Origin of the sequence: Streptococcus xiaochunlingii (assembly GCF_006385805.1) — a bacterium.
GTDB classification, from domain to species: domain Bacteria; phylum Bacillota; class Bacilli; order Lactobacillales; family Streptococcaceae; genus Streptococcus; species Streptococcus xiaochunlingii.
On the sequence record NZ_VFSG01000001.1, the window covers coordinates 1381545 to 1466888 of the forward strand.

Here is an 85344-nt window from a genome sequence, read left to right on the forward strand (position 1 = left end):
GCTGCTGATATTGCGGAAAAAATCGATGCCTCTCACTTTGAAAAAGTCGTTGCTACTGGTCCTTATGTAAACTTCTTCTTGGACAAATCTAAGATCTCTGACCAAGTTATCAAAGCCGTTATCCAAGCGGGTGCAGCCTATGGACAACAAGAAGAAGGTCAAGGAGCGAACGTGACTATCGACCTTTCTAGTCCAAACATCGCAAAACCTTTCTCAGTTGGTCACCTACGTTCAACCGTTATCGGAGATGCTATTTCAAACATCTATAAAAAAATGGGCTACAATACCATTAAAATCAACCACTTGGGAGACTGGGGCAAACAGTTCGGTCTCTTGATGGTGGCTTACAAAAAATGGGGTAGCAAGGAAGCCGTCGAAGCCAATCCAATCGATGAATTGTTGAAACTCTATGTCCGCATCAATGCCGAAATCGAAAATGATCCTGCTTTGGATGAGGAAGGACGTCTCTGGTTCAAGAAATTGGAAGATGGAGATCCAGAAGCGACTGAATTGTGGCAATGGTTCCGTGACGAAAGCTTGGTAGAATTCAACCGTATCTACAAACTCCTCGGTGTTGAATTTGACAGCTTAAACGGAGAAGCTTTCTACAATGACAAGATGGATGAAGCTGTCCAAATCCTTGAAGAAAAAGGCTTGTTGAAAGAGTCTAAGGGAGCTAGCATCGTTGAGTTGGATGATGTCAACCTTCCACCAGCTATGATTAAGAAATCAGACGGCGCTACTCTTTATATCACTCGTGATATCGCCACTGCTATCTACCGTGCACGGACTTACAACTTTGTGAAAAACATCTATGCTGTAGGTCAAGAACAATCCAACCACTTCCGTCAGTTGAAAGCTGTTTTGAAGAAAATGGGATTTGACTGGAGCGACGATATGATCCACGTTGACTTTGGTTTGGTTACAAAGAACCGCCAAAAATTGTCAACTCGTAAAGGAAATATCATCCTGCTCGAACCAACCCTTCAAGAAGCCATCTCTCGTGCCAAAGCGCAGATCGAAGAAAAGAACCCTGAATTGGAAAACAAGGAAGAAGTGGCACATGCAGTCGGTGTTGGTGCCGTTAAATTCTACGACTTGAAGACAGACCGTCGCAACGGGTATGACTTTGACCTTGAAGCCATGGTATCCTTCGAAGGGGAAACTGGACCATACGTACAATACGCATACGCACGTATCCAATCCATCCTGCGCAAAGCCAACTTCACACCATCTGCAGATGCAACATACAGCTTGAACGACCCAGAAAGCTGGGAAATTATCAAACTTCTCCAAGACTTCTCTCGTGTCGTGAAACGTGCTGCTGAAAACTATGATCCATCCTTAATTGCTAAATATGCGATTAACTTGGCTCAAGCCTTCAACAAGTACTATGCTCACACTCGTATCTTGGATGAAAGTCCAGAACGCGATAGCCGCCTAGCTCTTAGCTATTCAACAGCAGTTGTCTTGAAAGAAGCCCTTCGCTTACTTGGTGTCGATGCACCTGAGAAGATGTAATTTCTTCCTTACTTTTTGATAGGAAACCATCTCTTGTAGGAGTGAGAGGAATCGCTAAATAAACCTTATTTAGTTCCATCTCACTCCTTTTCTCATGCTAAACACACCTATATTTTTAGGGATTATCGCTTCCCTTCATCCATTATCTTATCCTCTGGAGAACCCTATGAATCAAACTGTTTATATTCTTATTTTAGTTAGTCTGCTTATTCTCTTTTTAATCAATAAATACGAGAGAGAAAAACTGCAAAAGATTTTACAAGAACAACTCTTAAAAGATGAAACCTTCAAAGCAAGCATCAAGGCACAAATCCAAACGACGGAAAATATCAACGATGTCATCCACGCCATCAATAAGGACTATCGCCTCGGCCTCTTACTTTCGAAAGAAATCACAGATCAATTAAAATAAGCCCTAAAAGAGGAGTCATACAAAATATGACCCCTCTCTTCAACCGCAACAAATAAGAACCAAGCATAGGCTTGGTTCTTTTGTTTTAAAGACGATACAAATCTTCTACAATGGCCGCTACTTTTTTGATATCCCCTAGCATTCCTCGCATCTCAAAGTCTGCTAGCATAGGGAAACCAAAGCGTTGGCTGTACTGCTTGGCCGTTAGGCAATATTGATTGTTGAAGTTGCGATTTCCTGATCCTACAACTCCTAAACATTTTGAGGCATTGTCTCCGTAGGCAATAAAGTCTGCTACATCGGTCGTTAAAATTTCCACATCTCCATTATCAACACCATTTCCTCCTTCTAGGTAGGTCGGCAAAAAGGCGATAAAAGGTGTATCAACTTCAAAGAAGGGCTTTCCTTCTTTGACTAGATCTTTGACATGGATTTTTTCAATGACCAAGTCAGGGTACTGCTCCCATAGATAATCACTGAGGCGACGAACAAAACTTTCAGTATTGCCACTTAAACTGATATAGACAAAACATACTTTCATTTTCTTCTCCAATCAGACCAGCTCCTCTTCTTTGTTCCAGACTTGAGGAGTTTTTAAATGCTATGATCTAAGCTTGAAGGTCGCTAGCTGGTCTATTTTTCAATTTGTAGAGGAGGATTCCCAAGTAAACAAGGGCTACAACCACACTCAAGACCAGTGCATATAAGCTAGAAGCCTGCAACAAGGTCCGCAATTTGTCTGACGTGATCACAGACATAGAAGAACGATAAGACAAGAAATTATGCAAGCTCATTAAGACAAAGGCACCAATCTGTCCCATATAGGCATAGGTCGCCTTGACAATATCCTTTTTAGACAGGAAGAAATAGGCAACTGCAATCAAGCCCGCGATCAAAAGAGATAGCAACAACCAAGCAATTGGTCCGCGTAAGGCTACGATTAATTTTTCAAGGAAGGCTTTGTATTCTTCCCGTTCAAGAGCAGTGGTTAAGTTCAAAGAAGCTGCCATTTCATCTGTGAGCTCCACTTTAGCCAATCCAAAGAAGGACTGAGCAGTTAATAGAGTTCCCATCGCTGATAGAGCTAGCAAGACATACATATAAATTGGATTTTTCTTCATTGTATTTCCTCGTTTCTAATATCCATAGTATTTATTATAACGTGAACCTTAGGGAAGCGCAAGTTTAGATTTTCCAAGCGCTCCTGTACTAAAAAAGCTCCCTCTAAATCAGGATATGATTCAAAAGGAGCTCTTCTTTCTAAGTATATTGCTTCTAGAATGTCGAAAACAAATTAGTTCAAGTGCCAGATATCTTCGTTGTACTGAGCGATGGTACGGTCAGATGAGAAGAATCCTGCTTTGGCAATGTTGACGATGACTTTATCCAACCATGCGTCACGGTCTTCGTAGTCAGCAAGCATTTGCTCTTTGACTTTGATGTAGTCTTCCAAGTCGAGAAGGGTCATGAACCAGTCTTTGTTGATCAACTCATTGTGAAGGCGAGACAAACGTTCTTGGTTACCAACTGCAAGAACAGCGTCGCTGACGATGAAGTCAACCAATGGTTTGATCGCTTCACGAGCGTAGAATTCGCTTGATTTGTATGCAGATTTCGCGTAAAGGTCGATAACTGTTTCTGAATCTTCACCGAAGATATAGATGTTTTCGTCTCCAACCAACTCAGCGATTTCAACGTTAGCTCCGTCCATAGTACCAAGCGTCAAAGCTCCGTTCAACATGAATTTCATGTTACCAGTACCTGAAGCTTCTTTAGAAGCCAATGAGATTTGTTCTGAGATATCACATGCTGGGATCAAGAAGCTTGCGGCTGTTACGTTGTAGTTTTCAACCATCACTACTTGCAAGTGTGGAGCTACTGCTGGGTCGTTTGCAATCACTTCTGACAAGCAAAGGATCAAGTGGATGATGTCTTGAGCGATAGTGTAGGCAGGAGCTGCTTTACCACCAAAGAATACTGTGATTGGACGAGCAGGGATGTTACCAGCCTTGATGTCCAAGTATTTGTGGATGACATACAAAGCGTTCATTTGTTGACGTTTGTATTCGTGAAGACGTTTGATTTGGATATCAAAGATAGAGTTTGTATTGATTTCCACACCTTGGTGCTCTCTCAAGTGACGAGCCAATTTACGTTTGTTGTGGGCTTTGATGTTTTCCAATTTTTCTTTGACAGCAGCCTTATCTTCGTATGACAGAAGGTCTTCCAATTTAGAAGCTTCATGGTGCCATTCGCGTCCAAGAATCTCATCCAAGTAGTGAGACAAGCTTGGGTTAGCATGCATGAGCCAACGACGGAAGGTGATCCCGTTTGTTTTGTTGTTGAATTTTTCTGGGTAGATGTCGTAGAAAGCTTTCAACTCTGAGTTCTTCAAGATTTCAGTGTGAAGAGCTGCAACCCCGTTTACGCTGTATCCGTAGTGGATATCCATGTGAGCCATGTGAACACGTCCGCTCTCATCGATGATTTGAACAGCTGGGTCTTTGTATTCTGCTTTAACACGGCGGTCCAATTCTTTGATGATTGGTACCAAGTGAGGAACCACTTCTTCCAAGAATTCAAGAGGCCACTTTTCAAGGGCTTCAGCAAGGATTGTGTGGTTTGTGTAGGCAGTCATGCTACGAACGATAGAGATGGCTTCGTCAAGTTCGATACCACGTTCAGTCAAAAGACGGATCAATTCAGGGATAACCATTGATGGGTGAGTATCGTTGATTTGTACAACTGCGTAGTCAGCAAGGTCGTGCAAGTTGCTTCCTTTTTCGATTGCTTCATCGATGATTAATTGTGCACCGTTTGAAACCATGAAGTATTGTTGGAAGATACGGAGCAATTCACCTTGACGGTCACTATCATCTGGGTAAAGGAAAAGAGTCAAGTTGCGAGCGATGTCTGTCTTGTCAAAGTTAATACCGTCTTTGATGATTGAAGAATCAACTGAATCCAAGTCAAACAAACGCAAACGGTTTTTAGTAGCTGTCTTGTAACCAGGTACATCGATATCGTAAAGAGTAGATGTCAATGTAAAGTGTGCAAATGGTACTTGGTAGCTACGGCTTGAACGAACCAACCAGTTTTGGTCAGTCAACCAAGCGTTAGGAATAGTTTCTTGTTGGTTGTTTTTAAGAACTTGTTGGAAAAGACCAAAGTGGTAGTTCAAACCAACACCGTCACCATTCAAACCAAGTGTAGCGATTGAGTCGATAAAGCAGGCTGCCAAACGTCCCAAACCACCGTTACCAAGTGATGGTTCCAATTCTACTTCTTCGATTTCGATCAACTCTTTACCTGCATCAGCAAGTTCTTTCTTAACTTCGTCATAAAGACCAAGGTTAATCAAGTTGTTTGACAAGAGTTTACCAATCAAGAACTCAGCTGAGATATAGTAAACTTTTTTCTTACCAGTGTTGACTGGTTTTTGGCTGCTAGCAAGTTTGCTGTAGTTAAGAAGAGCAAGGTAAAGCTCTTCGTTACTACATTCTGCGATCGATTTATTGTAACGATTTTGTACAAATTCTTTTAATGGTAACATTTTTTGTGTCTCCTGATAATGTCTTATTTCTTTAATTCTACTAAATTTTCATTGATACGACGATAGATGGTCGTGAAATCAAGCAATTCTTGCTCAACAGCAGGAGTCAATTGATCCGCTGTCATCCGCCATGCCCAGTTGCCACCAAGAGTAGATGGGAAGTTCATACGAGCTGAGCCATCCAACTCTAACAAATCTTGCATGGTAGCGATGGCCATAAAGCTGACTGAAGCAAAGACGGTACGAAGCATCGCATGTGGAACAGATTCGTATTCTTTACGATTGGTGTAACGAGCAAGATACTCACGAGTTGGATCGTCAATTTCATTGCGGTACCATCCAAGAACCGTGTTGTTATCATGTGTTCCAGTGTACATAACAGAGTTGTTTGGCGCTAAGTGAGGGCTGTCGATACTTTCATCGTCAGGATTGAAGGCAAATTGAAGAATCTTCATGCCAGGGAAGCCTGTGCGCTCACGAAGCTCAATGACTTCGTCCGTCATGAAGCCAAGGTCTTCTGCGATGATGTTCAAATCACCAAGTTCTTCTTTCACAGCGGCAAAGAGTTTGTAGCCAGGACCTTTGACCCATTTACCTGGTGCTGCTGTATCAGAACCAGCTGGGATTTCCCAGTAAGATTCAAAACCACGGAAGTGGTCGATCCGCACGATGTCGTAGATCTTGAAGCTCTCACGCAAGCGTTCAATCCACCATTTGTAACCATCTTTGTCCATTGCTTCCCAGTCATAGATTGGGTTGCCCCAAAGCTGACCAGTTGCTGAGAACTCATCTGGTGGGCATCCTGCGATGCAGGTTGCTTTTCCATTTTCATCTGTTTTAAAGAGATGAGGATTTGCCCACATATCGCTTGAATCTTCCGCTACGTAGATTGGCATATCACCTACGATCTCAATATGGTTGTCGTTAGCGTATGCTTTCAATTTCAACCATTGTTTGAAGAAGAAATACTGTGTTACTCGATGGTAAGTCAATTTATCTTCCAATTGAGCGCGGTAGGATGCAAGGGCTTCCGGTTGACGTGCACGAATCGCAGCGTCTGGCCATTCTGTCCATGCTTTTAATTCAAAGTGCTCTTTAATAGCCATGTATTCTGCGAACAATTCCAACCAAGCTGCATTTTCTTCAGCAAAACGGCTGAAGTCATCCCAATCACCGTTTTCAATAAAAGCTTTAACCGCTTTTTCTAGAAGAGGACGACGTTGTTCGAAGATCTTCGCATAGTCTACTTCTGTTGGGTCTTGACCAAAATCAACACCTTCGACATCGGATGCATCCAAGAGCCCTTGATCGATCAAGAGATCGAAGTCAATAAAGTGGGTGTTGCCTGCAAAAGCCGAGAAGGATTGATAAGGAGAATCTCCATAACTGGTTGTTCCGAGAGGCAAAATTTGCCAATACCGTTGCTTAGTCCGAACAAGGAAATCGACAAAATCGTAAGCTGCTTGACCAAACGAACCGATTCCATACTTCCCAGGCAAGGATGAAATGTGCATCAAGACACCACTTTGGCGTTTTTTCATTGAGGGTACCACCTTTAGTTTAATATTTTTTGTTTCGAAGAAAAATAGACCAACTTTCTACTCTAATCCAGTTCTCATTCCGACTTTTAGAAGGGTTAGGAAGAGTGCAATTGTCAGAAATAGAAAAAAATTTAACCTATTTATAAATGACCCTAGATCATCTTTATGCAACGTTTAAGGAAAACGTTTGCGTTACGTGTCCATTATAAAGTATTCTTGTGGTTTATGCAAGAGGTTTCCTAAACTTTTATGATTTTTTCTGCAGGTTCACCCCACGCCTAGTTTATCCTTTTCTTATTTTCTTGTCAACTATTTGTGTGTATTTAATAGAAGATAAAAAATTTTTAATTTTTTTTGCACAAAGAACTTGCAAACGTTTTCTTCCTGTGATATACTATTCGTGTTAAGGAAAACGTTTGTCTAAAACGTTTTCAACTAATAATATTATTTTTATTCTTTAGGAGGAATAAATCATGAAACGCACAATTCTTCGAAGCGCTGCTGTACTTGGTACAGTTGGATTCGCATCACTTCTTTTGGTAGCTTGTGGAGGCAAAAAAGACGACTCTGCTGCTTCTGAAAACGAGTTGACAGTCTACGTTGACAATGGTTACAAAGCTTACATGGAAGAAGCTGCGAAAGCTTTTGAAAAAGAAAGTGGAACAAAAGTAACGATCAAGACAGGTGACGCTCTTGGTGGATTGGACAAATTGTCTCTTGACAACCAATCTGGTAAAGCTCCAGACGTTATGATGGCACCATACGACCGCGTAGGTGGTCTTGGTAACGACGGTCAATTGGCTGAAGTGAAATTGAACAAAGACAGCAAGACCGACAAAACAACTGAATCACTTGTAACAAACGGTGGTAAAGTATACGGTGCACCAGCAGTTATCGAAACATTGGTTCTTTACTACAACAAAGACCTCATACAAGAAGCTCCAAAAACATTTGGTGAACTTGAAGAATTGGCAAAAGACAGCAAGTATGACTTCGCTGGCGAAGCTGGTAAAAACACTGCCTTCCTTGCTGACTGGACAAACTTCTACTATGCATATGGACTTCTTTCAGGTAACGGTGGCTACGTCTTCGGTAAAGATGGTACAGATCCAAAAGATGTTGGTTTGAACAACCAAGGTGCGATCGATGGTATCGAATACGCGAAAACTTGGTATGCTAAATGGCCTAAAGGATTGCAAGACACTAAAGGTGCTGCAAACTTCATCCAAACTCAATTCCAAGAAGGTAAGACAGCTGCCATCATCGATGGTCCATGGAAAGCATCTTCATTGAAAGAAGCAAAAGTAAACTACGGTGTAGCAACTATCCCTACTCTTCCAAATGGAAAAGCTTACTCTGCCTTCGGTGGTGGTAAAGCTTGGGTTATCCCTGCAGGTGCTAACCACCCTGAAGCAGCTCAAAAATTTGTAGACTTCTTGACTTCAACTGATCAACAAAAAGCTTTCTACGATAAGACAAACGAAGTGCCAGCTAACACAGAAGCTCGTGAGTACGCTGTTGGTAAAAACGATGAATTGACAACTGCCGTTGTTAAACAGTTTGAAAATGCACAACCAATGCCAAACATCTCTGAAATGAGTACTGTTTGGGATCCAGCTGCAACTATGCTCTTCGACGCTGTAAGTGGTAAGAAATCTTCTAAAGATGCTGCTGACGATGCTGTTAAATTAATCAAAGAAACTATCGAACAAAAATTCGGTGGCAAGTAATACAGTTCCCAAGGGGCTGGGAGTGTTTCCCAGCCTTTCGCTGTGATGTGGCCTCTGGTCGCTCACTTATAAGGAGTCGATATGGAAACACAACAAAATCCAAAAAAGGCAATGTGGTTATCCCTCATTCCTGGCTTGGGACAAATCTATAACAAACAGAAAGCAAAAGGGTACATCTTCCTCGGTGTAACACTTGTCTTTCTCGCTTACTTTTTCGGTATTGGTTTGGAGGAATTGTCTAAACTAGTTACCCTCGGTACTGTCCGTGGAAAAGATAATTCTCTTTTTATCTTGATTCGTGGGGCCTTCCACTTAATTATCACCGTCGTTTATTTGATGTTCTACGCCTTGAATATCAAAGATGCTGGTACTGTAGCTAAGCGGATTAATAACGGGATTCGAGTGCCGAAGACCCTAAAAGAGATGGTGAATGCTATCTATGAAAATGGCTTCCCCTATCTCTTGATCATCCCTTCTTATATTGCCATGACCTTTGCAATCATCTTCCCTGTTTTGGTTACCTTGATGATTGCCTTTACCAACTACGACTTTAAGCATACAGCTCGCTTTACGCTCCTTGATTGGATCGGACTTCAAAACTTCACCAACATGTGGACTTTGAGTACCTTCCGTTCTGCCTTTACATCTGTATTGGGCTGGACCTTGATCTGGGCCTTGGCAGCTTCTACTCTTCAAATCGTTCTTGGTATCCTAACGGCTATTATTGCCAACCAACCATTCATTAAAGGAAAACGCATCTTCGGTGTTATCTTCCTTCTTCCTTGGGCGGTTCCTGCCTTCATTACGATCTTGACATTCTCAAACATGTTCAACGATAGTATCGGGGCCATCAATGCGCAAGTCCTTCCGCTCTTTGCGAAGATTTTCCCATTCTTGGATGGGGTTCTCATTCCTTGGAAAACTGATCCTACCTGGACGAAGATTGCTTTGATTATGATGCAAGGTTGGCTCGGCTTCCCTTACATTTACGTCTTGACACTCGGAATCTTGCAATCTATTCCAAACGACCTTTACGAAGCAGCCTATATTGATGGGGCCAACGCTTGGCAAAAATTCCGCAACATTACCTTCCCAATGATTTTGGCGGTTGCGGCACCAACTCTCATCAGCCAATACACCTTCAACTTTAACAACTTCTCCATTATCTACCTCTTTAACGATGGTGGACCTGGATCTGTTGGTGGTAATGCTGGTTCGACAGATATCTTGATTTCTTGGATCTATAAATTGACAACGAACTCATCACCTCAATACTCAATGGCTGCTGCGGTTACGTTGATCATCTCTTTGATTGTCATCTCGATCTCGATGATTGCCTTCAAGAAACTGCACGCATTTGATATGGAGGATGTGTAAAATGAAAAATTCAGTTCAATTTAAACGCCGCCTTAATCATTTCTTGACTTACCTCTACTTGGTTGTCCTTTCCATCATCATCATCTATCCCTTGTTGATCACGGTTCTTTCAGCCTTCAAAACTGGTAATGTCAGTGCCTTTACGCTTGATTTCAGTGGCAGTCTCAGCTTTGATAACTTCCAAAAACTCTTTACGGACACCTTATATGGTACCTGGTATCTCAACACCTTGATCATCGCCATTATTACCATGGTCGCTCAAACATCCATCATTACCTTGGCAGGATATGCATACAGCCGCTACAACTTCTTGGCTCGTAAGCAAAGTTTGGTCTTCTTCTTGATTATCCAAATGGTGCCTACCATGGCTGCTTTGACTGCCTTCTTCGTTATGGCCTTGATGTTGAATGCCTTGAACCACAGCTGGTTCCTCATCTTCCTCTATGTCGGTGGAGGAATCCCAATGAACGCTTGGTTGATGAAGGGTTACTTCGATACAGTCCCAATTTCACTTGATGAATCTGCAAAATTGGATGGTGCTGGACACTTCCGTCGCTTCTGGCAAATCGTCCTTCCATTGGTTCGCCCAATGATTGCGGTACAAGCTCTTTGGGCCTTCATGGGACCTTTTGGAGACTACATCTTGTCTAAATTCTTGCTTCGCGATGAAATCAATTACACGGTAGCTGTTGGTCTTCAAACCTTTATCAGCGACCAAAAAAATCAAAAGATTGCCTTCTTTGCGGCAGGTGCGATTCTGATTGCAGTTCCAATCTGTGTTCTGTTCTTCTTCCTTCAAAAGAACTTTGTTTCAGGCTTGACAGCTGGTGGGGATAAAGGATAAAATAAACTTTTCTATAACCTTCCAGCCATGATGAAAAGGACAAGATCTCCTCTCGTGCTTTTCTCCCAGTCACATTAATTTTATCTTTAAGGAAAGGATGGGAGTGGGACAAGGGTAGCAAGTTGATTGATTTGCTACCAGTTTCTCTCCCATCTTTGGTTAAGGATAAAATCTTGTTATGCTCTCCATACAAGGGAAATCCATCCCGGAGATTAGAAAGGTCTCTTCATGCCCTATCCATTTAACTATTTTTCCAGCCTTTTTCAGGTAAGAAAAGCATTTGCCAACCGCAAACAACTTAATTGGTTCCAAATGGTCTTTACCTCACTCTTTCTTCTATCCTTGACCCTCATTCCTGTTGCCATTCAAAATGCAGAACTACAGACCTACCCCTTAACCACCTTCGTTAGTGATGTCTTTGATCCCTTAACAGACGACGTTATGAAGGATTTAAAAGAAAACATACAGATAAATCAGCAAGAACTAGTCTATAACAGTCATTTTGGAGTTCATAAAAATGAGGCTGGTCATGTTATCTTAGGCCATCACGAAGGAACTCAATTAGGAGAAAAATTAACTCTTTATTTCGATAAAAATCAATTGATTGTAAGTAAAGAAAAGAAAGAACTGGCTACGATTCCTTACCAAGCCATCAATCAAGAGAGCATCCAGGACAAAAAGGAACTCACTAAGGCCATTTCCAAAGATTGGTTCCAGACCAATCGATTGGCTGTTAGCCTCTTTCTCGTCCTCTTCTCAGGTTTCTTATCTGCTGTGAATTTTGCCATTTTAGTATTTGGAGCTTCCTTCTTCCTCTTCTTGACACGGAAGTCACGTCTCTTCTCTCTCAAGACCTTCAAAGAATGCTTCAATTTTACCCTCAACTGTCTAGGATTGCCCATTCTCGCGAGCGTCCTGATCAGTTTAGTATTCCACCAAGTCTTTACGACAACCATCTTGATCCAAAATATCCTATTTGTCTTGTTCCTCGCACTTGCTTTCTATAAGACTCATTTCCGGGATCCAGATTACAAACCTTAGGGAGGTCCTTTATGCGTGTCACCATCAAAGATGTCGCCAAACTTGCTGGCGTTGCACCATCTACCGTTACACGAGTGATTCAAAATAAATCTACCATCAGTGAAGCCACTAAAGAACGGGTTCGTTCTGCCATGAAAGAACTAGATTACCATCCAAACCTCAATGCTCGTAGCTTAGTGAGCCAGTCCAGTCAGGTCATTGCCCTTGTCTTGCCTGATGAAAGTGATGTGTTCTTCCAAAACCCCTTCTTCCCTACGGTCCTCCGTGGGATTAGTCAGGTTGCTTCTGATTATGGCTATGCCATTCAGATTTGTACAGGGGCTAATGAAACCCACCGCCTCGGTCAACTCAAACAAATGATTTATGGTAAGCGGGTAGATGGACTCATCTTCCTCTATTCCAAATTGAATGATCCTTTGGTTGACTTCTGTATTCAAGATAAATTTCCTTTCTTGATTTTGGGAAAAGCAACTTCACCGTTTGTATCCTTAGTCGATAACGACAATGTTAAGGCCGCCTTTGATGCGACCGAATATTTCATCAAGAAAGGATACCAACACATCGCCTTTGTTGGAGGAAATAAGGAATTGGCCGTTTCTCAAGACCGCTACAAGGGCTACCAAGAAGCTCTTGCCAGTCACCAGATCCCTCTCCGTGAGGAATTGGTCAAGTTCTCCTTTGGTTTCTTGCTGGAAGAAAATTCTTACCAAATCATGGATACCCTGCCTTTTGAAGAACTGGAAGCACTCATGACGACGGATATTTTGGTTGCCGAAGGGGTTCGGAGATACCTGAGCGACAAACAAGTCGATCTTCCAATTATTTCCTTCGACTCTATTCAACCACGAATTCCAATTGACGCCTATATTGATATCAATACGGTCGAATTGGGACGCGAATCTGTCAGAACCTTGCTCCAAATTATTAAGGACAACAAGGAAAACAAAACTGTTTGCTACAGACAGCTCATTGAACACTCGATTATTGAACTTTAGGAGAACCTATGACCACCAACTTTGCAGCTTATTTAGACGACCAAGACTTGATTCGCATGGAAGGAGGAGAGAGCGTAATGGCCTCTCTTCCTTTTACATTGACGTCTGGTTCGAAAACAATTGAACTTCTGCCGACAGAGGAAGAAAAAACTCTTCGAAGCCCCCTTCCCATCGACATGAGTCAAAGCTATACCCTCTCCAACGCTAAGGGAGAAACCTGCCTCATAAACTATCGCGACATCGTCCGCCAACCCATCTTTGATCAGCTATATGCTTATGATGGAGAGGATTTAGGAGCTCGTTACTCCAAAGAAAAAACCTGCTTTGCCTTTTGGGCTCCCATTTCTCAAGAGGTTCAGCTCTTGATCAACCAAACTGTCTACCCGATGGAGCGGACAGAAAAAGGTGTATGGCGTATAGAACTCAAAGGAGACTGGGAAAAAGCCTCTTATTACTACCAGCATCAAGTCAACGGTGTAACCCATATCGTCCATGATCCTTATGCTCTTTCTTCTGAAGCCAATTCAGGAGCTAGCTATGTCATCGACCGGCACAAGATTGAGCGCCCTATCCAGAGAGCCACAACCCAACTAGATCCGACTCAGGCCATTATTTATGAATTGAGCGTCCGGGACTTCTCCATGCAAAAAGAAGTTGGTTTCAAATATCCTGGTACCTTCCCAGCCCTCTTAGAATCTCCTAAGCATGGAGACCAGACCTTTGGCTTTGACTATTTGAAATCACTAGGCATTACTCATGTCCAGCTCATGCCCCTCTATGATTTCGGAAGCGTAGATGAAACAAATCCTACTGCTGGTTATAATTGGGGCTATGACCCTGTGCAATACAATGTTCCTGAGGGAAGTTTTAGTAGCCAGCCAAATGATCCTTACCAACGGATCCTGGAGTTGCAACGGGTGATTGATGCCTATCACGAAGCAGATCTCAGCCTCATCATGGATGTGGTTTATAACCATGTTTACCTCTCTGATGAATTTGCTTTTGAGCGGATTGTCCCAGGCTATTTCTATCGCTATGACCAGGATCGCCAACGAACCAACGGAACCTTCTGTGGGAACGATGTAGCTAGCGAGAGAGCCATGGTTCGCAACTACATCAAGCAGTCGGTCAAGCAGTGGGTTCAACTCTACGGCTTTGATGGTTTCCGCTTTGACCTGATGGGCATTCTTGACCGCCAAACCATGATGGAAATTCAAGAAGAATTAGTAGCCATTTACCCCAACATTTACCTTTATGGGGAAGGGTGGAAGATGGATACTGGACTGGATCCTGAACTCCTGGCCCATCAATACAATGCCAGTCAACTTCGTCCGTATGGCTTCTTTAGTGACAACTTCCGTGATACCATTAAACGAAGCATCCTGAACGAAGGACGTATAGACAGTCGCTATCAGGCCAATGATCTGGCCAATATTTTGACTGGTAACATCGGACTCAAAGGAATCCCCCACTTTGTGCGTCCTCAACAGGCAATTAACTATGTGGAATGCCACGACAATGCGACCTTCTTTGACTATCTCAAGGTTGAAGATCCAAACATTTCAGAGGAGCTGCGTCAGGCTAAAGCTCGACTTGGCTTGCATCTCGTCCTCTTGGCTCAAGGAGTTCCTTTCTTACATGCTGGTCAAGAATTCTATCGCAGCAAAGGGTTAGAAGAGAACACTTACAATCTTCCAGATGCTCTAAATCAACTGGACTGGCTTTCTTCTACAGCTTATGAAACAGATATTCAGTTCCTGCGCGAATTGATTGCCTATCGAAAAGAGGAAGAGCTCCTTCGTTTTGACAAGGCCCAAGATATACGGGATTACTGCCAAGTCACTTGGATCTCAGAGGAGACTTTCTCATACAGCATCGAGAAAGACGGTCGTAAGTTGCTTATCTTGGTCAACCTTTCTGATCAAGAATGGACCTATCGACTCAAACAATCTGCAAGATTAGCGATTGCCTACCCTCATGTGTATGGGAGAGAGCAAGGACTTTCTCAAGAAGAATTTTCCGTTCCAGCCCATGGTTGGATCTTGGTAGAACAAGCATAAAAAAATTCCTGCAAGAAGTTCTTGCAGGAATTTTTTAATCTTCTACTTCGACAAAGCGTCCAATAATATGAACATTGTCTGAAATGGTTATAAAAGCTTGAGGGTCTGCTTTTTTCATTAAAAATTTAAACTCATTAAACTCTGCTCGGGTAATAACCGTGAGTAAGACGGCTTTTTCCTGATGATTATAGGTCCCTTCGGCATTGTGGATAATGGTTGCACCACGGTGCAATCGTTTATGGATTTTCTCAATAATCTTATCCGGTTGGCTAGTGACAATCATGGCTTGCATCCGCTTCTGCTTGGTAAAGACAGCATCTGTCACTCGACTGGAAACAAAAATAGTAATCATCGAATAGAGGGCATACTTCCAACCAAAGGTCATCCCTGCTATCAACATGATGGTCCCATTAACGATGAGAGAAATTTTGCCGACGTTCTTGCCCGTTCGCTTTCGAATGGTCAAACTGACAATATCGGTTCCCCCACTGGAGATATTATTCCGAAGGGCAAAACCAATCCCTGTCCCCATAACCACACCCCCAAACAAGGCGTTCATGATAGGGTCATTGGTGAGCGTAACTACTGGAACAAATTGGATAAAAAAGGAACTCATGGACACCGTTATAAAGGTGAAAATGGTAAACTTATGGCCAATTTGATACCAGGCGATGATCATTAAGGGTAGATTGATGGCATAAAATGACAAGGAAACAGGAATGGTAAAGCCCAAAAATCGATCACTAAGAGCAGAAACAATCTGTGCTAACCCTGTCGCGCCACTCGAATAGACACGTCCCGGCTGGAAAAAGAAGTTCACAGCAATCGCAGATAAAAATCCATAGACCAATGAGGCTGAAATCTTTTCATCATATTTTTCGCGGGAAATGCTTTTCAAGACCCGTAATAATTTAAAATTATAAGCAATTCTTCTCACATAATAACGTAAGATTTTACCTAAGCGAGTTTTTTTCATGACTATCTCTTAATTTATAAATAAAGGGAAAATCTCAGAAGCTACTTCTGCGGATTTTCCGCTTTTATTCTTACTCCTCAGTTTTGACTTCTACTTGTAGACTCAACTCTTCCAGTTGTTTGGTAGATACTGCAGAAGGGGCTTGGGTCATTGGATCTGTTGCCTTGTTGTTCTTAGGGAAGGCAATCACTTCACGGATATTCTCCTCACCAGCTAACAACATGACAAAACGGTCCAAACCAAGAGCCAATCCACCATGTGGAGGGAAACCATAATCCATAGCTTCTAGCAAGAAACCAAATTGCTCTGTCGCATCTTCTTTTGAGAAACCGAGAGCCGTAAACATCCGTTCTTGCAATTCTTTTTGGTTGATCCGGAGACTTCCTCCTCCAAGTTCGTAACCATTGAGCACAATGTCATAGGCAATAGCACGTACCTTAGCGAGATCGCCCTCTAATTCATGAGCTGTATCTGCTTGTGGAAGTGTAAAGGGATGGTGGGCACTCATGTAACGGCCTTCTTCTTCAGACCACTCAAACATTGGCCAATCTACCACCCAAAGGAAGTTGAATTGATTGTTGTCGATGAGGTCTAATTCCTTGGCAATTCTGCAACGAAGGGCACCTAGGGTTGCATTGGCTACTTCTAGTGTATCCGCTACAAAGAGGACCAAATCTTTTTCTTCCAACTGTAAAGCACTTGTCAACTCTGTTGTCACGTCTGTCAAGAACTTAGCAACTGGGCCGTTTAAAGCACCATCAGCTACCTTGACCCATGCAAGACCTTTGGCCCCATATTGTTTGGCTACTTCGGTCATCTTATCGATATCTTTACGTGAGTAGTTGTCTGCTGCTCCTTTGACCACAATGGCTTTCACTGCTGGAGCTTCTGAGAAGACCTTGAAGTCTACACCCTTTACAACTTCTGTCAAGTCTGTCAAGAGCATCTCAAAACGAGTATCTGGTTTGTCCGAACCGTAAAGAGCCATCGCATCATCGTACTTCATCCGCGGGAAAGGAAGGGTGACTTCAATTCCCTTGGTTTCTTTCATGACACGCGCGATTAAACCTTCGGTAATGTCTTGAATTTCTTGCTCTGTCAAGAAGGAGGTTTCTAAATCGACCTGTGTAAACTCAGGTTGACGGTCTCCACGTAAATCTTCGTCACGGAAACATTTGACGATTTGATAATAGCGGTCAAAGCCTGCATTCATCAACAATTGTTTCGTGATTTGAGGGCTTTGAGGCAAGGCATAGAAGTGCCCCTTGTTGACACGAGATGGAACGAGATAGTCACGCGCCCCTTCTGGAGTTGACTTAGAAAGGAAAGGTGTTTCCACATCAATAAATTCCAACTCATCCAAGTAATTCCGAATAGAGTGGGTTACTTTAGCACGCAATTTCAAGTTTTCCAACATCTCTGGGCGACGCAAGTCCAAATATCGATAGCGTAGACGGGTATCGTCGTTAGCTTCAATGCCATCCTTGATCTCAAATGGTGTGGTTTTTGCCGTATTAAGGACAGTCAATGAAGAAACATGCATTTCAACCTGACCTGTTGCAATTTTATCATTCGCTTGCTGTCTAGCAGCAACTTGACCTGTCACTTCGATCACATACTCGCTACGAAGGCTCTCGGCCGTTGCCATGACTTCCGAACTGACCGTCTCTGGATTGATGACCAATTGCATAATCCCTTCACGGTCCCGCAAATCAATAAAGATCAAGCCACCCAAATCACGGCGTCGACTCACCCAACCTTTGAGGGTTAGTTCTTGTCCAATGTGTTCCTCGCGAACACGCCCAGCATACATGGAACGTTTCATTGTATTTTTACTCTCCAAACTAATATTCTTCCTTCTATTTTACCATAAAGCCTGTCAGATAAGTGCTTTTCCAGAGATTTTTCCAGAAAAAACAGTTCTTTTATTCAGCTTCTTTCCCAGTAGGAGTTTTCTCTTGTTTGGGCTCTTCATCGTATAGCGTTGGGGCCAAGATTTTCATCAGACTAGCTGTTCCAAAACGCATGATAGCTGCCAAGACTCCAAATATTGGAGCCAAGTTTCGGAAAAAGAAGTCTCCTCTGATGAATTGAGTGATGAGGCCCGTAATGAGAAAGATCACGATCCCTTGAAGAATCGCATAAACAGCTATTTTCTTCATTGTTTTCATGGTTTACCAGTTCCTTTCTTTCTAGTAGACAGACTTATCCACAAGTCTGTGGATAAGTCTGTGAATATGGGGATAAGTTTCTTCAAAACCATAGGAAAAAAGGTTGAGACGGGGTATTCTCAACCTCTTCGCATCTTACTTAAATTGATCCGGCTGGCCTTTATAGTTAGCCCAGTCCTGACTTAAGAAACGATTGTTAATCTTGTATTCAGGTGCCGGTTGAGGGTTGGAGACAAAAGGATCAACTGCCTTGTCAAAGGCCAACCATCCATTCCAGCCCATATGAATGGTATCCTGCATAAAGTAAGGTTTATCACCATCTTTAGAAAAATCAGCAATATGGGTAAAGCCTTGACTTTCTAGTTGGTAACGGATTTTTTCAACTGTCCGTTGATACATTTCTTGACTCAAGCCTGTATAAGCCATCCATTTCGAATTCACTGGGGGGATGACAAAGATGACATTGGTTTTAGATTGAGCAAACTGATCCAAGACCAGTTGTAAATCATTGTATTCTGGGGATTGTTCATAGGATTCATTCTTTTGGAATCCTTTGAGTTTCTTGAGCTTACTAGCAAGGCGATGGGTATAAAAGCTGTTACTAATGCCTAGTTTATTATTATTGGTTTTCTTTTTGGCTTCCGCCGTCGCCACCTCTTCCAAGGCTTCGTAAGAAAATGTATCTGGCAAATCATTCAAGCGAGAGAGAACCTTCTTCTCATAGTTGCTATTGTTCATTGCCGTAAAGGTGCTAAAGAAGGCATCCTCCCGACGAACAAAGCGCATGAGGGTCTGATTGAGACCTTTTTCAAAACTAGATAGATTTTGACCTTTGGCTAGCTTCTGAACTCCTCCCTGCATAGCAACATTAGGGTACTGTTGCAAGAGACGAGATGCCGCATACTGGCTTGCTGGTCCAGCTTCTTGGTTGGCCAAAAAGCTCGTTAATTGATCACTGTTAAAGTATTGCTGGAAGGCCGATGAGTCATAGCCATCCTTCGTAAACCACTGGGGCGATACTACATAAACAGCCGTTTTCCCTTCTAGTTGAGGAAGAATTTGCTGCATCCCAAAATATTGGTTCAAAGACGCTGCCCCTCGTTGACCTAGAAAATATGGACGGTAAGAGCGATCATACTTCTCTGCTAGTACAGCTGGGTGGACGATGTCAAATCGCAACCATTCACTAGAACCAAAGAAGGGTACAAAACGATAGTTGGGATCCCCGAGCGCTTCTTCCTTACGGGCACGACTTTTAAAGCCTTCTGCCGTCAAGCTCACTGCGGCCTTTTTCTCCTCTGTCAGATTATATTTGTGGTTAATCGGATAGAAAAAGAGAAGAGCAGCGACAAGAGCCATGGCACAAAAGACTGGACCCAGAATCAGCCACAATCGTTTAAGCATTCTGAAGCTCCATGACACCTTCTACGATTTTGTTGGCAGTATTCCAGTCATCACGACCAAATTCAGATACTGGAACCCGAATATCGAAGCGGTTTTCCAATTCAACAATCAACTCAACGGTTCCCATGCTATCAAGAACACCGGCATCAAAGAGATCCTCATCCATCATGTCTGAGACATCTTCCATAAACAATTCGTCAATAATTTCAATTACTTGTGATTTTACATCCATTTTTCATTTTTCCTTTTCTTATTTCATTTTTGGAAACCATTGCTGATCCAAGAAACCTGAGAAGATCAGGAAGGACAGCATAACGGTGTTGAAGGTAATAAAGATTCCAAGAGCCTGAGTCCAGCGATTATCTGGCAGGGGCTCAAGTCCTTTTGCTTTGCGCTCTTTATTCAGTGTCTTCTTCTTCCGAAGCCAGGCATCATTGATCACGAGACCTAGACCGTGGAAGAGGCCATAAGCAACATAATACCAGGTCACTCCATGCCAGAAGCCCATGACCAACATATTGATGATATAGGCAACGTTTGACGTTGTAATCCGACTCTGAAAGACCTTGTTGCGCATCAAGACCATAACCAGACGCATAAAGACAAAGTCACGGAACCAGAAAGATAGGCTCATGTGCCAACGATTCCAAAATTCCTTTAAATCACGTGATTTGAAAGGGAGGTTAAAGTTGATTGGGCTCTTAATCCCCATCAGGTTGGATGCCGCAAGGGCAAACATGGAATAGCCTGCAAAGTCAAAGAAGAGGTCCAAACCAAAGACATACATCACCCCTAAGGTTCCTAGGTTAAAGACGCCCCCTTGAAGAAGGGCATAAGTCTTGACATGACCTAGCAAGAGATGACCAAAGATATGAGCTAGAATGAACTTATAGAGGAAGCCAAGCATGATATACTTGACGCCCTGCTCCAGCATATCGAGGAGCTCATCCCGATCTGGAATCGTTAGGTAATCTTCATTGAAACGTTTGAAGCGGTCGATCGGCCCACTTGAAAAAGTCGGCATAAAGAGCAAGAAACGCAAGAATTCCCAGAGACTAAATTCTTTGAGGGTCCCATCTCGCATCTCGATAATCATCCCTACCGCTCGGAAGGTCAGATAGGAAATTCCAAGGAAGCCCATCCAAGACTGGGTCCCATCAATGGCTGGTTGCACCTTCACAAAAACCAAGGGCAAAACGACCAAGAAAGAGTGAACATAAAAGACCCACTTGTTATCACGCTGGCTTCGATAGAATTTATAGGAGTAGACCCAAAGGATTTGCCAAAAGAGGTAGAAAAGAACCGCATAGATTTGTTTCAAATCCGTCCCTGTCAACATCAAAACAATAAAGGCTAGACTAACCAAGGCCTCATAGACTGGGAAACGCTTCTTAAAGAAGAGGCCAACAAAGATGGGCAATAAGGCCCCAATCAGATAAATAAAGTAGACCGGGGTGCCATAGGGTTCTAAATGAGGGAGCTGTTTCAAGAACTCGATCATCGATTGTTAACCTCACTAATCAACCCTTTGATGTCGATTTTCCCGTTTGGAGTTAGCGGCAAGCTATCACGGTAAAGGAATTTTGAAGGCATCATATAAGACATCATGATGTGTTCCAAATCTTCCTTGATCGCTTTGGTAATATCAATCTCTCGCTCAAATTGTTCTTTGACCCCATCTTTTAAGATGACATAGGCCAAGAGATTTTGCACCTTGTGATCTTTGTTGTAGCGCGGTACTGCGACAGCCGAGTCAATGTACTGAGATTTGTTCAAGTTTTGAGAAACATCTTCTAGCTCAATACGGTAGCCGTTAAACTTGATTTGGAAGTCCATCCGTCCACCATAGAGAAGGAGGCCTTCATCTGTCATGGTTCCGACATCTCCCGTATGGTAGGCTGGAAGACCTTCGAATTCGAAGAAGGCTTCTGCTGTTTTCTCTGGATTATTCATATAACCTTTTGAAACAGCTGGTCCAGATACGATGATTTCCCCTTGCTCTCCATTTGGCAATTTGTTCCCTTCCTCATCAATGATAAAGGTTGGAGAATCTTCTTTGGTATAGCCGATTGGCAAGCGTTTAAGAGTCGCTAACATCTCATCTGTGATAGCCACTGCCGACAAAGCAACAGTTGCTTCCGTTGGACCATAAGCATTGATGATGCGTGCATTTGGGAAACGCTCGCGCAATTTCTGAGCAGTTTTAACGGTCAACTCTTCCCCATCAAAGTAGAAATGGGTAATGCCTGGCATCTTTTCAGCATTAAAATCTTCAGACAGCATGGCCATATCTGCAAAAGATGGTGTTGAAGTCCAGATAGCGATAGGAAGAGAAAAAATGGTCGCAAAGAGTTGTTTGAAGTCTTGAGTGATGGCTGATGGAAGAGCAAAAAGGGTTCCACCAAGAGCCAAGGTCGGTGCCCAGTACATGACAGACAAGTCAAAGGAATAAGGTGGTTGCGCCAACATTTGCGGACGCTCTGGCGTCGCAAATTCCTTGTCTGTGATCATCCAGTTAGTAAAGCTGAGCAAGTTATCATGCGAAATTTGCACCCCTTTTGGTTTTCCAGTTGTTCCAGAGGTAAAGATGATGTAGTAGTTATCATCCCCTTTGACAGGATGTTGCAAATCATAAGCATTCTGAGCCGCATAAGCTTCACGCACTTGCTCCAAGGACATGATCGGAGCAGCTGGGTTTTCGATTGGAAACTCATTGATGGCAATGATCAGGCTTGGCTCAGCCACTTCAAGAATGGCAGACACGCGCTCCAAGGCCGAATGGCTATCAATTGGGATATAAGCATGGCCAGATTTGGTCAAGGCCACAAAGGTTGCCAACATTTCATATTCTTGACCACCAAAGACCACAACAGGTGACTTTTCAGGAAGTCCCATTTGGTCAATGTGGGCTGCTAAGCTATCTGAGTCTGCCTTCAATTGGCCATAGGTATGCTCTTCTCCAAGGACATTGTAGACAGGATAGTCTGGTTGCAGTTGGGCGAAGCGCTCAATCGCCTCGATCATATCAGTAATTGGTTGGTTTGACACGGTAGGGATCTCCTTTAAAATTCATTATAGATAAAGCCACCCTGACCTTGACCAAGGTAACTAAAGAAATAGAGTAGGGCTAAGAAAATAGCGAAATACAAAATTGTTTGCCCTATAAATTTATAAAGTGTTTTATGTTTCATCTTTTTCACTCTTCATTTTGATTTTCACTGACTATTTTACCATTTTTTGTTCAGTCATAGCAATCCAAACACAAAGAAATAATACTAGAAAACGTTACCATACGAGACGATTACTATCCTAATTTAAGCCAACCGCTATCTAAGCCTTATCTTGCCGTTTCGCAACTCTGACGAATCAACTCCAAACACTTGTCTAGATCTACATCTCTTTCAAAATGGTCGGGACTCCAGGGAACCTCTATATCCGGCTCCACACCTTGATCCGTCATTCCTTTTCCTTGATCCAAGCTTAGACAGCGAGAAGTAGGAAACATCAATCGATAATCCCCATAATCAACAGTACAACAATTGGAATAGTCTAAAATTCCTAGAGTTGGTCTACCTACCACTGTTACCTTCTTAAACTGCTTCATCATCTGGACAAAATTATCACCAGATGATCCACAATAAATATCTGATAAGATAAAGATCTGTTCGGGATATTGGCCACCTCTAACCTCTGGTAAGAATTCCTCGCTTTCTTGCTGATACGGTACATAGCCTTTCCCCCGATTGTGGATCAACTCCTCTTTCATATCTTCAAGTAGTTTAGTTGTTTCAGGACTAATTTCTTCCTGTTGCATCCAGTCCTCAAAGTCTTTCAAGCGTAAGTCGACATTGCGTTCCGTGTATAGAATTTCCATGCCATCATCGTCCCAGTCAAGCGAATCATAGCCCTGATCCTTCTCTAAGCCTAGATGTAATAGAGGGAGATACAGAGAATCTGCCCCTCCGCCGTTCTGTCGGACATCAATGAGAAGGAACTTGACCTCCGTCATCATCGGTAAACACTCTTGATATACCCGACTAATAGCTCCTTCATCCATAAAATTATCCAGACGAAGATAAAGAATCTCATCGTCTAATCGTTTCCAAAAAATCTGATCTTGGATTGGTTCTCGACTGGGCACTACTTCAATGGTCTTTTCTACCCCCTCCCGAAGCAGGGTGACCCTTGTGGACTGAGAGATCAAATCTGCCCATTCTCGGTAGTGTCTTTCAGGGGTCTTACTGATAAAATAGTCCTTATGAAGAGACGCTACCTGCTCCAAGTCACTTCCATCCAAAGCTAAGATCTGATCTCCTGCTTGGAGTCCCGTGTCTTCATTCGCCTTTTCAACATAAAGTTGATGGTCCATTACGCGTAAGAGAAAGCCTTTCTGCCTAGCTTTTTTATTCTGAAAGGAGATATGGCCAATAATTCCAAAACTAGCTAGGTAAGTCTTAACTTGATAGAGAAAGGCATCATCCGTCATATCATCTGTCATTTTTTCTCGAAAAGGCTCTGGATCGCATCCTTTTCGGTCTTTGATGGTAGATGAATCGTGAGTCATAATGGAGACGACATCTTCAAAAATAGCTCTTTTTCTCATGCAGGACTCCTTAAATTTTTTAGAAATAGTATACCACTTTTCCTTAAAAAGTTCTTAAAAGCCTAAAAAGAGGCTGGGACAAAAGTCCTAGCCTCTCAATTGTCTTTGCATTGTCGAGCAAGACGCAGTGGTTGAGTGGGCTCTACTACGCTGATTTCATCAGCTTTTATAGCCCTACTCAACTGTGCGGAGGTGGGACGACGAAATCGAATTCTAACGAATTACCGATATCTGTCCCACTCTCTTCTATAAGTTCTTTCTTTTCTTAGCCTTCTTAGTCAAGGATACATCGCAATGATAAATTTCTTCTGTTAGGAGGGTCGTCATTGCAAAATCGTCAACTTCTGGTCTCAGATCCACTTCATAATCCAAGGTAAGCTGTTCCCCATTTTGGCTTGTATTGACCGAAATCAAATCGACTTCTGTACAATTGCGTTCCAATAAATGGCTGATCCTATCCGCCATCCTAGACTTATTTTCTAGCTCAATCGTCAGATGACGGCGCCGTTGGTGGTCGGTCTTACTTTGCTTGGTTTCGAGCAAGAGCCAGATAGCTAACAGAAAGGCCGTGAACAAAACTGCCAATAAGAGGTAGCCCGACCCCGCTGCTAAACCAATAATCATGGCTAGGAAAATCGCGATCAATTCTCTCGAGCCGCTGGTAGCGGAACGAAATCGAATCAAGCTAAAGGTCCCTGCTACTGCGATCGAGGTCCCCAGACTCCCATTCACCAGGAAAATCATCAGGGTCATCATGCAGGGAAGCAAGGTGAGACTGACGATAAATTCACGCGTATAGAGGGTACGGTATTTGTAGGTCCAAGACAGGGCCATCCCGAGCACCAGGCTGACCAGTAAGGCTAGCATCAGGCGCACCGGATCTACGGTTGCCGTAGCGTTATTAAAAATAGAATCAAATAGATTAGACATAGGCAGCACCTGTCCTTTCTTGAATTGGCGTTGGTGCATAGTCTAAGCCTTGTGACTTATGGTAGGCACAACTGTATTTCGAAAATTTCTGTTTGACCAGTCCGTACTTATCCAGAATGTCCTTCAGCCACTGAGGTTCTTCACCTGGGGCCTTGATTTCCATAACGATGGTATTTTCTTCTAATAAAGGCTCACCAGCTTTCCCACAAAGGAGACTGACTTGCTGATCACGATAGACCAAGTTTTGATCCAGAGTGACCCGAATCTTATTGTAAGGATAGCCTTGGATGCTCTTCTTTTCTTTTAAGGACAAACGATCATAATAGATGTACATCTGGGGCTGTAGTCGGTTATCATAGCGCTGGCACAAAGCTTGGATTTCTTGCACCAAATCCAGATCCTGAATGGTCTGATCCACTAGTCCATCCGTCATGAGGCGGGTGATGGAGGAAGGGTTCGAGACCAGGCGGAACTTATGACCAATTCCTTCTGCATCCTTTGATTTTACTTCTAGAAAAGCCGGACTCTCCACTGTTGGATGCTCCACATAGGTCCGCATCCGGATCTTTTCACGACGGTTCTGTTTAGCAAGAGCATCTTGGATCACATCAAAGTCTTCGGTATCAAAATAGATATTCGAAATCGTGGAGATGGGATAATCGTCTTCAACAACATATTTCTTCAAATCTTTCAATAAATCATCCAAGTCTTCTTTATTCACCACATATTTGGTTTCAATCCGCTTGAAGCTTGTCTCTACCGTTTTTTTCATGTTTTTCTCCTTTTGTTCAATAAAAAGTTATCATTTTCTTTATCGTTTTTGTTGCAAAGCCACAAGTCGCTTTACTTGTTCCTTAGTTTAGTTGCCTTTTCTTAAGCTTTCATTAAGCCAAACTTAAAGAAAACTAAAGTTAAGGTTCCTTTCAGAAAAACTTCAGGAAACTTTCAGCTAGCAACTTTAGACTAGGAGCATATCAAGGGAACGAGAGGAAAAGCTCATGAAATCAAACAAATGGAAATTCTTATTAACGGGGGCCGCAACCCTCACCTTACTGACAGCTTGTACCCAGGCGTCATCACAATCAGCTACAAAAAGCAATACTGCACAAACAACCGCTACTTCTACTTCAAAAAATAAAACAAACAATTCCAACTATTTTACAGATAAGGACAAGGACACCTCTTATGATGAAAGTAAAGCCTCTACTGTAAAACTATCTGGATCTTCTGCAAGTGTATCAGGTGACGGCGTAGCTGTATCTGGATCAACTGTGACCATCTCAAAGGCTGGAACCTATGTCATCTCTGGTGAATCCGATGGAGTTCAAATCAAGGTCGAAGCGGGTGACTCAGATGATGTTCACATCGTCTTGAAAGGCGTTACCATGACCAACACCAACGCGCCAATTTCTGCTACGAAAGCAGGGCATGTCTACCTCACTCTAGCAGACGGCACGACCAATACCTTGTCTGATTCAAGTTCAAACAATGATGAAGATGCCGACGCAGTGATCTTCTCTAAGGGCGACCTCACCATCAATGGTTCAGGTACGCTCAACATTGACGCTAAGAAGAACAACGGTATCAAAGCCAATGACACTCTCCATATCACAGGTGGAACCTATAAGATCACGGCTGTTGGAGATGCCTTCAACGTCAATGATGAACTCAATATCACTGGTACGACCATGACCATCGATGCAGATGAAGATGCAGTCAAGGTGGATAACGATGAAGATACATCTGTCGGAACCATGTATCTGTCTGACAATACCATGACCATTTCAGCTGGGGACGATGGCATCCATGCTTCTGGTGATCTAGTCATCGATAGCGGAACTTACAAGGTGACCGAGTCTGTCGAAGGCCTTGAAGGAAAATCAATCACCATTAACGGTGGAGATATCACCATCTACGCAAGCGATGACGGTGTCAATGCGGCCAATGCCAATGCCAACCAAGATGAAATTTTCTTCACCATGAATGGTGGAACCATCAACGTTGAAGTTGGGCAAGGCGATACCGATCCAATCGACTCTAACGGCAATGTCACTGTGACTGGAGGAACCATCAATTTGACGGGGCAATCCGGCTTTGACTTTGATGGAACAGCTACCTACACAGGCGGAGATATCTATATCAACGGTGAAAAACAAACAGAAATTGTCAACTCCATGCCTGGAGGCGGTGGGGCTCCCGGAGGTGGCGGACCTCAAGGCGGTGGACCTGGCAAGCCTGGTGGACGCTAAGTCCTTCTTCCAAGGCCACTAACTGAAGCACACAAGAGTTATTAAAAGATGACTCCCTCGCTTCAAATGAGATCACAAGGAGCTGACCCTTACAGGAGAGAAAGCTTGTATGAATACCTACTTCGTACAAGCTCTCTCCTGTTTTTTCGTGCTTTCCAAGCTTTTATAGTGTACAATAGAAGAAATAGCGCTCTATGATTAGAAAGGGATTTATATGATGTCTAAAAAAATTACTCTCCTTGCAACGCTCTTTTTGAGTCTTTTCTTCTTGACAGCCTGTATGTCTGATTTTCAATCATATTTCAAACCGGAAGAAACGAGCTCTCGTGCCTCTTCTAAAAAACAAGAGAAAAGTGAAAAAGAAGCCTCATCGTCAAAAAAATCATCTAAAGCTAGCTCTTCCAAAAAAGAGAAGAAAGAGTCTGAGACAGAAACCAGCTCTAGTAAAAAAATGGAGGAGCTCCCTGCCAATGCTAGCGAAGCTCCAACAGACAAGATCTATGCAACAGGCGATTCTGTCGTTTACTATAGAAAAGATGGCGATACATTAGAAGCCGCAACACCGGATTACGAAGGCTATACTAAAAAATTTGTTCAAAAAATTCTTGGGGAACCTGAAAATGTCCTTAACGACCCAAAGTATCTGGTCGAAACCTTCTCAGAAAAGGAACGGGAAAACCTCGTGAAACTCTATCAAGAGGGACACTTAACAGATGAACAGCTTCGTGCTTTTTGGGCTGGTGCGATCGATATCGCTCAAGCCACTAGGTTCGGTCAAACGTACACGGTTTATATCTACAAACAGGGCCAAGTACAGCTGGTCTTCAAAGAAGATAACCTTATCTACATCACTCCAAATCCAGAAGTGCTTTATTTTAACTAAGAAAAAGCCCTCTTCTCTATTGAGAAGAGGGCTTTGTTTCACATGAAACTTTAGATAGAGGAAGCTTAGTCTTCTTCCATCTTTTGAGGTTGATAGGCCATCATTCCTAGACCAATACACAAGCCCAAAACTAGGGTAAGGAAGGTGACTTGCCCACCTATCTGACCAGATAAGGAAATGGTTTCCCTTAATCCCGATACGGTATAACTCATTGGCAACAGTGGGTGAATAGTTTGGAAGAAACGATTGGTGAGGGCAAGCGGATAAGTCCCTGCACTAGAAGCCAGTTGAAGGAGCAAGAGAATCAAAGAGATAAATGCTCCGACCTTGTTGTTCCATGTCGTTAAGGCGGTTACCACGGACATGAAGGTCACACTTCCTAACACACAGAGGAAGAGAGTCAAGCTTTCATGGTTTGCCGCCATTCCGAGCAGGTGGACAGCTCCGTAGACCAGGACACCAGCCAAGACCGCAATCATCCCGTTCACTTCCAATCTCGATTTAAGCCAAGCCCAACGACTTTCTGGATGACGCCCAGATGGCAATTTGGCAAAAATCATATTAGTAGAGAGAGCCGCGACGAAAAGGGCAACAGATATCATATAAGGCGCCATTCCTACTCCGTTCACTGAAACATTGTCATGGTCTGTCTTCGAAAGAGTGATTGGATCTGACAATACGCTTGCATTTTCTTTTTCAGTGCTAGCGCTATTTAGTTGGTCCTTAGCTGAACTCAAGCCTTGACTAAGATTCTGACTACCTGTTTGGAGATCAGCCAAGCCTCCGACAAGAACCTGACCTCCTGTCGCTAATTGACCAGAGCCATCAGCTATTTTTGTTGCACCATCCGCCAATTGATGAGAACCTGATAGTAACTGACCTGATTTATCCGATAACTGATCAACTCCTGATACCAGTTGATCAACACCGCTAGCCAAAACCGGTGTTTGACCATTTAGTTGACCGATCCCACTAGCTAGCAATCCAGCGCCTGTTGTTAATTCACTAGACTTACTAGTCAATTGGTTGGCTCCTGAAGCTAATTGATTCATTCCAGCAGTCAGAGTTGGCATTTTCCCATTTAGGTCTCCCAATCCTGCTGCTAGTTGATTACTTCCCATTACCAAGTCACCAGATTTCTGCTCCAGCTGACTTGTCCCCGCACTCAATTGAGTAGCTCCTGCAATCAAGCTACTGCTATTATCCGTAAGCTGACTAGCTCCACCGGCTAACTGATCCACCCCTGTCGTATAGAGTTGAATGCCCTGGCTAAGGGTTTGGCTTGCTGGTAGAAGTTGCTCTGTTACTGCGGTCTGTAGGGAGCTCAAGCTAGTTGAAAGAGTATTCAAGGTAGACGAAGCTGTTGGCAAGATCTGGTTGGCACTTTCTTTTACTGTGGCCAAGGAACTCTCGGTTGTTAAGCTTTCTTGCAAGCCTTGAACAGTGGTTAAAATCGCTTGAGCAGCAGTCTCTGTGGTACTTGAAGTAGCAGAGACAGCAGCCGTCATTTCTGCCTGTTGCTCAGCTGTCATCGATTGATAGGCAGCAGTAGCTTGAAGATTTGCTAGCACCGAATTGCGGTCAGCCTGTGCTGCTGCTGAAATCCCTTGAGCAGAGGTGGCGATGCTTGCCAAAGCTGTGCTGAGTTGACTGGTATCCCCGCTCGTGTTCTGAATAGCTTCATTTAATTGGGTGAGGCCTGCTGTTAATTGGGCAAGTTGCTCTTGTTGATTTGGTTGCGGAGTGAGTTGGGTGGATAAGGTTTGAATGCCTGTCTCTAACTGAGACACTCCATTTCTTAATGCTTCCGATTGGCCGCTTAATTGACTAGCTCCACCACTGAGAGTAGCAAGCCCTGAGCTATAGCTGGTGAGGCCAGCCGTCAAGTTACTAGCACCAACATTCAACTGACTAACTCCCTTTGTGTAGGTATCCAGTCCCGTTGAGAGAGTCGTCATCCCTGTATGCAATTGGCCAATCCCAGAGGCTAACTGTGGCGTTTGACTAGCCATTTGGTTTAAACCATCTCCCAGCTGTCCAACACCAGATGTATAGGTCGTCAGTCCACTACTAAAGGTAGTAAAACCATCATGAAGTTGTCCAACTCCCGATACGAGGGTGGGAACTTTCTCCTGCATTTGATGAAGACCAGTTCCTAATTGGCCAACTCCATTGGTGTAGGCCAAGAGACCAGTGCTAAGAGTCTGTGCCCCATTTGAAAAAGACAGACTCGAATTGGACAAGGTGGTCAAATGGTCTGTCAGGGTCTGTCCACCCTCTTTTAGCTGACCAGCACCGGTCGCTAATTTCTGGCTTCCTTCCGCTGCTGTTCCCATCCCTGCCTTCAAGCTTCCCATCTTTTCGAAAAGAGCGCTGGTATAGGTTTGGGTGACATTACTAGCAACGGTTTGCTGGATTTTTATCATGGCTGAATCACTCATCTTACCAGCAATAAAGCTATGCCCACTAGATGTTTGGTAGGCAATGGTCATCTGTTCCGGATGATTGGTTAAGATAGAAGCAGCTTTAGCAGATAGATCTTTGGGCAAGGTCACCACCATATAGTAATCACCCTTTTCCAGCCCCTCTTTAGCTGCTCTTTCATCGACAATATGAAAATCCAGAGCGTCACTTTTCTCAAAATTGGACACCATGTCTTTTCCGATTGTCAATTCTTCTTCCTGATAACGAGCTGGCTGGTCTTGATTGACAACTGCTACTGGCAGGTCAGAAACCTTGCCATAAGGATCCCACATAGAGGATAGAAAGATCACATTGTAGAGAGCTGGTATCAAGGCAACCCCGATCATCACAACGATGAAGGTCGGTTTCCTAAAAATCGCTTTCCATTCCTTAAACATTTTTTGTCTCCTTTTTATACACATTGTCTAATTTTTTTGATATAATTGATTATACAGTTCTTTTCAAAAACCGCAAGTTAAAAAATCATTTTTGGACACTGTGTATAATTTTGTGTATAAAAGAGGGAGACTAGAATGGTTACCGAAAGCAACAAGCGAATAAAAACAAAACGGATCATCCAGGAAGCCATGGTTGACCTGCTTCATAGGGAGTCCTTTGATGAGATCTCAACCGTACAATTGGCAAAAGAGGCTGGTATCAGCCGGAGTAGCTTCTATACCCACTACCGCGATAAGTACGATATGATCGAGCGCTACCAACAGGAATTTTTCCACAAAGTGGAATACATCTTCGACAAACAACAAGATGATAAACACCAAGCTGTTACAGAAGTTTTCGAATTTCTCACCAAGGAGCCCCTCTTTGCAGTCCTTCTAACCGAGAATGGGACAAAAGAAATTCAATCCTTCTTGCGACACAAGCTACAAGTTCTACTCGTCGATAGCTTGCAAGAGCGTTATGGCCATCGATCTTTGACAGAAGTCGAAAGAGACTATAGTTCTGTCTACCTCACCAATGCCTTCTTTGGAGTCTGTCAAATGTGGGTGGCGCGTGGGCAAAAAGAAAGCCCCCAACAAATGGCGGACTTCCTATTAAAAATGCTGGAGTAGAAAAGAGACCTCGGTCTCTTTTTATGTTATGTTTTTTTAGTTCCCTGCTCCTAAAAATTGATCCACAAAGAAACTGAAGTAAGATTTTTCTCCTGTGATCAGGACACACTTCCCTTCCAAACCGTATCGTAGGAGTTTGGCCTCCTGATCCTTGAGACGAAGAACTCCCTCTATTTTGAAAAAGTTCCCCTGTTCTGTCCGAGTGGCACTTGAAGCAATTGAGCTAATACGGGCCTCTAGCGTAATTGGTTTTTGTTTACTTCCCTGTGTGCTAAAGCGAATCCGATCACCTACATGAATCGTGGCTATATCTTTTGAAGGAATATAGGTAACAATCTTGACTTCTTTTTCTTTCTGAATGAGTGGATAAACTTGAGTCAAAGGAGTACCTTCCGCTACAATACTCGCTCCTTTTGTTTCATCATTCAAATGAATCACCCCTTCATCCTTGGCTAGAATCTGAGTCTTCTGAAGAAGATTTTCTTGTGTTTTTAACTTACTGTCTAGATCTGCAATTTGCTGAGAAAGAAGCAGTAAATCTTGTCCAACTTTACTCAGCTGTTGAGCTTTCAGAGAGGCTATTTGACTATCTAAGCTGGTCGAAAAAGCTTGTTGGCTTCCAGATCCCGCATATTGGATGCGATAATTAGAAATACTCGCCTCTAACTGCTGGATTTGACTATCTAGCTGACTGATAAAAGAAGCTTGTGCTTGAGCGTTTTCTTCTCCATGTGGTTGCTGAGCGTAACTCTGGTAGAGAGAGTAAAGTGGATGAGTCGCATCCAGACTTCTTCCCTCTAGTAGAGCTGATTTTAGACTATGGTAATCAGTTAATCGCTTCTCTTGGTCTTGGATAGCTTGGCCAATTTCTGCTTGACTGGAACTTGCACTGGCATTTTGAGAAGCAATGGTTGCATTTTGTTGATGGGCTTGCGCTTGGAGAATCGCTATTTGTTGCTGCTAATCCTTAAACAGCTGGTCATACCCAAAATGCTCATTTCCTGTAAATTGGCTCTCCCCGGTCTCAATGCTCGTTTTCAACAATTTTAATTGTTCCTCCTGTTTCTTTAAGAGGTCGAGCTGTTGCGTTAAGCTCATCCCTTGTTGCTTTTCCTGATCCCCTTGGTATTCTACCAAGATTTCTCCCTTCTTAATCTCTTTATTTTCCTTCAAATGGTTGACTTGAATGGGAGAATTACTCGTTGACTGGATTTGGTCCACCACGCGCGTAGCTTCAATCGTCCCACGACTAGACAAGGTCACTTCCTTCTTGGCAAAGACAGAGAAGCCTACAACAAACAATAGTAAAAGAAAACAAGGGACTACCCATAAACTAGCAAAATTATGGAAACGTTTCTGATAGAATTCTGCACTTTCAAAATATTTTTCGTTCATCATACTTTCTTTTTTTCTCCTAGTCCTCTCTTAACAAGTAACCAAATGGCTGTAATAGCCATTCTTTTTCAGCAGTTCTTCATGGCTCCCTTCTTCTTTCAGACGACCTTGGTCCATGAGGAAGACTTTTTCAGACCGTTCTGCAATCGTTAACCGATGGGCGATAAAGATAATCGTTTTGTCTAAGGCCATCAAGCGGTCCACAATTTTCTTCTCCGTCAAGATATCCAGGCTGCTGGTCGCTTCATCCAAAATCAAAATCGGAGCGTCCGTTAATAAGGCACGCGCCAAGGCAATCCGCTGCCGTTGACCACCAGAGATTCCCATGCCATCCGTAGTCAATTCTGTTTGGTAATTGAGGGGCATACGCTCAATGTCTTCTCGAATTCCTGCGATTTTAACAGCGCGCAAGATATCTTCCTGACTAGTTCCTTCCCGCGCTCCCAGTAACAAGTTCTCTAAAATCGTACCATTAAAGACATAGGGCTGCTGGGGTAAATAATTGATTTGCTGGCGGAGCATGGTCTTATCCACTTGCTGGATATCCGTACCTCCCAGACGAATCGTCCCTTTATTGGGTTGGTAGAAATTCACCATCATCTTTGCTAGCGTGGTTTTTCCAGAACCTGAAATACCAACAAAACTTACCTTGCTCCCTTTTTTAATCGTGAGACTGATATCGGTAAGAACATTGGCTCCAAAACCGTATTTGTAGTCTACTCCCTCAAAAACCAGATCACCATCGAGAGCCTCACGATCTTGAAGAGGCTTCTTCTCTGCGAACTCAGAGTCTATCAAATAGACTTCATTCAGACGAGTATTGGCCACTCGGGCTGCTTGAAGTTTGGTTTGGAGGTTGATCAAGTTCTCTAGAGGACCTGTGAAATAAACAAGGAGAGTATTGTAGGTGATCAACTGCCCCAAGCTCAATTCTTGCTTCATGACCAAATGAGCTCCCAACCACAAGACCAAGACATTCAAAATCAACTGGGCCAAGTGTTTGAGCCCCTTTTGTAGACTCTCCGCCTTACTCATGGCAAAGGACTTCTTGAGATAGTCCACAAATTCTGAGTCAATCTTTTGATAGCGACTGCGTTCACTGGTAAGAGACTTGATGGTTTCAATCCCATTGATATCTTCGATAATAGAAGAAGACAAGACACTATTGGCTTCCATGGTTTCATTATTTAAGCGCTCAAAAGGCTTCATAAAGGCAAAAATAATGACCGCATAAATCGGCAGTAAGAGAATGGTCAAGAAAAAGAGATGAGCATTTTGGCTAAACAGGACTACTGATAAAATCAGGACTATGGACAGATCCAAAAAGATTGAAAGTAGCGTACTAGCCAGAGCATCGATAATCCGGTTGGCATCTGTAAACCGCGACACCACTTCTCCTGTCCGTCGAGTCGCAAAGAAACTCATAGGCAACTGAAAAACATGCTTAATATAGGATAGAATGACATCAATAGACAAGCGTTGGCCTAAAACAAGAAGCAAGTAATCTTGCGCATAGGTCAGGACTTGCTGTAAGATGTAAACCACGATCAACCCTAGTGAAATCACACTCAGCGTCTGCTTCATCTGATCAGGCACATAGGTATCAATAATCGATTGTAAGTAGTAAGAACCCACAATATTGATGAGGGTCACCAATAACGTTGCAAGAACAATATGCAGAACCAATTGCCGCTGTTTAAACAAAAGAGGGACAAAATCTAGGAGCCCATTTTTCTTTTCTTTACTCGGTTGATAGGCTGGAGTCGGGGCCAAGGCGATGACAATCCCTGTCCATTCCTTTTCAAACTCCTCGATGGTCAATTTGGTCATCTTTACCTTTGGATCTGGATCGGCTATGTAAAGATGCTTTTTATCTTTCTTATAGACTACGTAATAATGAGGGAGACGCCCATCCTTGATCACGTGGACAATCAATGGATAGGTCACTCCTTCCAAGTCAAAAAGTGTGCGATCTGCTCGGAAGGCGCGTGTCTCAAATCCCAACTCCTCAGCCACCTTGACCAGACCTAAGGCGGTCGTTCCATCTGCAGTCGTTTTTGCCTTCTCCCGCAGACTGGCCAAAGAATAGTATGAGCCATAGTAGCCAAAGACCATGGCCAAAGCTGCAACACCGCAGTCTCTCATATCAACTTGTTGGCGATAATGTTTTTTCTTAAATCCCATAAGAACCCTTTCCAATCGTTTGTTTCATCTTAACAAAATGGACAATCTGAGAAGAAAAAATCGCTATTTTGTTTATTATTTTAGGTATTTGGTCACAAAAATCTCCAAATCAGGAGAGTTGTTATTTATTTTGTAAAAGAAAAACCGCCTATTTTTACAGGCGGACATTTCTTTCTATGAAGTAAACTTAGGGAGCAAATAACTGAACAAACCCAGAAATCGAGGATTGAAGACAAAACAAAAAGCCCACTGTTGTAGGCTTTCTGCAAGTTTTTTCTTGAAATTAAAGCATTTTGTTGTAGAATTCAACGACAAGTGCTTCGTTGATTTCTGGGTTGATTTCATCGCGTTCTGGCAAACGAGTCAATGAACCTTCCAATTTTTCAGCATCGAATGATACGAATGCTGGACGTCCAAGAGTTGCTTCAACAGCTTCAAGGATAGCTGGAACTTTAGCTGATTTTTCACGAACTGAGATCACTTGACCTGGAGTTACGCGGTATGAAGGGATATCAACGCGTTTTCCGTCAACAAGGATGTGACCGTGGTTAACGAATTGACGAGCTTGACGACGAGTAGTCGCAAGTCCAAGACGGTAAACAACGTTATCCAAACGACGTTCCAAAAGAAGCATGAAGTTGAAACCGACAGTTCCTTCTTTGATCTTAGTAGCTTGTACGAACAAGTTACGGAATTGTTTTTCACCAAGTCCGTAAGAGAAACGAAGTTTTTGTTTTTCAGCTAATTGCAAACCGTATTCTGACAATTTTGAACGGTTGTTTGGTCCGTGTTGACCTGGTACGTAGTTACGACGTGCCAATTCTTTACCTGTACCTGTAAGTGACAAGCCAAGACGGCGAGATTGTTTCCAAGATGGTCCTGTATAACGTGACATTTGAAATGTCCTCCTATAAAAATAATTTTTTGTAGGAAATAACGTTTTAGACAAACCTGATTCGTTCAGAAAGCCTTCGCCCAAACAGCAAAGGTTACTTTTCTAGCTGGCTTCCTGTTGACGAGCTTCATTTTGTCCTGCTGTCATTTCGCACAAATTCTATTATACCACCAATACCGTCCCTTGTAAAGTTGCTTTCTCATTTTTTTGATTTCTTTCTATAAATGAAAAGCAAAATGAGGTGTTCTAGCTAAGGACTTTCTAAATCACATATTTATGACGCGGATGACCATGTATTTTCAGACATATCCAATATTTTTATCTTATTTACAGGAATCTTTACACCCTTATTTACAACCTGTCAATCATGATTGTTCTAATAACCTCCTAAGTCCCTCTATTTTAGTGATATGAAGAATATAGATGAGACGACTATTCAAAAGATCCCCTGTCTAATATTGACAGATTTGATTGTGAAATTGACATCTTTGTCAATAAATTTACACAACAAATCTTTATGATATGTTCAAGACATCAAAAAAACCATCTCCAAGAAGAGACGGTTGGAAGTTCTAGCTCACCCTAGCCAGATTAGTCTAAGTAATGAATCAGATTTTTCTCAGTCAAAATATCTGAGTAAGTATACGATTCAACATAGGTTGTTGCTGGTTCACCAGGTAAACTGTTTTCATTAGTGTATTCAATAATAAACAAAGAAGGATAGACTTCAATTAATCGACCAAACTTATTTTTTTGACGTTTACGACCATTTTCCAAGGTCATTTCCACAATTTGGCCTTCATGAGCCTTGATTTCTTCTTTGATTTTTTTCATTTTTGCTACATCTGTAAATGCATCACTCATCCATTATTCCTCTATTCTCTTTGATATGCTGGAGAACTTATTATATTCTTTCTGGAAGATTAACTCCACTGTTCCACGCGCTCCTGAACGGTTTTTTTCAATGATGACTTCAACCTTGTTATTCGGCAAGCCTTCTTCTTCCTCACCTGCACGTTCATAATAGTCATCACGGTATAGGAAGGCAACAATATCTGCATCCTGCTCGATGGATCCTGATTCACGGATATCAGATAGAACCGGCCGCTTATCTTGTCGTTGTTCGACTCCCCGAGATAGCTGACTAAGGGCAATCACAGGAACCTTCAATTCTTTCGCCAAAATTTTTAATTGACGAGAGATTTCTGAAACTTCCTGTTGCCGGTTTTCTCGTCCAGTCCCTGTAATCAACTGCAAGTAGTCGATAAGGATCAAGCCAAGATTACCAGTTTCTTGTGCTAACTTTCTAGAACGAGATCGAATTTCTGTAATCCGAATACCAGGAGTATCATCTATATAAATGCTGGCATTGGCTAGATTTCCTTGGGCAATGGCATATTTCCGCCACTCATCATCTGTCAACTTACCGGTACGAATAGAATGAGACTCAATCAAGCCCTCTGCTGCCAACATCCGATCCACCAAACTTTCAGCCCCCATTTCCAGTGAGAAAATAGCAACTGTTTTATCCAACTTGGTTCCGATATTTTGGGCAATGTTTAGAGCGAAGGCAGTCTTACCAACCGCTGGACGAGCCGCAAGAATAATCAACTCTTCTTCATGAAGACCTGTTGTCATATGATCAAGATCTCGATAACCTGTTGCAATCCCCGTAATATCCGTTGTCTGCAATGAGCGAGTTTCAAGACTTCCAAAGTTGATATTTAGGATATCCTTGATATTCTTGAAACCACTTCGATTGGCATTTTCACTAACATCAATCAGGGCTTTTTCTGCGCCTGCAATAATCTCATCCGACGGACTCGCTCCATCGTATGCTTGATTAATGCTCTCCGTTAAACGAGCAATCAAGCGTCTTAGAACCGCTTTTTCGGAAACAATCTTTGCGTAATATTCCGCATTAGCTGAGGTCGGAACAGAGTTGATAACTTCAGCTAGATAAGAGAGACCACCGATATTTTGCAAGTCCCCTTGGCTATCTAAAATATTGCGAACGGTCGTCGCATCGATAGCATCTCCCCTATCTGCAAGGTCAATCATCGCCTTAAAAATTAACCGATGGGCATATTTAAAGAAATCTGCTGGCTCAATAAACTCACGAACAAAAACCAGTTTTCCCTCATCAATAAAGATGGCTCCTAAGACAGATTGCTCTGCTTGGATATCTTGAGGCTGGGTTCTTAATTCTTCTATCTCAGCCATAGTCATTCCTTTCTAACGATTTACTTAACCTTCGTTTACTCGAATTTGGATAATACCTGTAATATCCTGATAAATTTTAACAGGCACATCAATCAAGCCGACAGAGCGAATTGGAGAAGCCACTTGAATGTGACGCTTGTCGATTTTGATCCCAAATTGTTTTTGTAGTTCTTCTGCAATTTTTTTATTGGTAATCGAACCAAATGTACGTCCATCAGGACCAATTTTTTCTGTAAATTGGACAACGGTCGTTTCTTCTGCTAATTTCGCTTGAATATCTTTCGCTTCTGCAACTAGTTCCGCATGGGCTTTTTCTTCAGATTTTTGCTTACCGCGAAGTTCCCCAATCGCTTGGGCGTTAGCTTCTTTGGCTAAATTCTTTTTAATCAAAAAGTTTTGAGCATAACCTGTTGGGACTTCTTTAATTTCCCCTTTTTTTCCTTTTCCTTTTACATCTGCTAAAAAGATAACTTTCATTCTTCTTCCTCCTTATCCTTTTGGACCTCTTCTTGAATACAGTCAATCAATTGGGTACGAACTTGATCGATGGTTACATCTTCCAATTGAGAAGCCGCCGAATTAAAGTGGCCTCCGCCTCCCATTTGCTCCATAATTTTTTGCACGTTAACTTTGCTTCTGCTTCGAGCTGAAATGGAAATGCTTCCTTGTTCATTCAGAGCAATGACAAAGGTCGCCTCAATTTTAGACATGGCCAACATACTATCGGCTGCTTTACTAATGGTAACCGTTCCATAAGGAACATCTGCTGCTCCTGTTGCCACAATAATATGTGGGAATACCATTTGACCATTTAGGATCAACTCATTAACTTCGCGGTACTCATCGAAGTTAATAGCTGAAATTTCCTGAATGAGGACACTATCACTGCCTCGGCTTCGTAAATAACTAGCTACATCAAAGGTACGGCTCGTTACGCGAACAGAGAAATTCTTGGTATCCAACATAATTCCAGCCATCAAAACACTGGCTTGTATCTTATTCAAGCGGTTCTTCTTAGAATTCTGGAACTGAAGCAATTCCGTAACCAACTCACTGGCACTACTTGCGCCACTTTCAATATAAGTGATCATGGCATTTTCAGGGAAGTCTTCATCCCGTCTATGGTGATCAATGACAATGACTTGGTGAAACTTCTCATACAAATCATTTGAAAGCGTGAGAGCTGTCTTCGAATGGTCTACCATAATCAAAAGGGATTGATCGGTTACCATCCGTAGAGCATCTGAAACCGTTACGAGTTTAGTCGCTCCATCTGATTGAATTTTTCCAACCGCTCGTTCGATATCCTGAGCCATAGACGTATCATCATAAACTGCATAAGAGCGTTCGTTGATATTGTTTGCAAACAATTGCATCCCAATCGATGCCCCCAAAGCATCCATGTCTAATTTTTTGTGGCCAACAACAAATACCTGATCAACCGATTTAATTTTTTCGGAAATAGCTGTCATCATCGCACGAGTTCGGGTACGGGTACGCTTGATAGCAGAGGCAGTCCCGCCTCCAAAGAAAATAGGATCCTTACCTTCTTCTTTTTCTTTCACAACCGCTTGGTCGCCCCCTCGGACTTCAGCTAAGTTTAGATTCGATAAAGCAACTCTACCAATTTCATCATGATTGCCATCTCCGTATGAGAATCCCATACTTACCGTAATGGGTAATTCACGATTTTTCGCTTCCTCACGGAATTGGTCAATAATAGAAAATTTGGATTCGATTAATTGTTCAAGAACGGTATAGTCGGTAAAAAGATAAAAGCGATCCATCCCGACTCTTCGGTAAAACATATGGTATTTTTCCGAGAATTCTTCAACAAAGTTTGCAATAAAGCCATTGATGCTACTGATATCCGAATCAGATACAACATCTTCTAAATCATCATAGTTGTCTACGGACATAATCCCGATGACCGGCCTAGTCGTTACAAGACCAACGTTGGCTTCATACTCACTAGACGCATCAAAAAAATAAACGACACTGGCCTGGGAATCTAGATAAACAGAATATTTCTTATCTCCAATGGTTGCATAATGGCCTTTCCCTTCAAAAGGAATCGCCAACACTTGTTGCAGGTATTCCACATCGAATTGCCCATCCTCAGTAGAGAAAATCAACTCCGAATAAGGATTGAACCACTCAACTTCATTGGTTTCACCGTTTACCTTGATTACACCAACTGGCATTTTATCCAGTAGCGAGGCCAATCCATTTTCAGCCTGATGATTGACATATTGAATTTGTTCTAGCTCATCCAATTCTACTTGCTTTAATTGATGAAGAAAGAGATAGATGACACCGGAAAGAATCAACAGAATCACAAATAAATTTGCAATTGTGCCACCCAATAATCTGGAACTGATGGCTAATATAATAAATGCTAACAAACCTACCATACAATAATGGATAGGCGTCATACGAAATTTTTTCATCATAAACCTCTGTTGGGCCATTATACCATAAAACATAAGAAAAAGCGAGGCCAGTCAAGCCTTTCCATCAAAGAAAAAGCTTACAGGAATCAAGGTCCGGTCGCTCATTTGTTAAACAGTGTAAAGTATATTTACACTGTTGTAAATATACAGTAAAACGAGAAAAGAAGTAGCTATTTGGCTACTTCTTCCACATATTTACGTCCTAATAAGTTAGGATTCTTTTTCTTGATTCTTAGAAATGCTTCGACTCTTGCCTTCAAGATACACCATCAAGATAGAAATGTCAGCTGGGTTGACACCTGAAATCCGGCTAGCTTGACCAATCGTTTCTGGATTAATCAACTTGAATTTTTGACGAGCTTCTGTTGCGATGGAGTCAATATCGTCCCAGTCAATATTGGCAGGAATTCGTTTTTCTTCCATCCGCTTCATTTTTTCAACCTGATCTAAAGCTTTTGAGATATAACCCTCGTACTTAATTTCAGTTTCAATCAGCTCGATAATCTTATCATCTAGTTCTTCAGCTGCTGGTCCGATAAAGTTGACAACATCTTGATAAGATACTTCTGGTCTTCTCAAAAATTCTTTGGCTGTGACAGCATCTGTCAATGGTTTAAAACCTAGCGCTGCAACCTTCTCGTTCGTTTCCTTTACAGGTTTTAACTTGATACTGTCAAGGCGCTTCATTTCATTTTCAAACTGATACTTCTTGGTTTCAAAACGTGCCCAACGTTCATCGTCAACCAAACCAACCTCACGACCGATTTCTGTTAAGCGCATATCTGCATTATCATGACGAAGAATCAAACGGTATTCTGCACGGCTAGTCAACAGACGATAGGGCTCAACTGTTCCTTTGGTTACCAAGTCATCGATCATGACCCCAATATAACCATCACTCCGTTTTAAGATGAGCTCTGGTTTTCCTTGGATTTTTAGAGCAGCATTAATCCCTGCCACAATTCCTTGGCCAGCGGCCTCCTCATAGCCAGACGTTCCATTGGTTTGGCCTGCGGTAAAGAGACCTGAGATTTTCTTAGTTTCTAGTGTTGCTCGCAATTGATGTGGAAGGACCATATCATACTCAATCGCATAACCGGTTCGCATCATCTCAGCATTTTCCAATCCCTTAATAGAATGGACAAGATCTCTTTGCACATCTTCTGGTAAACTGGTTGACAAGCCTTGGACATAGACTTCTTCTGTATTGCGTCCTTCTGGCTCAAGGAATAGCTGGTGGCGTTCCTTATCCGCAAAGCGAACAATCTTATCTTCAATAGATGGACAATAGCGAGGTCCAACTCCCTTTACAACACCTGTAAACATTGGAGCTCGGTGTAAATTGCTGTTGATGATTTCGTGGCTTTGACTATTGGTATAGGTTAACCAACAAGGGATTTGATCCTTTAAATAATCCTCGTCACGCGAATTGTAAGAAAAGTGATTTGGATTCTCATCACCTGGTTGAATTTCCGTTTCTTCATAATTGATTGACGATGCCTTTACACGTGGTGGCGTACCCGTTTTGAACCGTCCAATTTCTAGTCCTAAATTTTTGAGATTTTCAGCCAAATTGATAGAAGCAAGGCTATGGTTAGGTCCTGATGAATACTTGAGATCCCCAATGATGATTTCTCCACGTAAAGCCGTTCCAGTCGTGACAATGACAGCCTTGGCCCCATATTCTTGGTGGGTCGCTGTTCGAACACCAATAACCTTCCCATCTTCTACCAAAATTTCATCAATCATGGTTTGGCGAAGGGTCAAGTTTTCTTGATTCTCAACTGTCTTACGCATTTCCTTAGAATAGAGCTCTTTATCTGCTTGAGCACGAAGCGCACGAACTGCTGGGCCCTTTCCTGTATTCAACATTTTCATCTGAATATAGGATTTGTCAATATTCTTGGCCATCTCTCCACCGAGAGCATCTACCTCACGGACCACAATCCCTTTTGCTGATCCACCGATTGAGGGATTGCATGGTAAAAATGCCAACATTTCAATATTGATGGTTGCAAGTAGAACTTTACACCCCATCCGGCTCGCAGCAAGGGAGGCTTCTACTCCTGCATGTCCCGCTCCGATTACAATAATATCGTATTCTTCTATAAAATTATAAGTCATTTTTTCTCCTATTCTTTAAGATGGATGTGTCGTAATTGTCCGTCCCAATCTGGTAAGGCGGTTTTTAAAAATGCCGGCTTCAGATTAACAGTATGTAGATCATCTAAAGCAAGCCACCGGCAAGGTAATGGCTTCGCATCTTCTTGCATGGTTAACGGTGCATCTTCCAGTAAGTCCACCAAATAATGAAATTCAATGTTATGATAGTGGACCTCAGCTTGTTCAAAGCGATTTTCAACAATGAAAGCTAACTGAAGCGCTCTAGATGCGACCCCAAGTTCCTCTTTTACTTCTCGAACTACGGCATCTTCAGTAGCTTCATCCACTTGAATAGCACCTCCGATTGTATAAAAACCGTCCTCATCTTCTATGACGAACAAGCGATTGTCTTTTACAATCAAAGCAGTCGCTCTCACACCAAAAACAGTAGAACCTATTTTCGTCCGAAAATCCTGTTGCCTCATTTTACTTCCTTTCGAAATCACACAAAAATAGTCAAAACTCTGAGAAGTGCAGGACAAAAAAGCCTGCAACATCCATGAGCTTTGACCATCACTTCTATTGCTTTTATTATTGTAGCAAATTGAGAAAATTTGTCAATTTAAATATACTGACAAACTTTACCATCTCGATAAGCATTGTCAATTAGTCCACCACCGAGACACTCTTCACCATCGTAAAAGACAACAGCCTGACCTGGCGTAATAGCCCGTTGAGGTTCTGCAAAAATCACCTCAGCCTTGTCACCCTTGACATGAACCGTCACTTTGGAATCTGGTTGGCGATAGCGGAACTTGGCTGTACACTCTAGTGTAAACTCTTCCGGCATATCCCGTGTAAAGTGAACTTGACTAGCTTGTAAACTTGTTGACATGAGTGCTTCATGATAGAAGCCTTGACCGACATACAGAATATTTTGACTCAGATCTTTACCAACAACAAACCAAGGAGCATTGTCCCCACCTTGTTGGCCACCAATTCCAAGTCCACCCCGCTGACCGATCGTATAATACATCAAACCGGCATGTTCGCCCATATCCCGTCCATCTACAGTCATCATTCGGCCTGGTTGGGCAGGAAGGTAGTTCCCTAGAAACTCTTTGAAATTCTTTTCTCCAATAAAGCAGATCCCAGTGGAGTCTTTCTTTTTAGCCGTTGCCAATCCAGCCTCTTCAGCCAACCGGCGAACCTCAGGTTTTTCCAAATGTCCCAACGGGAACATGGTTTTTTGAAGTTGTTCTTGTGACAACTGGCTTAGGAAATAAGTTTGATCCTTCCCGTTGTCAACACCGCGTAGCATATGAACAATGCCATCCTCATCACGCGCCACACGAGCATAGTGACCCGTGGCTACATAATCGGCACCAAGTGTCATGGCATAATCTAAGAAGGCCTTAAATTTGATTTCCTTATTACACATGACATCCGGATTTGGTGTCCGGCCTGCACGATATTCTGCAAGGAAATATTCAAAGACACGATCCCAGTATTCTTTCTCAAAGTTGACAGAATAGTAAGGTATGCCAATTTGATCTGCAACCGTTGCTACATCTTTGTAATCTTCTGTAGCTGTACAGACGCCATTTTCGTCTGTGTCGTCCCAGTTTTTCATGAAGATGCCGATGACATCGTAACCCTGTTGCTTTAATAATAAAGCTGTTACAGATGAATCAACACCACCACTCATACCAACAACAACACGTGTTTTCGAGTTATCACTCATAGATTTCTCCCATCTTTTCGTTTCTCACGATTGAAGGTCGTGGTGTGCTTCAACGATTGAAGGTCGTTTTGAGCATTATCAATTGTAACACGCTTTATAGTAGAAAACAAGCATCTTGCCATCCTTCTTATTGGCTATTGTATCTATATGTTTACAAGTCTGTAAATCAAAAAAGAGTCCAATTGCTGAACTCTTTCATCTACTTTAATACCAGCCATTAGCCAGCCAGAAGTTTTTAGCCGCCGACCATGATCCATATCGGTTGACAACATATTGATTGGCTACTTTTTCCTGGTTTTCTGGTGACAAGTCACCGTTTAAATAAGAAAGGGATAACTGGTAACGACCATAGTATTGGCCATTTTGTGCTGTATAACTGCCACTTGATTCTTTCTGGGCAATCCATTCTTTAGCCGCTACATCTTCGGCACTCAAGCCATCTGAGGCAGATACCGTAGTTGTTGCTTTACTAGTGGTAGCTTGCTCTGTAGTATTAGTTGTTGTCTTCTCATCTTCAATCTCTAGAACTTGACCAACTGTAATGTGGTTGACGTTGCCAATCTTATTTTTCTGAGCAATCGCATCAACCGTTGTATTCTTCTCTTTAGCAATAGCTGATAAGGTATCACCTGACTTTACAGTGTAAGATTCTGCACTGGCAAGGATGGGAATAAACATTCCAGATAATAAGGTCAGTCCGATTACACGTTTTACAAATATTTTTTTATTCATGGTTTTACACTCCTTTTCTATATGTTCTTTATCTTACAGAAGAAATGTTTCAGAAACTTTATGAAATCACGTCAAATGTTTCAATAATATGTTAGCAAGAATAAAAAACACCTCAAATAAACTAGTTTTAAGTATCTTTTAAGTTTAAAACAAAATTTCCCTCTTAAATAGAAGAAAACATGCCCTAGATTTGTTATAATGAAAGAAAAGAAACCCTAAGGAGCTGACTGATGAATTCGCTTAAATTCCAATCCGTATTTGATATTATTGGACCGGTTATGATTGGACCTTCTAGTAGCCACACTGCTGGAGCTGTTCGTATTGGAAAAATTGTCTCTTCTATTTTTGGAGAGGATCCTACAGAAGTTGAATTTCAGTTGTTTAATTCCTTTGCCAAAACCTATCGCGGCCACGGGACAGACTTGGCCCTTGTAGCTGGTATTTTGGGGATGGACACAGATGATCCAAGAATCCCCAATAGTCTTGAAATTGCTCATGAAAGAGGAATTCGAATCGTCTGGTCTATTCAAAAAGAGAGCAATGCGCCTCATCCAAATACGACGACCATCACGGTGAAAAATGAACACAAAACCATCTCCGTCACAGGAATTTCTATTGGTGGGGGAAATATACAAGTCACCGAGTTAAATGGCTTTGCAATTTCTCTAAATATGAACACCCCAACTATTATTATTGTTCACCAAGATGTTCCTGGGATGATTGCCCATGTGACAGAAGCCCTTTCCCGCTATGATATCAATATCGCCCAAATGAACGTAACCCGTGAAAAAGCCGGTGAAAAGGCTATTATGATTATTGAAGTGGATTCTCGAAATTGTGACGAAGCTATTGAGTTAATCCGTCAAATTCCCCATTTACACAATGTGAATTTCTTTCAATAAGGAGACCCCATGTTTTATTCCATTACCGAACTAGTTGAGCAAGCGACCCTCCACTATGAAGGAAATGTCGCAGAATTAATGATTGCAACTGAGTTTGAACTAACTGGTCGCGAGCGCGAAGAAGTTCTGTCTCTTATGACACGAAACCTTGAGGTCATGAAAGAATCCGTTCATCTTGGACTCAATGACCAACTTTCTAGAAGTGGCTTGACCGGAGGAGATGCTGCAAAATTGGATCGCTATATTCGATCTGGAAAAGCCCTCTCCGACTATACTGTCCTAACCGCAGCCAAAAATGCTATTGCTGTCAACGAACACAATGCAAAAATGGGCTTAGTCTGTGCTACTCCCACTGCTGGATCAGCCGGTTGCTTACCCGCTGTTCTCACTTCAGCGATTGAGAAACTACAGTTAGATGAACACCAACAATTAGAGTTCTTATTGGCGGCAGGAGCCTTTGGTCTGGTTATTGCCAACAATGCATCGATTTCAGGAGCCGAGGGAGGCTGTCAAGCTGAGGTTGGGTCAGCCTCTGCTATGAGCGCAGCAGCTTTAACTCTAGCAGCGGGAGGAAGTCCCTACCAAGCTAGTCAAGCCATTTGTTTCGTCATTAAAAATATGCTAGGCTTAATTTGTGATCCCGTTGCAGGACTGGTAGAGGTTCCTTGTGTCAAACGAAATGCAATGGGTGCAAGCTATGCCTATATTGCAGCAGATATGGCTCTAGCAGGAATTGAATCCAAAATCCCTGTTGATGAAGTCATCGATGCTATGTACCAGGTCGGATCAAGCCTACCAACTGCCTTTAGAGAAACGGCCGAAGGTGGTCTGGCAGCGACTCCAACTGGGAAACGACTACAGCAAGAAATATTTGGAGACTAATCTATGAAGTACATATTTTTCGACTTGGATGGGACTTTAGTCGATAGTTCCCAAGGTATTGAGACCACCTTTCTACACACTTTCAAGGTACTAGGAGTTCCTGCTCCTGATAAAGAGACTATTCGAACCTTTATGGGCCCTCCACTCGAAGTTACATTTACAAACCATCTTCCAAAAGAACTTGTCACAAAAGCTGTAGAAATCTATCGCACCTATTACAAAGAAACCGGCCAACAACAAACCTATCTCTACCCAGGTATCAGAGAACTCCTTCAGCAATTGAAGGAATTGGGTTATCACCTATTCATCACTACCTCTAAAAATCAAGAAGTGAGTCTTGAAATAGCCCATTCACTAGGAATTAATGATTACTTTGATGGGATTTATGGTTCTATCCCAGGATTCATGCACAAAGCTGATATCATTCAGCGTGTACTGGTGGACCATCAAATTCCAAAAGAGGAAGCTTGCATCGTTGGGGATACTAAATTTGACATCATTGGGGGAAAAACCATTGGTATTCACACAATTGCAGTCAGTTGGGGATTTGCACCCCTAGAGCAATTAAAAGAGGAAACTCCCGATACCATCGTAGATTCCCCCCTAGCTTTACTCACTCATTTAAGTTAATAAAAGAGGTTTACAAATTTGTAAACCTCTTTTATGTATGAAATCACGTATGGGTAAGAGCATCCATGGTTCACTAAGGTTGACTAACAAAATCATTTTTCTTTACAGCTCTTTCCAATCCTTGTCAAGGTAAGAAACAAAATAAAAAGAGGGTTTAACCTCTTTTTTAGTATCCCCAAGCTGAAAGCCCTTGGTTTGAATAGGCATTATAAGCTGCTTGGATTTGATCATCAACTGTAGCAGTTGAACCCCAACCTGGCATTGTTTGGAAAAGACCACTAGCTCCAGATGGATTTGCTGCGTTCACTTGACCATTTGATTCACGTGCAATAATAGCTTCCCAAGTTGATGCAGGAACTCCTGTCATTTCAGCCATACGAGCCGCTGCATAGGATCCAACTTCTCCAGCAGTATTCCCATTTGCAAGTACAATACCATTTCCAGAATTCGTAACAACAGGTGCTACATTATAAGTGGCAGTAGTTGTTGTTTCTGCTACTACTTGATTTGTAGAAGCTTCGGCTACTGGTTCTTGACTTACTGTGGCAGTATTTACTTTATTAATCAATGATTTTGAACGTTCACCCAACTCAATAATTTGACCTGCATGGATCAAATCTTGGTTGCTGATTTGATTCAATTCAACAAGTTTTTCGATAGTAGTGTTATTCTTAATCGCAATTTCTGATAAAGTATCACCATATTTTACTTCATATGTTTCAGCATTCACTACCACACCAGAAACAAAAAGTGAAAGAGCTGAGATAATAGAAGTTAATGTCCATTGGACTTTTTTTGTGTTCATCAATACATTCTCCTTTCGAACATAATACTATCTTACACATTAAATGTTACAGTTAGTTATAATTTATGTTACAAAGGTTACAAAATCATGTATTTTTCATGCAAAAAACGCTATAAATAGCGTTTTTCTTCATTTTTTTAGAAAAATTCCCCTATATGTAGTGGTGGTATTCTAATATTTCAACCAAAAAATGATAGCACCAACTGCTACTACAGACAGAATAGCTACACTATCTAAAAATTGCCATTTTAACTGCCTATAACGGCTTCTTCCCTCTCCACTTTTATAACCTCTTGCCTCCATGGCAATTGCAAGAGCATCTGCACGTTTAAAACTTGATGCAAACAAGGGAATTAAAATCGGTATAAAAGAGCGGATCTTCTGAAGGAGATTCCCTTCTCCAAAATCAACCCCTCTAGCTCTCTGTGCATTCATAATGCGAATCGTATCATCCATTAGAGTGGGGACAAAACGAAGGCTCATAGACAACATGAGTCCAATTTCATGAGCAGGAACTTTGATGATTTTAAATGGAGTTAACAACTTTTCTACGGCATCTGCTAAGCTTAAGGGCGTTGTTGTCAGTGTTAAAATCGTTGAAAATACAACAATGAGAATAAAACGACAAAAGATCACACCAGCTTGAGCAAGTCCTTTATCCGTTACAGTCAAAAAATAAAATTGAAATAATGTCTTACCGCCAGTCGTCGCAAACAACTGAAAGAGTGTGGTGAAAGCAATGATAAAGACCATCGATTTCAGGCCATTAATAAAAAAGCGGAAGGGGATCTTGGCACTCAAAATCAACGCAAAGGCCAACAAAAACAACAGGGCATTCGTCATCACATTATTGGCCCAAAACAAAATAATAATTAGTAAGAAAAGTCCTAGTAACTTTGCCCTTGGATCCATACGATGGAGAATGGAATTACCTGGTACATATCGTCCTAAAATCATGCTATTCATGTCCAATTAACTCCTTAAACTCCTGTAAAGTGATTGGTAAAGTTGGCAAAGATAGTCCTTTTTGGCGCAAGCGCCAAGCAAATTTCGTCACTTTCGGTACACCTAATTGTATGTTTTCTAATCCTTCTACATCCTGAAATACATCCCTTGGATGCCCAGACCTCACCATTCGTCCTTTTTCCAAAACATAAACAAGATTTGCGTATTCTGCCACATCTTCCATAGAATGACTAACAAGAACGATGGTCATCCCAGCTTGATGAAGTGACGCAAATAGCTTCATTAATTCCCGTCTACCTGACGGATCCAAACCAGCTGTCGGCTCGTCCAAGACCAAAATTTCAGGTTCCATCGCTAAAATGCCTGCAATAGCGACCCGTCTCATTTGCCCTCCAGACAATTCAAAGGGACTCCGTTCAAACAACTCTTCAGAAAGACCGACTAAGCGTAATTTTTCCTTAGCAATGCTCTCAGCTGATTCTTGGTCTACTCCAAAATTTTGAGGCCCAAATGCGACATCTTTTACAACAGTCTCAGCAAATAGTTGACTTTCTGGAAATTGAAAGACGAGACCCACTTTTTTCCGAAGATCCTTTAGCTCTTTTTGAGAAGACTCAGAACTAATGCGCATATCATTCATTTGCACTTCCCCTCGACTGGGCAAAAGCAAACCATTTAATAATTGGAGGATGGTTGATTTTCCACTTCCAGTATGCCCAATTAGAGCTGTATAAGAACCGCTTGGGATTTCTATATTCACATCAAAAAGAGCCGCTCCTTCAAAAGGAGTACCTTCTTGATAGGTATAACTAAGCTGTTTTAAAGCAATTCCCATAATAGTTTCTCTAGCTCTCCTTCAGTCTGATAGGTTTCTCCAACTGGAAAACCTTTTTGATGTAACATGCTACGCAATCGATTAGCGAAAGGTTCTTCTAATCCAATTTCATCTAGATCATCTCGAGAAAAGAGTTCTCTTGGAGTCAGATCCAAGGTCGCTTTTCCTTTTTCAAAGAGAATAACCCGATCACTTAGGGAAACTTCCTCTAAATCATGGGTAATAGAAATAACGGTTAACCCATATCGTTCTTTGACTTCTCGAACCGTACGAATTAGTTCTAGACGCCCTTCAGGATCCAACATACTGGTTGCTTCATCTAAAATGATGATTTTAGGTCGTAAAGCAATAATTCCAGCAATGGCCACTCGTTGCTTTTGTCCACCGGATAATCTAGCGGGTTCTCGATCTTTGAACTCATCCATGCGGACCATCTTCAAAGCTTCGTCTACTCGTTGCACCATTTCATCTCTTGGAATTCCTTGGTTCTCCAACCCAAACGCCACATCATCTTCAACTGTAGCTCCAACAAACTGGTTATCTGGATTCTGGAAAACCATGCCAATCTCACTACGTTTATCCCAAACATTTTCAGGAGTTAACAAATCTCCGGAAATATAGATTTGACCAGATTCCGGTTCCAACAAGCCATCAATCAAGCGGACCACTGTTGATTTACCACTTCCGTTATGTCCAATAATGGATAACCATTCACCATGTTTCACGTGAAACGATGTATCATTTAACTGATGGTTCTCGTCTGTTTTTTGGTATTTAAATGTAAGATTTCGAACTTCTATAATATTATTCATTTATCTAAAGGTATCTTTAAAGAGGTAGGCACTGCCTTTAAAGTATTCATATCCAGAGTAGACTGTAAAGATTAGCGCAACATAAAGCGTAATTTGACCCAATAAATCCCAATGGAAGAGAAGGAAAATAATGGCAAACATTTGTGAGAAGGTTTTAATTTTTCCAGGCATAGCTGCTGGCAAAACAACTCCTCCTGTTTCAACCAATAACAGACGGAGGCCAGTTACGGCTAATTCACGGCAAATAATAACTGCTGTAATCCAGGCTGGAACCATCTTTAATTCAATCATCATGATAAAGGCAGACATGACAAGAAGCTTATCAGCCATGGGATCCGCAAATTTCCCAAAGTTACTAACAACTTTCCATTTACGAGCTAAATAACCGTCCAAATAATCGGTGATACTAGCAACTGCAAAGACAATAGCTGCTGCTACATGCCAACCATAACCTTTACCAAATATTAGCATCAAAATAAAAATAGGAATAAACACAATTCGAATCAGTGTTAAGGCATTTGGGATATTTTCTTTTTTCATTCTAGTCTCCTTACTAGTTTACATGATCATTTACATCTATTTGACAAAATAGACGTCGTTTTAATTCGACAAAAACATCATTCCACTTTTTTCCCGTTATTTAGGGAAAATGATAAAGTCCGTCATATCACAAGCGTTGACAAAATCTCGCCCAACCTTTACAACATCTTGTAAAGAAATACTCTGTAAAATTTTTGGAAGATCAAATAGATTTTCACCTGTCTCAATTGGATTAAATTGAGTCGCAATATAATCCAAGGAATTCAAACCGTGTAGAAAATCTCCAAACATTTCACTTTTAATCGTATCCAAATGCTCTTGAGTCACATCAGGATCTTTCTCAAAATTCTTAATGGCCGTTCTGAACTGATGGGATATACTAACAGGTTCTGAAGTGTCCATCGTTAACATCACAAAGTGAAACGAAGACTCTACTTCAATTTCTAGTGTCAAGGAGTTGTCAAGTTTACCAACTTCATAAAGTGACTGAAATCGTTTAGATGTCCATCCAAACATCATTGCAAACAATAATTTGAGGATAATCTTATAGCGATACTGGTAAAGAGGAGGAATCTGATTTCTTCCACGAATTCCAATTGCTAATTTCGGTGAAGCAACTTCCATCCGACTTGTCTCATTTTGAACAACTGGATTTAAGTCCACGGGTGAGATATGAGGAAGAGGACTTGAAGAAATCTTCATCTCAAATTCAGAAACAAGGTTAACAAGACTGTCAAGATCAAAATTTCCGACAACCACTAGATGCATATTGGATGGTTGGTAAAAATAATCGAAATTTTCCTGTAAACTTTCTTCATCAATTTGAGCGAGAGAAGATACAGTACCTGCAATATCTTGGGCCAAGGGTGTATCTGGATAAAGATTTGCCAACGCCCTAAAGAATAATTGGTAGTCAGGACTATCTTGGTACATTTCGATTTCTTGTTGAATAATCAATTGTTCCTTCTTTAGAGAATCCTTTGAGAGATGAAGAGATTGTGTCATCTCCAGTAACAATCTCAGATTTTCATTGATATTCGAGGTGGTCGAAAAGAGATAGCTAGTTTGTGTAAAGCTAGTAAAGGCATTACTTTCAGCTCCCAGCTTTACAAAATGCTGTAAATAATCTTGACAGTCTTGATCTTCAAATAATTTATGTTCAAGAAAATGTGCAATCCCTGCTGGAAATTCTTTTATTCCCTCTACTCCATCCACTGTAAATCTTGTGTCAATAGAACCGAATTTAGTAGAAATGATTGCATAGCTTTCATTAAAATCCGCCTTTGGAATTAAATATAACTTCAATCCATTTTGGAGACTTGTCTGATAAACACATTCTCCAACAGCTGGATAATCTATTTTCTCCAAATCTTTCTTTATCATTCTCTTCCTTCCATAAAATAGACCGCTTGTAATTTGAGCGATTTTGCAACAGCCATAATTTCTTCTTTCGTCACCAGTTGAATGGCTTGGATCCAATCATCAATTGACAAGAACTGTTTTCCTAAAGTAGATTGTAAATAAGATCTTTCAATTAAGGTGCCAGGTCGATCCTGCGACAATTTTGCAGCATTTATAATCATTTCTTTTGTCAAGCGCAACTCTTCACTTGTAAACTTCCCTCTCTTCAAGTCACTCACTTGACGGCTCATCAGAGTCATGATCCGGGTTCTATTTTTCCGATCAATCCCTGCATAGATCCGCATAAAATGAGAAAAAATATCAAAATGGCTAGAGATCGTATAAGCCAATCCTTCTTTTTCTCGAATGACTGTAAACAATTTTGAATGAGAGAAAGCCCCCAGTAAACCATTTAAAACAATCAAAGCAAAATGCTCTTTCTCTCCATACTGAACAGGAAAATGATAACCCAACTCTAAAATAGATTGATGAGTATCTCTTTGTTCGAGTCCTTCTCTGACAACGTTTGAAAAAGATTGGGCATAAAAAAGATTGACATGAGATTTACGAGGTTGTAAACCAAATTCACTAATCTTTTCAATGACCGCTAGTTCATTGAAATCACCCATAAAGAAAAAGTCAATCAGATTTGTTTGAAGCATTTCTTGAAATGCTTGATAAGCTGACCCTTCATCCTCATTCTGAATCTGCTGGACACTTCCATACTTACTTAGTTTCATATCAGCTTGATCATAAAACAAACGATTCAATTGTTGGTGAGCATAATAAAAATGATTTTCAATTTCTGCTTCTAGTTCTGTAACGAGATTTTTTTTCTCTACTGAAAAAGTTTCTGAATGAAAGCACCCGTTTTCTGCAAGAGGAGCATTCAGAGATACCTCTAATAAATCCAACATCTGATCTGTCAAGACATTTTTCTTGCTCAAAAAAGCATCACGGACATAAGATAAATTAATATCAATGTAGTGCATTTGACCGCGTTTTGAAACAGAAGTAGAAAAATTTGCCCCATACAAGTTCGCCAACTGCTCTCTAAATTTCTGTGAAGTTGGGTAAAGTTGATTGGCTGTTTCGATCATGCGTGAGGCTAGAACTCGTCCTGCTATTGTTTCTTCAGAAAGAGGGGCCGAGAACCGCACTTTTATCTCATTGGTCTTAAATTTTTCTGATTTCATAAAATGGATTCGAACACCAGTAACTAATTCCATCGTCATCCTCGTTCTAACAAATATTACTCTTCATTATATCATGAAATCCCAGTAAAATCTTTCCCAGACAGATTAAAAAACGTTTACACTGACTCGCCCTATTTTAGGTTTTTCATCCTTTTGTGGTATAATAACTATCATTGAGGTGAACTATGAACTATAAACTTTTTGATGAATTTATCACACTACAAGCCCTATTTAAAGAACTGGGAATCATCCAAAGCGGTGGAGCTATCAAAGCCTTTTTACACGAAAATCAAGTAGAGGTCAATGGAGAAGTGGAAACCAGAAGAGGACGTAAGTTACGAGTCGGAGATACAATCGAAGTAATTGGTGAGAAGGAAGTCATAACACTGACAGAACCTAGTCCAGAAGAGATTGAAGACTATCAAGCGGACAAGCTGGAAAAAGAACGCGTTGCTCAATTAGTGAAGAAATTAAACAAAGAACAAAAACAAAAAAAAGATTCTAAACCTAAAAAAGAAGAGAATAAGCGGAAGCCTGTTCGTTTCCCAGGAACATAATATGTGGCTTAAATCCATACACATTCAGAAATTTCGAAATTATAAAGAAGTAGATCTTCAATTCCACTCTGGTTTGAATATTTTCTTAGGCCAAAATGCTCAAGGAAAAACCAATCTCCTCGAATCCATCTACTTTTTAGCCTTGACCCGCAGCCATCGGACCCGTTCCGATAAAGATTTAATTCATTTTCAAGAGGAACAATTTACTGTTTCAGGGATCTTAGAAAAAAAAACCGGCTCAATCCCTTTAGAAATTTCCTTATCCTCAAAAGGACGAGTCACTAAAGTGAACTACTTAAAACAAAGCAAGTTATCAACCTATATCGGTAACATGAATGTGGTTCTCTTTGCTCCAGAGGATTTACAACTTGTTAAAGGCTCACCCGCTCTTCGCCGCAAGTTTATTGATATTGATTTAGGCCAGATGAAACCCGTCTATCTATCAGATTTAACAGCCTATCATCATGTTTTAAAGCAACGAAACAGTTACTTAAAAACGGCAACTACCGTAGACCCAACCTTTTTAGATGTTTTGGATGAGCAATTAGCAGATTATGGTAGCCGGGTCTGCATCCATCGGAAAGATTTTCTTAAAAAATTAGAAGACTTTGGGCAAGAGAAACATTTTGAAATTTCCAATCAAACTGAAAAACTATCTATTCGGTATGATTCCTCCATTCCTTTTCAAGATGAGGAAACACTTCGCCAAACCTTTATCACCTTGCTTCGAGAAAATCGGACAAAAGATCTCATCAAAAAAACAACCAGTGTTGGTCCTCACCGAGATGATATTAGCTTTTACATCAATGATATGAATGCGACTTTTGGTAGCCAAGGGCAGCACCGCAGTGTTGTTCTTTCCTTAAAATTGGCAGAGATTTCATTAATTGAATCCTTGACAAATGAAAAGCCGATTTTACTCTTAGACGATGTTATGAGTGAACTTGACAACAATCGTCAACTACATTTACTAGAAGTTATCTCTCGTGACATCCAAACATTTATCACAACTACTACCTTAGATCACCTAAAAGACTTGCCTGAAGACTTAAAAATCTTTAATATTTACTCAGGTCACATTGACGAATAATTAACAAGGTTGTCAATTTTTATTGACAACTTTTTGACATAATAAAAGTGTGAAATCTTATGATTTCACACTTTTATTTTTTATTGAACGGAGTAGTTTGGTGCTTCATTGGTAATTTGGACATCGTGTGGGTGGCTTTCTTTCAAACCTGCCCCAGACATTTCAACAAATTGTGCATTTTCGTGCAATTCTTGAAGGTTGGCAGCTCCAACATAGCCCATACCAGAACGGATACCACCAATCATTTGGAAGACGATATCGGCTGCTGAACCCTTATAAGCAACCCGACCTTCGATTCCTTCTGGAACCAATTTGTTGGCTTCATTAACAGAACCTTGGAAGTAGCGGTCGCTTGAACCTTTCTTCATTGCCGCAATAGATCCCATACCACGATAAGTCTTGAACTTACGTCCTTGGAAAATTTCAGTTTCACCTGGTGCTTCATCTGTTCCTGCAAACATAGATCCAAGCATGACTGCATGACCACCAGCAGCAAGGGCTTTTACAATATCTCCAGAATACTTGATCCCACCGTCAGCAATGATTGTTTTTCCATATTCACGCGCAACAGCAGCTGCGTCATAGATCGCTGTAACTTGAGGAACTCCGACACCAGCAATCACACGAGTTGTACAGATTGAACCAGGTCCAATCCCTACCTTAACCACGTCAACACCTGCATCATAGAGAGCACGCGCTCCCTCAGCTGTAGCAATATTACCTGCAATCAAGGTGCGATCTGGGAAATGAGCGCGAATTTCAGCGATTTTGCGAAGAACACCTGCAGAATGACCATGGGCTGTATCGATGACAATAGCATCCGCACCAGCTTCAAACAAGGCTTCCGCACGCTCAAAAGTGTCAGATGTAACTCCGACAGCACCTGCTACTAAAAGACGACCAAATTCATCTTTTGCTGCATTTGGAAACTCAATAACTTTTTCAATATCCTTAATGGTAATCAAACCTGACAAACGACCATTTTCATCCACCAATGGTAATTTTTCAATACGGTGTTCTTGAAGGATTCGTTCAGCTGTTTCTAAATCTGTACCAACTGGTGCAGTTACTAGATTCTCGCTAGTCATATGATTTGAAATTGGTTGATCATAATCAGAAATAAAACGTAAATCGCGGTTGGTCAAAATCCCAACTAGTTTACGATTTTCCAAGGTTTCAACCACAGGAACACCACTGATCCGGTAACGTCCCATAAGTTCGTCTGCCTCAGCAATGGTATGTTCAGGTGTTAAGAAAAATGGGTCAATGATAACGCCGTTTTCAGAGCGTTTTACTTTACGAACTTCATCTGCTTGTTGGGCAATGGACATATTTTTATGAATAACCCCAAGTCCTCCAGCACGGGCAATGGCAATAGCCATTTGGCTTTCAGTAACTGTATCCATCGCAGCTGTGATGATTGGGATATTCAACACAAGGTTATCCGCCAATTTTGTACGAAGATCTGCATCGTTTGGTAATACATGACTTTCAGCTGGAATGAGCAATACATCATCGAAGGTATAACCTTTTTTCAAAAATTTAGTGTCCCAATTTGACATTCCCATTTTCCTCTTTTCTTTCTTTTTGAGCCAAGCTCGTCTTTTTTGATTGATAATATCATACCATTCTAAGATAATTTGTCAATCATTTGTACAATATTTCAAAAAGAGGTGTTGGAACCTCTTTTGAATCATTTTTTTATTGAATCATCTCAATATCAAGAGCTTACTTGAAATAGTTTAAGCCCATAGCAGATTTGACTTGATCAAGGGTTTCTGCTGCAACCGAACGCGCTACTTCACTACCTTTTTGAAGCATATCATAAACTTGTCCCATATCTTTAGCAAATTCAATCCGTCGTTCGCGAATAGGTCCCAACTCTCTTTCAAGAATCTCTAACAAATAGCGTTTGGTTTTAACATCTCCTAAACCACCCCGTTGGTAATGGTCTTTCATTTCTTGAATGGTCGCCTGGTCTTCTTCTTTTCCAAACACATCTAAATAATGGAAAACCATATTTCCTTCGATTTTTCCTGGATCTTCGACACGAATATGCTCAGGATCTGTGTACATACTCATGACCTTTTTCTTCAAGGTGTCCATATCATCCGCTAAATAGATACCATTTCCAAGAGATTTAGACATCTTAGCATTCCCATCCAAGCCAGGCAAACGACCCGCGGCCTCATTTTCTGGGAAAATTCCTTCCGGTTCAACCAAGACATCGCAATGATACGCATGATTAAAGGAACGAACAATTTCACGAGTTTGCTCAATCATGGGCTTTTGGTCAGTTCCAACAGGCACGAGATTGGCTTTAAAAGCGGTAATATCTGCAGCTTGGGAAACAGGATAAACCAAGAAACCAGATGGAATAGACTCTCCGAATCCTTTTTGGGCAATTTCTGTCTTAACGGTTGGGTTTCGTTCCAAACGTGAAACAGAGACCAAATTCATGTAATACATGGTCAATTCCGCTAACTCAGGGATTTGACTTTGAATAAAAATAGTTGATTTCTTTGGATCTAAGCCAGCTGCTAAATAATCTAGAGCAACATTTCCAATAGACTCAACAATGGTTTGCGGATCTTTAGCATGATCCGTTAGGGCTTGCTGATCGGCTAAAAAGACAAACATCTGGTACTTGTCTTCATTTTGCATAAGAACTCGATTCTTCAACGAACCGACATAGTGTCCAATATGGAGCTTCCCAGTCGGGCGATCTCCAGTTAAAATAATCGGCTTGGTCATTTTTCTTCCTCCCTGAAGTACAAAATAAAAGCCCACGCATAGCAAAAACTATGCGAGGGCGTCTGAGACACGGTGCCACCTCACTTAGAACAGCATATGCTGTTATCTCTGACTCATCACAAATGAGCTGCACATAAGGCCTGCTAGCCGAATCTCTATTGGTTAAGATTCTATTTGAACATCAGTCCATTTCATTCTGTTTCGTTGCTTATTTTCAGCGACCATAAGCTCTCTAAAAAACGAATACAAATTACTCTTCTGATTGCTTTTCATTATATAATGACATCAAAGGAAAGTCAAGCTCTTCACCCTTTTCTACAGACTAAATGACTTCCTCCAATGCATAAGGGTATTCATTGAAAAATCAAGCGTTTTCTAGTAAAATAGGCTTATATAGACAGAAAAAGAGGAGAACTATACGTGTTAACAGTTACAGACGTCTCACTACGTTTTAGTGATCGTAAACTTTTTGATGATGTCAACATCAAATTTACAGAAGGAAATACCTATGGTTTGATTGGGGCCAATGGTGCTGGAAAATCAACCTTTTTAAAAATCTTAGCTGGGGATATTGAACCGACAACTGGTCATATTTCTCTTGGACCAGACGAACGTCTTTCTGTTCTTCGTCAAAATCACTTTGACTACGAAGATGAGCGTGCCATTGATGTCGTTATCATGGGGAATGAAAAACTTTATAGCATCATGAAGGAAAAAGATGCTATTTATATGAAGGAAGATTTTTCAGATGAAGACGGTGTCCGCGCAGCAGAACTCGAAGGAGAATTCGCTGAACTAGGTGGTTGGGAAGCGGAAAGTGAAGCTTCACAACTTCTCCAAAATCTGAATATTCCAGAAGAGCTCCACTACCAAAATATGAGTGAACTAGCAAATGGAGATAAAGTGAAAGTCCTCCTAGCCAAAGCTCTCTTTGGTAAACCAGACGTCCTTCTTTTGGACGAGCCAACCAACGGTCTAGATATTCAATCCATTACCTGGTTAGAAGACTTCTTGATTGATTTCGAGAATACCGTAATCGTTGTATCCCACGACCGTCACTTCTTGAATAAAGTATGTACCCACATGGCCGACCTGGACTTTGGAAAAATCAAACTCTATGTCGGTAACTATGATTTCTGGAAAGAATCATCTGAACTGGCTGCCAAGTTGTTAGCAGACCGTAATGCCAAAGCAGAAGAAAAAATCAAACAATTACAAGAATTTGTGGCTCGTTTCTCTGCCAATGCGTCAAAATCAAAACAGGCAACGTCACGTAAAAAGATGCTTGACAAGATTCAGTTAGAAGAAATTGTTCCATCTAGTCGAAAATACCCATTTATCAGCTTTAAAGCGGAACGAGAAATTGGGAATGATCTGTTGACAGTAGAGAATTTATCTGTAAAGATTGACGGTGAAACTATTCTTGACAACATCAGCTTCATCTTACGTCCAGGTGACAAGACAGCTCTTATCGGACAAAACGACATCCAAACCACTGCCTTGATCCGCGCCATTATGGGCGAAATCGAATATGAAGGAACTGTCAAGTGGGGAGTCACAACTAGCCGCTCTTACTTACCAAAAGACAATTCAGCTGACTTTGCAGGTGGTGAGTCAATTCTTGACTGGCTCCGTCAATTCGCAAGTAAAGAAGAAGATGACAATACCTTCCTTCGTGGTTTCCTCGGACGCATGCTCTTTTCTGGAGACGAGGTTAACAAGCCTGTCAACGTCTTGTCAGGGGGAGAAAAAGTGCGCGTGATGCTTTCAAAACTCATGCTTTTGAAATCAAATGTTCTTGTACTTGACGATCCTACAAATCACTTGGATTTGGAATCTATTTCAAGCTTGAACGATGGATTGAAAAACTTCAAAGAATCAATCATCTTTGCCAGTCACGACCATGAGTTTATTCAAACTCTTGCCAACCATATCATTGTTCTTTCAAAAAATGGTGTCATTGACCGGATTGATGAAACCTATGATGAATTCTTAGAAAACCAAGAAGTTCAAGCAAAAGTTAAAGAACTTTGGAAAGACTAAGAAATCGCTCCAAAAAATCAAAAACCCTGGAACCTTTGTTTCAGGGTATTTCAATAGACTATATGAAATTTAAAAAATATCTATCACACCCCATCATTGTTTACTTTACAGCTTTTTTACTTCCCTTTACAATCTTATTTTTCGTCTACCTCAGTCAGGGTATTTATTGGGGGAGTGAAACTTCTCCTTTATTAGGTGATGGCTTTCATCAATACGTTATTTTCGACGTTACTTTACGAAATATTTTGCACGGGACCGACAGCCTCCTTTACAGCTTTACAAGTGGGCTCGGCTTAAATTTCTACGCTCTTTCCAGCTATTACTTAGGAAGTTTTCTATCTCCCTTTGTCTTCTTCTTTGACAGTTTATCCATGGTTGATTCCGTCTATCTCTTTACACTAATAAAAATAGGCTTGATTGGGTTGTCAACTTATTATTCCATTAAGGAAATTTATCCTAAACTGCAACAATTATTGATTCTTTCACTGTCAACTTTGTTTGCGTTAATGAGCTTCTCCATCAGTCAGATTGAAATCAAAACCTGGCTCGATGTCTTCATTTTGGCTCCGCTCATTCTCTTAGGTTTACACCGTTTAATGACTCAAAAGAAGCGCGTTCTCTACTTTACAAGTCTGACCATCCTCTTTATCCAAAATTATTATTTTGGATTTATGATGGCTCTCTTCTTGACTTTATGGTTTTTTACTCAGCTTTCCTGGGACTTTAAAGAAAGAAGATCTTCTTTCTTTGACTTTACAATTGTGTCAATTTTAGCAGGGGTCACTAGCTTGATCATGATTTACCCCACCATATTGGATTTACGAACTCATGGGGAAAACTTTACAAAGATTACAAGAACCTTTACAGAAAATAGTTGGTACTTAGACGTTTTTGCAAAGAATTTAATTGGTAGTTTTGATACAACAAAATATGGGGCTATCCCTATGATCTATGTTGGTCTATTTCCATTCTTACTTGCCTTTCTATTTTTCTTTGTCAAATCGATTCGGTTTCACGTGAAACTAGCTTATTTGACTTTATTAGTCATTCTTATTGCAAGTTTCTATTTACAAGCTCTGGATTTATTCTGGCAAGGTATGCATGCTCCTAATATGTTTCTTCACCGTTATGCCTGGCTTTTTTCATTGACTATTTTGTTCATGGCGGCAGAAGCACTAAATCGGTTAAAAGAAATCAATTGGCAACGACTCTGCCTAACTTTCAGTTTAGTTAGCATTGGATTTATCCTCACCTTTCTCTATCGCAAGCATTATTCTTTCTTAACAAGCAGTCATTTTGTCTTGACACTAGAATTCCTTCTTGTATTCTTTACTGTGACACTTGCCTTTACAGTTCGTAAACTTTCTTATCCAATTTTTTCTGCTGTTATTCTCTTCTTCTGTTTGTTTGAAATTAGTATAAACAGCTATTATCAGATCGATGGGATTGCAAATGAATGGGTATTTGCAACTCGTTCTTCTTACCAAGGAAAGATTCCAGCAATTGATAAATTGACATCAAGTTTACAGGATGATCAAAATTTTTACCGAACAGAGATTCTCCAATCTCAAACAGGTAATGATAGTATGAAATATAATTTTAGAGGGATCTCCCAGTTTTCATCTGTCAGAAATACAGATACCAGTTCGACCCTAGACAAACTCGGTTTTAAATCAGATGGAACCAACTTGAACTTGCGCTATCAAAACAATACATTACTAATGGATAGTCTGTTCGGGATCAAATACAATATTTCAGATAGGAATCCCCAAAAGTTTGCTTTTCATAAATTGGAAACGCAAGGAAATCAGACCTTGTATCAAAATGAAAAAGCTCTTTCACTAGCATTTCTAACCGCAAGTCCCTACAAGGATATCCCATTTTCTAATCTAACCTTAGATAACCAAAAGAACTTTCTCAATCATCTAACGGGTCAATCGTTGACTTACTATCAGCGATTACATCCACTGAAAACTGGTGCAGACGATCCTTCTCAAGGACCTCAAAAGGCCAAAGTTGAAGCAGATAGTTTTCTGACTTATGCCAGTATCGAATATGAGCTCTATGTTCAAAACGATAGTCAACTTTATGTAAACCTTCCTTCTTTAGAATTTGAGAATGAAGATTATACCGATGTGGAGATCATTACGAATGGCCAAGTCAACCGCTATACAACAGACAATGTATTTCCATTCTTCACCATTGGTCACTTTACAGCAGGAGAAACTGTTAAGGTTCGAATTGCCTTCCCTGAAAATTCTACAGTAACCTTCCAAACTCCAGAATTTTTTGCTTTGAACCTTCAAGCCTACCAGGAAGCCTTTGAAAGGTTGCACCAACAAGAAGTTCATGTGCAAACCAAAGGAAATACCGTTACTGCAGATTTTTCAGCAGACCACCATACAAGTCTCTTTTTCACCCTTCCTTATGATAAAGGGTGGACAGCGACGATCAATAATCAACCTGTCCCTATTCGAAGGGCTCAAAAAGGATTTATGGCTGTTGATGTCCCTAAAGGAAAAGGACAAGTTGTTCTACATTTCGTTCCACATGGGTTAAAAGAAGGAACCATCGCTTTCCTACTCGGAATTCTTTCCTTCGCTTGCTACAATGCTATTCGAAATAAATCTCAATCCTCAAAAAATCAGTAAATTTGCATCATAAAGAGCCCCTTAAGTTGGAAGGGGCTCTTATTTTATACAAAAAAAAGCATCCCTTAGGATGCTAGTTTAGCTCCGCCAGTAGGACTCGAACCTACGACATCATGATTAACAGTCATGCGCTACTACCAACTGAGCTATGGCGGAATGAGATATAGTCCGTACGGGATTCGAACCCGTGTTACCGCCGTGAAAAGGCGGTGTCTTAACCCCTTGACCAACGGACCATGTCATTAACAGAACATATCCCATTATACCATCGATTCAAAAATTGTCAAGCCTTTTTCTGTATTTTATTTAATAATTCTTCGACCCTTTTCACCTGTGTACGAGAAACAGGGCAAGTTGTCTCCTCTTCTAACATCAAAAGTCTCTTGCGACGATCAAAATTGACAATCATTCTTTGATTGACTAGATAAGACTGATTAGGACTGAAGAAATGATTGTCCACATCTTTTTCAAGTATATCCTTGATAGTCCCTAAAAATTCCTTTTGAAAATTCTTTCCAACAAGTCGCAATTTGTGGGAAACTCCAGTTGTTTCAATGTACAATATATCTCGATATGGAACTCGAATTTCCATATTTTTGAAACTATACTCAAAGAAATCAATGATATTTTTATTTTCAATCACATTCTTCTTCAAGTAGAGAATGCATTCTCGAATTTTTTCCTTAAATAAGTTTTCATTCAAGGTTTTTTCAATAAATTCGAGAGCTGATACCTTGTAACGATAGGTAATGGTTGCAAATTCCGATTTCGTAGTGATAAAGGCAATAATGGCAAAAGGATTGACCTCACGAATCATTTGAGCTGCCTTGATACCAGCTTTTTCATCCCCTTTGATATCAATGTCCAGGAAGAAAAGCTGATGAAAATCACCATTGGTTAGATATTCCTTTAGTTCAGCTATTTTACTGGTGGAAACAATATTTAATCGTAGGCCTTCCTCCTCAGCGATAGCTTTTACATGTTTCTCTACTCGAACTTGTTGAGAAATTTCGTCCTCTAGCAATACAATATTCATCTATCTTCCTTTCTCTCCAATAACTAAGCTCTGCGTAAATCTTCCATTGATCAACTCTGTCTCTAGAAAAATAGCAGCATATTCTCCAATAAGCTCTTTTACAATCGCAAGGCCCATTCCTCTACGATCCCCTTTAGTTGAAAATCCCTTTTCATAGAGCTTATTCCAATTAATCGGTTCATCAGAAATAGAGTTCTTTATGATCAGATGCACTCCATTCGGCATATTAAAAATCGCTATTTGAACTTCTTTTTCTTGACTCATTTTAGCAGCTTCAATAGCATTATTGACTAAAATTCCAACGGTTCGTACGAGATCCAACAATCTCATTGGAACCTTTTCAATAATATCTTCTGTTTCAAAGGTTAGTTTGACACCCATTTCCTCTGCATAGATCCATCCCCTACTTAGGATACTTCTCAAAGCAGAATCTCGAATATTTCCTAGGTCAAATCCTGTATATTCTTCTTTTTGGAGTTGACCGTAGCATTCCTCAAGAACATCTCTTTGAATTCGTTTAATATCCTCAATATTTTCTTCCTCAATCGCTAAATTTAAGGAAGTGATAATATTGCCAAAATCATGACGAAAACCTTTTAATTCTAAATAGAGGCCTTGAATTTTATTCATATACTGCTCCATTTGGCGTTGTTCGAACCTCTTTTGCTTCAACTCCATTTTCTTTTCATAACGATCTCGAACCGTCTTCATTTGAACCATGGTTCCAATAAAGATCAAGAAACAAATCGTTGCTACCATGCTACCAAAACTATTGAAATGAGCAATATCACTTATCCAATGAGAAGCATTCAATACTAAGGTTAAAATAAGATAACTAACAATCAATTGTTGGACAAATTTCTTAAAAACCCGCTCTTTAAAATAGAGAAGATTCACTTCGAGAATCGTTAATACCTTCATAATTAAAATAAGTGAGATAATTCGAATAGTTAAAAAGTAATAATCAGAGTATTGGTTAATTATACTATCACCAAAAATAGAAGAAGTAATTACAGATAAAAATGTATCTGTACTTTCAACTGCTAGATAAATGATGAATGAGTAAAGAACCGCTATCTGACGTTGAAGATTACAAATAAAATAGTAATAAAGATAAAGAAATAGTGGCCATAGACATAACATTAGATAATCAATATGTAAATCAAAGTAATCTAAGACCACTGTGATGACAAATACAGCAACAACACCAGATCCTAAAATCAATTGTTTACTATATTTATTAAGTTTTTGATCAATTTTTAAAAAAGATAAAAAAATTGTAAAAATAGTTAAAATTGAGAATAGGGTATTTAGAAACATCAGTTTCCTCCTCTACCAAAAATAAGCCCAATAAGATCAGAAAAATTATTTTTTTTGCGTTTATCACCTCCACAAACTTGCTGCAATTCTTTTTCTGTAAGAACCTTAAATGCCTTAGAAACTGTTGATGGATTGTTTTTCATAAAAAAATCTCCTTATAATTTATTTGATTATTAAATTATTAAATTTAATATACATAAATTTTAGTAAAAAATCAAAGAATTTTTTAACATTTCCGCTATTTGGTTCATTTTTACAGCTATTTGGAACAAAAAATCTAGTTTTTGCAATTTTTTTATCCCATCTGTTTAGAAAAATTCTAGTTTTTTTTAAAACTAAGTAACAAAAAAAACGTGATTTGTATAAAAATCACGTTTTTTTATTTTGATCCCAGCAGGATTCGAACCTGCGACCGTTCGCTTAGAAGGCGAATGCTCTATCCAGCTGAGCTATGAGACCAGATGTCTTTTTATTCTATCAGAAAATAGGAGGAGCGTCAAGATTCATTTATGGTAAGGACTTCCTTGTTGAATCATAAATGCCCGGTAGATTTGTTCGATTAAAACAAGCTTCATCAATTGATGGGGAAGGGTTAACTTTCCAAAACTCATAAGTAAATTCGCTCGTTTTTTAACTGCTGGGGACAAACCTAGACTTCCTCCAATCACGAAGGTAATTTCAGAATACCCTCGTATAGTCACCTCTTCTAAGGTTTGACTAAACTTCTCAGATGGAAATTGTTGCCCTTCAATCGCTAAGGCAATCACATACTCACGATCTCCAATTTTAGCTAATATGCGATTTCCTTCTTTTTCTAGGATTTGCTGATTTTCTAAATCACTGGCCCGATCAGGAGTTTTTTCATCCGGTAATTCTATCATTTCTAGCTTCGTAAACCGCCCCAAGCGTTTCGTATACTCGGCGATTCCATCTTTTAAATACTTTTCTTTTAATTTTCCAACTGTTACAATCTTAATTTTCATATTCATATTCTAACACAAATGAACTTATACACAAGTCTTCAACAAATAGACCAGCATCTATCTTTCAAAAAATGGCTCTATATTCACGTTTTTCACACTTATACACAGTTTTCCACAACTTGTGGAAAAAAATTCCATTTTAAGTTATAATTAAGAAACTAGGTCTATACTTTTCCATAATTGGAACAATAGGAGAAAACTATGAAACAACCATCAAATTTTCTAAAAAAAATTTTGCAACTTTTACTTGTTCTTGTCATTGGGTTTACTGGAGGAATCTTAGGGACCTTGACCTCTTTCCAGTTTACCAAGGGGAATTCTACAAATTCTAGCCAAGAAATAAAATCTACCAAAGTTAATCGTGCTTATAAGAATACAACATCAACTAGTGAAGCTGTTGATAAGGTTAAAAATGCTGTTGTTTCTGTTATTACCTATGCTGAAACCTCTGAAAAAGGCTTCATCAATGGAGAAACAGATTCTGATCCAGAAGTGGCTAGTGAAGGTTCAGGAGTTATCTATAAAAAAGATGGTAAAGACGCTTATTTAGTAACAAATGCCCACGTATTAATGGGAGCAACAAAAGCCGATATTCTCTTTGCAGATGGAAATAAAGTTTCTGGAGAAGTTGTTGGTTCTGATACTTTCTCAGATATTGCGGTTGTTAAAATCAGTTCAGATAATGTTACGACCGTGGCTGAATTTGGGGATTCATCTAAGTTGACTGTTGGAGAGACCGCAATCGCTATTGGTAGTCCTTTAGGAACAAAATTTGCCAATTCCGTTACCCAAGGGATTGTCTCTAGTCTCGGACGTACTGTGAAGCTCAAATCAGAAGACGGCCAAAATGTATCTACAAAAGCGTTGCAAACGGACGCTGCAATCAACCCAGGGAATTCTGGTGGTCCCCTTATTAATATTCAGGGACAAGTCATCGGAATTACCTCAAGTAAAATCTCTTCAAATGGCCAAACTGCGGTTGAAGGAATGGGATTTGCAATTCCTGTAAATGATGTACAAAATATTATTGAACATTTAGAAAAAGATGGTAAAGTCATTCGTCCAGCTCTTGGAATTACCATGATGGACCTGGCTAACCTATCCTCTTCTGATCTTAGCCAATTAGACATTCCAAGCAAACTCAAAGGTGGGGTTCTTGTCCGCTCAGTTGAAAATGATATGCCGGCATCCAAATATTTGCGTCGATTAGATATCATTACAAAAATCGATGACACAACCATTGAATCAACTGCAGATTTACAATCTGCCCTCTATTCTCATCAAATTGGTGATAAAATTAAAGTCATTTTCTATAGAGATGGTAAGCAAAAAACAGCTACCATTGAGCTGACAAAATCTACAGAAAATCTTGGAAATTAAGTAAATTTACAACATTGTCAACACACCTTTACGAAATTGTAAAGGTGTGTTATGCTATATACATCATGGAAAAAATTGATATTATTGACGTAAAGCAAATACGAACCAATCCTTTTCAACCTCGTCAAACCTTTGTACAAGAGAAATTAGAAGAACTCGCAGCTTCAATCAAAGAAAATGGATTAATCCAGCCCATTATTGTTCGAAAATCTCCTATTGTTGGTTATGAACTACTTGCTGGAGAAAGACGCTACCGAGCAGCTCAAATGGCTGGTTTCAAAGAAATCCCTGCGATTATAAGAGAATTATCAGATGATGACATGATCAAACAAGCCATTATCGAAAATTTACAAAGGGAAGATTTGAATCCAATTGAAGAGGCCGAATCCTACCAACATCTTATTGATAAAGGGGCTACTCATGAAGAAATTGCACAATTTATGGGAAAATCTCGTCCTTATATCAGCAACATGGTCCGTTTACTTCATCTCTCACCAGCTGTCAAAGAAGCCATCAAAAATGATCAAATTTCACAAGGACATGCCCGCATTTTAGTTCCTTTAAAAGAAGATCTACAAATCTATTGGTTGGAACGAACTCTGAAAGAAGGGCTAAGCGTTCGTAGTTTGGAAGAAAAGGTTGGTCAAAAAAAGAAAAAACCTAGTAAAAAAGAGAAAGAACTCTTTTTAGCACAGGAAGAAAACAGATTAAAAAAGATTCTAGGAACCGAAGTAGAAATTCGTCTGACAAAACAAGAAAAAGGTAGTATTCATATTTCATTTAACAACCTTGATGAATACCAACGAATTATTAACAGTCTCAAATGAGGCTGTTATTTTTTATAACACAATTAACAGATTTATCCACTTCTTTAAAACTCCTCCTTACTAGATACTTCTACTTTCTTCTCTCTTATCCCCAACCTGTGGAAAACTTCTACACACATTGGGGAAAACTATTCACATATTGTGGAAAAAACTCTTTTTTATTCCCTTAGAACAAGTTGTGGAAAACTCCCTCCTTTTATGATAAAATAAGAAAAACATAGCAAGTAAAAAATGAATAGGAGGGCGATAAGTGTCAAGAGAAGAAACATTCTGGAATCGTGTGATTGAATTAAGTAAAAAGACATTTAAAAAAGAAATCTTTGACTATTTTGTCCTTACTTCAAGACTCATCAAAGTCGATCAACAAGAAGCCGTTATTTATTTAGATGCAGAAGTAAAGAAATTATTCTGGGAAGAGAATATGACAAAGGTGATTCTGACTGCTGGTTTTGAAATTTATGCAGTAGAATTAACCATTTCTTATCAATTCAATCTTGAAGAAGAGGAAGAAGAAAAAGAGTTTATTCCCCTTTCAGAAACAACCAGAGACTATGCAGTGAGCCATGCTCCAATAGTAGATTTGCCTCCTATCCAAACAGGATTAAGAAAGAAATACACCTTTGATAATTTTGTAAGTGGAGACGGAAATCAATGGGCTTTGGCTGCCGCTTTAGCAGTTTCTGAAAACCTTGCTACCACTTATAATCCTTTATTTATCTATGGAGGACCCGGTTTAGGTAAAACGCATTTGCTCAACGCAATTGGGAATCAGATTATGGAAAACTACCCAAATGCTCGAGTAAAATACATCCCAGCAGAATCTTTTATCAATGAATTTTTAGAGCGTCTTCGCCTCAATGATATGGATACTTTTAAAAAAACCTATCGAAACTTGGATCTACTCTTAATTGATGATATTCAATCGCTTGGAGGAAAAAAGGTTACAACTCAAGAAGAGTTCTTTAATACCTTTAATGCTCTTTATGGGGATAATAAGCAGATTGTCCTAACCAGCGATCGTAGTCCTGATCATTTAGATAGCTTAGAAGAACGTCTAGTCACGCGCTTTAAGTGGGGCTTGACGCAAAATATTACACCACCAGATTTTGAAACTCGAATCGCTATTTTGAGAAATAAAATCGAAGACCTGGACTTTACTTTCCCGGATGATACACTCGAATACCTAGCAGGTCAATTTGATTCTAACGTCCGAGACTTAGAGGGTGCGTTGAATGATATCTCTCTTGTGGCAAGAGTTAAAAAAATCAAAGATATTACAATTGATGTCGCAGCTGAAGCCATTCGAGCTCGTAAGAATGAAGCCTTACAAATTACGGTGATTCCTATTGAAAAGATTCAAACGGAAGTTGGAAAATTTTACAATGTCAGTGTCAATGAAATGAAAGGCTCTCGACGGGTTCAAAATATTGTCCTAGCTCGACAAGTAGCTATGTACCTCGCCCGCGAGATGACCGACAATAGTCTTCCTCGTATCGGTCGTGAATTTGGAGGAAAAGACCACACAACGGTCATGCATGCTTATGAAAAAATCAAAGGGATGATCGAAATTGATGACAATCTCAGACTTGAGATTCAAACCATCAAGAAAAAATTAAAGTAATCCCATGTGGACAATCCTAGAAAAATTTGCTTCTTTTTCCACATGTTGTGAACAAGGCACTTTTCAATTCCTGTCTGGCTTTAGAAGAGTTTTCCACATGTTCCACACACTCTACTATTACTATTAACTTACTAATACTAAAATAATAAAAGGAGATCTCATGATCAATTTTTCTATTAACAAGGCTTATTTCCTGCAAGCTTTAAATACGACAAAAAGAGCCATTAGTTCAAAAAATGCAATTCCAATCTTATCCACTATTAAGATTGATGTCACTTCTGAAGGGATTACTCTCATTGGATCAAATGGACAAATCTCAATCGAATACTTTATTTCTGTTAAAGATGAAAATGCAGGCCTTCTAGTAACGACACCAGGTGCTATTCTTTTAGAAGCAACTTTCTTTATCAATGTTGTGTCCAGTCTACCAGATGTCGTTTTAGATGTGAAAGAAATCGAACAAAAACAAATTGTATTAGTTAGTGGAAAATCAGAAATTACCCTTAAAGGAAAAGATGCAGAACAATATCCTCGTATTCAAGAAATTTCAGCCAGCAACCCTCTAACGCTCCCAATTCAAACCTTAAAGAAAATCATTTCTGAGACAGCTTTTGCAGCAAGTACTCAGGAAAGTCGTCCGATTTTGACAGGAGTTCATTTTGTTCTTTCTGATCACAAGGAATTAAAAACGGTGGCAACGGATTCTCATCGAATGAGTCAAAAAAATATTACCCTTGAAAAAAATGGGGATAACTTTGATGTTGTGATTCCAAGCCGTTCTTTACGCGAATTAACGTCTGTCTTTTCAGATGAGATTGAACAGGTTGAAGTCTTCTTTGCCAATAACCAGATTTTATTTAGAAGTGACAATATCAGTTTCTATACACGTCTGTTGGAAGGAAACTATCCAGATACGGATCGCTTGATTCCAACAGAGTTTAGTTCGGAAGTAACCTTTAAAGTTGCTCATCTTCGCCAAGCCATGGAACGGGCCCGCCTGTTGTCTAATGCTACTCAAAACGGTACTGTTAAATTAGAAATCGCTAGTGGAGTTGTTTCTGCCCACGTCAATTCTCCTGAAGTAGGGCGCGTGAATGAAGAAATTGATACAGAAGCAGTTTCGGGAGATGATTTAAACATCAGCTTTAATCCAACTTATTTAATCGACGCTTTGAAAGCCATTGAAAGTGAAAAAGTCGTCATTCGCTTTATCTCTGCAGTTCGTCCCTTTACATTGGTACCAGCAGAGGAATCTGAACGCTTCATTCAATTAATTACACCAGTTCGGACCAATTAAGGGCCAAAAGCTAGCATTGAACAGGCTAGCTTTTCGTCTTCTATGTTGATGAAAGGAAAATCCATGTATCAGGTCGGTGATTTTGTAGAAATGAAAAAACCCCATGCTTGTATCATCAAAGCAACAGGGAAAAAAGCCAATCGTTGGGAAATTCGGCGAGTAGGGGCAGATATCAAAATTCGTTGTAGCAATTGTGATCATATGGTCATGATGAGCCGTCATGATTTCGATCAAAAAATGAAAAAAGTATTGTAAAAGGTTCAGTCATCTAAGTGACTGAACCTTTTGTATTATTTTAATTCTTCAAATTTTCCATCTTTTACTTCTTTGAAGCCATTAGATTTAAAGGTTTTAAGTGTTGTCTTGTAGCCAATGTAATCAACATTTTGATTTTCTTGTGTAGCAATTAACTGATTTTCTTGTAATTCTTTTAAATCTGCCTTGGTATAATCGATCTTTGTTTTCTCAACAACATAGTCATCCTTGTATTCTGCAGAGTGTGAGAATCCTTTGACATCTTTGAATTTTTTATCGTATTCATCAATAACTTTTTTTAATTGTTCTTTTGACAGACCTGTTCCTTCGTAGTAAATAACACTTGTAGAATCTGTACTTAGAATTTTATCCCCCTGATATTCAACAATCAAACGAATATCAGTTTTCTTATCTTGGTTAATTAATTGAAGGTACCCTTTTTTTGTACTTTGTCCACAAGCTCCCAGAAGAAATAGGGTAAAGACTGCTAAAAGAGGCAGAAGGATCGATTTAATTGATAGTTTTTTCATGACGAAAACTCCTTTATTATTGTTGGTTTGATTATACCATATTCTTACAGGATTGGACAGGTGACTTTTAGTTTTAAGAGAGAGCATTTTTTCATTATCTTGTGCTTTGAATTATGTTATAATAAAAGGGATTGAAATGTGAACGGAGAAGAAGATAAATGGCTTTAACAGCAGGTATCGTTGGTTTGCCAAACGTTGGTAAATCAACCCTATTCAACGCAATTACCAAAGCAGGAGCAGAGGCTGCAAACTATCCCTTTGCGACCATTGATCCAAACGTTGGAATGGTAGAAGTTCCAGATGAACGCCTCCAAAAATTAACGGAAATGATCACTCCTAAGAAGACAGTTCCGACAACCTTTGAATTTACAGATATAGCAGGGATTGTAAAAGGTGCTTCTAAAGGGGAAGGACTTGGTAATAAATTCTTGGCCAACATTCGTGAAGTGGATGCCATTGTCCATGTGGTACGTGCTTTTGATGATGAAAATGTCATGCGGGAGCAAGGTCGTGAAGATGCTTTTGTTGATCCACTAGCAGACATTGATACTATTAACCTAGAGTTGATTTTGGCTGACTTAGAATCTGTGAATAAACGCTATGCGCGTGTGGAAAAGATGGCTCGTACGCAAAAAGACAAGGATTCCGTTGCAGAATTTAACGTTCTTCAAAAGATTAAACCTGTTCTTGAGGATGGGAAGTCAGCTCGTACCATTGAATTCACAGACGAAGAACAAAAAGTTGTCAAAGGTCTCTTCCTCTTGACCACTAAACCAGTTCTGTATGTAGCGAATGTGGATGAGGATGTCGTTGGAGACCCAGATTCGATCGATTATGTGAAGCAAATTCGTGAATTCGCAGAAACAGAAAATGCAGAAGTAGTAGTGATTTCTGCGCGTGCGGAAGAAGAAATTTCTGAATTAGACGATGAAGATAAAAAAGAGTTTCTTGAAGCCATTGGTTTGACAGAATCAGGTGTGGATAAGTTGACGCGTGCAGCTTACCATTTACTTGGACTTGGAACTTACTTCACAGCTGGTGAAAAAGAAGTTCGCGCTTGGACTTTCAAACGTGGTATGAAAGCTCCTCAAGCAGCTGGAATTATCCACTCAGACTTTGAAAAAGGATTTATTCGTGCTGTAACCATGTCTTATGATGATTTGGTCAAATATGGATCTGAAAAGGCTGTAAAAGAAGCAGGACGCTTGCGAGAAGAAGGAAAAGAATATGTCGTTCAAGATGGCGACATCATGGAATTCCGCTTCAATGTATAAAGAAAATAAGTAAATAACCAAAAGGTTGGAAAAAAATTCCAGCCCTTTTGGCTTTTGAAAGGGAAAGTAAATGACAAAATTAATCGTCGGATTGGGAAATCCGGGAGATAAATATGTGGAAACCAAACACAATGTTGGCTTTATGTTAGTGGATCAGCTGGCGAAGTCTCTCAACCTCACTTTTTCACATGATAAGATTTTTCAAGCAGATGTGACCTCCACCTTTATAGATGGAGAAAAGGTATTTTTAGTCAAGCCAACCACTTTTATGAATGAGAGTGGCAAGGCCGTGCACGCGCTTTTGACCTATTATGGTTTAGAGGTGGAAGATTTGGTCGTTATTTATGACGACTTGGATATGGAAGTCGGCAAGATTCGCCTTCGGGCCAAAGGATCAGCTGGAGGCCATAACGGAATCAAGTCAATCATCAACCATATTGGAACTCAGACCTTTAATCGCATCAAGATTGGAATCGGGAGACCCAAGCATGGCATGTCAGTAGTCCACCATGTCTTAGGAAAATTCGATCAGGATGATTATGCCACTATCCTCCTTGCTATCGACAAATCAGAGGAAGCTCTTCGCTTTTATTTAAAAGAAGGGCAGTTTGAAAAAACAATGCAACAATACAATGGATAAATATAAGACACTGGTTGATCTATTTCAACAGAATAAAGATATCAGAAAATGGCAACAAGAGCAGCAAAAAAGAAGTCGCTCTCTTCTACTAGGACTGTCTTCGTCTACAAAAGCTATTACCATGGCGACAGTTGTCGAAGACGGACACAAGGTCTTGGTCTTGACCTCTTCCCAAAATGAAGCAGAACGGCTCGCCAGTGATTTATTGGGATTATTAGGCGAAGAAAAGGTCTATCTTTTCCTCGGAGATGACAATCCTTTGGCAGAGTTTGTCTTTGCTTCCCAGGAACGGGTCTTTTCTCGTCTGGAAGCTCTGGATTTTCTTTTAGCTCCAGAAAAAGAAGGAATCGTTATTGCCAATGTAAGTGGTAGTCGTTTGCTCTTACCTAATCCAAAGACTGTCAGCTCTATGATTCAGTCTTTCTCTGTTGGAGAAGAAAGAAATCTGACAGAATTGAAAGATACCCTACTGGCTATGGGCTATCAAAAGGTTTCACAGGTAAGCCAACAGGGAGAGTTTAGTCTTCGAGGGGATATTGTAGATCTTTTTGAAGCCAGTCAAGATTTCCCTTATCGCCTGGAATTTTTTGGAGATGAGATTGATGGCATTCGGACCTTTTCTTCAGAGACTCAACGTTCACTAGAAAATCTAGATGCGGTAATAGTTCATCCAGTTAGTGATATGTTACTAACTAAAGATGATTTTCTAAGAGGACAGAAGAATCTAGAAAATCTGATTCAAAAAAGTCCTCATCCAGAGTTCAAATCCTATTTGACTGAGATACTCACAGAAGCGCATCACCAGCGTCTCCATGCAGATAGTCGAAAATTTCTCTCTCTTTTTTATCAGCAAACCTATACTCTCTTTGATTACCTCCCCAAACATGCTCCTCTTTTTTTGGATGATTACCATAAAATCATGGATCAGGAGGCGCGGTTTGATGTAGAAGTTGCTAACCTTTTGACAGAGGACCTACAAAAGAGTCGCTCTTTCGCTGAAGCCCAGTATTTTGCGGACAATAGCGCACTCTTACGCACTTATAAACCAGCTTCTTATTTTTCAAATTTTCAAAAAGGCTTGGGAAATCTGCGATTTGATGCCCTCTATTCTTTTAACCAATACCCCATGCAGGAATTCTTCAGTCAGTTCTCTCTTTTAAAAGATGAAATTGACCGTTTCCGTAAACAAGACTACACAGTCATTCTTCAGGTGACGAGTAAACAAGGACTCCACCAGTTACAAGAGCACTTGAGAGATTATGGGATTGACCTGGATTATCTTGCACCTGATCAGCTTCATCCAGGGAAGAGCCAGTTGATCATCGGTGGGTTGGCGCGTGGCTTCCACTTTGTGGATGAGAAGATTGTCTTGATTACAGAGACAGAAATCTTCCAGAAAAAGGTTAAACGAAAGATCCGTCGGCAAACTATTTCTAACGCGGAGCGGTTAAAAAACTACAATGAGTTGGAAAAGGGAGACTACGTTGTTCACCAGGTTCATGGAATTGGTCAGTATTTGGGACTAGAAACCATCGAAATTTCTGGTGTCCACCGAGACTATGTCTCCATCCAATATCAAAATGGAGATCGGATTTCCATCCCTGTGGATCAAATCCAGATGCTGTCCAAGTATGTTGCGAGTGATGGCAAACCTCCTAAAATCAACAAACTCAATGATGGTCGCTTCCAAAAGGCCAAACAAAAGGTCCGTCAGGAAGTAGAGGATATTGCAGATGATCTGATTCAACTTTATGCAGAGCGAAGCCAATTGAAAGGCTTTGCCTTTACTCCAGACGATGAGAACCAAGAAGCTTTTGATCAGGCTTTTCCCTATGTTGAAACAGATGATCAGATTCGCTCTATCCAAGAAATCAAGAAGGATATGGAATCTTCAAGCCCTATGGATCGCCTCTTGGTCGGAGACGTGGGCTTTGGGAAGACAGAAGTTGCTATGCGAGCGGCCTTTAAAGCTATCAAAGACCATAAACAAGTGGCTGTCTTAGTTCCGACAACGGTCCTAGCTCAACAGCATTATGCCAATTTCAAAGAACGCTTCGAGGCCTTTCCAGTAGAAGTTGATGTCTTGAGTCGTTTCCGGAGTCGTGCTGAGCAAAAAGAAACTTTGGAAAAACTTAAAAAAGGCCAAGTCGATATTTTGATTGGAACCCACCGTCTCTTATCTAAAGATGTGGAATTTGCGGATCTTGGCCTCATCGTGATTGATGAGGAGCAACGGTTCGGTGTAAAACACAAGGAAACCCTCAAGGAGTTAAAGAAAAAGGTCGATGTCTTAACCTTAACGGCAACGCCCATTCCTCGGACCCTTCATATGTCTATGTTGGGGATTCGGGATTTGTCTGTTATTGAAACCCCGCCGACCAATCGTTATCCTGTTCAAACCTATGTCTTAGAAACCAATCCAACCATTATCCGAGATGCTATTCGTCGGGAGATGGATCGGGGAGGTCAGGTTTATTATCTCTACAACAAGGTAGATACCATTGAGCAAAAGGTTTCAGAGTTACAAGAATTGGTACCGGAAGCCTCTATTGGGTTTGTTCATGGACAGATGAGTGAAGTACGGTTGGAAAACACCTTGATGGACTTCATTGAAGGTGAGTATGATATTTTAGTCACAACCACCATTATTGAAACAGGAGTGGATATTCCCAATGCCAATACCCTCTTTATTGAAAATGCCGACCATATGGGCTTGTCTACCCTTTACCAATTGCGAGGCCGGGTCGGACGAAGCAATCGCATTGCCTATGCTTATTTGATGTACCGGCCGGACAAAACCTTGACAGAAGTTTCTGAAAAGCGTCTTGAAGCTATTAAAGGATTCACTGAATTGGGATCTGGTTTTAAGATTGCTATGCGAGATTTGTCTATTCGAGGTGCCGGGAATATTTTAGGGGCTTCTCAATCTGGTTTTATCGATTCCGTCGGATTTGAAATGTATTCACAGTTACTCGAAGCTGCTATTGAGAAGAAACAAGGAAAAGAGAAAAAACGCCAAAAAGGAAATGCGGAGCTCAATCTCCAAATTGATGCCTACATTCCAAGTGATTATATCTCCGATGAACGTCAAAAAATTGAAATTTACAAACGTATTCGAGAAATTCAAGTCCAAGAAGATTATGAACTGCTGCAAGATGAATTGATTGATCGTTTCGGAGAATATCCTGATGTGGTAGCCTATCTCCTAGAAATAGGGTTTATCAAATCTTATCTGGATCAGGTCTTTGTTAAAGTGGTTGATCGAAAAGATAATCAACTAACGGTGAAATTTGAGCCAATTACCAAGCAACTTTTCTTGACTCAAGATTATTTTGCTGCCTTATCAGTAACTAATTTAAAAGCTCGTATTGCAGAAAGCCAAGGATTGATTGAATTAATCTTTGATGTGCGAAATAAAAAAGACTTCGAAATTTTAGAAGGCTTGCGACAATTTGGGGAGAAATTACTGGCCATCAAGCAGGAAAAATTGGAAAATCAAGACTAGGAAGAAAGATTTTACTAGGCTCTTTCTAAAAAAATGGTACAATAATACATTAGAGGTGATACGATGAGATTAGATAAATATTTAAAAGTTTCCCGCATTATCAAAAGACGCCCTGTAGCTAAAGAAGTAGCCGATAAGGGGCGAATCAAAGTCAATGGGGTCCTAGCAAAAAGTTCAACCGACTTGAAGGTGAATGATGAAGTCGAAGTTCGCTTTGGAAATAAGCTATTGACAGTAAAAGTGTTGGAAATGTTAGATAGTACTAAAAAAGAAGATGCGTCTAAAATGTATGAAATCATTCGTGAAACAAGGATAGAAGAAGATGCCTAAAAATATTGTACAAATGAATAATCGGTATATTCAAGACGAACATCAGCGTCAGAAATACCAGAATGAGGAGCGAAAAAAACAGAACCGTTTTATGGGTTGGGTTCTCATTTTAATTATTTTATTGTTTATTCTCCCAACTTATAATCTGGCTCAGAGTTACCAGACGCTTCAAAAACGCAAACAACAATACGTTCAATTGCAAGAACAATATCAGCAAACCCTTGAGGAAAAAGAATATCAAAAGGATATCGTAGAGAAATTGAAAGATGATGAATATGCTGCAAAATATGCACGCGCAAAATATTCCTTCTCTAAAGATGGCGAATATATTTATACGATACCTAATTTATTACCGAAATAATGGAAAATATTGTAAAAACTGTTCAACAATTTCTAGAATATTCTGATACAAAATTAGAAGAGTTAGCTAAAAAAAATCAAGCCTTAAAATTGCAAGAAGAAACTCAGGAAAGGAGCAAGGATGAATAAGTTAGTTTATTGGATGATTTTTCCTACTTTCTTAGTCACCCAACCCTTATCTAATTCATCCCAAGTCCAAGTTCCATTGACTGCTGATTCTTCTTACGCTAGTCAAATAGGGACTCAGGATCATTTCTTTGTCTCCATCCCATCCAACCCGAATGTTTATCAGCCAATCGTGACCTATTCGGATCCAGAATTGCGTCAAAAAGCTGGGGAAATCAAGCCTGATACTCCCTTTACTGTTGATCAATTATTTGTGAATGATCAAGGGAAATCTGTTTTTAAATTATCGAATAAACAGTATGTAGTAGCTGATCAAGATCAAATTTACGAAGATGCGATTTTGGAATTAACAGAAGAAAAAAAGACCATGTGGCTGACGTCCTCTTTTACAGTTTATGATCAACCCTTGGTAAATGGCGCAAAAAGCAATAAAACAAGTCTGACTCCTTATAGTAAGGTTGAAATCACCAAGACTGCCAAAACTTTAAAAGGGACCTACCTAGAAATTTCTGGCCAGGGGTGGATTTCAAAAGATGAACTTTCTGCTACAGATAATCGGATGGAAAAAGTCCAAGCGATTCTGAATCAGAAGTACAACAAAGACGGAATTGCAGTTTACGTGAAGCAGGTGGATACTGGAAAGACTGCTGGGATACGTGAAGACCAGGAAATGTATTCTGCTAGTATAGCCAAGCTCTTGTATTTGTACTATACTCAAAAAGAGGTAAACGAGAGCCATGTAGATTTGCAGACTTCCTTAAAATATACAAAAGAAGTCAATGACTATCCTGGAGCTTATGAACCGGAAGGCAGTGGAAGTATTTCAAAAATACCGGATGATAAGGAATATACCGTTGCTGATTTGATTAACCGGGTGGCCAAAGAATCCGATAATGTTGCGCAAAACATTTTAGGCTATTATGTAACGCACCAATCAGACAAAGAATTTCAAAAGGTGACCAATAAGATTGCAGGAAAAACGTGGAATGTAGAAACTAGAATGGCATCTCCAAAAATGGCGGGAAATGTCATGGAAGCTATCTACCAACAAAATGGTGGAATCATTGATGCTCTGTCAGAGACTCGCTTTGATGATCAACGAATTTCAAAAGATATCCCAGTCAAGGTTGCTCATAAGATTGGAGATGCATATGATTTCCGTCATGATGTCGCCATTGTTTATACAGATTCACCATTTATTTTAGCTATTTTTACGGATCACTCTGATTACGAGACTATCTCAGCAATTGCCAAAGATATTTATGAGGTCTTACAGTAATGAAAGAAAAATTTCTTCAGTTCTGTCAAAAGGAGGGGCTTTTTGAATCTCATCAAAAAGTCCTTTTGGCTTTATCAGGAGGGGTGGACTCCATGACTTTACTGGATTGGCTCTACCATTATCGGCACCAATTAGGAATTGACCTCGTTCTTGCTCATGTCAATCATCACCAACGCATTGAAGCTGACCAAGAAGAAAGAGGAATTCAAGCAATTGCTGAAGCAAAACATCTACCGCTGAAGGTTGCCCATTTCTCTGGTCCTTTTTCTGAAAGCCGAGCTAGACAATTCCGCTATAAGTTCTTTAAAAAAGTTATGAAAGAAGAAGCTTGTAGTGCTCTCGTCACCGCTCATCATATGGATGATCAGGCAGAAACGATTTTGATGCGTCTGATTCGTGGAAGTCGTCCGCGACATTTAAGAGGCATTCCTTTAAAACAACCATTTGGACAGGGTGTGTTGATCCGTCCCCTCTTACATTTCAAAAAAAAAGATTTTCCAGAAATTTTTCATTTCGAGGATAAGAGCAACCGGTCCTTGGACTATTTCCGTAACCGTATCCGTCATCGTTTTCTCCCACTCTTAGAAGAAGAAAATCCCCAAGTGACGAGTGCTTTGGTCAACTTAGGAGAAGATCTCAGTCATTGGCACCAGGCTTTAAAAGAGTTGACCAAAGATTTGAATCCACAAGACGTGACACAGTTTCAAAAGCAATCACCAGCTGTCCAGATTTATTTGCTGGAAGAGTATCTAGCTAGTTTTCCAGATTTGCAATTGAGTCGGGCACAATTTGAACAATTACACAGAATAGTAGTGACTAAGTCCAATACGCAACAAGTTCTAAAGAATGGTTATGAACTTTATAAAGACTATCACTATTTTGAAATTCGGAAAATCAGTCGTAGGATGGATGACCGAATGTCAGAAGATTTGTTACAATTTGGAACCATAAAGACAGTAGGTGCTTATCGCTTTTTATTTGGAGTAAAACCAAGCGATTCATATATGGAGGCTATCCCACTTCCAAACAACCATCCAGTTTCTCTTCGACCCCGTAAAAGGGGAGATCGTATTCTGATAAACGGTCACCATAGAAAAATTAGCAGATTGTTGATTAACCAAAAAATCCCTTTAGATCAACGAAACAATCTGGTGGTTTTAGAACAAGATAAACAAATACTGGCTATTCCTGAAATTGCGATCAGTGATTTGAGTAAGGAATTAAAAAATGGTATAATGAAGGATACAATTTATATCCAGAAAATAGATAGGTAAAAAAGATGTTAGAACAAGATATCAAAAAGATACTCATTTCCCACGATGAAATCGTGACTGCAGCACGTGAACTTGGTAAAAAACTGACAGAAGATTACCAAGGGAAAAATCCGATTTTAGTAGGAATTTTAAAAGGGTCAGTCCCATTTATGGCGGAATTGATCAAACATATTGATACGCATATTGAGTTGGATTTTATGCTAGTGTCTAGTTATCATGGTGGAACATCAAGCTCAGGCGTGATTAATATCATCAAAGATATAGACCAAGACGTTAAGGACCGAGATATTCTCTTTGTTGAAGATATCATTGATACTGGTAAAACTCTTAAGAGTTTGAAAGAATTGTTTGAAGGACGTCAACCAGCATCTGTTAAAATTGCTACCTTGTTGGATAAACCTGAAGGACGCTTGGTTGAGATTGAAGCAGATTACACTTGCTTTACCATTCCAAACGAGTTTGTTGTGGGATATGGTTTAGACTACGATGAAAACTATCGAAACCTTCCTTATATCGGAGTATTAAAAGAAGAAGTGTATTCAAAATAGAGGAAACTAGATGAAAAATAACAAAAACAATGGTTTTGTCCGAAATCCTTTTCTATACTTATTAATTATTGTAGCTGCTGTTACAGGTTTTCAGTATTTCTTTGCTGGAAATAGTATCGGACAAAGTCAGCAGATCAATTATACAGAATTGGTAAAAGAGCTTAAATCAGACAACGTCAAGGAAATTAACTACCAGCCAAACGGTAGTGTCATTGAAATTTCCGGTACTTATAACAAAGCAAAAACCAGCAAGGATGATACAGGGGTTCAATTTTTCACTCCAAGTCCAAGTAAGGTGACTCGCTTCACGAGTGTGATTTTACCGTCTGATTTGACTGTTCAAGAATTACAAAACTTAGCATCCGAACATAAGGCTGACATCACTATTAAACGGGAAAGCTCAAGTGGAATGTGGATTACCATTCTGACTTCAATCGTTCCCTTTGTGATTGTCATGTTCTTCTTCTTCTCCATGATGAACCAAGGCGGTGGCGGTGGCGCCCGCGGTGCTATGAATTTCGGCCGTAATAAAGCGCGTGCTACCAATAAAGAAGATATCAAGGTTCGTTTTTCAGATGTAGCAGGGGCTGAAGAAGAAAAACAAGAACTCGTTGAAGTGGTTGAATTCTTAAAAGATCCAAAACGCTTTACAAAATTGGGTGCCCGTATCCCAGCAGGTGTTCTTCTTGAAGGCCCTCCGGGAACTGGTAAAACCCTTCTAGCAAAAGCAGTAGCAGGTGAAGCTGGAGTACCATTCTTCAGTATTTCAGGTTCTGACTTCGTTGAAATGTTTGTCGGTGTCGGTGCAAGCCGGGTTCGTTCTCTATTTGAAGATGCCAAAAAAGCAGCACCAGCCATTATCTTTATCGATGAGATCGATGCTGTTGGACGTCAACGGGGAGTTGGCCTTGGTGGGGGAAATGATGAACGGGAACAAACCCTCAACCAGCTCTTGATTGAGATGGATGGTTTTGAAGGAAACGAAGGCATCATCGTGATTGCAGCCACCAACCGTTCAGATGTTTTGGACCCAGCCCTTCTTCGTCCAGGTCGTTTTGACCGGAAGGTTTTAGTTGGCCGTCCAGATGTAAAAGGACGTGAAGCTATCTTGCGTGTCCATGCTAAAAATAAACCATTAGCAAAAGATGTCGACTTGAAACTAGTTGCCCAACAAACACCGGGATTTGTTGGAGCGGATCTTGAAAATGTCTTAAACGAAGCAGCTCTGGTAGCGGCTCGTCGCAATAAGAAGGTTATTGATGCGTCTGATATTGATGAAGCAGAAGACCGTGTGATTGCTGGTCCATCTAAGAAAGATAGAACAGTTTCTCAAAAAGAACGCGAATTGGTTGCTTACCATGAGGCAGGGCATACCATTGTTGGTTTAGTCTTATCTAATGCTCGTGTTGTTCACAAGGTGACCATCGTTCCACGTGGACGTGCTGGTGGTTATATGATTGCTCTTCCAAAAGAAGACCAAATGCTTCTTTCTAAAGAAGATATGAAAGAACAATTGGCTGGATTGATGGGAGGACGTGTTGCAGAAGAAATTATCTTCAACGTCCAAACCACAGGAGCTTCCAATGACTTTGAACAAGCGACCCAAATGGCGCGTGCTATGGTAACGGAATATGGAATGAGTGAAAAACTTGGTCCAGTTCAATACGAAGGCAACCATGCTATGTTTGGAGCTCAAACGACTCAAAAATTTATTTCAGAGCAAACAGCATATGAAATTGATGAAGAAGTAAGAAGTCTTTTGAATGAAGCTCGCAATAAAGCGGCTGAAATCATCCAGAACAATCGTGAAACCCACAAGTTGATTGCAGAAGCCTTGTTGAAATACGAAACCTTGGACAGTGTTCAAATTAAGTCGTTGTATGAAACAGGTAAAATGCCAGAAGATACTGATTTAGAATTAGAAAAAGAATCTAAACCATTATCTTATGAAGAAATTAAATCTAAAATGGAAGAAAGTAAGTAATAAACTCTATAGTCTTCTAAAGCTTTTAGAAGGAGCCGAAAATTTCGGCTCTTTTTTTCAAAAAAGTGTTGACAGATGAAAAAGAACTGATATAATAGAATACGTTGTAAAAATGGTCCGTTGGTCAAGGGGTTAAGACACCGCCTTTTCACGGCGGTAACACGGGTTCGAATCCCGTACGGACTATCACAAAAGTTGTTACATTGGTAGCAACTTTTTTTGTTTGATAAAACCATTATTCTGACATTCTTATCAAAATAATGACCAATTAGAATAAGAAAAGATCCCAAATAGAAAATAAGCACAAATAAATCAAAACCTCCTTTAAAATGAAGACTAGTTAGAAAGGAGGTCCAATGAACTTTAAAAAAACATATGAAAAAGTAAAATGGATAGTATGGAAATGTGAAAAGGAATTTTATATTCATCTTTGGGATCACGCAGATTGGGAACAAGAGGGAAGACTAGTGCTGTATGAGTTACAAATAAGTAATCCGGAGGTAGAAGAAAATGAAGAAATTCTATTAACCTACTTCAAAACAAAGTTTCGTAACCATATAAAAGATAAAGTTAGAAAACAAGAAAGTGATAAAAGGAAGTTAAATAAGGTCCCTTATACAGAAATTGGAGAAATCAGTCATCGACTTCGATCAAAAGAACTCTTTTTGGATGAACTAGTCCTATTAAGAGGAGCCTTAAAAGAATTCCGAAAAAATCTAACCGATCAAGAAAAAGAAGATTATGATAAACTTCTGATGAATCAACGTTTTTCAGGAAGAGCAAAGATGAGGAGAAGGCTAAAAGAATACTTGAAAGACTTCAAGGATCAACATTTATGAAAAAGGATGTAAGAAAGCATCCTTTTTCATAAAAATAAAAATTTAAAAAAATAGAAAAAAGATATTGACAAGGACATATGGACGTGATATACTAATATAGTTGTCGCGCAAGAGCGACAAAGACCTTTGAAAACTGAACAAGACGAACCAATGTGCAGGGCACTATAACTAAGGTTATAGTACTGAACAATGAAAAAAACAATAAATCTGTCAGTGACAGAATGAGTTTAAGACAAACAATTATTTTAATGAGAGTTTGATCCTGGCTCAGGATGAACGCTGGCGGCGTGCCTAATACATGCAAGTAGAACGCTGAAGGA

The 85344-nt window shown here is 40.4% G+C and carries 74 protein-coding genes, 4 tRNA genes, 1 rRNA gene, 1 pseudogene and 1 other annotated feature (1 of these 81 cut by a window edge); of the genes and pseudogenes, 36 read left to right on the forward strand and 44 right to left on the reverse strand.

Annotation, left to right across the window (positions count from 1 at the left end):
* Nucleotides 1-1521, forward strand: the 3' portion of a protein-coding gene (gene argS, locus FJR71_RS06905; protein WP_140814396.1) for an arginine--tRNA ligase. It extends 168 nt beyond the left edge of the window; the window shows 1521 of its 1689 coding nt (coding positions 169-1689); its start codon lies off the left edge, out of view; its stop codon occupies nt 1519-1521.
* A gap of 166 nt (nt 1522-1687) precedes the next feature.
* Nucleotides 1688-1933: a MarR family transcriptional regulator gene (locus FJR71_RS06910; protein ID WP_140814397.1), complete on the forward strand. Its 246-nt coding sequence runs from the start codon at nt 1688-1690 to the stop codon at nt 1931-1933.
* 85 nt (nt 1934-2018) lie between these two features.
* On the opposite strand, the gene nrdI is transcribed toward FJR71_RS06910, so the two are convergent.
* The 4 genes from nrdI to malQ all read right to left on the reverse strand — a co-directional run bounded on the left by nrdI (nt 2019) and on the right by malQ (nt 7027).
* The gene (nrdI, locus tag FJR71_RS06915) at nt 2019-2486 is read right to left on the reverse strand and encodes a class Ib ribonucleoside-diphosphate reductase assembly flavoprotein NrdI (protein ID WP_140814398.1); all 468 of its coding nucleotides are present in this window, start codon (nt 2484-2486) and stop codon (nt 2019-2021) included.
* 55 nt (nt 2487-2541) lie between these two features.
* Nucleotides 2542-3054, reverse strand: a complete 513-nt coding sequence (locus FJR71_RS06920) for an ABC transporter permease (RefSeq protein WP_140814399.1) — start codon at nt 3052-3054, stop codon at nt 2542-2544.
* A gap of 173 nt (nt 3055-3227) precedes the next feature.
* Nucleotides 3228-5486, reverse strand: a complete 2259-nt coding sequence (glgP, locus tag FJR71_RS06925; protein ID WP_140814400.1) for a glycogen/starch/alpha-glucan family phosphorylase — start codon at nt 5484-5486, stop codon at nt 3228-3230.
* Between the two features lie 23 nt (nt 5487-5509).
* Complete coding sequence (gene malQ / locus FJR71_RS06930; protein ID WP_140814401.1) at nt 5510-7027, reverse strand: 4-alpha-glucanotransferase; 1518 nt, start codon at nt 7025-7027, stop codon at nt 5510-5512.
* 473 nt (nt 7028-7500) lie between these two features.
* On the opposite strand from malQ, the gene FJR71_RS06935 reads away from it, so the two are divergent.
* The 6 genes from FJR71_RS06935 (at nt 7501) to pulA (ending at nt 15074) form a co-directional block, all read left to right on the forward strand.
* The gene (locus FJR71_RS06935; protein ID WP_140814402.1) at nt 7501-8757 is read left to right on the forward strand and encodes an extracellular solute-binding protein; all 1257 of its coding nucleotides are present in this window, start codon (nt 7501-7503) and stop codon (nt 8755-8757) included.
* 81 nt (nt 8758-8838) lie between these two features.
* Complete coding sequence (locus FJR71_RS06940; protein ID WP_129822584.1) at nt 8839-10134, forward strand: sugar ABC transporter permease; 1296 nt, start codon at nt 8839-8841, stop codon at nt 10132-10134.
* A gap of 1 nt (nt 10135) precedes the next feature.
* Entirely contained in the window at nt 10136-10978 is an 843-nt protein-coding gene (locus FJR71_RS06945) for a sugar ABC transporter permease (RefSeq protein ID WP_006596980.1), read from the forward strand.
* A gap of 228 nt (nt 10979-11206) precedes the next feature.
* Nucleotides 11207-12019, forward strand: a complete 813-nt coding sequence (locus tag FJR71_RS06950) for a DUF1189 domain-containing protein (RefSeq protein WP_140814403.1) — start codon at nt 11207-11209, stop codon at nt 12017-12019.
* An 11-nt stretch (nt 12020-12030) separates the two neighbouring features.
* Entirely contained in the window at nt 12031-13014 is a 984-nt protein-coding gene (locus FJR71_RS06955) for a LacI family DNA-binding transcriptional regulator (RefSeq protein WP_140814404.1), read from the forward strand.
* A gap of 8 nt (nt 13015-13022) precedes the next feature.
* On the forward strand, nt 13023-15074 hold the full coding sequence (gene pulA / locus FJR71_RS06960) for a type I pullulanase (RefSeq protein WP_140814405.1): 2052 nt from the start codon (nt 13023-13025) through the stop codon (nt 15072-15074).
* Nucleotides 15075-15108: 34 nt separating this feature from the next.
* Here pulA and FJR71_RS06965 read toward each other — a convergent pair whose 3' ends face one another.
* From FJR71_RS06965 to FJR71_RS07020, 11 genes are all read right to left on the reverse strand, one after another.
* Nucleotides 15109-16050 carry a YitT family protein gene (locus tag FJR71_RS06965; protein WP_048690300.1) on the reverse strand — a complete coding sequence of 314 codons (942 nt, stop codon included), beginning with the start codon at nt 16048-16050 and terminating at the stop codon, nt 15109-15111.
* 70 nt (nt 16051-16120) lie between these two features.
* Nucleotides 16121-17875, reverse strand: coding sequence for an aspartate--tRNA ligase (gene aspS / locus FJR71_RS06970; RefSeq protein WP_048690302.1), 1755 nt, complete (start codon nt 17873-17875; stop codon nt 16121-16123).
* 100 nt (nt 17876-17975) lie between these two features.
* Nucleotides 17976-18212, reverse strand: coding sequence for a hypothetical protein (locus tag FJR71_RS06975; protein ID WP_172605120.1), 237 nt, complete (start codon nt 18210-18212; stop codon nt 17976-17978).
* A gap of 144 nt (nt 18213-18356) precedes the next feature.
* Nucleotides 18357-19625: a D-alanyl-lipoteichoic acid biosynthesis protein DltD gene (gene dltD / locus FJR71_RS06980; protein WP_140814407.1), complete on the reverse strand. Its 1269-nt coding sequence runs from the start codon at nt 19623-19625 to the stop codon at nt 18357-18359.
* Nucleotides 19618-19857, reverse strand: a complete 240-nt coding sequence (dltC, locus tag FJR71_RS06985) for a D-alanine--poly(phosphoribitol) ligase subunit DltC (RefSeq protein WP_006595371.1) — start codon at nt 19855-19857, stop codon at nt 19618-19620. Before dltC ends, dltD begins: the two co-directional genes overlap by 8 nt.
* Before the next feature lie 18 nt (nt 19858-19875).
* Nucleotides 19876-21126, reverse strand: coding sequence for a D-alanyl-lipoteichoic acid biosynthesis protein DltB (gene dltB, locus FJR71_RS06990; protein WP_140814408.1), 1251 nt, complete (start codon nt 21124-21126; stop codon nt 19876-19878).
* Entirely contained in the window at nt 21123-22673 is a 1551-nt protein-coding gene (gene dltA, locus FJR71_RS06995; protein ID WP_048690311.1) for a D-alanine--poly(phosphoribitol) ligase subunit DltA, read from the reverse strand. The genes dltB and dltA overlap by 4 nt, the downstream gene beginning before the upstream one ends.
* Before the next feature lie 14 nt (nt 22674-22687).
* A complete protein-coding gene (locus FJR71_RS07000; protein WP_006595368.1) occupies nt 22688-22816 on the reverse strand; it encodes a teichoic acid D-Ala incorporation-associated protein DltX in 129 nt (42 codons plus the stop codon).
* Between the two features lie 146 nt (nt 22817-22962).
* Nucleotides 22963-24228, reverse strand: coding sequence for a S41 family peptidase (locus FJR71_RS07005; protein ID WP_140814409.1), 1266 nt, complete (start codon nt 24226-24228; stop codon nt 22963-22965).
* Nucleotides 24229-24474: 246 nt separating this feature from the next.
* The gene (locus tag FJR71_RS07015) at nt 24475-25158 is read right to left on the reverse strand and encodes a DUF4956 domain-containing protein (protein ID WP_140814410.1); all 684 of its coding nucleotides are present in this window, start codon (nt 25156-25158) and stop codon (nt 24475-24477) included.
* Nucleotides 25151-25930 (reverse strand): polyphosphate polymerase domain-containing protein, encoded by a 780-nt coding sequence (locus FJR71_RS07020; protein WP_125335139.1) that lies wholly within the window; start codon nt 25928-25930, stop codon nt 25151-25153. Before FJR71_RS07020 ends, FJR71_RS07015 begins: the two co-directional genes overlap by 8 nt.
* Nucleotides 25931-26156: 226 nt before the next feature.
* Here FJR71_RS07020 and FJR71_RS07025 point away from each other — a divergent pair, with 226 nt between their 5' ends.
* Both FJR71_RS07025 and FJR71_RS07030 read left to right on the forward strand, forming a co-directional pair.
* Entirely contained in the window at nt 26157-27407 is a 1251-nt protein-coding gene (locus FJR71_RS07025; RefSeq protein ID WP_140814411.1) for a carbohydrate-binding domain-containing protein, read from the forward strand.
* A 217-nt stretch (nt 27408-27624) separates the two neighbouring features.
* Entirely contained in the window at nt 27625-28290 is a 666-nt protein-coding gene (locus FJR71_RS07030) for a DUF4947 domain-containing protein (RefSeq protein WP_223356315.1), read from the forward strand.
* A gap of 65 nt (nt 28291-28355) precedes the next feature.
* On the opposite strand, the gene FJR71_RS07035 is transcribed toward FJR71_RS07030, so the two are convergent.
* Nucleotides 28356-31151, reverse strand: a complete 2796-nt coding sequence (locus tag FJR71_RS07035; protein WP_140814412.1) for a YhgE/Pip domain-containing protein — start codon at nt 31149-31151, stop codon at nt 28356-28358.
* Between the two features lie 135 nt (nt 31152-31286).
* Between FJR71_RS07035 and FJR71_RS07040 the strand changes: the two genes are divergently transcribed.
* Nucleotides 31287-31823 carry a TetR/AcrR family transcriptional regulator gene (locus FJR71_RS07040; protein WP_048715062.1) on the forward strand — a complete coding sequence of 179 codons (537 nt, stop codon included), beginning with the start codon at nt 31287-31289 and terminating at the stop codon, nt 31821-31823.
* A 36-nt stretch (nt 31824-31859) separates the two neighbouring features.
* On the opposite strand, the pseudogene FJR71_RS10135 reads toward FJR71_RS07040, so the two are convergent.
* From FJR71_RS10135 to apf, 11 genes and pseudogenes are all read right to left on the reverse strand, one after another.
* Nucleotides 31860-33221, reverse strand: a pseudogene (locus tag FJR71_RS10135) (bacteriocin secretion accessory protein).
* A gap of 27 nt (nt 33222-33248) precedes the next feature.
* Complete coding sequence (comA, locus tag FJR71_RS07050) at nt 33249-35402, reverse strand: peptide cleavage/export ABC transporter ComA (RefSeq protein ID WP_140814413.1); 2154 nt, start codon at nt 35400-35402, stop codon at nt 33249-33251.
* 283 nt (nt 35403-35685) lie between these two features.
* Nucleotides 35686-36297, reverse strand: a complete 612-nt coding sequence (rpsD, locus tag FJR71_RS07055; RefSeq protein ID WP_003009175.1) for a 30S ribosomal protein S4 — start codon at nt 36295-36297, stop codon at nt 35686-35688.
* Between the two features lie 591 nt (nt 36298-36888).
* Nucleotides 36889-37161 (reverse strand): Veg family protein, encoded by a 273-nt coding sequence (locus tag FJR71_RS07060; RefSeq protein ID WP_006595358.1) that lies wholly within the window; start codon nt 37159-37161, stop codon nt 36889-36891.
* 3 nt (nt 37162-37164) lie between these two features.
* Nucleotides 37165-38520: a replicative DNA helicase gene (gene dnaB, locus FJR71_RS07065; RefSeq protein ID WP_140814414.1), complete on the reverse strand. Its 1356-nt coding sequence runs from the start codon at nt 38518-38520 to the stop codon at nt 37165-37167.
* A 24-nt stretch (nt 38521-38544) separates the two neighbouring features.
* Nucleotides 38545-38997 (reverse strand): 50S ribosomal protein L9, encoded by a 453-nt coding sequence (gene rplI / locus FJR71_RS07070; RefSeq protein ID WP_048690977.1) that lies wholly within the window; start codon nt 38995-38997, stop codon nt 38545-38547.
* Nucleotides 38994-40970 carry a GGDEF domain-containing protein gene (locus FJR71_RS07075; RefSeq protein WP_484422030.1) on the reverse strand — a complete coding sequence of 659 codons (1977 nt, stop codon included), beginning with the start codon at nt 40968-40970 and terminating at the stop codon, nt 38994-38996. Before FJR71_RS07075 ends, rplI begins: the two co-directional genes overlap by 4 nt.
* A 213-nt stretch (nt 40971-41183) precedes the next feature.
* A complete protein-coding gene (gene mnmG / locus FJR71_RS07080; protein ID WP_048690979.1) occupies nt 41184-43097 on the reverse strand; it encodes a tRNA uridine-5-carboxymethylaminomethyl(34) synthesis enzyme MnmG in 1914 nt (637 codons plus the stop codon).
* A gap of 8 nt (nt 43098-43105) precedes the next feature.
* Nucleotides 43106-43561, reverse strand: coding sequence for an NUDIX hydrolase (locus tag FJR71_RS07085; RefSeq protein WP_048715078.1), 456 nt, complete (start codon nt 43559-43561; stop codon nt 43106-43108).
* 137 nt (nt 43562-43698) lie between these two features.
* The gene (gene mnmA, locus FJR71_RS07090; protein WP_140814416.1) at nt 43699-44820 is read right to left on the reverse strand and encodes a tRNA 2-thiouridine(34) synthase MnmA; all 1122 of its coding nucleotides are present in this window, start codon (nt 44818-44820) and stop codon (nt 43699-43701) included.
* 204 nt (nt 44821-45024) lie between these two features.
* Nucleotides 45025-45552 (reverse strand): aggregation-promoting factor, encoded by a 528-nt coding sequence (gene apf, locus FJR71_RS07095; RefSeq protein ID WP_140814417.1) that lies wholly within the window; start codon nt 45550-45552, stop codon nt 45025-45027.
* A gap of 230 nt (nt 45553-45782) precedes the next feature.
* Here apf and sdaAB point away from each other — a divergent pair, with 230 nt between their 5' ends.
* The 3 genes from sdaAB to FJR71_RS07110 are packed head-to-tail and all read left to right on the forward strand — an operon-like array spanning nt 45783 to nt 47966.
* Complete coding sequence (sdaAB, locus tag FJR71_RS07100; RefSeq protein ID WP_023024775.1) at nt 45783-46454, forward strand: L-serine ammonia-lyase, iron-sulfur-dependent subunit beta; 672 nt, start codon at nt 45783-45785, stop codon at nt 46452-46454.
* Nucleotides 46455-46463: 9 nt separating this feature from the next.
* Nucleotides 46464-47336 carry an L-serine ammonia-lyase, iron-sulfur-dependent, subunit alpha gene (sdaAA, locus tag FJR71_RS07105; protein WP_061564528.1) on the forward strand — a complete coding sequence of 291 codons (873 nt, stop codon included), beginning with the start codon at nt 46464-46466 and terminating at the stop codon, nt 47334-47336.
* 3 nt (nt 47337-47339) lie between these two features.
* Entirely contained in the window at nt 47340-47966 is a 627-nt protein-coding gene (locus FJR71_RS07110; RefSeq protein WP_061564529.1) for an HAD hydrolase-like protein, read from the forward strand.
* A gap of 166 nt (nt 47967-48132) precedes the next feature.
* On the opposite strand, the gene FJR71_RS07115 is transcribed toward FJR71_RS07110, so the two are convergent.
* From FJR71_RS07115 to yfmF, 7 genes are all read right to left on the reverse strand, one after another.
* A complete protein-coding gene (locus FJR71_RS07115) occupies nt 48133-48771 on the reverse strand; it encodes a LysM peptidoglycan-binding domain-containing protein (RefSeq protein WP_140814418.1) in 639 nt (212 codons plus the stop codon).
* A gap of 171 nt (nt 48772-48942) precedes the next feature.
* Entirely contained in the window at nt 48943-49737 is a 795-nt protein-coding gene (locus FJR71_RS07120; protein WP_048690994.1) for an energy-coupling factor transporter transmembrane component T family protein, read from the reverse strand.
* A complete protein-coding gene (locus FJR71_RS07125) occupies nt 49730-50572 on the reverse strand; it encodes an energy-coupling factor ABC transporter ATP-binding protein (protein WP_048690995.1) in 843 nt (280 codons plus the stop codon). Before FJR71_RS07125 ends, FJR71_RS07120 begins: the two co-directional genes overlap by 8 nt.
* Entirely contained in the window at nt 50557-51384 is an 828-nt protein-coding gene (locus tag FJR71_RS07130) for an energy-coupling factor ABC transporter ATP-binding protein (protein WP_048690997.1), read from the reverse strand. Before FJR71_RS07130 ends, FJR71_RS07125 begins: the two co-directional genes overlap by 16 nt.
* Entirely contained in the window at nt 51385-51924 is a 540-nt protein-coding gene (gene pgsA, locus FJR71_RS07135; RefSeq protein WP_006595343.1) for a CDP-diacylglycerol--glycerol-3-phosphate 3-phosphatidyltransferase, read from the reverse strand.
* A gap of 96 nt (nt 51925-52020) precedes the next feature.
* Nucleotides 52021-53307: an EF-P 5-aminopentanol modification-associated protein YfmH gene (gene yfmH / locus FJR71_RS07140; protein WP_140814419.1), complete on the reverse strand. Its 1287-nt coding sequence runs from the start codon at nt 53305-53307 to the stop codon at nt 52021-52023.
* Nucleotides 53304-54554 carry an EF-P 5-aminopentanol modification-associated protein YfmF gene (yfmF, locus tag FJR71_RS07145; protein ID WP_140814420.1) on the reverse strand — a complete coding sequence of 417 codons (1251 nt, stop codon included), beginning with the start codon at nt 54552-54554 and terminating at the stop codon, nt 53304-53306. Before yfmF ends, yfmH begins: the two co-directional genes overlap by 4 nt.
* Before the next feature lie 152 nt (nt 54555-54706).
* On the opposite strand from yfmF, the gene yaaA reads away from it, so the two are divergent.
* Nucleotides 54707-55078, forward strand: a complete 372-nt coding sequence (yaaA, locus tag FJR71_RS07150; protein WP_048691002.1) for a S4 domain-containing protein YaaA — start codon at nt 54707-54709, stop codon at nt 55076-55078.
* Between the two features lies 1 nt (nt 55079).
* Complete coding sequence (recF, locus tag FJR71_RS07155; RefSeq protein ID WP_140814421.1) at nt 55080-56168, forward strand: DNA replication/repair protein RecF; 1089 nt, start codon at nt 55080-55082, stop codon at nt 56166-56168.
* 80 nt (nt 56169-56248) lie between these two features.
* On the opposite strand, the gene guaB is transcribed toward recF, so the two are convergent.
* Nucleotides 56249-57730, reverse strand: a complete 1482-nt coding sequence (guaB, locus tag FJR71_RS07160) for an IMP dehydrogenase (protein WP_048691005.1) — start codon at nt 57728-57730, stop codon at nt 56249-56251.
* A 166-nt stretch (nt 57731-57896) separates the two neighbouring features.
* Nucleotides 57897-58922 (reverse strand): tryptophan--tRNA ligase, encoded by a 1026-nt coding sequence (gene trpS, locus FJR71_RS07165; RefSeq protein ID WP_048691007.1) that lies wholly within the window; start codon nt 58920-58922, stop codon nt 57897-57899.
* 51 nt (nt 58923-58973) lie between these two features.
* Nucleotides 58974-59199: a binding site (T-box leader), on the reverse strand.
* 143 nt (nt 59200-59342) lie between these two features.
* On the opposite strand from trpS, the gene FJR71_RS07170 reads away from it, so the two are divergent.
* On the forward strand, nt 59343-60965 hold the full coding sequence (locus FJR71_RS07170) for an ATP-binding cassette domain-containing protein (protein WP_006595336.1): 1623 nt from the start codon (nt 59343-59345) through the stop codon (nt 60963-60965).
* 62 nt (nt 60966-61027) lie between these two features.
* A complete protein-coding gene (locus FJR71_RS07175) occupies nt 61028-63616 on the forward strand; it encodes a YfhO family protein (RefSeq protein WP_140814422.1) in 2589 nt (862 codons plus the stop codon).
* Between the two features lie 82 nt (nt 63617-63698).
* Here the strand turns inward: FJR71_RS07175 and FJR71_RS07180 are convergent.
* The 7 genes from FJR71_RS07180 to rlmH form a co-directional block, all read right to left on the reverse strand.
* Nucleotides 63699-63772, reverse strand: a tRNA-Asn gene (locus tag FJR71_RS07180).
* 8 nt (nt 63773-63780) lie between these two features.
* Nucleotides 63781-63852: transfer RNA gene (locus FJR71_RS07185), tRNA-Glu, on the reverse strand.
* 47 nt (nt 63853-63899) lie between these two features.
* Complete coding sequence (locus tag FJR71_RS07190) at nt 63900-64652, reverse strand: response regulator transcription factor (protein ID WP_048690420.1); 753 nt, start codon at nt 64650-64652, stop codon at nt 63900-63902.
* A complete protein-coding gene (locus FJR71_RS10145) occupies nt 64653-65972 on the reverse strand; it encodes a sensor histidine kinase (protein ID WP_065426890.1) in 1320 nt (439 codons plus the stop codon).
* A complete protein-coding gene (locus tag FJR71_RS07200) occupies nt 65972-66115 on the reverse strand; it encodes a bacteriocin (RefSeq protein WP_140814423.1) in 144 nt (47 codons plus the stop codon). The genes FJR71_RS10145 and FJR71_RS07200 overlap by 1 nt, the downstream gene beginning before the upstream one ends.
* A 242-nt stretch (nt 66116-66357) precedes the next feature.
* Nucleotides 66358-66431: transfer RNA gene (locus tag FJR71_RS07205), tRNA-Arg, on the reverse strand.
* Between the two features lie 44 nt (nt 66432-66475).
* Nucleotides 66476-66955 carry a 23S rRNA (pseudouridine(1915)-N(3))-methyltransferase RlmH gene (gene rlmH / locus FJR71_RS07210; RefSeq protein ID WP_140814424.1) on the reverse strand — a complete coding sequence of 160 codons (480 nt, stop codon included), beginning with the start codon at nt 66953-66955 and terminating at the stop codon, nt 66476-66478.
* 201 nt (nt 66956-67156) lie between these two features.
* Here rlmH and htrA point away from each other — a divergent pair, with 201 nt between their 5' ends.
* The 5 genes from htrA to FJR71_RS07235 all read left to right on the forward strand — a co-directional run bounded on the left by htrA (nt 67157) and on the right by FJR71_RS07235 (nt 72335).
* Nucleotides 67157-68335, forward strand: coding sequence for a serine protease HtrA (htrA, locus tag FJR71_RS07215; protein WP_125329323.1), 1179 nt, complete (start codon nt 67157-67159; stop codon nt 68333-68335).
* A 65-nt stretch (nt 68336-68400) separates the two neighbouring features.
* Nucleotides 68401-69162 (forward strand): ParB/RepB/Spo0J family partition protein, encoded by a 762-nt coding sequence (locus FJR71_RS07220; RefSeq protein WP_140814425.1) that lies wholly within the window; start codon nt 68401-68403, stop codon nt 69160-69162.
* Nucleotides 69163-69442: 280 nt separating this feature from the next.
* A complete protein-coding gene (dnaA, locus tag FJR71_RS07225; RefSeq protein WP_376739471.1) occupies nt 69443-70783 on the forward strand; it encodes a chromosomal replication initiator protein DnaA in 1341 nt (446 codons plus the stop codon).
* A 160-nt stretch (nt 70784-70943) separates the two neighbouring features.
* The gene (gene dnaN / locus FJR71_RS07230) at nt 70944-72080 is read left to right on the forward strand and encodes a DNA polymerase III subunit beta (protein WP_006595327.1); all 1137 of its coding nucleotides are present in this window, start codon (nt 70944-70946) and stop codon (nt 72078-72080) included.
* Nucleotides 72081-72143: 63 nt separating this feature from the next.
* The gene (locus FJR71_RS07235) at nt 72144-72335 is read left to right on the forward strand and encodes a DUF951 domain-containing protein (RefSeq protein WP_006596995.1); all 192 of its coding nucleotides are present in this window, start codon (nt 72144-72146) and stop codon (nt 72333-72335) included.
* 35 nt (nt 72336-72370) lie between these two features.
* Here the strand turns inward: FJR71_RS07235 and FJR71_RS07240 are convergent, their stop codons facing one another.
* Nucleotides 72371-72865, reverse strand: coding sequence for a DUF1307 domain-containing protein (locus tag FJR71_RS07240; RefSeq protein ID WP_048690431.1), 495 nt, complete (start codon nt 72863-72865; stop codon nt 72371-72373).
* Between the two features lie 158 nt (nt 72866-73023).
* On the opposite strand from FJR71_RS07240, the gene ychF reads away from it, so the two are divergent.
* The 13 genes from ychF to FJR71_RS07305 form a co-directional block, all read left to right on the forward strand.
* Nucleotides 73024-74139 (forward strand): redox-regulated ATPase YchF, encoded by a 1116-nt coding sequence (ychF, locus tag FJR71_RS07245; protein ID WP_048690434.1) that lies wholly within the window; start codon nt 73024-73026, stop codon nt 74137-74139.
* Nucleotides 74140-74209: 70 nt separating this feature from the next.
* Entirely contained in the window at nt 74210-74779 is a 570-nt protein-coding gene (gene pth, locus FJR71_RS07250) for an aminoacyl-tRNA hydrolase (protein ID WP_048690437.1), read from the forward strand.
* Complete coding sequence (gene mfd / locus FJR71_RS07255; protein WP_140814453.1) at nt 74772-78284, forward strand: transcription-repair coupling factor; 3513 nt, start codon at nt 74772-74774, stop codon at nt 78282-78284. Before pth ends, mfd begins: the two co-directional genes overlap by 8 nt.
* Before the next feature lie 63 nt (nt 78285-78347).
* Nucleotides 78348-78614 (forward strand): RNA-binding S4 domain-containing protein, encoded by a 267-nt coding sequence (locus tag FJR71_RS07260; RefSeq protein WP_023024830.1) that lies wholly within the window; start codon nt 78348-78350, stop codon nt 78612-78614.
* Nucleotides 78607-78975, forward strand: coding sequence for a septum formation initiator family protein (locus FJR71_RS07265; RefSeq protein ID WP_023024832.1), 369 nt, complete (start codon nt 78607-78609; stop codon nt 78973-78975). Before FJR71_RS07260 ends, FJR71_RS07265 begins: the two co-directional genes overlap by 8 nt.
* Nucleotides 78975-79103, forward strand: a complete 129-nt coding sequence (locus FJR71_RS10175; RefSeq protein ID WP_260469288.1) for an SP_0009 family protein — start codon at nt 78975-78977, stop codon at nt 79101-79103. Before FJR71_RS07265 ends, FJR71_RS10175 begins: the two co-directional genes overlap by 1 nt.
* Complete coding sequence (locus FJR71_RS07270) at nt 79096-80379, forward strand: serine hydrolase (protein WP_140814426.1); 1284 nt, start codon at nt 79096-79098, stop codon at nt 80377-80379. The genes FJR71_RS10175 and FJR71_RS07270 overlap by 8 nt, the downstream gene beginning before the upstream one ends.
* The gene (tilS, locus tag FJR71_RS07275; RefSeq protein ID WP_140814427.1) at nt 80379-81653 is read left to right on the forward strand and encodes a tRNA lysidine(34) synthetase TilS; all 1275 of its coding nucleotides are present in this window, start codon (nt 80379-80381) and stop codon (nt 81651-81653) included. Before FJR71_RS07270 ends, tilS begins: the two co-directional genes overlap by 1 nt.
* Before the next feature lie 5 nt (nt 81654-81658).
* Nucleotides 81659-82201, forward strand: a complete 543-nt coding sequence (hpt, locus tag FJR71_RS07280; RefSeq protein WP_140814428.1) for a hypoxanthine phosphoribosyltransferase — start codon at nt 81659-81661, stop codon at nt 82199-82201.
* A gap of 10 nt (nt 82202-82211) precedes the next feature.
* Entirely contained in the window at nt 82212-84185 is a 1974-nt protein-coding gene (gene ftsH / locus FJR71_RS07285; RefSeq protein WP_140814429.1) for an ATP-dependent zinc metalloprotease FtsH, read from the forward strand.
* Between the two features lie 114 nt (nt 84186-84299).
* A tRNA-Glu gene (locus tag FJR71_RS07290) sits at nt 84300-84371 on the forward strand.
* A 170-nt stretch (nt 84372-84541) separates the two neighbouring features.
* Nucleotides 84542-85024, forward strand: a complete 483-nt coding sequence (locus FJR71_RS07295; RefSeq protein ID WP_140814430.1) for a sigma-70 family RNA polymerase sigma factor — start codon at nt 84542-84544, stop codon at nt 85022-85024.
* A gap of 244 nt (nt 85025-85268) precedes the next feature.
* Nucleotides 85269-85344 (forward strand): 16S ribosomal RNA (locus FJR71_RS07305); the annotation flags it as partial.

Excerpts from the sequence above, each read along its gene's own strand:
- FJR71_RS06910 (WP_140814397.1), top strand. The coding sequence starts at position 1,688 with ATGAATCAAACTGTTTATATTCTTATTTTAGTTAGTCTGCTTATTCTC.
- FJR71_RS06920 (WP_140814399.1), bottom strand. The coding sequence starts at position 3,054 with ATGAAGAAAAATCCAATTTATATGTATGTCTTGCTAGCTCTATCAGCG.
- glgP (WP_140814400.1), bottom strand. The coding sequence starts at position 5,486 with ATGTTACCATTAAAAGAATTTGTACAAAATCGTTACAATAAATCGATC.
- malQ (WP_140814401.1), bottom strand. The coding sequence starts at position 7,027 with ATGAAAAAACGCCAAAGTGGTGTCTTGATGCACATTTCATCCTTGCCT.
- FJR71_RS06935 (WP_140814402.1), top strand. The coding sequence starts at position 7,501 with ATGAAACGCACAATTCTTCGAAGCGCTGCTGTACTTGGTACAGTTGGA.
- FJR71_RS06940 (WP_129822584.1), top strand. The coding sequence starts at position 8,839 with ATGGAAACACAACAAAATCCAAAAAAGGCAATGTGGTTATCCCTCATT.
- FJR71_RS06945 (WP_006596980.1), top strand. The coding sequence starts at position 10,136 with ATGAAAAATTCAGTTCAATTTAAACGCCGCCTTAATCATTTCTTGACT.
- FJR71_RS06950 (WP_140814403.1), top strand. The coding sequence starts at position 11,207 with ATGCCCTATCCATTTAACTATTTTTCCAGCCTTTTTCAGGTAAGAAAA.
- FJR71_RS06955 (WP_140814404.1), top strand. The coding sequence starts at position 12,031 with ATGCGTGTCACCATCAAAGATGTCGCCAAACTTGCTGGCGTTGCACCA.
- pulA (WP_140814405.1), top strand. The coding sequence starts at position 13,023 with ATGACCACCAACTTTGCAGCTTATTTAGACGACCAAGACTTGATTCGC.
- FJR71_RS06965 (WP_048690300.1), bottom strand. The coding sequence starts at position 16,050 with ATGAAAAAAACTCGCTTAGGTAAAATCTTACGTTATTATGTGAGAAGA.
- aspS (WP_048690302.1), bottom strand. The coding sequence starts at position 17,875 with ATGAAACGTTCCATGTATGCTGGGCGTGTTCGCGAGGAACACATTGGA.
- FJR71_RS06975 (WP_172605120.1), bottom strand. The coding sequence starts at position 18,212 with ATGAAGAAAATAGCTGTTTATGCGATTCTTCAAGGGATCGTGATCTTT.
- dltD (WP_140814407.1), bottom strand. The coding sequence starts at position 19,625 with ATGCTTAAACGATTGTGGCTGATTCTGGGTCCAGTCTTTTGTGCCATG.
- dltC (WP_006595371.1), bottom strand. The coding sequence starts at position 19,857 with ATGGATGTAAAATCACAAGTAATTGAAATTATTGACGAATTGTTTATG.
- dltB (WP_140814408.1), bottom strand. The coding sequence starts at position 21,126 with ATGATCGAGTTCTTGAAACAGCTCCCTCATTTAGAACCCTATGGCACC.
- FJR71_RS07000 (WP_006595368.1), bottom strand. The coding sequence starts at position 22,816 with ATGAAACATAAAACACTTTATAAATTTATAGGGCAAACAATTTTGTAT.
- FJR71_RS07005 (WP_140814409.1), bottom strand. The coding sequence starts at position 24,228 with ATGAGAAAAAGAGCTATTTTTGAAGATGTCGTCTCCATTATGACTCAC.
- FJR71_RS07015 (WP_140814410.1), bottom strand. The coding sequence starts at position 25,158 with ATGTCTAATCTATTTGATTCTATTTTTAATAACGCTACGGCAACCGTA.
- FJR71_RS07020 (WP_125335139.1), bottom strand. The coding sequence starts at position 25,930 with ATGAAAAAAACGGTAGAGACAAGCTTCAAGCGGATTGAAACCAAATAT.
- FJR71_RS07025 (WP_140814411.1), top strand. The coding sequence starts at position 26,157 with ATGAAATCAAACAAATGGAAATTCTTATTAACGGGGGCCGCAACCCTC.
- FJR71_RS07030 (WP_223356315.1), top strand. The coding sequence starts at position 27,625 with ATGTCTAAAAAAATTACTCTCCTTGCAACGCTCTTTTTGAGTCTTTTC.
- FJR71_RS07035 (WP_140814412.1), bottom strand. The coding sequence starts at position 31,151 with ATGTTTAAGGAATGGAAAGCGATTTTTAGGAAACCGACCTTCATCGTT.
- FJR71_RS07040 (WP_048715062.1), top strand. The coding sequence starts at position 31,287 with ATGGTTACCGAAAGCAACAAGCGAATAAAAACAAAACGGATCATCCAG.
- comA (WP_140814413.1), bottom strand. The coding sequence starts at position 35,402 with ATGGGATTTAAGAAAAAACATTATCGCCAACAAGTTGATATGAGAGAC.
- rpsD (WP_003009175.1), bottom strand. The coding sequence starts at position 36,297 with ATGTCACGTTATACAGGACCATCTTGGAAACAATCTCGCCGTCTTGGC.
- FJR71_RS07060 (WP_006595358.1), bottom strand. The coding sequence starts at position 37,161 with ATGAGTGATGCATTTACAGATGTAGCAAAAATGAAAAAAATCAAAGAA.
- dnaB (WP_140814414.1), bottom strand. The coding sequence starts at position 38,520 with ATGGCTGAGATAGAAGAATTAAGAACCCAGCCTCAAGATATCCAAGCA.
- rplI (WP_048690977.1), bottom strand. The coding sequence starts at position 38,997 with ATGAAAGTTATCTTTTTAGCAGATGTAAAAGGAAAAGGAAAAAAAGGG.
- FJR71_RS07075 (WP_484422030.1), bottom strand. The coding sequence starts at position 40,970 with ATGAAAAAATTTCGTATGACGCCTATCCATTATTGTATGGTAGGTTTG.
- mnmG (WP_048690979.1), bottom strand. The coding sequence starts at position 43,097 with ATGACTTATAATTTTATAGAAGAATACGATATTATTGTAATCGGAGCG.
- FJR71_RS07085 (WP_048715078.1), bottom strand. The coding sequence starts at position 43,561 with ATGAGGCAACAGGATTTTCGGACGAAAATAGGTTCTACTGTTTTTGGT.
- mnmA (WP_140814416.1), bottom strand. The coding sequence starts at position 44,820 with ATGAGTGATAACTCGAAAACACGTGTTGTTGTTGGTATGAGTGGTGGT.
- apf (WP_140814417.1), bottom strand. The coding sequence starts at position 45,552 with ATGAATAAAAAAATATTTGTAAAACGTGTAATCGGACTGACCTTATTA.
- sdaAB (WP_023024775.1), top strand. The coding sequence starts at position 45,783 with ATGAATTCGCTTAAATTCCAATCCGTATTTGATATTATTGGACCGGTT.
- sdaAA (WP_061564528.1), top strand. The coding sequence starts at position 46,464 with ATGTTTTATTCCATTACCGAACTAGTTGAGCAAGCGACCCTCCACTAT.
- FJR71_RS07110 (WP_061564529.1), top strand. The coding sequence starts at position 47,340 with ATGAAGTACATATTTTTCGACTTGGATGGGACTTTAGTCGATAGTTCC.
- FJR71_RS07115 (WP_140814418.1), bottom strand. The coding sequence starts at position 48,771 with ATGAACACAAAAAAAGTCCAATGGACATTAACTTCTATTATCTCAGCT.
- FJR71_RS07120 (WP_048690994.1), bottom strand. The coding sequence starts at position 49,737 with ATGAATAGCATGATTTTAGGACGATATGTACCAGGTAATTCCATTCTC.
- FJR71_RS07125 (WP_048690995.1), bottom strand. The coding sequence starts at position 50,572 with ATGGGAATTGCTTTAAAACAGCTTAGTTATACCTATCAAGAAGGTACT.
- FJR71_RS07130 (WP_048690997.1), bottom strand. The coding sequence starts at position 51,384 with ATGAATAATATTATAGAAGTTCGAAATCTTACATTTAAATACCAAAAA.
- pgsA (WP_006595343.1), bottom strand. The coding sequence starts at position 51,924 with ATGAAAAAAGAAAATATCCCAAATGCCTTAACACTGATTCGAATTGTG.
- yfmH (WP_140814419.1), bottom strand. The coding sequence starts at position 53,307 with ATGATAAAGAAAGATTTGGAGAAAATAGATTATCCAGCTGTTGGAGAA.
- yfmF (WP_140814420.1), bottom strand. The coding sequence starts at position 54,554 with ATGGAATTAGTTACTGGTGTTCGAATCCATTTTATGAAATCAGAAAAA.
- yaaA (WP_048691002.1), top strand. The coding sequence starts at position 54,707 with ATGAACTATAAACTTTTTGATGAATTTATCACACTACAAGCCCTATTT.
- recF (WP_140814421.1), top strand. The coding sequence starts at position 55,080 with ATGTGGCTTAAATCCATACACATTCAGAAATTTCGAAATTATAAAGAA.
- guaB (WP_048691005.1), bottom strand. The coding sequence starts at position 57,730 with ATGTCAAATTGGGACACTAAATTTTTGAAAAAAGGTTATACCTTCGAT.
- trpS (WP_048691007.1), bottom strand. The coding sequence starts at position 58,922 with ATGACCAAGCCGATTATTTTAACTGGAGATCGCCCGACTGGGAAGCTC.
- FJR71_RS07175 (WP_140814422.1), top strand. The coding sequence starts at position 61,028 with ATGAAATTTAAAAAATATCTATCACACCCCATCATTGTTTACTTTACA.
- FJR71_RS07190 (WP_048690420.1), bottom strand. The coding sequence starts at position 64,652 with ATGAATATTGTATTGCTAGAGGACGAAATTTCTCAACAAGTTCGAGTA.
- FJR71_RS10145 (WP_065426890.1), bottom strand. The coding sequence starts at position 65,972 with ATGTTTCTAAATACCCTATTCTCAATTTTAACTATTTTTACAATTTTT.
- FJR71_RS07200 (WP_140814423.1), bottom strand. The coding sequence starts at position 66,115 with ATGAAAAACAATCCATCAACAGTTTCTAAGGCATTTAAGGTTCTTACA.
- rlmH (WP_140814424.1), bottom strand. The coding sequence starts at position 66,955 with ATGAAAATTAAGATTGTAACAGTTGGAAAATTAAAAGAAAAGTATTTA.
- htrA (WP_125329323.1), top strand. The coding sequence starts at position 67,157 with ATGAAACAACCATCAAATTTTCTAAAAAAAATTTTGCAACTTTTACTT.
- FJR71_RS07220 (WP_140814425.1), top strand. The coding sequence starts at position 68,401 with ATGGAAAAAATTGATATTATTGACGTAAAGCAAATACGAACCAATCCT.
- dnaN (WP_006595327.1), top strand. The coding sequence starts at position 70,944 with ATGATCAATTTTTCTATTAACAAGGCTTATTTCCTGCAAGCTTTAAAT.
- FJR71_RS07235 (WP_006596995.1), top strand. The coding sequence starts at position 72,144 with ATGTATCAGGTCGGTGATTTTGTAGAAATGAAAAAACCCCATGCTTGT.
- FJR71_RS07240 (WP_048690431.1), bottom strand. The coding sequence starts at position 72,865 with ATGAAAAAACTATCAATTAAATCGATCCTTCTGCCTCTTTTAGCAGTC.
- ychF (WP_048690434.1), top strand. The coding sequence starts at position 73,024 with ATGGCTTTAACAGCAGGTATCGTTGGTTTGCCAAACGTTGGTAAATCA.
- pth (WP_048690437.1), top strand. The coding sequence starts at position 74,210 with ATGACAAAATTAATCGTCGGATTGGGAAATCCGGGAGATAAATATGTG.
- mfd (WP_140814453.1), top strand. The coding sequence starts at position 74,772 with ATGGATAAATATAAGACACTGGTTGATCTATTTCAACAGAATAAAGAT.
- FJR71_RS07260 (WP_023024830.1), top strand. The coding sequence starts at position 78,348 with ATGAGATTAGATAAATATTTAAAAGTTTCCCGCATTATCAAAAGACGC.
- FJR71_RS07265 (WP_023024832.1), top strand. The coding sequence starts at position 78,607 with ATGCCTAAAAATATTGTACAAATGAATAATCGGTATATTCAAGACGAA.
- FJR71_RS10175 (WP_260469288.1), top strand. The coding sequence starts at position 78,975 with ATGGAAAATATTGTAAAAACTGTTCAACAATTTCTAGAATATTCTGAT.
- FJR71_RS07270 (WP_140814426.1), top strand. The coding sequence starts at position 79,096 with ATGAATAAGTTAGTTTATTGGATGATTTTTCCTACTTTCTTAGTCACC.
- tilS (WP_140814427.1), top strand. The coding sequence starts at position 80,379 with ATGAAAGAAAAATTTCTTCAGTTCTGTCAAAAGGAGGGGCTTTTTGAA.
- hpt (WP_140814428.1), top strand. The coding sequence starts at position 81,659 with ATGTTAGAACAAGATATCAAAAAGATACTCATTTCCCACGATGAAATC.
- ftsH (WP_140814429.1), top strand. The coding sequence starts at position 82,212 with ATGAAAAATAACAAAAACAATGGTTTTGTCCGAAATCCTTTTCTATAC.
- FJR71_RS07295 (WP_140814430.1), top strand. The coding sequence starts at position 84,542 with ATGAACTTTAAAAAAACATATGAAAAAGTAAAATGGATAGTATGGAAA.